General features: G+C 66.3%; 102 protein-coding genes and 2 pseudogenes (2 of these 104 only partly in view). 43 read left to right on the forward strand and 61 right to left on the reverse strand.

Going from position 1 to position 115343, the window contains the following annotated elements:
• Together MA09_RS09200 and MA09_RS09205 are read right to left on the reverse strand one after the other, a co-directional pair.
• Nucleotides 1–559 carry the 5' portion of a hypothetical protein gene (locus MA09_RS09200; protein WP_036247099.1) on the reverse strand. It extends 206 nt beyond the left edge of the window, so the window shows 559 of its 765 coding nt (coding positions 1–559); the start codon lies at nucleotides 557–559; its stop codon lies beyond the left edge, outside the window.
• Nucleotides 560–621: 62 nt separating this feature from the next.
• On the reverse strand, nucleotides 622–1989 hold the full coding sequence (locus tag MA09_RS09205; RefSeq protein ID WP_081897508.1) for a YihY family inner membrane protein: 1368 nt from the start codon (nucleotides 1987–1989) through the stop codon (nucleotides 622–624).
• Between the two features lie 74 nt (nucleotides 1990–2063).
• Here MA09_RS09205 and wrbA point away from each other — a divergent pair, with 74 nt between their 5' ends.
• From wrbA to MA09_RS09250, 9 genes are all read left to right on the forward strand, one after another.
• Complete coding sequence (wrbA, locus tag MA09_RS09210; protein ID WP_036247102.1) at nucleotides 2064–2684, forward strand: NAD(P)H:quinone oxidoreductase; 621 nt, start codon at nucleotides 2064–2066, stop codon at nucleotides 2682–2684.
• Nucleotides 2681–3082 (forward strand): DUF2069 domain-containing protein, encoded by a 402-nt coding sequence (locus MA09_RS09215; protein ID WP_036247105.1) that lies wholly within the window; start codon nucleotides 2681–2683, stop codon nucleotides 3080–3082. The genes wrbA and MA09_RS09215 overlap by 4 nt, the downstream gene beginning before the upstream one ends.
• Nucleotides 3075–4511 (forward strand): FAD-binding oxidoreductase, encoded by a 1437-nt coding sequence (locus tag MA09_RS09220; protein ID WP_051933308.1) that lies wholly within the window; start codon nucleotides 3075–3077, stop codon nucleotides 4509–4511. Before MA09_RS09215 ends, MA09_RS09220 begins: the two co-directional genes overlap by 8 nt.
• 32 nt (nucleotides 4512–4543) lie before the next feature.
• A complete protein-coding gene (locus tag MA09_RS09225; protein WP_229440636.1) occupies nucleotides 4544–4954 on the forward strand; it encodes a DUF4124 domain-containing protein in 411 nt (136 codons plus the stop codon).
• On the forward strand, nucleotides 4942–7515 hold the full coding sequence (locus MA09_RS09230; protein WP_036247109.1) for an FtsX-like permease family protein: 2574 nt from the start codon (nucleotides 4942–4944) through the stop codon (nucleotides 7513–7515). The genes MA09_RS09225 and MA09_RS09230 overlap by 13 nt, the downstream gene beginning before the upstream one ends.
• Entirely contained in the window at nucleotides 7515–8597 is a 1083-nt protein-coding gene (locus MA09_RS09235) for a lipocalin-like domain-containing protein (RefSeq protein ID WP_036247111.1), read from the forward strand. The genes MA09_RS09230 and MA09_RS09235 overlap by 1 nt, the downstream gene beginning before the upstream one ends.
• Before the next feature lie 37 nt (nucleotides 8598–8634).
• Entirely contained in the window at nucleotides 8635–10473 is a 1839-nt protein-coding gene (locus MA09_RS09240; RefSeq protein ID WP_036247113.1) for an ABC transporter transmembrane domain-containing protein, read from the forward strand.
• A gap of 193 nt (nucleotides 10474–10666) precedes the next feature.
• Nucleotides 10667–12697, forward strand: coding sequence for a Cache 3/Cache 2 fusion domain-containing protein (locus tag MA09_RS09245; protein ID WP_036247115.1), 2031 nt, complete (start codon nucleotides 10667–10669; stop codon nucleotides 12695–12697).
• Nucleotides 12698–12755: 58 nt separating this feature from the next.
• On the forward strand, nucleotides 12756–13862 hold the full coding sequence (locus MA09_RS09250) for a low specificity L-threonine aldolase (RefSeq protein ID WP_229440637.1): 1107 nt from the start codon (nucleotides 12756–12758) through the stop codon (nucleotides 13860–13862).
• On the opposite strand, the gene MA09_RS09255 is transcribed toward MA09_RS09250, so the two are convergent.
• Nucleotides 13859–14200, reverse strand: a complete 342-nt coding sequence (locus tag MA09_RS09255; RefSeq protein WP_036247117.1) for a hypothetical protein — start codon at nucleotides 14198–14200, stop codon at nucleotides 13859–13861. The two genes, MA09_RS09250 and MA09_RS09255, sit on opposite strands and share 4 nt — an antisense overlap.
• A gap of 183 nt (nucleotides 14201–14383) precedes the next feature.
• Here MA09_RS09255 and MA09_RS09260 point away from each other — a divergent pair, with 183 nt between their 5' ends.
• The 4 genes from MA09_RS09260 (at nucleotide 14384) to MA09_RS09275 (ending at nucleotide 18887) form a co-directional block, all read left to right on the forward strand.
• The gene (locus MA09_RS09260) at nucleotides 14384–15178 is read left to right on the forward strand and encodes a thymidylate synthase (RefSeq protein WP_036247119.1); all 795 of its coding nucleotides are present in this window, start codon (nucleotides 14384–14386) and stop codon (nucleotides 15176–15178) included.
• A 77-nt stretch (nucleotides 15179–15255) separates the two neighbouring features.
• Entirely contained in the window at nucleotides 15256–15753 is a 498-nt protein-coding gene (locus MA09_RS09265) for a dihydrofolate reductase (RefSeq protein WP_036247121.1), read from the forward strand.
• A 4-nt stretch (nucleotides 15754–15757) separates the two neighbouring features.
• Complete coding sequence (locus MA09_RS09270) at nucleotides 15758–16396, forward strand: DUF4337 family protein (protein ID WP_036247123.1); 639 nt, start codon at nucleotides 15758–15760, stop codon at nucleotides 16394–16396.
• A gap of 232 nt (nucleotides 16397–16628) precedes the next feature.
• Nucleotides 16629–18887, forward strand: a complete 2259-nt coding sequence (locus MA09_RS09275; RefSeq protein ID WP_036247540.1) for an arginine/lysine/ornithine decarboxylase — start codon at nucleotides 16629–16631, stop codon at nucleotides 18885–18887.
• On the opposite strand, the gene MA09_RS09280 is transcribed toward MA09_RS09275, so the two are convergent.
• The 16 genes and pseudogenes from MA09_RS09280 to MA09_RS09355 all read right to left on the reverse strand — a co-directional run bounded on the left by MA09_RS09280 (nucleotide 18871) and on the right by MA09_RS09355 (nucleotide 42725).
• A complete protein-coding gene (locus MA09_RS09280) occupies nucleotides 18871–21045 on the reverse strand; it encodes a peptidase domain-containing ABC transporter (protein ID WP_373887839.1) in 2175 nt (724 codons plus the stop codon). The two genes, MA09_RS09275 and MA09_RS09280, sit on opposite strands and share 17 nt — an antisense overlap.
• 60 nt (nucleotides 21046–21105) lie before the next feature.
• Complete coding sequence (locus tag MA09_RS09285) at nucleotides 21106–22377, reverse strand: HlyD family secretion protein (protein ID WP_036247125.1); 1272 nt, start codon at nucleotides 22375–22377, stop codon at nucleotides 21106–21108.
• Between the two features lie 240 nt (nucleotides 22378–22617).
• The gene (locus MA09_RS09290; RefSeq protein ID WP_036247127.1) at nucleotides 22618–24081 is read right to left on the reverse strand and encodes a DUF1501 domain-containing protein; all 1464 of its coding nucleotides are present in this window, start codon (nucleotides 24079–24081) and stop codon (nucleotides 22618–22620) included.
• 11 nt (nucleotides 24082–24092) lie between these two features.
• Nucleotides 24093–25919, reverse strand: a complete 1827-nt coding sequence (locus MA09_RS09295; RefSeq protein ID WP_081897509.1) for a DUF1800 family protein — start codon at nucleotides 25917–25919, stop codon at nucleotides 24093–24095.
• 691 nt (nucleotides 25920–26610) lie between these two features.
• A complete protein-coding gene (locus MA09_RS09300) occupies nucleotides 26611–27300 on the reverse strand; it encodes a cation transporter (protein ID WP_051933311.1) in 690 nt (229 codons plus the stop codon).
• A 56-nt stretch (nucleotides 27301–27356) separates the two neighbouring features.
• Complete coding sequence (dcd, locus tag MA09_RS09305; RefSeq protein WP_036247129.1) at nucleotides 27357–27923, reverse strand: dCTP deaminase; 567 nt, start codon at nucleotides 27921–27923, stop codon at nucleotides 27357–27359.
• Between the two features lie 37 nt (nucleotides 27924–27960).
• Entirely contained in the window at nucleotides 27961–28794 is an 834-nt protein-coding gene (locus tag MA09_RS09310; RefSeq protein ID WP_036247131.1) for an alpha/beta fold hydrolase, read from the reverse strand.
• 201 nt (nucleotides 28795–28995) lie between these two features.
• A pseudogene (locus tag MA09_RS09315) lies at nucleotides 28996–31344 on the reverse strand (DNA internalization-related competence protein ComEC/Rec2).
• Between the two features lie 35 nt (nucleotides 31345–31379).
• Entirely contained in the window at nucleotides 31380–31688 is a 309-nt protein-coding gene (locus MA09_RS09320; protein WP_036247133.1) for a PAAR domain-containing protein, read from the reverse strand.
• Nucleotides 31689–32145: 457 nt separating this feature from the next.
• A complete protein-coding gene (locus MA09_RS24540; RefSeq protein WP_152594606.1) occupies nucleotides 32146–33744 on the reverse strand; it encodes a T6SS immunity protein Tli4 family protein in 1599 nt (532 codons plus the stop codon).
• Nucleotides 33745–33854: 110 nt separating this feature from the next.
• Nucleotides 33855–35585 carry a triacylglycerol lipase gene (locus MA09_RS09330; protein WP_036247137.1) on the reverse strand — a complete coding sequence of 577 codons (1731 nt, stop codon included), beginning with the start codon at nucleotides 35583–35585 and terminating at the stop codon, nucleotides 33855–33857.
• A 16-nt stretch (nucleotides 35586–35601) separates the two neighbouring features.
• Nucleotides 35602–38403, reverse strand: a complete 2802-nt coding sequence (locus MA09_RS09335) for a type VI secretion system Vgr family protein (protein ID WP_051933312.1) — start codon at nucleotides 38401–38403, stop codon at nucleotides 35602–35604.
• 178 nt (nucleotides 38404–38581) lie between these two features.
• Entirely contained in the window at nucleotides 38582–39385 is an 804-nt protein-coding gene (locus MA09_RS09340; protein ID WP_036247139.1) for a TatD family hydrolase, read from the reverse strand.
• A gap of 2 nt (nucleotides 39386–39387) precedes the next feature.
• Entirely contained in the window at nucleotides 39388–40095 is a 708-nt protein-coding gene (lolD, locus tag MA09_RS09345; RefSeq protein WP_036247141.1) for a lipoprotein-releasing ABC transporter ATP-binding protein LolD, read from the reverse strand.
• On the reverse strand, nucleotides 40088–41353 hold the full coding sequence (locus MA09_RS09350) for a lipoprotein-releasing ABC transporter permease subunit (RefSeq protein ID WP_036247143.1): 1266 nt from the start codon (nucleotides 41351–41353) through the stop codon (nucleotides 40088–40090). The genes lolD and MA09_RS09350 overlap by 8 nt, the downstream gene beginning before the upstream one ends.
• Before the next feature lie 82 nt (nucleotides 41354–41435).
• Nucleotides 41436–42725: a lipoprotein-releasing ABC transporter permease subunit gene (locus MA09_RS09355; protein ID WP_036247145.1), complete on the reverse strand. Its 1290-nt coding sequence runs from the start codon at nucleotides 42723–42725 to the stop codon at nucleotides 41436–41438.
• Nucleotides 42726–42890: 165 nt separating this feature from the next.
• Here MA09_RS09355 and MA09_RS09360 point away from each other — a divergent pair, with 165 nt between their 5' ends.
• Entirely contained in the window at nucleotides 42891–43907 is a 1017-nt protein-coding gene (locus MA09_RS09360) for a hypothetical protein (protein ID WP_036247147.1), read from the forward strand.
• 61 nt (nucleotides 43908–43968) lie between these two features.
• Nucleotides 43969–45618, forward strand: a complete 1650-nt coding sequence (recJ, locus tag MA09_RS09365) for a single-stranded-DNA-specific exonuclease RecJ (RefSeq protein WP_051933344.1) — start codon at nucleotides 43969–43971, stop codon at nucleotides 45616–45618.
• Nucleotides 45619–45634: 16 nt separating this feature from the next.
• On the opposite strand, the gene MA09_RS09370 is transcribed toward recJ, so the two are convergent.
• Nucleotides 45635–46171, reverse strand: coding sequence for a DUF4440 domain-containing protein (locus MA09_RS09370; protein ID WP_229440638.1), 537 nt, complete (start codon nucleotides 46169–46171; stop codon nucleotides 45635–45637).
• Between the two features lie 78 nt (nucleotides 46172–46249).
• Here MA09_RS09370 and MA09_RS09375 point away from each other — a divergent pair, with 78 nt between their 5' ends.
• Genes MA09_RS09375 through MA09_RS09385 form a run of 3 tightly spaced genes read left to right on the forward strand, consistent with a single transcriptional unit; the run spans nucleotide 46250 to nucleotide 47704 of the window.
• Nucleotides 46250–46687, forward strand: coding sequence for an antitoxin Xre-like helix-turn-helix domain-containing protein (locus tag MA09_RS09375; protein ID WP_036247553.1), 438 nt, complete (start codon nucleotides 46250–46252; stop codon nucleotides 46685–46687).
• A 2-nt stretch (nucleotides 46688–46689) separates the two neighbouring features.
• Entirely contained in the window at nucleotides 46690–47370 is a 681-nt protein-coding gene (locus tag MA09_RS09380; RefSeq protein ID WP_373887840.1) for an RES family NAD+ phosphorylase, read from the forward strand.
• Between the two features lie 13 nt (nucleotides 47371–47383).
• A complete protein-coding gene (locus MA09_RS09385) occupies nucleotides 47384–47704 on the forward strand; it encodes a DUF2288 domain-containing protein (protein ID WP_036247151.1) in 321 nt (106 codons plus the stop codon).
• A 23-nt stretch (nucleotides 47705–47727) separates the two neighbouring features.
• On the opposite strand, the gene MA09_RS09390 is transcribed toward MA09_RS09385, so the two are convergent.
• Nucleotides 47728–48117 (reverse strand): tetratricopeptide repeat protein, encoded by a 390-nt coding sequence (locus MA09_RS09390; protein ID WP_081897510.1) that lies wholly within the window; start codon nucleotides 48115–48117, stop codon nucleotides 47728–47730.
• Nucleotides 48114–50126: a bifunctional 2',3'-cyclic-nucleotide 2'-phosphodiesterase/3'-nucleotidase gene (locus tag MA09_RS09395; protein ID WP_036247152.1), complete on the reverse strand. Its 2013-nt coding sequence runs from the start codon at nucleotides 50124–50126 to the stop codon at nucleotides 48114–48116. The genes MA09_RS09390 and MA09_RS09395 overlap by 4 nt, the downstream gene beginning before the upstream one ends.
• A 144-nt stretch (nucleotides 50127–50270) precedes the next feature.
• On the opposite strand from MA09_RS09395, the gene prfB reads away from it, so the two are divergent.
• The 3 genes from prfB (at nucleotide 50271) to lysS (ending at nucleotide 53618) form a co-directional block, all read left to right on the forward strand.
• Nucleotides 50271–51375 (forward strand): peptide chain release factor 2 gene (gene prfB, locus MA09_RS09400; protein WP_152594607.1). Its coding sequence is split into 2 segments (ribosomal slippage): nucleotides 50271–50351 and nucleotides 50353–51375, totalling 1104 coding nucleotides; the frame shifts between segments, so codons are not numbered across the junction.
• Nucleotides 51376–51378: 3 nt separating this feature from the next.
• Nucleotides 51379–52044 (forward strand): HAD family phosphatase, encoded by a 666-nt coding sequence (locus MA09_RS09405; protein ID WP_036247156.1) that lies wholly within the window; start codon nucleotides 51379–51381, stop codon nucleotides 52042–52044.
• A gap of 38 nt (nucleotides 52045–52082) precedes the next feature.
• Entirely contained in the window at nucleotides 52083–53618 is a 1536-nt protein-coding gene (gene lysS, locus MA09_RS09410; RefSeq protein WP_036247158.1) for a lysine--tRNA ligase, read from the forward strand.
• Between the two features lie 105 nt (nucleotides 53619–53723).
• On the opposite strand, the gene ppnN is transcribed toward lysS, so the two are convergent.
• Complete coding sequence (gene ppnN, locus MA09_RS09415; protein WP_036247160.1) at nucleotides 53724–55094, reverse strand: nucleotide 5'-monophosphate nucleosidase PpnN; 1371 nt, start codon at nucleotides 55092–55094, stop codon at nucleotides 53724–53726.
• A gap of 255 nt (nucleotides 55095–55349) precedes the next feature.
• On the opposite strand from ppnN, the gene MA09_RS09420 reads away from it, so the two are divergent.
• Entirely contained in the window at nucleotides 55350–56852 is a 1503-nt protein-coding gene (locus tag MA09_RS09420; protein ID WP_036247162.1) for a peptide MFS transporter, read from the forward strand.
• A 73-nt stretch (nucleotides 56853–56925) separates the two neighbouring features.
• Here MA09_RS09420 and MA09_RS09425 read toward each other — a convergent pair whose 3' ends face one another.
• The gene (locus tag MA09_RS09425; RefSeq protein ID WP_036247164.1) at nucleotides 56926–57825 is read right to left on the reverse strand and encodes a LysR substrate-binding domain-containing protein; all 900 of its coding nucleotides are present in this window, start codon (nucleotides 57823–57825) and stop codon (nucleotides 56926–56928) included.
• 105 nt (nucleotides 57826–57930) lie between these two features.
• Here MA09_RS09425 and MA09_RS09430 point away from each other — a divergent pair, with 105 nt between their 5' ends.
• Nucleotides 57931–58863, forward strand: coding sequence for an NAD-dependent epimerase/dehydratase family protein (locus MA09_RS09430; protein ID WP_036247166.1), 933 nt, complete (start codon nucleotides 57931–57933; stop codon nucleotides 58861–58863).
• 29 nt (nucleotides 58864–58892) lie between these two features.
• On the opposite strand, the gene MA09_RS25245 is transcribed toward MA09_RS09430, so the two are convergent.
• From MA09_RS25245 to MA09_RS09440, 3 genes and pseudogenes are all read right to left on the reverse strand, one after another.
• Entirely contained in the window at nucleotides 58893–59150 is a 258-nt protein-coding gene (locus MA09_RS25245) for a hypothetical protein (RefSeq protein WP_051933314.1), read from the reverse strand.
• A 394-nt stretch (nucleotides 59151–59544) separates the two neighbouring features.
• A pseudogene (locus tag MA09_RS25250) lies at nucleotides 59545–59673 on the reverse strand (LysR family transcriptional regulator); the annotation flags it as partial.
• 385 nt (nucleotides 59674–60058) lie between these two features.
• Nucleotides 60059–62338, reverse strand: coding sequence for an OPT family oligopeptide transporter (locus MA09_RS09440; RefSeq protein ID WP_036247168.1), 2280 nt, complete (start codon nucleotides 62336–62338; stop codon nucleotides 60059–60061).
• A gap of 213 nt (nucleotides 62339–62551) precedes the next feature.
• Here MA09_RS09440 and MA09_RS09445 point away from each other — a divergent pair, with 213 nt between their 5' ends.
• Nucleotides 62552–64888, forward strand: coding sequence for a penicillin-binding protein 1A (locus MA09_RS09445; protein WP_051933316.1), 2337 nt, complete (start codon nucleotides 62552–62554; stop codon nucleotides 64886–64888).
• Nucleotides 64889–64989: 101 nt separating this feature from the next.
• Entirely contained in the window at nucleotides 64990–65349 is a 360-nt protein-coding gene (locus MA09_RS09450; RefSeq protein ID WP_036247170.1) for a DUF1428 domain-containing protein, read from the forward strand.
• A 46-nt stretch (nucleotides 65350–65395) separates the two neighbouring features.
• Here the strand turns inward: MA09_RS09450 and MA09_RS09455 are convergent, their stop codons facing one another.
• Nucleotides 65396–66646, reverse strand: a complete 1251-nt coding sequence (locus tag MA09_RS09455; RefSeq protein ID WP_152594608.1) for an AMP-binding protein — start codon at nucleotides 66644–66646, stop codon at nucleotides 65396–65398.
• Nucleotides 66647–66860: 214 nt separating this feature from the next.
• Here MA09_RS09455 and MA09_RS09460 point away from each other — a divergent pair, with 214 nt between their 5' ends.
• From MA09_RS09460 to MA09_RS09480, 5 genes are all read left to right on the forward strand, one after another.
• On the forward strand, nucleotides 66861–67247 hold the full coding sequence (locus MA09_RS09460) for a PAS domain-containing protein (RefSeq protein ID WP_036247174.1): 387 nt from the start codon (nucleotides 66861–66863) through the stop codon (nucleotides 67245–67247).
• A 29-nt stretch (nucleotides 67248–67276) separates the two neighbouring features.
• Entirely contained in the window at nucleotides 67277–68638 is a 1362-nt protein-coding gene (locus MA09_RS09465) for a diguanylate cyclase (RefSeq protein WP_229440639.1), read from the forward strand.
• Nucleotides 68631–70394, forward strand: coding sequence for a bifunctional diguanylate cyclase/phosphodiesterase (locus MA09_RS09470; protein WP_036247177.1), 1764 nt, complete (start codon nucleotides 68631–68633; stop codon nucleotides 70392–70394). Before MA09_RS09465 ends, MA09_RS09470 begins: the two co-directional genes overlap by 8 nt.
• Before the next feature lie 105 nt (nucleotides 70395–70499).
• Nucleotides 70500–70763 carry a hypothetical protein gene (locus tag MA09_RS24850; RefSeq protein ID WP_161783212.1) on the forward strand — a complete coding sequence of 88 codons (264 nt, stop codon included), beginning with the start codon at nucleotides 70500–70502 and terminating at the stop codon, nucleotides 70761–70763.
• Between the two features lie 200 nt (nucleotides 70764–70963).
• The gene (locus tag MA09_RS09480) at nucleotides 70964–71308 is read left to right on the forward strand and encodes a hypothetical protein (RefSeq protein WP_036247180.1); all 345 of its coding nucleotides are present in this window, start codon (nucleotides 70964–70966) and stop codon (nucleotides 71306–71308) included.
• A 266-nt stretch (nucleotides 71309–71574) separates the two neighbouring features.
• On the opposite strand, the gene MA09_RS09485 is transcribed toward MA09_RS09480, so the two are convergent.
• Nucleotides 71575–72246: a class I SAM-dependent methyltransferase gene (locus tag MA09_RS09485; RefSeq protein WP_036247182.1), complete on the reverse strand. Its 672-nt coding sequence runs from the start codon at nucleotides 72244–72246 to the stop codon at nucleotides 71575–71577.
• Nucleotides 72247–72394: 148 nt separating this feature from the next.
• Here MA09_RS09485 and mfd point away from each other — a divergent pair, with 148 nt between their 5' ends.
• From mfd to MA09_RS09505, 4 genes are all read left to right on the forward strand, one after another.
• Nucleotides 72395–75841, forward strand: a complete 3447-nt coding sequence (mfd, locus tag MA09_RS09490; RefSeq protein ID WP_036247183.1) for a transcription-repair coupling factor — start codon at nucleotides 72395–72397, stop codon at nucleotides 75839–75841.
• 11 nt (nucleotides 75842–75852) lie between these two features.
• A complete protein-coding gene (serB, locus tag MA09_RS09495) occupies nucleotides 75853–76695 on the forward strand; it encodes a phosphoserine phosphatase SerB (RefSeq protein WP_036247568.1) in 843 nt (280 codons plus the stop codon).
• A 192-nt stretch (nucleotides 76696–76887) separates the two neighbouring features.
• On the forward strand, nucleotides 76888–78228 hold the full coding sequence (locus MA09_RS09500; protein ID WP_081897514.1) for an SGNH/GDSL hydrolase family protein: 1341 nt from the start codon (nucleotides 76888–76890) through the stop codon (nucleotides 78226–78228).
• Nucleotides 78229–78319: 91 nt separating this feature from the next.
• Complete coding sequence (locus MA09_RS09505; RefSeq protein ID WP_036247185.1) at nucleotides 78320–78775, forward strand: hypothetical protein; 456 nt, start codon at nucleotides 78320–78322, stop codon at nucleotides 78773–78775.
• 67 nt (nucleotides 78776–78842) lie between these two features.
• Here MA09_RS09505 and MA09_RS09510 read toward each other — a convergent pair whose 3' ends face one another.
• The 4 genes from MA09_RS09510 to MA09_RS09525 form a co-directional block, all read right to left on the reverse strand.
• Nucleotides 78843–79232 carry a cupin domain-containing protein gene (locus tag MA09_RS09510; protein ID WP_036247187.1) on the reverse strand — a complete coding sequence of 130 codons (390 nt, stop codon included), beginning with the start codon at nucleotides 79230–79232 and terminating at the stop codon, nucleotides 78843–78845.
• A 95-nt stretch (nucleotides 79233–79327) separates the two neighbouring features.
• Nucleotides 79328–79744 (reverse strand): hypothetical protein, encoded by a 417-nt coding sequence (locus MA09_RS09515; RefSeq protein ID WP_036247189.1) that lies wholly within the window; start codon nucleotides 79742–79744, stop codon nucleotides 79328–79330.
• A gap of 4 nt (nucleotides 79745–79748) precedes the next feature.
• Nucleotides 79749–80531, reverse strand: a complete 783-nt coding sequence (locus tag MA09_RS09520; RefSeq protein WP_036247191.1) for a Mut7-C RNAse domain-containing protein — start codon at nucleotides 80529–80531, stop codon at nucleotides 79749–79751.
• Nucleotides 80525–81313, reverse strand: coding sequence for a DUF72 domain-containing protein (locus tag MA09_RS09525; RefSeq protein ID WP_036247193.1), 789 nt, complete (start codon nucleotides 81311–81313; stop codon nucleotides 80525–80527). Before MA09_RS09525 ends, MA09_RS09520 begins: the two co-directional genes overlap by 7 nt.
• A 131-nt stretch (nucleotides 81314–81444) precedes the next feature.
• On the opposite strand from MA09_RS09525, the gene trxC reads away from it, so the two are divergent.
• Both trxC and MA09_RS09535 read left to right on the forward strand, forming a co-directional pair.
• On the forward strand, nucleotides 81445–81882 hold the full coding sequence (gene trxC, locus MA09_RS09530; protein WP_036247194.1) for a thioredoxin TrxC: 438 nt from the start codon (nucleotides 81445–81447) through the stop codon (nucleotides 81880–81882).
• Between the two features lie 147 nt (nucleotides 81883–82029).
• A complete protein-coding gene (locus tag MA09_RS09535; protein ID WP_036247195.1) occupies nucleotides 82030–82392 on the forward strand; it encodes a membrane protein in 363 nt (120 codons plus the stop codon).
• Between the two features lie 121 nt (nucleotides 82393–82513).
• Here MA09_RS09535 and MA09_RS09540 read toward each other — a convergent pair whose 3' ends face one another.
• The 5 genes from MA09_RS09540 to phaC form a co-directional block, all read right to left on the reverse strand.
• Nucleotides 82514–82696, reverse strand: coding sequence for a hypothetical protein (locus MA09_RS09540; protein ID WP_036247196.1), 183 nt, complete (start codon nucleotides 82694–82696; stop codon nucleotides 82514–82516).
• Between the two features lie 23 nt (nucleotides 82697–82719).
• On the reverse strand, nucleotides 82720–83883 hold the full coding sequence (locus MA09_RS09545) for a cystathionine beta-lyase (RefSeq protein ID WP_036247197.1): 1164 nt from the start codon (nucleotides 83881–83883) through the stop codon (nucleotides 82720–82722).
• A complete protein-coding gene (gene rimO / locus MA09_RS09550) occupies nucleotides 83880–85343 on the reverse strand; it encodes a 30S ribosomal protein S12 methylthiotransferase RimO (protein WP_200883048.1) in 1464 nt (487 codons plus the stop codon). Before rimO ends, MA09_RS09545 begins: the two co-directional genes overlap by 4 nt.
• 145 nt (nucleotides 85344–85488) lie before the next feature.
• Complete coding sequence (phaR, locus tag MA09_RS09555; protein WP_036247198.1) at nucleotides 85489–86055, reverse strand: polyhydroxyalkanoate synthesis repressor PhaR; 567 nt, start codon at nucleotides 86053–86055, stop codon at nucleotides 85489–85491.
• Between the two features lie 248 nt (nucleotides 86056–86303).
• A complete protein-coding gene (phaC, locus tag MA09_RS09560; protein WP_051933319.1) occupies nucleotides 86304–88058 on the reverse strand; it encodes a class I poly(R)-hydroxyalkanoic acid synthase in 1755 nt (584 codons plus the stop codon).
• 54 nt (nucleotides 88059–88112) lie between these two features.
• Between phaC and MA09_RS09565 the strand changes: the two genes are divergently transcribed.
• Entirely contained in the window at nucleotides 88113–88355 is a 243-nt protein-coding gene (locus MA09_RS09565; protein ID WP_036247199.1) for a hypothetical protein, read from the forward strand.
• Between the two features lie 25 nt (nucleotides 88356–88380).
• On the opposite strand, the gene pgeF is transcribed toward MA09_RS09565, so the two are convergent.
• Nucleotides 88381–89169, reverse strand: coding sequence for a peptidoglycan editing factor PgeF (gene pgeF, locus MA09_RS09570; RefSeq protein WP_036247200.1), 789 nt, complete (start codon nucleotides 89167–89169; stop codon nucleotides 88381–88383).
• Nucleotides 89169–90185, reverse strand: coding sequence for an RluA family pseudouridine synthase (locus MA09_RS09575; RefSeq protein WP_051933320.1), 1017 nt, complete (start codon nucleotides 90183–90185; stop codon nucleotides 89169–89171). The genes pgeF and MA09_RS09575 overlap by 1 nt, the downstream gene beginning before the upstream one ends.
• Nucleotides 90186–90282: 97 nt before the next feature.
• Between MA09_RS09575 and MA09_RS09580 the strand changes: the two genes are divergently transcribed.
• Nucleotides 90283–91119: an outer membrane protein assembly factor BamD gene (locus MA09_RS09580; protein WP_036247202.1), complete on the forward strand. Its 837-nt coding sequence runs from the start codon at nucleotides 90283–90285 to the stop codon at nucleotides 91117–91119.
• 57 nt (nucleotides 91120–91176) lie between these two features.
• Here the strand turns inward: MA09_RS09580 and yaaA are convergent, their stop codons facing one another.
• Nucleotides 91177–91947 (reverse strand): peroxide stress protein YaaA, encoded by a 771-nt coding sequence (gene yaaA / locus MA09_RS09585; RefSeq protein ID WP_036247203.1) that lies wholly within the window; start codon nucleotides 91945–91947, stop codon nucleotides 91177–91179.
• 34 nt (nucleotides 91948–91981) lie between these two features.
• Here yaaA and MA09_RS09590 point away from each other — a divergent pair, with 34 nt between their 5' ends.
• Entirely contained in the window at nucleotides 91982–92437 is a 456-nt protein-coding gene (locus MA09_RS09590) for a putative toxin-antitoxin system toxin component, PIN family (protein ID WP_036247204.1), read from the forward strand.
• Between the two features lie 25 nt (nucleotides 92438–92462).
• Nucleotides 92463–93620 (forward strand): pyridoxal phosphate-dependent aminotransferase, encoded by a 1158-nt coding sequence (locus MA09_RS09595; RefSeq protein ID WP_036247206.1) that lies wholly within the window; start codon nucleotides 92463–92465, stop codon nucleotides 93618–93620.
• A gap of 27 nt (nucleotides 93621–93647) precedes the next feature.
• Here the strand turns inward: MA09_RS09595 and MA09_RS09600 are convergent, their stop codons facing one another.
• From MA09_RS09600 to MA09_RS09680, 17 genes are all read right to left on the reverse strand, one after another.
• Entirely contained in the window at nucleotides 93648–94124 is a 477-nt protein-coding gene (locus MA09_RS09600; RefSeq protein ID WP_036247208.1) for a hypothetical protein, read from the reverse strand.
• A 4-nt stretch (nucleotides 94125–94128) separates the two neighbouring features.
• On the reverse strand, nucleotides 94129–95256 hold the full coding sequence (locus MA09_RS25470; RefSeq protein WP_036247210.1) for a lipopolysaccharide assembly protein LapB: 1128 nt from the start codon (nucleotides 95254–95256) through the stop codon (nucleotides 94129–94131).
• On the reverse strand, nucleotides 95253–96143 hold the full coding sequence (locus tag MA09_RS09610) for an ExeA family protein (protein WP_036247212.1): 891 nt from the start codon (nucleotides 96141–96143) through the stop codon (nucleotides 95253–95255). Before MA09_RS09610 ends, MA09_RS25470 begins: the two co-directional genes overlap by 4 nt.
• Nucleotides 96143–97915, reverse strand: a complete 1773-nt coding sequence (gene mshL, locus MA09_RS09615; RefSeq protein ID WP_036247579.1) for a pilus (MSHA type) biogenesis protein MshL — start codon at nucleotides 97913–97915, stop codon at nucleotides 96143–96145. Before mshL ends, MA09_RS09610 begins: the two co-directional genes overlap by 1 nt.
• 26 nt (nucleotides 97916–97941) lie before the next feature.
• Complete coding sequence (locus MA09_RS09620) at nucleotides 97942–98325, reverse strand: hypothetical protein (protein ID WP_229440640.1); 384 nt, start codon at nucleotides 98323–98325, stop codon at nucleotides 97942–97944.
• Complete coding sequence (gspM, locus tag MA09_RS09625) at nucleotides 98322–99059, reverse strand: type II secretion system protein GspM (protein ID WP_036247215.1); 738 nt, start codon at nucleotides 99057–99059, stop codon at nucleotides 98322–98324. The genes MA09_RS09620 and gspM overlap by 4 nt, the downstream gene beginning before the upstream one ends.
• Complete coding sequence (locus tag MA09_RS09630; protein WP_036247217.1) at nucleotides 99056–99703, reverse strand: PilN domain-containing protein; 648 nt, start codon at nucleotides 99701–99703, stop codon at nucleotides 99056–99058. The genes gspM and MA09_RS09630 overlap by 4 nt, the downstream gene beginning before the upstream one ends.
• Entirely contained in the window at nucleotides 99700–100635 is a 936-nt protein-coding gene (gene pilM, locus MA09_RS09635) for a type IV pilus biogenesis protein PilM (protein WP_036247219.1), read from the reverse strand. The genes MA09_RS09630 and pilM overlap by 4 nt, the downstream gene beginning before the upstream one ends.
• Before the next feature lie 138 nt (nucleotides 100636–100773).
• On the reverse strand, nucleotides 100774–103788 hold the full coding sequence (locus tag MA09_RS09640) for a DUF11 domain-containing protein (RefSeq protein ID WP_036247221.1): 3015 nt from the start codon (nucleotides 103786–103788) through the stop codon (nucleotides 100774–100776).
• Nucleotides 103785–104225 (reverse strand): hypothetical protein, encoded by a 441-nt coding sequence (locus MA09_RS09645; protein WP_036247223.1) that lies wholly within the window; start codon nucleotides 104223–104225, stop codon nucleotides 103785–103787. The genes MA09_RS09640 and MA09_RS09645 overlap by 4 nt, the downstream gene beginning before the upstream one ends.
• Entirely contained in the window at nucleotides 104222–105109 is an 888-nt protein-coding gene (locus tag MA09_RS09650) for a prepilin-type N-terminal cleavage/methylation domain-containing protein (protein ID WP_036247225.1), read from the reverse strand. The genes MA09_RS09645 and MA09_RS09650 overlap by 4 nt, the downstream gene beginning before the upstream one ends.
• On the reverse strand, nucleotides 105106–105693 hold the full coding sequence (locus MA09_RS09655) for a type II secretion system protein (RefSeq protein WP_036247228.1): 588 nt from the start codon (nucleotides 105691–105693) through the stop codon (nucleotides 105106–105108). Before MA09_RS09655 ends, MA09_RS09650 begins: the two co-directional genes overlap by 4 nt.
• Nucleotides 105683–106273, reverse strand: coding sequence for a Tfp pilus assembly protein FimT/FimU (locus MA09_RS09660; protein WP_373887841.1), 591 nt, complete (start codon nucleotides 106271–106273; stop codon nucleotides 105683–105685). The genes MA09_RS09655 and MA09_RS09660 overlap by 11 nt, the downstream gene beginning before the upstream one ends.
• Before the next feature lie 110 nt (nucleotides 106274–106383).
• A complete protein-coding gene (locus MA09_RS25515; RefSeq protein ID WP_036247231.1) occupies nucleotides 106384–106845 on the reverse strand; it encodes a type II secretion system protein in 462 nt (153 codons plus the stop codon).
• A 46-nt stretch (nucleotides 106846–106891) separates the two neighbouring features.
• Entirely contained in the window at nucleotides 106892–107398 is a 507-nt protein-coding gene (locus tag MA09_RS09670) for a hypothetical protein (protein WP_036247233.1), read from the reverse strand.
• The gene (locus tag MA09_RS09675) at nucleotides 107395–108633 is read right to left on the reverse strand and encodes a type II secretion system F family protein (protein WP_036247236.1); all 1239 of its coding nucleotides are present in this window, start codon (nucleotides 108631–108633) and stop codon (nucleotides 107395–107397) included. The genes MA09_RS09670 and MA09_RS09675 overlap by 4 nt, the downstream gene beginning before the upstream one ends.
• On the reverse strand, nucleotides 108633–110336 hold the full coding sequence (locus MA09_RS09680; RefSeq protein ID WP_036247585.1) for a GspE/PulE family protein: 1704 nt from the start codon (nucleotides 110334–110336) through the stop codon (nucleotides 108633–108635). The genes MA09_RS09675 and MA09_RS09680 overlap by 1 nt, the downstream gene beginning before the upstream one ends.
• A gap of 159 nt (nucleotides 110337–110495) precedes the next feature.
• Here MA09_RS09680 and MA09_RS09685 point away from each other — a divergent pair, with 159 nt between their 5' ends.
• The 3 genes from MA09_RS09685 (at nucleotide 110496) to MA09_RS09695 (ending at nucleotide 113614) form a co-directional block, all read left to right on the forward strand.
• Nucleotides 110496–111212 carry a histidine phosphatase family protein gene (locus tag MA09_RS09685; RefSeq protein ID WP_036247238.1) on the forward strand — a complete coding sequence of 239 codons (717 nt, stop codon included), beginning with the start codon at nucleotides 110496–110498 and terminating at the stop codon, nucleotides 111210–111212.
• Between the two features lie 79 nt (nucleotides 111213–111291).
• Nucleotides 111292–112356 (forward strand): phosphotransferase, encoded by a 1065-nt coding sequence (locus MA09_RS09690; RefSeq protein ID WP_036247588.1) that lies wholly within the window; start codon nucleotides 111292–111294, stop codon nucleotides 112354–112356.
• A gap of 31 nt (nucleotides 112357–112387) precedes the next feature.
• A complete protein-coding gene (locus MA09_RS09695; RefSeq protein ID WP_036247241.1) occupies nucleotides 112388–113614 on the forward strand; it encodes an acyl-CoA dehydrogenase family protein in 1227 nt (408 codons plus the stop codon).
• Nucleotides 113615–113654: 40 nt separating this feature from the next.
• Here the strand turns inward: MA09_RS09695 and MA09_RS09700 are convergent, their stop codons facing one another.
• The 3 genes in view from MA09_RS09700 to MA09_RS09710 are tightly spaced (at most 10 nt apart) and all read right to left on the reverse strand, a layout consistent with a single transcriptional unit that may run on beyond the window.
• Nucleotides 113655–114113, reverse strand: a complete 459-nt coding sequence (locus tag MA09_RS09700; protein WP_036247242.1) for a MaoC family dehydratase — start codon at nucleotides 114111–114113, stop codon at nucleotides 113655–113657.
• On the reverse strand, nucleotides 114106–114573 hold the full coding sequence (locus MA09_RS09705) for a MaoC family dehydratase (RefSeq protein ID WP_036247243.1): 468 nt from the start codon (nucleotides 114571–114573) through the stop codon (nucleotides 114106–114108). The genes MA09_RS09700 and MA09_RS09705 overlap by 8 nt, the downstream gene beginning before the upstream one ends.
• 10 nt (nucleotides 114574–114583) lie before the next feature.
• Nucleotides 114584–115343, reverse strand: the 3' portion of a protein-coding gene (locus tag MA09_RS09710; protein ID WP_036247246.1) for an acyl-CoA dehydrogenase family protein. 380 nt of this gene lie beyond the right edge of the window; 760 of the gene's 1140 nt are visible here — the last part of the coding sequence; its start codon lies off the right edge, out of view; the stop codon is at nucleotides 114584–114586.

A 115343-nucleotide genomic window follows, 5' to 3' on the forward strand; every position in this document is an offset into this window, starting at 1 on the left:
TCAGTGCCACCAGCATCTTCGCGAACTCGTCGCCGTAGTTTCCGCCGCGGCTGTCCTTGACCAGCCCGCGCCAGCCCCAGGCATCCGGCCAGTAGCCGCCTTCGCAATCGTTGCAGCGCACCTTGCTGGCCTCCACAAAAGCGTGCTTGGCCGCCGTCGCCTTCTCGAACTTCAGGTCCGAATAGTTGTACACGGGGCAGCCGGTATCCGGCCACAGTGTTTCAGGCTGGTAGGATGCCGGTCGCTCGCCGATCGCCAGCGGCGTGCCTTTCATGCGCACACAGCCGGGCGGGAAGGCCGGTTTCGCCGGGACGGCGGCCACCGGCGCGGGCGCTGCCTGGGTGGCTGCCTCGGGTACCGGCGCACCGGGCCTGCCCGGCTGGGTGACGCCCCTTGCGGCCGAGTCCACCGCGCTGCTCACCGCCTGGCGCACATTGCCGGCCACCGCCTGGCGGGCGGCATCGGCGGCGGCATTCTTCAGGAAGTCCCCGAAGGACTGGGCATGGCTGTTCAGGGAAAGGCCGGCCCCGAGGAGGAGAACGAGCGGGAGTTTTTTCATGGTACGGACAGAAGGATGTTGATGCCGCGCAGTGTAGTGCGCAGCCTTCCGGCCGTAACCCATCACCCGTGGGGGGACTTTGGCGGGAGCGTCCCGAAGTGCTCCGCCAGGGTCTGCCCCAGGCCGCCCTCGACCGCGGCCTCGACCTGGCGCGCCAGCGCCCCGGTATCGAGCGCGAGCGGCGTCGCGGGCGATGCCCCGTCCGTGCTGGCGGGATCGAACACGAACAGGCGGTACACGTCGGCCAGGCGGATGCTGCCGGGATCGACCAGCATGACCCATGCGTCGGCGCCCTCCCGCACACGCCTCCAGCGCAGGCCGACCGGCGCGTCGTCCTGGACCCGCCCGACCCAGCCGGCCGTCACCATTTTCTCGAGCAGCATCGACATCTCGTCATAGCCGATGCGCGTGTGCTTCCTGATCGATGCGCTGGTCACCAGGGCGGTGCCGCTCAGCCGGCCCGAGCCGGCCAGCACCTTGAGCACTGCCATGGCATCGACGAAGGCGCCCCCCGGCGCCGGTTCCTGCCACCAGCGCTCGTACTTCACCACCGGCAGCGCGGCAGCCAGCACGGCGCCGGCCAGGGTGATCATCCACGACACGTAGATCCAGACCAGGAACAGCGGCAGCGCGGCCAGGGCGCCATAGATGATCGCGTAGGTCGGGAAACGCGTGATGTACAGGGCGAACAGGCGCTTGGCCAGCTCGAAGGCGACTGCCGCCGCCAGTCCGCCCCAGGCGGCGTCGCGCCAGGCCACCTTGCGGTTGGGCACTGCCATGTAGAGCAGTGTATAGGCGCCGGTGGTCAGCGCGACCGACAGCAGCGTATAGAACAGGGCCCCGACGAAGGGCGCCTGGCGCACCAGCCCGCCGGTGGCCGTGAACAGCTGCGTGGTGGCGCTCAGGGACAGGCCGAACAGCACAGGGCCGAGCGTGATCAGGGCCCAGTAGACCGGTATGCGTTGCGACCAGGGCCGCGGCCGGCGCACGCCCCAGATCCCGTTGAAGGCGCGCTCGATCGTGGCCATCATGGTCGTGGTGGTGACCAGGAGCAGGACCGCGCCCAGCAGGGACAGTCCTTCGGCCTTGCTGGCGAACTGGTTCAGGTTCGCACTGATCGTGCGGGCGATCCCCGCGGGCATCAAGCCCTGGACGAACCAGCTGTCGAGTTCCGCGCGCAGTTGGCCGAAGGCCGGGAACATGGTGAAGATCGCCAGCACGATGGTGAGCAGCGGCACCAGGGCCAGCGTGGTGGTGAAGGTCAGGCTGCCGGCCACCTGTGGCAGATGCACCTCGCGCAGGCGGCGCCGTGCGAAGCCCAGCAGGCCGCCCAGCTCCGACAACCTCAGGCTGCGGGTGTGCTCCACCTCTTCGGTGGACGATGTGCTGCTGGGCGAAGGTGGCGGCAAATAAGGGGTCTCGGGAAGCATCCAGGTATCAAAACGGTATACGATTCGCCGATCGGCGTCATGTCATTTGAACAAAGCGCCCTATAATACCAACGATGAAGCCGACCCTGACCCCGAACCTGACTATTCTCGTGCTGTACTACTCGCGCCACGGCGCCACCCGCAAGCTGGCCGAACTGGTCGCCCAGGGCATCGAGAGCGTGCCCGGGCTTGATGCGCGCCTGCGCACCGTGCCCGCCGTGTCCACGGTCACCGAGGCCACCGCGCCCGACATCCCGCTCGACGGCGCGCCCTACGTCGAGCTGGACGACCTGCGCGAATGCGCCGGCCTGGCGCTCGGCTCCCCTACCCGCTTCGGCAACATGGCGTCCGCGGTCAAGTACTTCCTCGACGGCACTGCCGCCGACTGGGTCAACGGCACGCTGTCGGGCAAGCCCGCGGTCGTGTTCACCTCCACCGGTAGCCTGCACGGCGGCCAGGAATCGACCCTGCTGTCGATGATGATCCCCTTGCTGCATCATGGCATGCTGGTGATGGGCCTGCCATACTCGCATCCTGAACTCATGAATACCGCCAGCGGCGGCAGCCCCTACGGCGCCTCGCACTGGGCCGGTGCCGACGGCAAGCGCGCCCTGACCGAGGACGAGCGCGTGCTCGCCATCGCACTCGGGAAACGTCTTGCCCTGGCGGCGGTCAAACTCCACGGAATGCAATGATGGATACCGCAAAAGTCTTTCATGCCGGCGCAATCGCAAGCCTGATCTGGCTGATCGGCTGGCTCGTGGCCTGGGAAGTGTACGTCGCACCGCTGCACCCGGGCGGCTCGCTGCTCGCGCTCAAGGCGCTGCCGCTGCTGCTGCCCTTGCGCGGGGTGATCAAGCGCGACCTCTACACCCTGCAGTGGTCGTCGATGGTCATCCTCGTCTATCTGGCCGAAGGCGTGGTGCGCGCCTGGGCCGACACCTCGGAAGCCTCGCGCGGCATGGCGATCGGCGAGATCGTGCTGGTGGTCGTCTACTACGCCTGCGCGCTGCTGTTCCTGCACCCGTACAAGAAGGAAGCCAAGCGCCTCGCCAAGGAATTGCTCGACAAGGTCAAAGTACCGCATGACTGAAGCACAGCCGGCCAGCGCCGAGCTGGCCAAGTTCGTCGCCGGGCTCCGCGCCATCGTCGGGGATATCCACCTGGCAAGCAGCGCCGCCGCGATGGCGCCCTACCTGACGGACTGGCGCGGCCGCTTCACCGGACGCGCGCTTGCCGTCGTATTCCCCGCCGATACCCACGAGGTGGCGCAGGTGGTCGCTGCCTGCGCCGCGGCGCGCGTGCCCATCGTGCCGCAGGGCGGCGGCACCGGCCTCGTGCTCGGCAGCGTGCCCGATGCCAGCGGCAGCGCCATCGTGCTGTCGCTGCGGCGCCTCAACCGCATCCGCCACATCGACGCGGCCAACCGTACCATGACGGTCGAGGCGGGCTGCCTCCTGTACGACGTGCAGCAGGCTGCGCTGGAAGCCGGCATGCTGTTCCCCCTGTCGCTGGCGAGCGAGGGCAGCTGCACCATCGGCGGCAACCTTTCGACCAATGCCGGCGGCACCGCGGTGCTGCGCTACGGGAATACCCGCGAGCTGTGCCTGGGCCTGGAAGTCGTCACCGCCCAGGGCCAGGTGTGGGACGGCCTGCGCGGGCTGCGCAAGGACAATACCGGTTATGCGCTGCGCGAACTCTTCGTCGGCGCGGAAGGCACCCTCGGCGTCATCACCGCGGCCGTGCTCAAGCTGTATCCGCAGCCGAAGGCGGCGTTGACGGCCCTGGTCGCGCTCGACTCGCCGCAGGCCGCCCTCGCGCTGCTGTCCCTGATGCAGGAGCGCTGCGGCGCCGCCCTCACCGGCTACGAGCTGATGTCCGACTTCTGCCTGCGCCTGGTCCACACCCATTTCCCCGAGCTGCCCAAGCCCTTTCCCGGCCATTATCCCCAGTATGCCCTGGTCGAATTGTCGAGCAACGAATCCACCGAGCATGCCGCCGGCCTGGTCGAGTCCGCGGTCGGCGCGGCGCTGGAGGCCGGCATCGCCATCGACGCCGTGCTGGCAAGCTCGGTCGGCCAGTCGATCGGGCTGTGGAAGCTACGTGAGCATATTTCGCTGGCGCAAGCGGCTGCGGGCAAGAACATCAAGCACGACATCTCGCTGCCGGTGTCGCGCATTCCCGACTTCATCGAACACACGGACAAGGCGCTGCAGGCCGCTTTTCCCGGCTGCCAGGTCGTATGCTTCGGGCACTTAGGCGACGGCAATCTGCACTACAACATCGCGCCACCGGAAGGGATTGGTCACGACAAGTTCCTGGCGCACCAGGAGGCGGTCAACCGCATCGTGCACGACAGCGTCGCCGCCCACCGCGGCTCGATCTCGGCCGAGCATGGCATTGGCGCGCTCAAGCGCGACGAACTGGCGCGCTACAAGGACAGGGTCGAACTGGACATGATGCGTGCCATCAAAGCTGCACTGGACCCGCTCGGCATTATGAACCCTGGCAAAATTTTATGACCGGGGACATTCATATGCGCAAGCACGTATCGATGGCAATCCTCTGCCTGGCTTCAGGGGCGGCGGCCGCGGGCACGATCTACAAATGCAAGGAAGGCGGCACGGTCAGCTACCACGACCGGCCCTGCGGCCATGCCGCGGTCGCCCTCGAGGCGCAGGCCGCGCCGGCGCCTTCCCCGGAAGCCCTGCAGCGCCTGGCCCGCGAGCGTGCCATCCTGCAGGAAATCGAGGACGCGCGCGCAGCACGCGAAGCGCATGCGGCACGCGAACGTACACGCGTGCAACGGGAGGCCGCGGCCATGAAACGCCGCTGCGACAAGCTGCGCCTGCAGCGCAAATGGGCCGACGAAGACGCGCGGCGCGCCGGCCGCGACGAGGCCGAGCGCGCCCGCACCAAGGCGACGCGGCAGGCCGAGGCACTGGCGGTGGAATGCCCGGCCTGAGCCTCGCACCCGGCATTCTGTCTCGCTGGCTGCTGTTCGGCGAATGGCGCGCCCATCCCGTGCGGGCGCTGCTGGCCATCGCAGCCATTGCCGTCGGCGTCGCCATGGGCTTCGCCATCCACCTCATCAACGCCGCCGCCTTCAACGAGTTCTCCGCCGCCGTCAAGAGTCTCTCCGGCCAGGCCGACGTGCAGGTCGCGGGACGCGAACCCCTGGTCGACGAATCCATCTACGCGCGCCTGGCCGCGCATCCCCAGGTCGCGGTGGCCGCCCCGGTGCTCGAGCTGTCGGCCGGCTTGGCAGCCCGTCCTGCCGGTGGGCAGGGCGCGCTGCGCATCGTCGGCATCGATGCCTTCCGCGCCGGCCATATCTCGCCCGACCTCACCGGCGTGCCGCAGGAAGGCCGCATGATGGACGTGCTGGGCGACGACGCCCTGTTCCTGTCGCCTGCCGCCCAAAGCTGGCTCGGAAAGCGGCCCGGCGATACCATCGTGCTGCGCGCGGGGACGGTCGACGTCGTGCTGCGCGTGGCAGGGCCGGTACAGCGGGCACGTGCGGGCCAGCGCATCGCCGTCATGGACATCGGCGCCATGCAGTGGCGCTTCCAGCAGCTCGGCCGCATCTCGCGTGTCGACCTCAAGCTGCGCGACGGCGTCGACCGCGCCGCCTTCCAGCGCACGCTGGCGGGCGAGCTGGAGCGTGACTTTCCCGGCCGCTTCGCGGTGCGCCAGCCCGACGACGGCGACCAGGAAGAACGCAATGCCAACCTGAGCCGGGCATACCGCGTCAACCTGACCGTGCTGGCACTGGTGGCCCTGTTCACCGGTGCCTTCCTGGTGTTCTCGACCCAGGCACTGTCGGTCATGCGCCGGCGCAGCCAGTTCGCGCTGCTGCGCGTGCTGGGCCTGGAACGGTCCCAGTTGCTCGGCCAGGTGTTGCTCGAGGGGGCCAGCCTGGGCATCGTCGGCGCGGCGCTCGGCATCCTGGGCGGCTACGCCCTCGCGGCCCTCGCCCTGCACTTCTTCGGCGGCGACCTGGGCGCAGGCTACTTCCCCGGCATCCGCCCGCAGGTCCAGTTCACCCCGCTGGCGGCTACCGTGTTCTTCCTGCTCGGTTTCGGCGTGGCCCTGCTCGGCTGCCTGGCGCCGGCAGTGGAAGCGGCGCGCGCCCGTCCGGCGGTGGCGATCAAGTCGGGCGCCGACGAGGCGGCGCTGTCGCGGCTGGCGCGGGTCTGGCCATCCTTGCTCTGCCTGCTGCTCGCCGCCGCGCTGGCCTTCGCGCCGCCGGTGTTCGAGCTGCCGCTGTTCGGCTACCTGTCGATCGCCCTGCTGCTCATCGGCGGCATCGGCCTGATGCCGCGCCTGGCTGCGGAAGCCTTCCGGCGCATGGAGAGGCAGGTAGCGCGCAGCCGCCGTGCGCCCCCGATCCTGTCGCTGGCCCTGTCGCGCCTCGCCAATGCACCCGGGCAGGCTTCCATCGCGCTGGGCGGCGTGCTCGCCAGCTTCAGCCTGATGGTCGCGATGGGCATCATGGTAGCCAGCTTCCGCGTCTCGGTGGACGAGTGGATGGGGCATATCCTGCCGGCAGACCTGTACGTCCGGGCAGCGAGCAGCGGGAATACCGGCTTTCTCACGCCCGAGCAACAGGCCGCCTTGCGTGCGACGCCCGGCGTCGCCCAGGCCCACTTCCTGCGCACCCGTCCCGTGTCGCTCGCGCCCGAGCGCCCGAACGTGGTCGTGATCGCGCGCGACATCGATGCGCGCGATCCCGGCCGGTTGCTCTACCTGGTCGGCGACAGCGTGCCGGTGCCGCCGGGGGCGCGCCCGGCGTGGGTATCCGAAGCGATGCTCGACCTGTACGGCGCCCGGGTCGGCCGGACGCTCAGGCTGCCGCTTGGGGGCGGACAGGCGGAGTTCTTCGTGGCCGGCGTGTGGCGCGACTATGCCAACCAGGCCGGATCGGTGGTGATCCGCCTGCGCGACTACCGCGCCCTGACCGGCGAAGGAGAAGTGAGCGACGCCGCCCTGTTCGCGGCGCGCGGCAGCAGCGCCGAGCAGCTCGAGGGAGCGGTGCGCGCCCTGCCTTTCGGCAAAGCGCTGCAGACCATGTCGGCCGGCGAAATCCGGGCCGCCAGCCTCAGGATCTTCGACCGCAGTTTCGCGGTGACCTACCTGCTGGAAGCGATTGCCATCGCCATCGGGCTATCCGGCGTGGCCGCCAGCTTCTCGGCGCAGACGCTGGCGCGCTCCAGGGAATTCGGCATGCTGCGCCACGTCGGCGTCACCCGCGGCCAGGTGCTGGGCATCCTTGCTGTCGAAGGCGGATTCCTCACACTGCTGGGCGTCGCCTGCGGCTTCGCGCTGGGACTGGTCATCAGCCTGATCCTGGTTTATGTTGTGAACCCCCAGTCCTTCCACTGGACGATGCAGCTGCACCTGCCGTGGACCTTGCTGGGGAGCGTGGCCGCGGTGCTGGTCGGGACGTCAAGCCTGACGGCACTGGTATCGGGACGCTATGCGCTGTCGGGTGGTCCGGTACGCGCGGTCAGGGAGGATTGGTAATGCGGGTAGTCGTGTTTGCTTTGTTGTTGTTCCTGGCGCAGTGGCGCCCGCAGTTGGCCTGGGCAGCGCCGCCCGAATTCGCGTCCGTCGTTCCCGGCACCACCCTCTCCTTCCCGCGCGACTTCGGCGCCCATCCGGAATTCCGCACCGAGTGGTGGTACGTCACCGGCTGGGTCGAAACGCCCGAGGGCAAGCCGCTCGGCTTCCAGGTCACGTTCTTCCGCAGCCGCACCGAGCACGATCCGAAGAACCCGAGCGCGTTCGCACCGCGCCAGCTGGTGATCGGCCATGCCGCCCTGTCCGACCCGGCAGTCGGACGGCTGGTGCACGACCAGCGCAGCGCGCGCGAAGGCTTCGGCCTGGCCTGGGCGCGCACCGGCAATACCGACCTCAAGCTCGACGACTGGCGCATGGTGCGCGAAAGCTCGGGCAACTACCGCGTCACCATCCGCTCGAGCGAACTGACGCTGGAACTGCGCCTGCAGCCGACCCAGCCGGTGCTGGTGCAGGGCGAAGGCGGCTATTCGCGCAAGGGGGCCAGCCCCCAGCACGCCAGCCACTACTACAGCGAGCCGCACTTGAAAGTCAGCGGCAACGTGGGGCGCGCCGGCAGCACGCCGGTGGCGGTGTCGGGCAGCGCCTGGCTCGATCACGAATGGTCGAGCGAAGCCCTGCAACCGGAAGCTACCGGCTGGGACTGGATCGGCGTGAACCTGGACGACGGCGGCGCCCTGATGGCTTTCCAGATTCGCAGCAAGGGAGGTGGTAAACTATGGGCGCACGCCACCGTGCGCGATAGAACGGGCAAGGTGACCCGCTACGCGCCCGGCCAGGTGAGTTTCACTCCCACCGCGCGCTGGAAGTCGCCGCGCACCGGTGCAGAGTATCCGGTGGCCCAGGAAGTGGCTACCGGTGCGCTGCGCTGGCAGCTCACTCCCCTGCAGCAGGACCAGGAACTCGACTCGCGCCGCTCGACCGGCGCGGTCTACTGGGAAGGCGCGGTGACGGTCAGCCGCGAAGGCAAGCGCCTGGGCCGCGGCTACCTGGAAATGACCGGTTACGTGCGCCCGATGAAGCTTTGAACGCCAAGAAATACGAACAAGAACCGCAACCGAGACGATGACCTCCAGCTCCACCAGCAATACCGATTCCGACACATCCCGCAAGAGCAGCCTCGCCGCACTCAAGGGCCTGCTGCCGTTCCTGCGTCCATACCGCCGCCAGTTCGTCCTGGCCGGCATCGCGCTCCTGTTCGCGGCCGGCGCCACCCTGGCCATTCCCGCCGCCTTCAAGCAAATGATCGACCATGGCTTCGGCGCCGCATCTGCCAGCGCCGGCAGTCAGAACATCGAGCACGTGAACGCGGTATTCCTGGCCCTGTTCGGCGTCGCCGCCGTGCTGGCGGTCGCCACCGCCGCGCGCTTCTTCATGGTGTCCTGGCTGGGCGAGCGCGTGGTGGCCGACGTGCGCGCCGCCGTTTACCGCCACGTGGTCCACCAGAGCCCCGAGTTCTTCGAGACCACGCGCACCGGCGAGGTGCTGTCGCGCCTGACCACCGATACCACCTTGATCCAGACCGTGGTCGGCACCAGCATCTCGCTGGCCCTGCGCAATACCCTCCTGTTCGCCGGCGGCCTGGTGATGCTGTTCGTGACCAGCCCGAAGCTCACCGCCATCATCCTCGGCCTGCTGGTGCTGGTGGTGCTGCCGATCGTGCTGTTCGGGCGCCGCGTCCGCAAGCTCTCGCGCGACTCGCAGGACCGCATCGCCGACGCCTCGGCCCTGGCCGGCGAGATCCTGAATGCCATGCCGACCGTGCAATCCTTCACCCACGAAGGCATCGAGGCCGGCCGCTTCGGGGCTAGCGTCGAAGGCGCCTTCCAGACCGCGATCCGGCGCATCCATGCACGCGCGACGCTCACCATGCTGGCCATCGTGCTGGTGTTCGGCGCCATTGTCTTCGTGCTCTGGCTCGGGGCCCACGCCGTCCTCGAGGGCACGATGACCGGGGGCGACCTCGGTCAGTTCATCCTGTACGCGTCGATCGTGGCCGGCTCGGTCGGCGCGCTGTCCGAAGTGATGGGCGAGGCCCAGCGCGCCGCCGGCGCCACCGAGCGCCTGCTGGAACTGCTCGCGTCCCGCTCCGACATCCAGGACCCGGCGCACCCGCGGCCCCTGCCGCCCAGGACTGCGAACGGCGCCCGCGTCACGCTCGACGACGTCAGCTTCAGCTACCCCTCGCGCCTTGATGCGGCGGCGCTGTCGCACCTGAAGCTCGACATCGCGGCCGGCGAGACCGTCGCCCTCGTCGGTCCCTCGGGCGCCGGCAAGACCACCCTGTTCCAGCTGCTGCTGCGCTTCTACGATCCGCAGGCGGGTGCGATCCGCCTGGACGGCATCGACATCCGCGACCTGGCGCTGCACACGCTGCGCGGCGCGATCGGCATCGTCCCGCAGGACACCGTCATCTTCGCCAGCAGCGCGCTGGAAAACATCCGCTACGGCCGGCCCGAGGCCAGCGACGAGGAAGTGATCGCGGCGGCGAAGATGGCGGCCGCCCACGAGTTCATCGAGCGCCTGCCGCAGGGCTACGGGTCCTTCCTGGGTGAGCGCGGCGTGCGCCTGTCGGGCGGCCAACGCCAGCGCATCGCGATCGCGCGCGCCCTCCTGAAGAACCCGCCCCTGCTGCTGCTCGACGAAGCCACGAGCGCCCTCGATGCCGAGTCGGAACGCCTGGTGCAGCGCGCGCTCGAAGCGGCCATGGTCGGCCGCACCACCATCATCATCGCCCACCGTCTGGCAACCGTCCAGCGCGCCGACCGCATCATCGTGCTCGACGAAGGCCGCGTGGTGGAGTCCGGCACCCATGCCTCGCTGGTGGCGCACGGCGGCGTGTACGCCAATCTCGCGGCACTGCAGTTCCAGGGTCACGCCCCGCTCGAACGGCAGGCGTCCTGAACCGCTGCGCTGCCCGCCGCGTCCCATTGGCATAACAGAAGCGCCAGTCGCGGAAGCACACGGACTGGCTTGCCAAAACAGCATGGGTGTTGCGCCCGCGCAACGCGGCGGTGGCTGTTTTACTGCAATCATTATTGTGCTACGGAAAATCACAGCGGTATGATGGGCCCTGGTTACAGCTCCAGGGTTCCCTATGTCCTCCTCTCCGTACCATCCCGCCAACTGGAATGTCGGCACCCGCATCAGTGCCATCACCTTCGTGCTGACGGCCGCGATCATCGCCGCGCTGGTCCTCACGCTGACCTTCACCACCTCGCGCATGCTCGAGGAACGCGCCATCCAGAGCGTGACGAACGAGATGCAAAGCGTTGCCAGCACGGTGGAAATGTTCAACAAGACCGTCAGCAGCTCGGCCAGGAGTTTCGGCCACGTCTTCCGCAACGCCCTGCCCGGCAGCTTCGAGCTCGACGCCGCCACGACGGTGGACATCGGCGGCAAGGCCACGCCCACGCTCAAGCTCGACGGCAAGGTACTGAACCTCGACTTTAGCGCGCCCGACAACTTCACCGCGCATACCGGCGGCAACGCCACCATCTTTGCCGCCAGCGGCGAGGACTTCGTGCGCGTGACGACCTCGGTCAAGAAAGAAAACGGCGAACGCGCCGTCGGCACCACCCTCGACCGCAACAGCCCGGCCTACGCCGTGCTGCGCGAAGGCCGCACCTACATCGGTCTGGCCACCCTGTTCGGCAAGCAGTACATCACCCAGTATGAGCCGGCGCGCGACGCGGCTGGCAAGGTGGTCGCCGTGCTCTACGTCGGCGTCGACATTACCGAGGACTTGAAGCTGCTGAAGGACCGCATCCGCGCGATCAAGGTCGGCGAGACCGGCTACTTCTACGTCCTGAACTCCGCTCCGGGCAAGCAGTACGGCGATCTGCTGGTGCACCCGGCCAAGGAAGGCAGCAATATCCTCGACAGCAAGTCCGCGGACGGGCGCCTGTTCATTCGGGAGATGCTGGAAAAGAAGAAGGGCAGCATCGTCTACGACTGGAAGAACCCGGGAGAAAACACGGCGCGCGAGAAGTTCGTCGCCTACACCCACATCGAGGACTGGAACTGGGTCATCGCGGGCGGCACCTATCGCGACGAGATCACCGCGGCCGCCACCGCGCTGCGCAACCGCTTCATCCTGGTGGGCCTGCTGGCCCTGGCGCTGCTGGCCGCGCTGCTGTACGCGGTGGTGCGCGCCAGCGTGGCGCGTCCGCTGGCGCAGGTGCGCGACGTCGCCAGGCGCATCGCCGAAGGCGACCTGACGGCGCGCATGGAAAGCGGACGCCGCGACGAGATCGGCCTGCTGACCGAGGCCATCAACAGCGTCGGCACCAGCCTGTCGACCGTGGTCGGCAAGGTGCGCGAAGGCGCCGAGCAGATCGCCAATGCCTCGCAGGAAATCTCGGCCGGCAACCTTGACCTGTGCCGGCGCACCGAGGAACAGGCGGCCAGCCTGGCCGGCACCGCATCGATGATGGACCAGCTTACTGCGACCGTGCGCCAGAATGCGGACAATGCGCGCCAGGCCAATCAGCTCGCCGTCAGCGCATCGAGCGTGGCGCAGAAGGGCGGCGCCACCGTGGCCAAGGTGGTCGAGCGCATGGACGCCATCACCCAGTCGTCGCGCAAGATCTCCGACATCACCAGCGTCATCGACGGCATCGCCTTCCAGACCAATATCCTGGCGCTCAACGCGGCCGTGGAAGCAGCCCGTGCCGGCGAACAGGGGCGCGGCTTTGCCGTGGTGGCCAACGAAGTGCGCAGCCTGGCCCAGCGCTGCGCCGCGGCGGCCAAGGAGATCAAGCAGCTGATCGAGGCCTCCAACGGCGAAGTCGACGTGGGCAGCAAGCTGGTGGCCGAAGCGGGCGCCACGATGAACGACGTGCTGGCGAGCGTGGCGCACGTGACCGACATCATGGCCGCGATCACTGCCGCCAGCCAGGAGCAGACCGGCGGCATCGAGCACGTCAACAGCGCGGTGGGCGCCATGGACGAGGCGACCCGGCAGAACGCCGCCCTGGTCGAGCAGGCCAGCGCCGCAGCGCAGGCCATGCACGACCAGGCCGACCAGCTGGCGCGCGCCGTGCGCCTGTTCCGCCTGGCCGAAGACCAGGGTGCGACGGCGATCGCCGCCGGCGCCCCGCGCCGCCTCGCACTCGGCGCGGAGTAAGGCCTTTTACCCGAAGCGCAGTTCGGTGTAGAGTGGCAGGCTTCGCCAGGAGCTTGCCTTGACCTCGACCAATCGCGACACCGAACTGCAGCGCCGCTGCACCACCCTCTTCCCCGGCCACCGCGCCCGCACGCCAGCCGAACTGTTCGCGGCCATGGCGGCATGGAGCGAAGCGAACGACGTCGAGCACGACGTCTACGGCGCCGGTCCCCTGCTGCAGGAATTCGAAGACAGGATCGCGCGCCTGCTCGGCAAGCAAGCGGCGGTATTCTGCATCAGCGGCACCATGGCACAAGCGACCGCGCTGCGCCTGGCCTGCCAGGACCGCGGACGCGACCTGGTGGCGCTGCACCCGACCTCGCACATCTTCGTGCACGAACGCTCGAACTACCAGCTGCTGGGCCACTTCAAGGCCTTGCAGGCCGGAGACCGCTACCGTCCCTGGACGGTAGCCGACCTCGCCGCGATCCCCGACCGTTTGGGCGCCGTCGGCATGGAGCTGCCCCTGCGCGAAATCGGCGGCCAGCTGTCGCCCTGGGACGAGCTGGAAGCGATCAAGAACCACTGCCGGGCACGTGGCGCCCACCTCCACATGGACGGCGCGCGGCTGTGGGAAGCCGCTGCCGGCTACGGCAAGCCGCTGCACGAGGTCGCCGCCGGCTTCGATTCGGTCTACGTCTCGCTGTACAAGGGCATCGGCGGCCTGGGCGGCGCCATGCTGGCCGGCAGCCGCGAGTTCGTGGAGCGCGCCGCCGAATGGTTCCGGCGCGGAGGGGGCAACCTCATCCACCGCACGCCCTTTGTGGTCGCGGCGGCGATGGGGTTCGACGAGCGCCTGGCCGCGATGCCGGCCTACCTGCAGCGTACGCGCTTCCTGTACCAGGCGCTGGCGGCGCATCCGCCCATCCGCGTCAACCCGGCGGCGCCGCAGACCAACATGCTGCACCTGCACCTGCCCGTCACGCCCGAGCGCGCGCTGGCGATCCGCCGCGAGCTGGCCGAACGGCACGGCGTCTGGATGTTCAACCGCATCGCCAGCGCCGCCCTGCCCGGCACCAGTTCCTTCGAGCTGTACGTGGGCGACAACCTCTTGAGCGCGCCGGACGAGCGGGTGCGCGAGGCGCTCGCGCTGTTCGCGCGTGCCCTGGTGGAAGCGGACAGCTAGGCACCGGTGTGCGGCGGCAGCGCCGCGTACCACTCGGCGTAAGGGGTATTGGCGACCATGCGCCGGTTGTAATCCGGCGCACCGTCGGTCCACCAGACCGGGCCGCGCTCGCCGAGCGCACGCTTGGCCGCATCGACTGCGGCGCGGGCGTGGCGCTCCCCCCCGGCATCGCCTGCCCGTTTCGCATTGGCGACCTGCCGGCGCGCGTCCATCAGTTGGTCGACGAGTCCCTGCCGCAGCTGCGGCGCGAGCGCCGGATTACTGCTGCGCCAGAGGCGGCCGGCGACGACGAAGTAGCGGCCGTCCGGGGTAGCGGGATACTTGCTAGTGTTCGGCATCGCGCTACTCTAGCGCAGCGGCCTGCGGCGCTTCGCACGGCTGCACGGCGATTCCGGCCGCCGTGGCTGACAGGAGTCGCTGCTTGCCGGGCCGGTCGGCCCAAGGTCGGCGCTCCGGACGTCTTGACCGCCGAGCAGGCGCTCTCGGTTACAATGACGGACTGTCACTTATCGTCATACCCAATGCGCCAATACCTCGACTTCATGCGCCATGTGAAAGAGCATGGCGCGGTCAAGACCGACCGCACCGGCACCGGCACCCTGTCCGTCTTCGGCTACCAGATGCGTTTCGACCTGCAGCAGGGCTTCCCCTTGCTCACCACCAAGAAGGTCCACCTCAAGTCGATCATCCATGAACTGATCTGGTTCCTGCAGGGCTCGACCAACATCGCCTACCTGAAGGAAAACGGGGTCACCATCTGGGACGAATGGGCGGATGAGAACGGTAACCTCGGCCCGATCTACGGCTACCAGTGGCGCAGCTGGCCGACTCCCGACGGCGGCCACATCGACCAGATCGCGCAGGTGCTGGACCAGATCCGCAACACGCCCGACTCGCGCCGCATGATCGTATCAAGCTGGAACGTGGCCGACGTGCCCAAGATGAAGCTGCCGCCCTGCCACGCCTTCTTCCAGTTCTACGTGGCCGACGGCAAGCTGTCCTGCCAGCTGTACCAGCGCAGCGCCGACATCTTCCTGGGCGTTCCCTTCAATATCGCGTCCTACGCCATCCTGACCCACATGATGGCCCAGCAGGCCGGCCTCGAAGTGGGCGAATTCATCTGGACGGGCGGCGACTGCCACCTGTACAGCAACCACCTGGAACAGGTCGGGCTGCAGCTGTCGCGCACGCCGAAAGAGCTGCCGCGCCTGCGTATCCGCCGCAAGCCGGAGTCGCTGTTCGACTACCGCTTCGAGGATTTCGAGGTCGAGGGCTACGATCCGGATCCGGCGATCCGGGCGCCGGTGGCTGTCTGAACCAGGCGTACATATTCCTTGACTTTTTGCTTTCAAGGCAACAACATTTTGTACCCATCATTCTTCAGGAAACTGCAGTGACGTCCGACGCTCGCCTTACCCTGGTAGTGGCCCTCGACGCCCAGCGCGGCATCGGTGTCGACAACCGGCTCCCCTGGCACCTCCCGGAAGACCTGGCGCATTTCAAGCGCGTCACCCTCGGCAAGCCGATCGTCATGGGCCGCAAGACCTTCGATTCGATCGGCCGTCCGCTGCCGAAGCGCCGCAACATCGTCATCACCCGCAATCCAGGCTGGTCGCACGAAGGCGTAGACGTGGCCGGCTCCCTCCAGGCCGCCATCGCGCTGTTGGACGGCGAGCCGGCCAGCATCATCGGCGGGGCCCAGATCTTCAACGAGGCGATTCGCCTGGCCGACCGCATGATCGTCACCGAGATCGACCACGTGTTCCGCTGCGATACCTTCTTCCCGCCGATCGACCCGGCCGTGTGGCAGGAAAGCGCGCGCGAGCTGCACCATTCCGAGGCGAACGGCTACGGCTTCGCCTACGTCACCTACGTCCGTAAAGAGAGCTGACCCGATGTCGGACCAGGCATATCGCACTCCAGGCACGCGCGGCGGCGACGGCTTTGCCGGCAGGGTGGCGGTCCTGATCGCCATCCTGGCCACACTCGGGACCATGTTCGGCTTCATCGGCAGCGCTTCCCACAACAATGCCGCCCTGTACAAGAGCAACGCGGCGATCGACAAGACCAGCGCGGCCAATGCCTGGAGCCACTACCAGGCCAAGACCAACCGCCAGAACCTGGCCGAGGTGGCCGCCGCCATCCCCGGCGTGGACCAGTCCCACTTTCGCGAGGAAATGCGCCGCTACGGCATCGAGAAGGACGCGATCCGCAAGGAAGCGGAGCGCTTCGAGGCCAGCTCGAACGAGTGGAATGCCCTGTCCGACAAAGAGCTGCACCGCCACCGCCAGTGGGCCGCCGCCGCGGTCGCGCAGCAGATCGCGATCTCGCTGGCCGCCGTCACCCTGCTGTCGCGCCGCACCTGGCTGCTGACGCTCACCAGCGCGGTCGCCGCCTTCGGTCTCACGCTTGCCTTCTTCGCCGCCATCCAGGCCGATCCGATGCCGTTCTCGGCCGGGCCGCTGCTGGCCGCCTTCGGCGCGGCGGCGTTGACCGAGGCCTTCCGGCGGGTCGGCAGACGGATTGTCAACTGAGCGCTCAAGCGAGTGCTCAACCGAGCTGGCGCGGAACAGGTCAGCTAAAGTGCGCCAGACATGGCGCGGAGTAGCTACCCTTGCAGTGATTGCGTAGATCAAGCTTTAAAAAAATTGCACCGGCGCGCGTAATTTCTGCGAAAATCCGTTTCCTCTTTTTTCCGGTGCCGTGGCCGGCGGACCTACCCACCCGGGCCGGCCGCTTCCACGGCGCTTCGCTTTGGAGCTGTCCATGAAATTTCGTTTCCCCATCGTCATCATTGACGAGGACTTCCGTTCCGAGAACACCTCCGGTCTCGGCATTCGCGCACTCGCGGCCGCGATGGAGCAGGAAGGGATGGAGGTGCTCGGCCTGACCAGCTACGGCGACCTGTCCCAGTTCGCCCAGCAGCAGTCGCGCGCATCCGCTTTCGTGCTCTCCATCGACGACGAGGAATTCGGCGGCGGCTCGCAGGAGGAGACGGACTTCGCCCTCACCGGCCTGCGCGCCTTCGTGAAGGAGATCCGCCACAAGAACTCCAACATCCCGATCTACATCTACGGCGAGACCCGCACCAGCCGCCACATCCCGAACGACATCCTGAAGGAGCTGCACGGCTTCATCCACATGTTCGAGGACACCCCGGAATTCGTGGCGCGCCACATCATCCGCGAGGCCAAGGCCTACCTGGACAGCCTGGCGCCGCCCTTCTTCCGCGCCCTGGTCAACTACGCCTATGACGGTTCCTACTCGTGGCACTGCCCGGGCCACTCGGGCGGCGTCGCCTTCCTGAAGAGCCCGATCGGCCAGATGTTCCACCAGTTCTTCGGCGAGAACATGCTGCGCGCCGACGTCTGCAACGCGGTCGAGGAACTCGGCCAGCTGCTCGACCACACCGGCCCGGTGGCCAAGTCCGAGCGCAACGCCGCGCGCATCTACAACGCCGACCACTGCTACTTCGTCACCAACGGCACCTCGACCTCGAACAAGATGGTCTGGCACAGCACGGTGGCGCCGGGCGACATCGTGGTCGTCGACCGCAACTGCCACAAGTCGATCCTGCACTCGATCATCATGTGCGGCGCGATCCCCGTGTTCCTGATGCCGACCCGTAACCACCTCGGCATCATCGGCCCGATCCCGCTCGAAGAGTTCACCCCGGAGTCGATCGCCAGGAAAATCGAAGCAAATCCGTTCGCGCGCGAGGCAGTGAACAAGAAGCCGCGCATCCTGACCATCACCCAGTCGACCTACGACGGCGTGGTGTACAACGTCGAGACCCTGCGCGAGATGCTGGACGGGAAGATCGACACCCTGCACTTCGACGAAGCCTGGCTGCCGCACGCCGCCTTCCACGACTTCTACAAGAACATGCACGCGATCGGCGCGGACCGCCCGCGCGCCAAGCAGTCGATGATCTTCTCGACCCAGTCGACGCACAAGCTTCTCGCAGGTTTGTCGCAGGCCTCGCAGGTGCTGGTGCGCGAATCCGAGACCGTGAAACTCGACCAGGATGCCTTCAACGAGGCCTACCTGATGCACACCTCGACCTCGCCGCAGTACTCGATCATCGCCTCCTGCGACGTCGCCGCGGCCATGATGGAAGCGCCGGGCGGCACCGCCCTGGTGGAAGAGTCGATCCTGGAAGCGCTGGACTTCCGCCGCGCCATGAAGAAGGTCGACGCCGAGTTCGGCGACGACTGGTGGTTCCAGGTCTGGGGTCCGGACGTCGAAGGCGAGGAAGGCATCGGCGAGCAAAAGGACTGGATGATCCGCGCCGAGGACGACTGGCACGGCTTCGGCAAGCTGGCCGAGGGCTTCAACATGCTCGACCCGATCAAGTCGACCATCGTGACCCCGGGCCTGTCCCTGGACGGCAAGTTCGGCGAGACCGGCATCCCGGCCTCGATCGTGACCAAGTACCTGGCCGAGCACGGCGTGATCATCGAGAAGTGCGGCCTGTACTCGTTCTTCATCATGTTCACGATCGGTATCACCAAGGGCCGCTGGAACACCCTGGTGACGGCGCTGCAGCAGTTCAAGGACGACTACGACCGCAACAAGCAGGTGTGGCAGGTGATGCCGCAGTTCGCCAACGCCAATCCGCGCTACGAGAACCGCGGCCTGCGCGACCTGTGCACCGACATCCACAACTTCTACAAGCAGTACGACGTCGCGCGCCTGACCACCGAGATGTACCTGTCGGACATGGTGCCTGCCATGAAGCCGTCGGACGCCTTCGCGAAAATGGCGCACCGCCAGATCGAGCGCGTGGCGATCGACGAGCTGGAAGGCCGCATCACCGCGATCCTGCTGACGCCTTACCCGCCGGGCATTCCGCTCCTGATTCCGGGCGAGCGCTTCAACAAGACCATCGTCGACTACCTGCGCTTCGCACGCGACTTCAACGAGCGCTTCCCGGGCTTCGAGACCGACGTGCACGGGCTGGTCAAGCGTGAAGTGGATGGCAAGCGCGGCTACTTCGTGGATTGCGTCAAGCACGACGAATAGCACCGTCCGGGCGGGCGCGTGGGGGGCGCGCCGCAGGGCTTGTCGGGCTCCCGGCCGGCCAGCCGCCGCCGTTGCGGCGGCGCGCCCAAGGAGACTCGGGAACGAGGACCCGCCCGCCGGACAAGGTGAGCACCCGGTCCGCGCCGGCGATCGTCTCCGGACGATGTGCCACGATGACGCGCGTAACCGGCAAGGCCGCCACCGCAGCGGTGACCTGGTGCTCGCGCGCCACGTCGAGGTGACTGGTCGCTTCGTCAAGAAACAGTATCTGCGGCCGTTTGTACAAGGCCCGCGCGAGCAGCAGGCGCTGTTTTTGCCCACCCGAGAAGGCCGTCCCCATATCCCCTACCAGGGTGTCGTATCCCATTGGCATCTGATCGATCTCGTCCGCGATCGAGGCCATCCTGGCGCATTCGGCGATCCAGCCGAAGTCCGGCTGCGGATCGAAGAAGCTGATGTTGTCGGCAATGGATCCGGCGAACAGGACGTCGTCTTGCAACACGGTTCCGGTCATCTGGCGCACAGCGTCGATCCCTAGCGTCGCGATGTCCCGGCCGCCGATGAGTACCTCGCCGGCGGTCGGCGCCAGAAGGCCGGACAGCAGGCTGATCAAGGTTGTCTTGCCGCAGCCCGAGCTGCCCACGATGGCCACCGCCTCGCCCGCCTCGATCCGGAGATCCACGTTCTCGAGCACATGCGGTTCGCGCTCGGAAAATCGAAAAGCCAGCCCGCGCGCCTCGATCGTGGCCGCCAGCGGCGGGGCCACCGGCGACCTCCTCGGAGACGGCGCCGGACCCGCTTCCGGCTCGGAAAGCACGATATCGGCCAGGCGCTCCGCCTGCAGACCCAGCATCCTGAAGGCGAACAGCTTGTCGATGAAGGCGCCGACCCGGGCATCGAACTGCAGGCGGTATGCGTTGAAGGCGACCAGCATGCCAAGCGTGATCGTGCCGTCGATCGCCAAGCGGGCGCCGAGCCAGATCACGAGGATATGCTCGATACCCAGGAGGACGCCACTGGCGAGCTTGTAGGCGAGCTGCAAGCGCTGGCCGCGCAGCTCGGCGTTGATCTGGTCGGCCATCAATGCCATCCATGCAAGTCGGCGCTGTTCCTGGCGCTGGAACAGCTTGACGGTCTTGATCCCCCGGATCGTCTCCAGAAAGTGCGATTCCTGCTTCGCCGCGTGCACGATCGCTTCCTCCGCCGACGTCATGATCGGCCGGTTGCAGGCCTTGCGCAGCAGGAAACTGAGCGCCATGGCGACGACGCAGATGCCGCTTAGCAGCGGGCTGTACAGGTACATCATGCCCAGGGTCGCGATGGCCATCAGGCCGTCCACGACCCCTTCCAGGAAGGAGGTCGTGAGCGTCTGCTCGATGCGATCGATGGCGCCGAAGCGGGAAACCACGTCCCCCAGATGGCGTTTCTCGAAATACTGCACCGGCAGCCGGAGAAGATGGGCGAACACGCTTTCGCGCCACTGGACGTTGACCACGGTACCAAGGTAAACGATGGCCCATGACCGGGCACTGCTGATCACCTGCTGCAACAGCATCAGCAGGCCGAAGCCCAGCGCCAGCGTGGTCAGCAAGTCCAGGTCGGCGGCGACGACAGCCTCGTCCATTACCCACTGCAGGAACAAGGGGCTGGTCAAGGCAAACACTTCAAGGGCTGCCGCCAGCAGCAGGATCTGGGCCAGCGAGCGCCGCAATCCATGAACTGTGCCGACGAGGTCGCGAATGCTCACCCGCCGCCGTTCCCGCCTGGGTTGGAACTGCGGCTTTGGCCAGAGTTCCAGTGCGATGCCTGTAAACCGTTCGGACACGGTCTTCAGCGAGATCTCGCGCACACCAAGCGCCGGGTCGTGGATGACAACGCTGTGCGCACCCACCGACTTCAGCACCACGAAGTGATTGAAATCCCAGTGCAGGATGCAGGGCAACTTGAGCTGCCGCAGTTCATGCAGGTCGAGGCGCAGCGGACGCGTACCGAGGTGCATTTCGGCAGCGAATTCCATCAGGTCGCCCAACGTGGCCGCGCGCAGCGAAACCGAGTGGCGGCGCCGCAGCGTCGGCAGGTCGATGCGGCGCCCGTGGTAGGCGGCAAGCATCGCAAGACAGGCCGGACCGCACTCGGCCGCCTCGGTCTGCAAGATCATCGGCAGGTTTTTGCCAAATCCGAACGTCAAGCGTTCGTACCATCCTTGGTGCATGCTGCTCTACCTCAATTTTGCCGACAGACCGTACAGCGGCTCGAACACCCATTCATACAGCCGCCGTGTTTCGTGGAAGATCTCCGCATCGACCAGCATGCCAGCCTGCAATGGATGGCTTCTTCCGCCCGCCTCGACCGACTGGCGTGCCAGTGCGACCGTGATCCGATACGCCGGTTCGTCCTGCATGGCTTGGCCGAAGGCGTAGCCGGCCTCGGCCAATTCGCTTCCCCGAAGGCTGAACTGCGAGACGGAAAGCACCTTGCCCCTTCCATGTCCGAATTTCTGATATGGGAACGCCTGAAAACGGACGCGTACCTCGTCGCCCGGGCTGACGAACCCGACCTTCCTGCTCGGGGCGAACAGGTGGACCTGGAGGGGGGCACTCCGGGGCACGATGGTCAGTAGCGGCCTGCTGGAATCGACGGCCTGGCCCGTTTCGGCCAACATGCCCGTGGCAACGCCGTCCTCGGGTGCGCTGACGATGACTTCGCGCCTGGCCTCATTCTCGTTCAACTCCTGGCGCGTGCCCGCGATCTCACGGTCGAGCCGGGCAAGCTGATTCCCATCTCTCAGGGCCAGGCTGGCCAGCGCCCGCTGTCTGGACTCGATGTCCCGCTGCGCGGCCAGCAGTTCGCCTTCGTCCGCCTGCAGCCGGCTGCGCTGGTCGAGCAGGGCCTCTTCTCGTTGAAGCGCCTGCTCCTTCGACACGTAGTGCTGCGCCACCAGTGACTGGTAACGCGCGGCCGCTTCTTCCGCCAGGCGCACCCGCTTCCTCTGGTTGTCCACCCGTTCCCGCATGGTCGCGGCGAAGGCGCGAAGGCCGACCAGTTCGGCCAGCGCGGCGCGGCGCTCCGCCTCCTGCAGCAGGGCGGTCCTGCTCCGCTCTTCCTGCAGGAGCGCATGGCGCCGCCTCACATCCGCGCCGACCGCTGCCACGACCCCACCCCGCACCGGGGACTGGCGCTCGCTGGACAGGGCGTAGAGCGCCTGGCCACGCCTGACCACCTGTCCTTCGGCCACGTACTTACGCACGACCAGTCCCTGCTGCGGGGCGAATACCCTGATGATGCCGGAACTCGGGATCAACTGGCCCGGCACGGTGCTGCGCCTGGTGTAGGTTCCCCACGCGAGAAAGCCGAGCACCAGCGCCATCGCGAGAACCGCAAAAAAGGACAGCAGGCTCATCGAAACGGGCCGGTTGACGACGATATCGCCGAGTAGCCTGGTTTGGCGCGAGGCGTTCGCATCCGGTCGAAACAAAGGGGATGTGGTCATGCACTGGGGTGACTGTAAGGCGGAATTCTTCAGAAAGTGCGCGCATGTGGCGTCCTGCACAGCAGGACCGCCGCAAGGGCGCGTCCGGGACCGCACGCGGTCGCATCGTCCCGGCTCGCGCACCTGCGGAGCGTCGGCGTCGCCACCGGACGGCCGCCCCGCCAGGCCGCTCGGGCCGGAAACCAGACCCCGCCCGAGAAACAGCGGAGAGCGGCTGACCGCGCGGCGCCCCGGCCGGGTTCACTGGCGCATGAAACCGAGGTTGCGGCTGGCGAAGTAGCGAAGATTCGGGAAGACATCGGCGAGCTGGATCGGCGACAGCCCGAACCAGGTCCCGAGCGTTGCGCCGTACTGGTCCACCGAAATGTCCGGCAGCAGCGAGCCGGCGCCCACATCGTGGGCGTGCCCGAGACCGAGCTGCGGAAACATGCCATAGATGTCCCCACCCTTGACTGCGCCACCCACGACGAAGTGGTGCGATCCCCAACCGTGGTCGGTGCCATCGCCGTTGCTGCTGAAAGTGCGGCCGAAATCGGACGCGGTAAAGCTGGTGACGCTGGTACGCAGATCCACGCCGCGCAGATTCGACATCGCAGCGTCAAAATAGGCCACCGCGTGCGCGAGTTTGGCGAGCAGATCCGGCTGCGTCTTGAGCTGGAAGTCGTGGGTGTCGAAGCCGCCCAAGGCGACGAAGAAGACCTGCCTGCGCACACCGAGCGTATCGCGTCCCCCGATCATGCGCGCGACGGTTTGCAGTTGCACGGCCAGGGGATTGACGGCGGCCTGCTTCGTGACCGGGTGGATATAGGGAGGGATGGGTGCCACGCCCGATGCCGGCAACATGGCCGACGCCAGCTGCGAGCGGGTGGAAATGGCGCGCTGCACGACGGCCGCGTGGTCCTTCTGGAAGACGTTCGTACTCTCGTTCGTGATGATGTCGCGCAGCGGATTGAGCGCCGCCGGGAGGCCGTACAGGTCGCCCAGGCCTGCGATGGGCACCGCACCCGCCGCGCTGATGTGATACTGGTGAAGTTGTCGCCCCATCAGGAAGACACTATTGCCGCCAGCGGAGACCGCTGTGAATGCCGGGTTGGCATTGTTGGCCATGAGGAGTTCGCCCATGCGCCCGCCCCAGCCCACGGTCACACCCTCCGGCCCATACGATTGCCAGAGCGACTGTTGGTCGTTGTGTGAAAACAGCTTGGGTGGACGCGGCACGCTCCGGTTGTGAAACTGCTGGAGCGTCATGGGGGCCAGCATCGGTCCCACATTGGCGACAACGGCCGCGTGTCCGGCCTCGAACAATGCCTTGAGCGGCTCCAGCGCCGGATGCAACGCAAACGCGCGGCCCGGCTGCGACGTGGCGGGCGTGATCGGCAAGACGCCGCCCGCCATCCCCGGTGGCGGCAAGGCGAGCGCGCTGCCCGCCACATTGCGCACCGCCAGGTACTGGCTCCAGGAACTGCTGTCCGTCGCCAGGACGGTATTCGCCTGGTCGTTTCCTCCGCTCAGGAAGATGCAGACCAGGGCCTTGTAGTCGGTCGGCGCCGACTGGGCTGCGGCGGAGGCGACCGTGGCGAGATTGAGCGCGAACGGCGCGCCGGCCACCCCCGCAGCCGACAAGGCCGCGGACGCGCGCAGGAACTGGCGCCGCGACGTGCTAAGCGCGGGGGTGACGATGGTTCGATTCAGGTACTTCGACATTGCTGGCGTCCTTATTTTTGCACCACATATTCCGGGGATGCCATCACCAGGAAAATGGCGAGGTGCACCCGGTTCCTGCGCGCGGCCTCCACAAGGGCCTGGTTCGCGGCGGTCGGCGCAGGCAGCGCTATCGCGTTCACCGCGCCGATGACCCTGTTGCGCTGCTCCGGCAACATGCGTTGTCCGGTCAGCAGGCGGTCGAGACGGTCGACCAGTGCGGCGGGCGACCCGGCCAGCGCCAACTCCGTCCGGTAGTCCGGGACGATGTCGCGTCCCGCGCCGGCGCCGTTGGCGATCACCTCGCGCATGGTGTTCAGGTAGCCGACCACCGACGTTTCGGAGACGATCTGCATCTCAGGCGCCACGAGACCAACGCGCGCTGTCGCGCTGTTGCTGGGCACATAGTTGGGGCGGTAAAAGTTGAACACCGATGGCGAGCGCATCGCCGTCTGGCCGATCGACGTCGTCACATCGTCGCTCACCCCGACCAGGAAACGCCCGGATGTCGACTTTGCATGAAAGCTGCGCATCCAGTTCGCGTAGCGCAGCACCGGCTCGCGCACGCGCATGGTGGTATCGCCGCTTTGGCGGGCCACCGGATCCAGCAGAATGGCGCGAATGACTGCTTTCATGTCGCCACGCACTCCCTTGCCGTTGTCCGCGAACGCGCTCGCGACCCGGGCTATGTAGGCGGGGCTGGGATTACTGGTCACCAGGCGCTGGATCAGCAGGCGCGAGAAGAAGGGTGCGGTATTCGGATGCATGAACAAGCGGTCCAATGCCGCCTTGAGATCGGCCTCGCCGCTTGAACCGCCGCGCAAGTGCAGGCCGAGGAAGGATTTTTCCAGGGTCGAATGGAAGGTGGGGTATTGCTGCATCGGCGTGATGTCCCTGTCGGCCCACGCATTCCCCCCGTGGAAGCGTTGATTGCTCTTGTCGGGACCAGCCCAGCTCCAGCCGGTGAATACCCGCGACAGCCCCACGATGTCATCGTTGGTATAGGTCTCGACCGGCTTGCCGTTGACCAGCTTGCGGGTGCCGTCCTGGTTCAGCTCATACAAGCCGATGGTGAACAGCTGCATGACCTCGCGCGCAAAGTTCTGGTCCGGCATGCGCGTTCCGGATTCCTTCTCGTTGCGCAGGCTTCCCAGATACAGGCCCATCATTGGGTGCAGGGTGACGGCCTCGAGCAAATCGCGGAAGTTTCCGAAGGCGTGCGTTCCCAGCATGTCGTAATAACTGGCGACGCCACGCGGATGGTCGACCACGGTTCCGTCAACGAAAGAGACGACAAAGATCTGTGAGAGTCCGAAGGTCACCCGTTGCCGCAGCTGATCGTCGGCAGTGACGGCCTGCTTCCAGAACGATTCGAGGAAATGCCCCTGGTTCAGGACGGTCCCCTGGGGCAACACGTTCCGAAGATTATTAATGTAGGCAACATGCGAAGTCTGCGGCAGCGTGAACTGCCGCTCGACCCAGGCAGCATAGCCGTTCTGGGTTGCATAGTTGATCTCGGCGTCGGTCGCGCCAAACGTGGCTTGGGCTAACAAGCGGGAAGCGCCGACCGTATTTGCACCGGCGGCACTGTTTGCCGACCGGCCCGCCATATGGGCGCTGCCGGCGCCGGCAGCGGAAAGCGAAGCCCCTTGCCCGCTGCCGGCGCTTACCGAGGAAAGTCCTTGCGCCGCAGCGCCTTCCTGCCGGTGATCGTCAGGCGCCCCCTCGCCTCCGCAGGCAGTCAGGCCGCCGAAGAGCAGCAGCAGGCCGAGGTGCCTGGTTACATGAGGGAAGCGGCGGGATGAACGAATTTCCACGCCCACAGCCTGTTGGGTTGTCATATTTTTCTCCTGAACCCGTACCGGATCGTATCGATGTGGCGCGCCTATGCCCCAGGCAGAGCTCACACGGCGCGGCGGCGCCGCCGCGGCATAGGCAGCGCATGCGAACCACATTGTCCGCGGCCAGGCTGGGAGGGGCGAACAAAATTAGCGGACATTAAGCGCGCCGCATGCCGATGGTTCTAAGGCAATGTTGCAAGCGCATTGCATCGGTGGACCGCGGCGCGGGGTCGACCTGCGTTGAAGTGCGGTGGAACCGGTGCTCCATTGCGCCGGCGGCGAGCGCCGGCGCCCGGGGACCCCCTGCCAGGGCGAATGATTAGCCCTCACTAATGATGATTGCTGCGCGCGTGCGAATGGCGGATGCTCCCCGCCGGGAAGTCGCCGCGGCGCCTTCCTCGTCAATGTGTCACATCCAGGAGATCGAAATGCGTGTGTTGATAAAAAAGAAGTAAAGCAGGTAAGCGGCGGCATGTACGAGCGCACCGATAAAGGCGCGGTGGGCGTGCCGTTTCTGGTAAATTTGCAAACCACTGTCAATCGGGTGCTGAAGAAGTGGAACTGGCCTTGACCAACGGCTTCCCGGCGTAGCATCCACGCAGGGATACTGTCTTGCCGGCTTCGCTGCCTGGGCGGGATCATCCGCCCTCGGCGGCGGCCGGCGGCGGCCGCAGGAACAAGGTCTGCGGCCTCACCTCCCCTTTTTCCGCTCCCAGCCAAGCCCGTCGCGTTTCGATACGAATGGCGCTGGCAGCACCGGCGCCGCCGCTTCGCGCAACTCCGCCCGCGCGCGCGCGAACACCGACCGCGCCGCGGACAGGCCGAGCAGGCCCATGACGGTGGCCACCAGCAGGTCCGGCACGCCGCTGCCGCTGTGGAACACCCCGAGCGCCGCCAGCATCACGGCCACGTTGCCGATCGCGTCATTGCGCGTACACAGCCATACGGAATGCATGTTGGCGTCGCCGTCGCGGTAGGCGAACAGCAGCATCCCCACGAAGCAGTTGGCGGCCAGTGCAAGAAAACCGATGAAACCCATGGTCTCCGGCTTGGGCACGGTGCCCGTCTGCCAATGCCACAGGGCCGTGCCGAGCACGAAGACTCCGTAGGCGCCCATGGTCGCTCCTTTCACCAGCGCTGTGCGCGCGCGCCAGACCGGCGCCAGGCCGAGAACGAACAGCGAGATCCCGTAGTTGGCGGCGTCGCCGAGGAAGTCGACGGCATCGGCCAGCAGCGAGACCGAGCCGGCGGCCCAGCCGCCGACGATCTCGACGCCGAACATCAAGGCATTGACCCAGAGCGCGATCCAGAGGACGCGGCGGTAGCGAGAATCGACCGGCGGCTTGTTCGATGAGCAGCCGCCGCTGCAGCAATCAGCCATGATGCGTCAACCCATCAATATGATTCATTTTCGATAGGCTACCACGAAAAAATGAATCAGGTTTTCGGCAGGGTGACGCCGTGCTGACCCTGGTACTTGCCGCCGCGGTCCTTGTAGGAGGTCTCGCAGACTTCATCGCTCTCGAAGAACAGCACCTGGGCGCAGCCCTCGCCGGCGTAGATCTTGGCCGGCAGCGGCGTGGTGTTCGAGAACTCCAGGGTCACGTAGCCTTCCCATTCCGGTTCGAACGGGGTGACGTTGACAATGATGCCGCAGCGCGCATAGGTCGACTTGCCGAGGCAGACGGTCAGCACGTTGCGGGGGATGCGGAAGTACTCGATGGTGCGGGCCAGCGCGAAGGAATTCGGCGGGATGATGCAGACATCGCTCTTCACGTCGACAAACGAATTCGAATCGAAATTCTTGGGGTCGACGATGGTGCTGTTGATGTTGGTGAACACCTTGAACTCGTCCGCACAGCGGATATCGTAGCCGTACGACGAGGTGCCCCACGAAATGACCCGGCGGCCATCCGACTCGCGCACCTGGCGCGGCTCGAAGGGTTCGATCATTCCGGTCTCTTCCGCCATGCGGCGGATCCATTTATCGCTCTTGATAGCCATCGGTGACATTCCAAAAAATCAATCCCGCGATTTTACGCTAAACCGCGGCCGCCGACACGGTTTGGGATGCCGCCGCCGCCGGCTCCAGCAAGCGCTCGATCATTGCGTGCGTCAGGCGCGCCGTTTCCTCCGGTTTCTCGAGCGGATACAGGTGGCCGCCCTCGATCATCACCAGGTTCTTGCCCACCAGCCGGCGCGTGGCGTCCAGCCCGGCCTGGCGCAGCTCCTCCGAGCTGGTACCGGCGATGAAGCCGACCGGCACCGGGTAAGGCTCGCGCAGGACGCTGCCCATGTGGTGCGGCAGCGTGTTGTAGATCATGGTTTCGACCCCGCGGTCGAAGCGCAGCTGCACCCCGTCCGGATGGGGCTTCAGGCCGTGGTCGAGGTAGTCGTCGAGCGCGCCCGGCGCCCAGGCCTGGAACATCGGTTTCGAGATGAAATGCTGGTAGGCCGCCTCCCGGTCCGGCCAGACGTTGCGCCGGCGCTCGGAGAATTTCGCCGGCGAGAAGCGCGAGCCCAGGCCGCGGCGCTTGACCAGTTTCCACAGGAAGGCGCGCCAGCCGGCCACTACCGGCGAGTCGAGCATGACGACGCAGCGCGCCAGCTCGGGCCTCTGCTTGGCCGCCATCATGCTCAGCATGCCGCCGAGCGAATGCCCGACCAGGATCGGCGGCTGCGCATAGCCTTCCAGTTGGTGGATCAGCTCGTCCACCAGTCCGTGCCAGCCGTCGCCCACCGGAAAGCGTGGATCGTGGCCGTACATGTCGTGGGCACGTACCTCGTAGTCCGTACCCAGGGCCTGGAACAGCCGGCCGTAGGTGCCGGCCGGATAACTGTTCCCATGGGAGAAATGCAGCAGCGGTTTGCTCATGAGGCGCTATGGTGTGAATGTCAACGGGCCATTGTAATGAAAGAGCGCGGCGCACGAACGGCGTTTAGAGGGGAATGCCTACACCAGAGCGCACGGTTGGATACCACATAGCAATGTCGACGGCCATGGCCTGGGGCTGCTGCGAACCGCAGAGAAGGCGGGCCGGAGATGAGGCTGGGTCTATCCCGGAAGCCGCGATGCCTAGCGGCCGTGCCAATAACGGCGGCGCTCGGCGCGGAACTCGCCGACGGCCAGCGTTTCGCCGAAACGGAGCGTGACCGCGCCCGATTCGTCGGTACGCAGGCGGCGGATGCCCAGGCTGGCGTAGCGCTCGACCACCTCCTTCTTGGGGTGGCGGTAGCGGTTGCGGTAGCCGACCTGGAAGATGCCGAGCCTGGGCTCGACCGCGGCCAGGAAAGCGGCGGTCGACGAGGTGCCACTGCCGTGGTGCGGAGCCAGCAGCACGTCGGCGCGCAGTCGGCCGGGCGCCCGCTCGAGGAGCTGCGCTTCCTGCGCCGCCTCGATGTCGGCCGCCAGCAGCATCGCCTTGCCGCCGGCGCTCACGCGCAGCACGCAGCTGCGGGCATTCGCCTTCAGCCCCTCCTCTTGGTACGACTGCGGCGCCGGACCAAGGAGCTCGAAGCGCACGCCGTCCCAGGTCCATCCCTGGCCGCTGCTGCAACGGCTGTGACGCCTGGCGGCACGCACCACCGGGTGACCGATGGCAAGCGAGGAATGCAGCTGGGCGACCGGCACGCCCTCGAGCAGCGTGCGGGCCCCGCCGGCGTGATCCAGATCGCTGTGCGAGACCACCAGCGCATCCAGCGCGCCGATGCCGCGGCCGCGCAGGTAAGGCAGGAGGATCCGGCCGGCCGCGTCGGCGCCCGGCGCGTACTGCGGGCCCGCATCGTAGAGGAGACGGTGGCGCTCGGTCTCGACCAGCAGGGCCATGCCCTGGCCGACATCGAAGGCGGTCACCGTGAAGCTGCCCCCGGGCGGCGCCGCCGGCAGCTGCGTCAGCATCGGCGCCCAGGCCGCCATCCCGGCCCAGCGGTGTGGCCAGCCGCGCGGTGCCAGCATCCACGCAGTGCCGGCCAGCGCCAGCACGAAGATCCACGGCTGGGGCACCGGGGCGTTCATCACCGCGAGCGGACTGGCGGCCAGCCAGTGCAATCCGTCCGCCAGCAGTTCGATCGCCACGTGCGCCAGGCCGAGCACCCATCCCGCCAGCGGCGCCGGCAGCAAGGCCCCGAGCAGCGCCAGCGGCGTGACGAACAGGCTGACGACCGGGATGGCGATGGCATTCGCGACCGGACTGGCCAGGGATACCTGCGCAAACAGCAGCATGGTCAGCGGCACCAGGCCGATGGTCACGGCATACTGGGTCTGGACGGCCGCGCCGAGCGTGCGGCGCCATCCGGTGCTGGTCTGCACCCGCCCCAGGTTGGCGTACAGTATCACGGCCACCGCGCCGAACGAGAGCCAGAAGCCGGCACCCAGCACGGCCCAGGGATCGATCAGCACCACGGCTGCCAGCGCGAGGCACAATATGTGCGACAGCGCCACCACCCGGCCGAACCACAGCGCCGCGGCCACCGCCGCCAGCATGAAGAAGGTGCGCTGCGCGGGCACGCCGGAACCGGCAAGCAGCACGTACAGCAAGGCCACCACGGCGCCCGCCAGCGCCGCGGCCTTCTGGGCCGGCAGGCGCAGGGGCAAGGCGGCGCCTTCGACGTAGAAGGAACGGCGCCACAGGCTTGACATGACACATGCCGCCAATGCCGCGATCATCGTGATGTGCAGGCCCGAGATCGATACCAGGTGGCCGATGCCGGTACGGTTGAAGACATCCCATTCGGATTGCGGGATACCGCGCTGGTCGCCGATCACGAGGGCGACAATCACGCCGGCATAGCGCTTGCCCTCGAGCTGCTGCAGGATGTGGCGGCGCAGTGCGGCGCGGGCGCGTTCGACCACATGCCCCACGCGCGGCACGAAGGCGTCGAGGCGCATATTGCGCGGTCCCGCAGGGCGGACGTAGCCGGTGGCGCGCACGCCCTGCTCGAGCAGCCAGGCCTCGTAGTCGAATCCGTAGGGGTTGGCGTTCCCGTGGGGGCGCTGCAGGCGGACGACCAGCTGCCAGCGCTCGCCGGGTGCGACCTGGCTGTCCGCGCCCGCAGCCTGGCCCTACCATGAGATGGCGATCCGGCTCGGTACCGTGGCCTCCGGCGTCAGGACGCGCTCGACGCGCAGGTTGAAGCGCGCGCCGCCGTCGAATTCGTGCGGCAGACTGTCGACCGTGCCGACAACGGTGACGTCCCTGCCCTCCTGTTCGCGTGGCAGCGCTTCGGCAAGGGCGATGTGGGCGAGCCAGGCCGACCATGCGGCGCCGAGGATGGCGGCGGCGAGCAGGGTCGCGGCGTACTTGCGCAGTGCGAACAGGAGCAGCGCCACGGCAAGCGCACAGGCCAGGTAAGCGGGGGACAGAAGTTCGGCGCGTGTCTGGAGCCAGCATACCCCGGCGAGGAAGGCGAGGATCGCGCAACGCATGGCCGGGCGGCGGGCTGGGTTTCGGCTTGGCCGCGCTAGGCTGTAGGGCTATCGGCAACCAGCTGGAAGTCGTGGAACTGGTCGGCGACAAGCTCGGGCGGCGGATTGCAGCCGCAGATGCACAGGTCGTCGCTCAGCGCGCACGCCTTCCCTTCGGACTGGTCCGGCAGACGCGGCATGAGGCACTGGATGACGCCCTGCTCACCGCACTCGGGGCAGTCGACCGGATCGCCTTCGCGGGCGAGCGGCATGCCGTCGAGGATGGCGAAGGTGCTGGAAGCCCTGACGGTGCCGCCTGCGGTGGTGGTGGCGCCGGCGCGGATGTAGAAACGTTTGTGGGGCATTTCCGCTCTCCTTCACCTGCTGTGGAAAGCTGGAATGTAGCTGAGCTGGGTTGATTTGCTTTGCGGAAGCTCAGCCTGGTCGCGAGGTCCCAATGCTTTGCCAAACCAGCGATCAGCATTCCTGCCACTGCAATCGCACCCCCTGCCCGAGCTAGAGGCCTCATATCAACTCACCTAGTGCATACCTGCTGGCGATGAGCGTGCCGGCAGCTTTGGCCGGACCTGACGAAGATGTTATGCCTGTTGATCGAGGGACGGCAGATCACGCGCTCCCGGAGCATCGCCATCCGCTTGGCGCGGGGCGTCTGCGAGTCGCATCAGGCGCCATGCACTGCGGTGCTGGATGCCTGCGGTGCGGAAGACGAATGACCGAAAACTGCGGGGTGCTGAATGAGCATACTAGGGAGTATGCAAAGATCAGGCGGTATCTGACTGCCGCTGCATTCAGATAGAGTTCCTACGTGTCGGCAACTCCTGATGCACTATTTGCTAACGCATGCTCAGGCGCCTGAGCGAGCCGAACGAGGCGCCATCCCGCGCGGCGTTGAATAAATTTTGGAGCGTTATCCGAGTGCCCGAATACGCTGGAAGGAACTGCGAATGTCGCTGGCGGCAACAAGCTACCCTGAGCAAACCAGCGCGTCCCATCGAGAGCATGGGAATCCTCACAGCGCCACCACCCGCTCGCCGGACAAGGAAAGCCGGTCGTGACAAAGCTTCCGGCCAAAACATCCTGCCCATGCGCCTGGTGGAACTCAGCCATCGACGAAGCGCCGTTGCCAGAACCGACTATTGGTTTCGCTAACGGGATGGCATTCGGGACGCGCTTCCGAGCACGTTTGTCCACGAGCTGCCAGGACGTGGGTACTGTTGACTCAAAACTTGGCTGCAGGCCCCTCAGCCGTTCCCACAGGGTTGGCCGAGAAAGCAACAATGCCTGCGGCATGCGCTCCCCCTGTTTGACGTACTGTCGCCGCCCTCCCATTACCCCGATATCCCTGCCTCCCTCAGTACATTCCCACCAGCCGCTCGCGGGGCACTTGTCTCCAGCGAGCGCTTGGCTTCCTATTGCTATTGACGATGAGTCAGACATCGGCACTGCCGCTGTTTCCAGGGGTCGGACGCGAAGACTCGATAGCACGGTATCCCACAAGCACGTCGCCGCATTTTCCGACAATGAGGAAGGCACCGGACCATGCTCACTGTATCCGGTGTCCATCTTGAATACGATATGCGGGATATACACATTGTCAACCGTGCCATTTACTTCCCACCAAAAGCTATAGACGACTGCATCATCATTTTCGACAAAACGTTCAACCAGTTCTTCGCCCTCGACTCCGCCGACGGTGCGCTTGTCCGCACGTAATCTGGACACACGCGTCCTTTCATCGGTAGTCATCCTCGAATCCGATTCCGTTCCCCTTTCAAGGAGTCCTTGCCGATCGGGTTCCGTACCAGCAGCCAACATTACCCTAAATAGAATATCCGGGCGGTTCGGAAGCCATGCTGCCATCATGATCTCTTCGCCTTGGTCAGCACTCAGCGGATCCCGAATATAGGCGCGATTGATGCAAAAGCCGGGTTCAGTCGGGATGCGATTGTCCGGATTTGGAACTAACTGCGTAATCAGTCTCGTTAGATTCGTCACTTGTTCGGGGTCATAGCTGGGCGCCGAGAAATCGATACTCACTCCGTTAGCGCGTACCAGTGCTTCGACTGAAACGCTTTCATATCGGTAGCGCTCCATAGTCAACCCGTCGGAAGACTGGCCCTCGGTGATATCCCGTCCATGGACGAAAACATGGCCCTTGACGCCATGATCGTTGCCTACCTCCCTGATCAATTCGAGGTTCTTCTGATTGCCTGGTCTATTGGGCACTGCTTCCAACTGACTTTTACGCGACACGACACGTCTTTCGAAATCCTCCTCCGATTCATCGAAGACGCTAATATCAAAGCCGTCAACGCGAGGCCGTTGGAATTCGTATTGTGCTTCTGCGGGCAAGTCGACCAGGAATCTGCCGACGCAAACAGTTTTCATCTTCTCGGTCATATGCGCCACCCTGTGCTTGTCCTGTTCGGCGCCCGTGTCCCAGGTTCTCGCCAACCCCGCGATAACAACCCCGGCTAGCACCACGGCCAGCCCGGTCCGAAACAGGCGCCTCACGACATCTCCTGGACAATCTTCGCAATCAGTCGAAGCGTCAACATTAGTATGTCGCTATTGTTATACGAACTCTGGTGATCGAATCCTTCTGCTGCAAACAGTTGTTTGACCTTGCCCGCGGGGCCTGCACCGGACTGATATGGCACAGTGCCATCCCCACGTGTGTCCTGCAAGTCAGGCTCGAACCTCAGCTCCGTCCTACCCTCGACTACGACACGGCGGCTTTTGTCATAGCTACGGTCCAGCATTTGTGCGGTAGAAATGTTTGAAGTAGTCAGAGCTGTCGGGGAGTTGCCCCATTGGCGCGCGACCCAACGGACCTGTCCGAACGACAACTTGTTACGATCATCGCCGTAAAACACATACGTGTTCGGGTGATAGTAGTCGCCAAGAGAACGATGGAAGTTTTCCGCTATGTCAATGGCGTCGGTAATCGCCTTCAACACACCCTTCTTGTGCTTCTTCGCGGGATCGGCCAAATGTGGATCGATGAGTCGATACCAGCGACGCATATCACGATACAAATCGTAGGGATTCGGCGCGATTGAACTGGGCAACTTCAAGTAGTCCGTCGGCGCCTCTTCCATCGGTTTGATCGCCCCTTTTCTTTCATGGTCCGCTGGATTCGCCTGACCGCGTACCTTCACGACGCGAACATGAAGCCAAGGCCCCGGATACAGATGATTCGGGAGCAATTCGAGCGCACCAGGAGATGTCGCAAGCACAGGCGTGGTTTTCTCGGGCGAGTCGCCAAGAATCTTAGCGATGACGTACCCGGTGACGTTGTCTTTCACACCATTGCTAGGACTAAATGCTTCAGTTCCACACGCAATCCGCCGATACGCAACCGGTGCACCATACGCAGGCATTGCACCGTGGATTACTCCCGCAATCTTCCCAGGTATCCGCTTGGCACACGCTCTTGCGACCAGACCACCCATCGAGTGGGTGACAACGATGACCTTTTCGCAAGTTCTATTTAATTCACGCCAGGAGTCGATGATGTTGGTGATCCGTTTCTCCAGCAGCTTCGCCGACGTATCGCAATCATCCAGCCAGTTGTATCCGAAGCAGTACACTGGATAATAGTTTTTTGCATATCTTTCCAAGTGCGCTTCGGTCAGCGGCGTCATTTCACGAACGCCCCACTTGCGGGGGTCATATCCCATGACCCGCTTCCAGTGTGGCTTGACGCACCGACGATGCGTCTTATCGTCCGTCTCAAAGGTTTGATTTAGCTGGCTCTGCAGTGAAGACACAAGGAGACCATAAGATCCAGCATGTACCTCACCCCAACCACGCGAGCGCAACTCGGCCTCTGTAACGACATATCCGTCGTTGGTATCAGGCACAATTACGGGACCGCGGTCGTCCACCTCCAATGTGTGCCGATCAAACCATTTCTGACGATCTCGCGGCGATAATTTGTCCCAAACCTTCGCATCGCGCATTGCCGACGCGGCGTCATTGGGCGGACGCCAAGCAACGGCAGCTGGCGTTAGTTTCTCGTTTCGCTCATCGTTCACCGTTCCTATGCGCGGCTTCATTTTTGCGCGCAAGTTGGTACCCATGATTCCGGGCACAACGATGACTGGAACGATCGTATTTGGCGGCACAAGCCCAAGCCCACGGATCGTATAGTCCGCCGAAGACATATATGAATCCACTTCCCAGCCGCCGTGCGGCAAAGGGACGAGCGAAGGCAACGGCCTGGTCGGTTCACGCATGACGGTTCCCGACAGCTTAAATAGTCGACGGAAGAAGCTCGAATCGCACCGGCCCCAGCATATCGCTCTGCACCAGCGCCGTACGTCCTTCCTCGTCGCTGGTGCCCTGGATGGTCCTGCCATCGCTGAGGTGGGCAATGTAATTTTGGAATGGGATTGGTGCCCGCGTTTGGAGATGGCGCAGGACAAGTCTTTCGTTTGTCCTCAACGATGACTTGGCGAACTCGGGCTTGCTAGGATCGCCGCCACCCGGCCCGCCCCGACTGAGGCTGCTCGCCTTGATGGTGTGTTCGCCGGCACTTTCTTGGGTGATCGCTCCCTTGGTCCATTCCGTCTGCGCGCCCTGCGAGATGATCCGGACCACCGGTGCTTCGATATGGATGGCTTCCGCCGAGATCAGGCTGATCTTGCCCGAGGACTTGACCTCGACCTTCCCCTGGTGGGCCTCGAGCAGGATATTGCCCTTCCCCGCCACCAGCTTGACACCCAGCGCCTGGGCAAACGCGCTGATACCGCGCGCGGCACGCAGGAAGATGTTCTTCCCCGCAGAAGTCCGCGCATCTCCCCCGCTCACGACGTCGAGCTGGGTTTCGGACCCAAGCGCGACATTGTCCTGGCTGGCGAGCACGATGCCCGCCGGCGCCGTCACGGCCACGATCGGCTCTGCGGCCTTGTCGCCCGGGGCGACGTTGGATCCCTGGTCCCAGCGGCGCAGCTTTTGCGACAGCTCGGCCAGGCGCTGCCCGCTCGGTTCGTCCTCCGTGTGCTGCTCCGCCAGCTTGGCCACCTCGTCCGCGATACTCTGCATTAATTCGGCGAGACCGAGCAGGCCGGCACGCGCGAGTTGCTCGCCCCCGGCCGCCGGCGACGCCTCCGCGCTCAGGAGCACGCCTTCCTTGCCGCGGATGGCCACGCTGTGGTCGCTGCGCAGCTCGGCGCCTTCGCCGCGCGGCGCCGCCGTGCCGTTCGCCTTCGGCTGCGTCAGCCAGCCGAGGTTCAGTTGGGATGCCCCATGGTCGCTGGCCAGCTGGGCGCTGATCTCGCCGCGGGTGTCGTCGAAGCGCAGCTGGTTGCCACGCCCGCCGCCGATCTCGCGCGTCCGGGTGCCCGACAGGTAGCGGTTCCCGGGCAGCCCGCCGGCCGCGCTGAGGGCCGGCGGCTCGCCGCGCTGGTTGAACACCTGCGCCAGGACGACCGGCCGGTCCGGGTCGCCGCCGAGGAAAGCCACCAGCACTTCGCTGCCGACCCGCGGCAGCGACAGCGTGCCGCACTGCTGGCTGGCGCCGGGGCCGTTGCCGGCCCAGTTCGACGCCACGCGCACCCACGCCGAGTCGGCAGGCGTGTCCGAGGCGCCGGCGCCGTGCGCATGCTTGTGGTCGGTCGTACGCATGCCCGGGAAGCGGATCTTCACCCGCCCCAGTGCGTCGCAATGCACTTCCTCGCCCGGCGGGCCGGTGACGATCGCGCTCTGGAGCTGCGGATGCGGCAGGTCGATGCCCGGGTCGAAAGCCGGCACCAGCGGCACGCCGCGCCGCACGCAATCGAAGCGCATCCGCACCCGCACGCCGTCGCCGGCCACCGGGTGTTCGTTTGGCGCCAGCATCGCTGCCTCCGGGATGTAGGGCCCCATCAGGCGGCGCACCCGGGCCGACAGGTCGGCCGGCAGGTTGTTCTCGGCTTCGAGCCAGACAGCCGTCACGACGAAATCGCGCTCGGCCTCCGGATGGGCATCGATCTCGGGATGGCCCGCGAGGGTGAAGTATTCGCCGGCGCACAGGTCGCGCACGCTGCCTTCGCCGTGGAAGCACTTGGTGTCGAATTCGTGCCGGTTCATGCGCACCTGGCCGAGCCGCCAGTGGTCTTCGACGTCATTGCCGGCGTGCGGGATCTCGACCAGGTAGTCGTCCAGCGTGGCCGCCAGCGCGTTGCCGCTGCGGCCCTGGTCGGCCATGCCGCGCGCGGTGGTGGTCATGAACTGGGTGCCCGAAGGGTTGCGGTAGTCCCAGCTGTGGCGTGTGATGCTGCCCGGCTGCAGGCGCCGTGCGGCGCACCAGGAGACCACGGTATCGCGCTCCTCGGTGGCATCAATGCGATGGTAGCGCACGCTGCCGGCCGCGCTGCGCGGCAGCGAAGCGGGGTCGGAGAACAGCACCAGCGTGTGGACCGGCGTGTCGTCGGCCTCCTGGTCGGCGCTGCCTGCGCGGGCGCGGCCGGGTCGGAAGGTCCAGGCGATGCCGCGGCGCTTGAGCAGGCGGCGGACAAAGGCGGCGTCGGATTCGTTGTACTGCATGGTCTGTTCGCGCGGCGGGTACAGGCGCATGTCGAACAGCGGATCCAGCTCGTAGTCGAAGGCGCTGGCCATGATGCTGTTGGAGTGACGCCATTCGTCGAACAGGACCTGCACGATCTCGAGTTCGTTCTGGTAGCGGAACACGCGGCTGTTGACGCGCTTTTCCATGACGGCCAGAGCGTCGCGCAGCACCAGCTGGTAGACGGCCAGGCTGCCGTCGTGGTCGCCGGCGCGCGCTTCGGCGACGATGCCGCAGATGCTGCGCAGCTGGCCGCGGTCGGTGACCAGCTGCAGTTCGGCGGGCAGTGCGATGAGTTCCTTGAGCGGGAGGCGCGGCGTGTCGGCCACGCAGGTGACGACGTACTCGAAGCCGCCGCACACCGATTCGTGGCCCTGCACGCGCTGCGGCAGCAGCAGCTCGTCGGCCAGGTGGTCGGCATGGCCCAGGCGCAGCCGGATCGGCCGGTGGGCGGTGGTCAGCGACTTCTCGTGCCGTAGCATCCGCAGGAATTCGCTCGCGCTATCCAAATCACTCTCCCGTATGGCTAAACTGCAGTCGCAGCGAAGAGTGCATCTTGGCAGAAGGGTTGAATCGCAGCATTGAGTGCGGTCATCATGCTTAGGGTGAACTAAGCAGAATGGCCACGGTCGGCGCTACCGGAAAGCGCGTGGCACGCTACCAGGGAAAATATTTAGTGGTAATTTACTAATTGCGCCCGTAGTCCGCCAGGCGCGGGATGGCCGCCAGCGTGTTCCGGTGGACGGCGTCCCTTACCTCATCCACGCCGGTCCCGCGCAGTTCGGCCAGCGCGGCGCCGATGCCGGGGAGCTGGTCCGGCGTATTGCACCCCGGGTGGATCCACGACGGAGCGATGTCCGGCGAGTCGGTCTCGAGCACGATGGACGCGAGGGGCAGCTCGGCCGCGAGCCGCCGGATCTGCAGCGCCCTGGTAAACGTCATCGCCCCGCCGAAGCCGAGGTGGAAGCCGAGGTCGATGAAGTTCTGCGCCTGCTGGAAGCTGCCGTTGAAGGCGTGCGCGATGCCGGCCGGGGGACGGATCTGGCGCAGGTGTTTCAATACCTGGTCCTGCGAGCGCCGCACGTGCATCATCACCGGCAGCCCGAAGTCGCGCGCGATGCGCAGCTGCTCGCGCAGGAAGCGCTCCTGCTTCTCGCGCATGGCCGGCTCGCACAGCATCGGGATGAAGAAGTCGAGGCCGATCTCGCCGACACCGACGAAGTTCGGGTCGTCCATTGCCGCTTCCACCGCGCTACGCAGGACCAGCAGGTCATCGTCGCTCGCCTGCGGCACGTAGATCGGGTGGATGCCTAGCGCATAGGTGACGTTCGGCGCCCGCGCGGCCAGCCTGGCCACGGCGTCGAAGTTGCCGCGCTCGATCGCCATTGCGACGATCATCGACACGCCCGCCTGCCCCGCCTGCGTGGCCACGTCCAGCGATCCCTGGCCGAACTCATGCGCGTCGAGGTGGCAGTGGGTGTCGATCCACATCGCTAACTTTCCACCGGCTGCAGCCCGTGCTCGGTCAGGCGGAACACGCGGTCGCAGCGGCGCGCCAGTTCCATGTCGTGGGTGACGATGACGAAGGCCGTGCCGAGGGTGCGCGACAGTTCCAGCATCAGGTCGAAGATCGACTGGGCGGTGCTGTGGTCGAGGTTGCCGGTCGGTTCGTCCGCCAGCACGCAGGCCGGCTCGGTCACCAGCGCGCGCGCCAGGGCCACGCGCTGGCGCTCGCCGCCCGACAGTTCGCCAGGGCGGTGCACCACGCGCTTGCCCAGGCCCACGCGGCCGAGGATCGCCTCCGCCTTCTTCAGGGCCGGCTCGCGCGCCTCGCGCCGAATCATCAGGGGCATCATGACGTTGTCGAGCGCCGAGAATTCGGGCAGCAGGTGGTGGAACTGGTAGACGAAGCCGAGCGAGGAGTTGCGCAGCTCGCCCCGGCGGGTCTCGGACAGGGTCGCGAAGTCCTCGCCCAGCAGCGTGACCGAACCGGTCGACGGGGTGTCGAGGCCGCCCAGCAGGTGCAGCAGCGTCGACTTGCCGGAGCCGGAAGCGCCGACGATCGCGACGCGCTCGCCGCGACCGATGGCGAAGTCGATGCCCTCCAGGACCTTCACTAGGTAGTCGCCCTGCTTGAAGGTCTTGCCGAGGCCGCGGCAGGACAGGACGGGGGTGGACGGATTGTTCGATCGATCATTCATAACGCAGCGCCTCCGCAGGTTTTACGCGCGACGCCGACCAGCTCGGGTACAGGGTCGCAGCAAACGCCAGCAGCACGGATACGCCGCCGATCCTGAAAACGTCCGGCCAGCGCAGGTCGGACGGCACCGCGCTGATCAGGTAGATATCTTTCGACAAGAACTGCACTCCCAACAAACCTTCGATAAACGGGACGATGACGTCGATGTTCAGGGCCACCAGCACGCCCCCGCCAACACCCAGCACGGTGCCGATGATGCCGACCAGCGCGCCCTGCACCATGAAGATCTTCATGATCGAGCGCGGCGAGGCGCCCAGGGTGCGCAGGATCGCGATGTCGGCCTGCTTGTCGGTCACCGTCATCACCAGGGTGGACACCAGGTTGAAGGCGGCCACCGCAATGATCAGGGTGAGAATGATGAACATCATCTTCTTTTCCGTCTGTACGGCGCCGAACCAGGTCGCGTTGAGCTTCGACCAGTCGCGCATTTCCAGGTCGCCGGACATCGATTTCTCGAGCTCGCCGGCCACGATCGGCGCCTGGCGCATGTCGGCGATGCGCAGGCGCAGGCCCATCGGGGCGCTCAAGCGCTCCATGCGCTGCGCGTCCTCGACGTGGATGAAGGACAGCGCCGCGTCGAAGTCCATGTGGCCGGCCTCGAAGATGCCGGAGACGGTGAAGCTGCGGCTGCGCGGCAGCAGGCCGGCCGGGGTGATCTGGCCCTGCGCCAGCAACATCGTCACCTTGTCGCCGATGCCGACGCCCAGCGAGCGCGCCAACGCATAGCCCAGCACGATGTTGAACGAACCCGGCCTGAGCGAATCGAGGCTGCCCTGGGTGACCTGCCTGGCGACGTCGGAGACCTTGGGTTCTTCCGACGGCAGCACCCCGCGAATCACCGACGGGCGCATCGCGCCCTGGCCTTCGAGCAGGCCCTGGGTCTCGACGAAAGGCGCGACGCCGCGCACCGCCGGGTGCTTCAGCGCCTCCTGCCCGGCCGCGCGCCAGTCGGGCATGCTGCCGCTTTGATCGAACACCTCGATATGGGCCAGCACCGACAACATGCGGTCGGTGACTTCCTTCTGGAAGCCGTTCATCACCGACAGGACGATGATCAGGGCGGCCACCCCCAGCGCGATGCCGGCGACCGAGATCAGGGAGATGAAGGAAATGAAGCTGTTACGCCCGCCGCGCTTGCCGGCGCGCGTGTAGCGCAGGCCGACCAGCCATTCGTACGGCAAATTCTCGGTGAGTCTCATGGTCTCCGTCGTTGTTGCGAGGCCGCAGTGTGCCATACGGGGCACGGCCGTGGCCAGATTGTCATCATCGATTGCGTCACCCTCATTCGTAGCGCAATGCCTCGGCCGGCTTCACGCGCGCGGCCGACCAGCTTGGGTACAGCGTCGCGACAAAAGCCAGCAGCACGGCCACGCCGCCGATCCAGCCCACGTCGCCCCAGCGCAGCTGTGACGGCATCTCGCTGATCAGGTAGACCTCCTGCGACAGGAACTGCACCTTGAAGACGCGCTCGATGAAGGGCACGATGACGTCGATGTTCAGGGCCACCACCACGCCCAGGGTGACGCCCAGCGCGGCGCCGAGCACGCCGACCAGGGTGCCCTGCACCATGAAGATGCTCATGATCGAGCGCGGCGAGGCGCCCAGGGTGCGCAGGATCGCGATGTCGGCCTGCTTGTCGCGCACCGTCATCACCAGCGTGGATACCAGGTTGAAGGCCGCCACCGCCACGATCATGGTCAGGATGATGAACATCATGCGCTTCTGCGACTCCACGGCGGCGTACCAGATCGCGTTCACCTTCGACCAATCGCGGATGAACAGCTCGCCCGACATGCTGCCATGCAGCTCGCTTGCCACACGCGGCGCCTGGTGCATGTCGGCCAGGCGCAGCCGGATGCCTGCCGGCGCGGACACGCCCGCCAGGCCCTGGGCGTCCTCGATATTGGCAAAGGCAAGCGTGGAATCGAATTCGAAATGCCCGGCCTCGAAGATGCCGGCCACGGTCAGGGGCCGGGTGCGCGGCAGCGTTCCAGCCTGAGCGCCCTGCGCCGCCCCCTGGGCCTGCTCCGGCGTGGATGCCATCAGGAGCGTCACCCGGTCGCCCACGCCCACGTCGAGCGATTTCGCCAGCGCCCGGCCGATGATCACGTTGAACGAGCCCGGCTGCAAGCTGTCGAAGCCTCCTGCGCGCATGTGCTGCGCCACGCTGGATACCTTGGCCTCCTGCGCCGGGTCGATCCCGCGCAGCAGCACCGGCTTCATGACGCCGTCGCTCAGCAGCATCGCCTGGGTTTCGGCAAAGGGCGCGGCGGCGCGCACTTCCGGGTTGCGCAAGGCTTCCTGGACGGCGCTGCGCCAGTCCGGCATCTCCCCGCGCCCGTCGAACACCTCCACATGGGCCAGCACCGACAGCATGCGCGCAGTCACCTCCTTCTGGAAGCCGTTCATTACCGACAGCACGACGATCAGGGCCGCCACGCCCAGCGCGATGCCGGTCACCGAGGCCATCGAGATGAAGGAAATGAAGCTGTTGCGCCCGCTGCGCTTGCCGGCGCGGGTGTAGCGCATTCCGACCTGCCATTCATAGGGCAGCTTGTGGGTGATGCTCATGTCTCAGTCAGTGCGTCAGTAAATCGACATTATTGGTTTGCCAACCCGACAGTTTGCCAGACATCGGACTTTTGTGGCGCAAAAGAAAGCGCTGCGCATGAGACAGGGTGCGGCTGAGAGCTGCACGACCGTTCGCCGGAGGCGTATTTGCCCTAGAATAGCGGTATGTCGCACATTACCCTCGTCCTGCCCCACCTGCTGCCGCTTCCCGAATTCGCGCCCGACCTGGCCCGTGCCCTGCAGACCCCGGCCCTGGCCGCCCTGCTCAGCCGTACCAGCGCCTACGAACGCAGCAAGGTCGCGGACATCGCGCACGCCTTGCCGCACGAGCAGTGGCTGGCTCGCACGCTCGGCTTGTCGCAGGATGGCCAGCCTGCCTTTGCCACGGCCGCCATGCGCGGCTTCGGCCTCGACCCGGCGACCGGCACCTGGTTCATCGTCAATCCGGCCCATATCCAGATTGCGCGCAGCCACTCGATGATGGCGGATTTGCGCCACCTGGGCTTAAGCGAGGATGAAAGCCGGGCGCTCTACGACGCTGCCCGCCCCTTGTGCGAAGAAATCGGCCATCCGCTGCTGTACGGCGATGCCCAGACATGGTTCCTGCGCGCCGACGACTGGGCCGGCATCGACGCGGCCACCCCGGACACCGTGGTCGGCATGGACCTGACCGACTTCGTCCCGCGCGGAAAGCAGGCCCTGCCCCTGCGCCGGCTGCAGAACGAAGTGCAGATGCTGTGGCACACCCACCCGGTGAACGCCGCGCGCGAAACGCGCCGTCTCCCTGGCGTAAATTCCTTCTGGCTGTGGGGCGCCTCCAGCAACACGTCCCGGCCCGCCGGACGCATGAGCAGCATCGGCGTGCCTGGATGGATCCGCGGGCTGTCCAGCGAGTCGCTGGCATCGCTCGACGGCCTGGACGGCGCCCTGGCGCAGGACGGCCTGCTCGTGGTCGGCATTCTTTCCGACGCGGCCATCGCCGCCGACTGGGGCACCTGGGTGCAGCAGGTCCAGCACCTGGAAGACAAACTGTTTAGCCCGCTGCATGCGGCGCTGGTGCGGGGCCGCATCAAAGAGCTCAAGCTTGTCCTGAGCAGCCGCGAAGCCCTTGCCGAAATCACCACGACCGCCATGGCCCAGCGTAAATTCTGGCGGCGGCCGACACTGGAACGACTGAGTTGAGCATACTTTGAGTATCACGACCCGCATCACCACCCGCCCCTGCCCCTTCCGCACGTCCGAGATGCTGCGCCAGGGCGGGGTCCACCCGGTCCTGGCGCGCATCTATGCCGCGCGCGGGCTGCTCGACGTGCGCGAGCTCTCCAGCGAGCTGGCCGCCCTGGTGCCGCCGGGCGCCTTGCGCCAGATCGACGCGGCCGCCGTTTTCCTGGCCGACGCCATCGCCGCGAACAAGCGCATGACCATCGTCGCCGACTACGACTGCGACGGCGCCACCGCCTGCGCGGTCGCCCTGCGCGGCCTGCGCATGATGGGCGGCCAGGTCGACTACATCGTCCCGAACCGCTTCGAGTACGGCTATGGCCTCACGCCCGAGATCGTCGAACTGACTGCGCGCGAGAAGTCGCCGGACATCATCATCACCGTCGACAACGGCATCGCCAGCATCGAGGGTGTGCTCGAGGCGAACCGGCGCGGCATCGACGTCGTGGTCACCGACCACCACCTGCCGGGCGACGCGCTGCCGCCGGCGCGTGTGATCGTCAACCCGAACCAGCCCGAGTGCGGTTTCCCGAGCAAGCACCTGGCCGGCGTCGGCGTGGTGTTCTACGTGCTGCTGGCGCTGCGCGCCGAACTGCGCCGCCGCGGGGTGTTCGATGCCCAGAGCCAGCCCAAGCTCGACAGCCTGCTCGACCTGGTGGCGCTGGGCACCGTGGCCGACGTGGTCAAGCTGGACGCCAACAACCGCATCCTGGTTGCGCAAGGCATCAAGCGCATGCGCGCCGGACGCATGCACGCCGGCGTGGCCGCCCTGTTCCGCGTGGCGGGCCGCGAAGCGCGCTGCGCCTCGCCCTTCGACCTCGGGTTCGCGCTCGGTCCGCGCCTGAACGCCGCCGGCCGGCTGGAAGACATGTCGCTGGGAATCGAGTGCCTGGTGACCGACGACGTCGGCCGCGCCTGGGCGATCGCCCAGCAGCTCAACGAGATCAACCTGAAGCGGCGCGAGATCGAGGCCGAGATGCAGGACACCGCCCTGCTCCACCTGGACAGCTTCGAGCCTTCCGGTTCGAGCACGATCAGCGTGTTCGACGAAGGCTGGCACCAGGGCGTGATCGGGATCGTCGCCTCGCGCCTGAAAGAAAAGTTCTACCGGCCGACGATCACCTTCGCCCCGTCCAACGACGGCTGGATCAAGGGCTCCGGCCGCTCGATCCCGGGCTTCCACCTGCGCGACGCCCTCGACCTGGTGTCCAAGCGCGTGCCCGGGCTGATCGACAAGTTCGGCGGCCACGCGATGGCGGCTGGCCTGACCATCCGCGGCGAGCACTTCGACAGCTTCCAGCAGGCTTTCGAGGCGGTGGGGCGCGCCTGGCTGACCGAGGCCCAACTGGAGCGGATCATCGAAACCGACGGGCCGCTCGAGGACGAGTTCTACTGCACCCGATTCATCGAGGAGATGGACGGCCAGGTCTGGGGCCAGGGCTTTGCGCCGCCGGTATTCTGCGACGAGTTCCGGGTGGTGAGCCAGCGCATCCTGAAGGAGCGCCACCTCAAGCTGCTGCTGGAGAAGAATGGCCGGCGCTACGACGCGATCTGGTTCGGGCATACCGACAGCCTGCCGGAACGGGCGCGGGTGGCGTTCCGGCTGGATGCGAACGAGTACAACGGCGTCACCAAGGTGCAGCTGCTGGTCGAGCACGCCGAACCTGCGTGAGCGTCGCTGCCGCCTCCTACTTTTTCGGAGGCGGCGGCCCGAAATCCGACCCGCGGTCAAACACCACCTCCCATTGTCCCGGCGCCTTCAGGCGCCAGATCGAATTGAAGCGCCCAATGCGCTGTCCCGCCGCGTTATAGATCGGCCCACCGCTATAGGCCAGCGTCCCCGATTCCACGACCTCCACCTCTTCCGGCTCCCAGGAGAACGGCGCCTGCGGCTTGTCGTAATACTGGCGCCAGCCCCTGGCGATGGCCTGCTTTCCCCGCAAGGGCCCCTCGGCGCCGAAAAAGATCGCCTCGTCCGCGATAAAGCGCTTGAATGCTTCGAAATCACGCGCCCTCATGGTGGCGGCGAATCCGCGCTCGGCTTCGATGACCTGTCGTTTGAGGTCGTTATTGGAATCACGCGCATTGCCGGCCGCAGCGGCCAGCATCAGGCATGCGCTAAGCAAGGAAAGCGAACGCAAGCGCATCGGTAAAGTCTCCTCATCTGTTGCAAAAGCTTTTCTATTGAGCTTTTTTCTATATAGCAAGATCAGGAATTCTGTCATGGGCACGCATTCCTTACAACCGATCGTTGCAATCGGTCCGAAATCGGAGTATAACGAATCCAACTACGGAGAAATACGATGAGCCTAGCCTACTCCTATCCAAAAAGCCGCTTCGAGCCGGCGGTCCTGGTCGACCTGAATTCACGGTCCGAACGCGAGCGCCTGTCACGTTCGGCCCTGCTGGGTTTCTTCAAGCTGGCAGCAGCCTGGGGGGTGCGCGACGACGATGCACGCGAGCTGCTCGGCGGCCTGTCCTCGTCCACCTATTACGACTGGAAGAAGAACCCGGACCGGGTGCTGGAAGTCGACCGCATCACGCGCATCTCCTATCTGCTCGGCATCTACAAGGCCCTGCACATCCTGTACGGCGACAAGCTGGCCGATGAATGGGTCCACCTGCCCAATACCAACCCGGTGTTCGCCGGCCGCACCCCGCTGGCCTACATGCTGGCAGGCGGCCTGATCGCCATGCAGACGGTACGCAAGCTGCTGGACGCACGCCGCGGAGGCCTCTGACCTTGCCGCTGCACAAAATCACCGAGCTGCGCCAGTACGACACCTGCCGCCTGATTCCTTCCCGCTTCGCCGATGTCGAGGATTCGGTGCTGGCGCCGCTGGCCGAGAACAACGATGTCCTGCGCGACCTGTTCGAGCTCGACAACGCCACCAACGAGCGGCTGCGCGGCGAGTCCGGCCTGCTGCCGGGCATCGGGATGGACGAACTGGTGTTCGGCGTGCCGAATTTCCGCATCATCAATGCCGCCTTTACCTATGCGCGTCCGGAAGGCAGCCGCTTCAACGACGGCGAGCGCGGCGCCTGGTACTGCGCCTTCGCCGCCGAGACCGCCCTGGCCGAAGTCATCTTCCACAAGACGGTCGAGTATTCCGAGATCAAGCGCTTCGACGATAGCGTCAGCTACCAGATGCTGCTGGCCGACTTCAGCGCCGGCTTCCATGACCTGCGGGGCGTCGATGCCTACAAGAGCTGCCTGGATCCGGACAGCTACATCGCCTCGCAGGCGCTGGCGGCCGAGCTGATGGAACAGGATTCGATGGGCATCATCTACCCGAGCGTGCGCCACCCGGGCGGCACCAACCTCGCCTGCTTCCGCCCCGCACTGGTGGGCAATGTGCGCAAGGCGCAGACCTATCGGTTAACATGGGCGGGCTCGCCGCAACCGGCGGTCGAGATCACTTAGTTATGACATGCGTATGAAGACCAATCCCGAAAAAGACCTAGAGCTGCACGACAAGATCAACCGCGAAACCGGCCGCATCAAATGGAGCGAGCTGGCCCGCCATTTCGCCAGCGGCTCGGTGATCTACGTGAGCGAGGAACTGGACCTGATCGACGTGGCCCTGCGCATCGCGCACGACGACAAGGCGAGCGTGGGCAAGTGGATGGCGGCGGGGACGGTGGCCAAGGTCAGCGACGTGCAAGCGCAGACCTGGACTGCGGCAGATGCGACGCTGTGGGCGTCGGTGGTGAGTCCGTTCGTGCTGGTGCAGCCGGAGAAAAAGCAGCTGCATTAATCAACAGCTGTCATAGTCGGCAGTTAGCGTTTCCCCTCGGCCCGGTGCGTCAGCGCATGGGCCGCGCGGCGCATGTACTGCGCCGCCCTCTCCGGATCCTTCTCCATCATCCCCAGCTGCTGCCACGCCTCCGGATAATCCAGCTGCGTGGCCTGCTCCAGCCAGCGCCGCGCGGCCGCCTCGTCCTTGGGCACGCCATCGCCTTCGAGCAGCATGTTTGCCAGCAAGAACATCGCCTCCCGCATCCCGCGCGAGGCTGCGACGGCAAGCCAGTGCGCCGCCAGCGCCGCATCGCCGGCGTCGCGGTGCATCATCCCGCGCCGCAGGGCAATGTCGGCCTCGTCCCCGTGCTGGGCCATGGCCGGCTGGACCATCAGGAAGGCGGCCAGCACCGCCGCGATCACACGCTTCATTGCGACAGGTCGATCGCGTACAGCGCCGTGCCCTTGCCGCGGCCGTCGTCTGCCGCCACCTGGGTGACGTTGTGCAGCCCCGCCTCATGGGCCAGTTCGACCATGCCGGGCGCCGACGAGAACACCACGCTGCCCGCCGTCTTGACCGGCGTGAAGCGCCAGCTGCGGTGCGAGGAATGCGCCGCGCGCGTCAGCTTTTTCGCGTCTCGCACGTAGGCGATCATGACATCGCGGTTGTTATCGGGAGAGGCGATCACGGTCCTGCTGCCGTCCAGGCCGGGGAAGTGGCCCCCACCGCTGGCACGGTAGTTGTTGGTCGCCACCAGGAATTCCTGCTCCGTCACGACCGGCTTGCCGCGCCAGGTGAGGTTGCGGATCCGCTCGCCCGGCGCGCGCGTCACGTCGATCTCGTACGACACCTCCGGCGAGGTCACGGTATCGAAGTTGTAGCTCGGCACGGCCAGGTTGACCAGCGCCTGCGGCTCGGGTTTCGCCGGGTCGATGGTATGGAAGCGCTGCGCCGCCTTCTCCAGCCAGGCCTTGAGCCCAGCTCCGTTCACCTTCACCGCGTACAGGGAGTTCGGATACAGGTAGAGGTCGGCCGCATTGTTCAGCGCCAGGTCGCCCGCCTTCACGTCGGTGTAGTCGGCCGGGCCGGCCACGCCGCTCTTGAAGGGCGCCGTCACCGACAGCACCGGCAGGTCCTTGTACTGCGGCAGGTTGGCGGCCACGTAGTTCACCACATAGTCGGTCTGCGCCTGGTTGATCACCTGCAGGGCCGAGATGTCGCCGACATCGGCGAAATAGCTCGACATGCGGAAGTCGGTACTGCCGACCGGCGTCTTCACATAGCGGATCGTCGCCTCGTGCTCGTCCTTCACCAGTGCCATCACGGTCGGATCGGCCTCGACATAGGTCTTGGCACCCAGCTGGGCAGCGCGCGTCTCGACGCGGGTCTTGTCCTTCTCGACCGCCCAGCGCTTGCCGTCGTGCTTCAAGTGCAGCTGGACGACGCCAAGGTGCTTGCCCCACAGGCTGGCCATCACGGTGGGCACGCCATGCACCATACCCCTGGCCTTGTCCACGCCCGGCAGGTCGAACTGCGGCGCGGTGCTGTCCGCGTTCGGGAACAGCTGGTGCGAGTGGCCCAGCAGCATGGCGTCGACCCCTTCCACCTTTGCCAGGTACCAGTTGGCATTTTCCATGGTCGGCGTGTACGGGGCGGCATCCAGGCCGCCGTGCGAGATCGCGATCACCAGGTCGGCGCCCTTCCTGCGCATCTCCGGCACATACTTCTGTGCGGCCTCGAGCACGCCGGTGGTGTAGACGCGGCCCTCGAGCCAGCGCTTGTCCCATTCCATGATGGTCGGCGGGGCGAAGCCGATGATGCCCACGCGCACGGTCGCCTTGACCGGCCTGCCCTTGACGTCCAGCGCGCTGACCTGCTTGTCGACGATGGCATAGGGGCTGAACAGCGGCTTCTTCGTCCTGGCGCTGTAGACGTTCGCCAGCACCATCGGGAAGGCAGGGCCGGCGCAGCGCTTGGGCTGGTCGACGCTGGCCACCTGGAAACGGTTGCCCGTCACCTGGCTCAGGAATCCGAGGCCGTAGTTGAATTCGTGGTTGCCGACACCCGCACCGTCATACTTCAGCGCATTCATGATCTTGTAGATGCCCAGGGTTTCGTCGCAGCGCAGCGGCTTGACTTGTGCCTGGTAGTCGGCCAGCGCCGTGCCCTGGATGGTGTCGCCATTGTCGAGCAGGAAAGTGTTCGGGAACTCCTTGCGCGCCTGGTGGATCAGGGTGGCGGTGCGGTCGAGGCCATGCGAGGGCTCGGGCGCCAGTTTGTAGTAGTCGTAGCCGACCAGGTTCGAATGCAGGTCGGTCGTTTCCAGCACGGCGAGCGTCGCGGTCGTGCCGGCCCTGGGTGGTTTGGCGGCGACGACGGGAAGGCTGACGAGCGCCGGGACCAGCGCGATGCAGAGTTTGCGGGAAAAGCGAATGAGCATGACGAATCCGGAGTACGAAACCGGACGATGATAAGGCAGCAAGAAGGGAGGAGGCAAGCAAAGGGGCGCTGCCAGCCGATTCCTAACGCGCCTTGGGGTATAATCTAGGGTTCGATTCAACCAATTCACGAGACTGCCAAGACCATGGAAGCTGAACGCATCAATGCCATTTCCGCCCTGCTGAACGACCTGACCAGCCGTGAAGCCGAACTTCGGAGGTATCTTTGACTTCGATCGCAAGTCAGAGAAACTAGAACAGGTCAACCAGGAACTCGAAGACCCGACCGTCTGGAACGACCAGAAACGGGCCCAGGACCTCGGCAAGGAAAAGAAGGCGCTCGAAGCCGTCGTGCTGACGCTCGAGAAAGCCCGGGCCGACCTGGCCGACGCAAGCGACCTGTTCGAGATGGCAAAGGAAGAAGGCGACCACGATACCCTGGAATCGATCGGCGGTGACGCCGAAGCCATCCAGAAGATCATCGAGGCGATGGAATTCCGCCGCATGTTCAGCAACCCGATGGACCACGCCAACTGCTTCATCGACATCCAGGCCGGCGCCGGCGGTACCGAAGCCCAGGACTGGGCCTCGATGCTGCTGCGCCAGTACCTGCGCTATTGCGAACGCAAGGGCTTCAAGGCCGAGATCCTGGAACAGTCCGAGGGCGAGGTCGCGGGCATCAAGACCGCCACCATCAAGGTCGACGGCGAGTACGCCTACGGCCACCTGCGCACCGAGACCGGCGTGCACCGCCTGGTGCGCAAGTCGCCGTTCGACTCGGCCAACGGCCGCCACACCTCGTTCACCTCGCTGTTCGTGTACCCGGAAGTCGACGACTCGATCGAGATCGAAATCAATCCGGCCGACGTGCGCATCGACACCTACCGCGCATCCGGCGCGGGCGGCCAGCACATCAACAAGACCGACTCCGCGGTGCGCCTGACGCACGGCCCGTCGGGCATCGTGGTGCAGTGCCAGAACGACCGCTCGCAGCACCGCAACAAGGCCGAGGCATGGGACATGCTGCGCGCCAAGCTGTACGAACTCGAGCTGCGTAACCGCATGAGCGAGCAGCAGAAGCTGGAAGACTCCAAGACCGACGTCGGCTGGGGCCACCAGATCCGCTCCTACGTGCTGGACCAGTCCCGCATCAAGGACCTGCGTACCGGCTTCGAGACCGGCAACACCAAGAACGTGCTGGACGGCGACCTGGACGACTTCATCTCGGCCTCGCTCAAGCAAGGCGTGTAAGCGATGACGACGACCCCGCAACGTGCCTTCCTGTTCGACATGGACGGCACCATCGTCGACAACATGGCCTTCCATACCAGCTCGTGGGTCACTTTCTTCGAGCGTCGCGGCCAAGCGATCGACGCGGACGAATTCTTCCGCGCGACGGCAGGCCGCCAGGGCGGCGAGATCATCCGCACCTACCTGGGCGAAGGTCTCGGCGACGAGGAAGTCGCGGCGCTGAACCACGAAAAGGAATCGGTCTACCGCGAGCTGTACGCGCCGCACCTCAAGGCGGTCGACGGCTTCGACAAGCTGATCCAGCAGGCAAAAGCGAACGGCGTGAAGCTCGCCGTCGGCACGGCCGCGCCGCCGGCCAATGTCGCTTTCACCCTCGACGGCCTGGGCTTGCGCGCGCATTTCGATGCGATCGTCGGCGCCGCCGATGTCGCACGCGGCAAGCCGCATCCGGACGTGTTCCTGAAGGCGGCCGAGCTGTGCGGCGTGGCGCCGGAGCATTGCATCGTGTTCGAGGACGCCCCGCTGGGCGTGGAAGCGGCGCGCCGCGCGGGCATGCGCTGCATCGTGCTGACGACCACCCTGCCCGCCGCCAGCTTCGCCGGATTCGACAACGTCATCGCGATCGTGCGCGACTTTTCCGAACTGAAGGCGGAACCCCTGTTCGCCTGAGTTCATCCAAATAAGCCAATAAGAAACACCATCCAATCATGACTACGGAAAACCAAGACCAGTCGCCCGTCGTGGCGCATGACGAGAACAAGATCATGGCCGAGCGCCGCGCCAAGCTGGCCGCGCTGCGCCAGCAGGGCAACCCGTTCCCGAACGACTTCGTTCCGCAGGACAAGGCCGCCGACCTGGTCGAGACCTACTCCGGCAAGACCCGCGAAGAGCTGGAAGCCGAACCGGTGAACGTGGTGCTGGCCGGCCGCATGATGCTGCGCCGCGAAGCCGGCAAGAAGGCCGCCTTCGCCACGCTGCAGGACAGTTCGGGCCCGATGGCCAGCGGCCGCATCCAGATCTACATCACCGTCGACAGCGCCGGCGAGGAAGCGATGGACGCGCTGCGCAGCTATGACCTGGGCGACATCCTGGGCGTGGAAGGCACGCTCTTCAAGACCAAGGTCGACGAGCTGACCATCAAGGTGACGAAGCTGCGCCTGATCGCCAAGGCCCTGCGTCCGCTGCCGGACAAGTTCCACGGCCTGGCCGACCAGGAGACCAAGTACCGCCAGCGCTACGTCGACCTGATCATGAACGAAGAGACGCGCCGCACCTTCAAGGCGCGTACCGCAGCGATGTCCTCGATGCGCCGCTTCATGGAAAAGCACGGCTTCATGGAAGTCGAGACCCCGATGCTGCACCCGATCCCGGGCGGCGCCGCGGCCAAGCCTTTCATCACCCACCACAACGCGCTCGACATGGAAATGTACCTGCGCATCGCGCCCGAGCTCTACCTGAAGCGCCTGGTGGTGGGCGGCTTCGACCGCGTGTTCGAGATCAACCGCAACTTCCGCAATGAGGGCGTGTCGGTCCGCCACAACCCGGAATTCACGATGATGGAATTCTATGCGGCCTACACCGACTACAAGTGGATCATGGACTTCACCGAGCAGGTGATCCGCCAGGCCGCCGTCGACGCCCACGGCAGCGCCGTGCTCACCTACGGCGGCCGCGAGCTGGACCTGTCCAAGCCCTTCCAGCGCCTGACCATCGTCGAGGCGATCGACAAGTACGCGCCGGGCTACACCCCGGAGCAGCTGAACTCGATGGACTTCCTGAAGCAGGAACTGCTCAAGTTCGGCGTCAAGCCCTTCGCCACCGCCGGCCTGGGCGCGCTGCAGCTGGCCCTGTTCGAAGAAACCGCCGAAGCCCTGCTGTGGGAGCCGACCTTCATCATCGACTATCCGGTCGAAGTGTCGCCGCTGGCGCGCGCCTCGGACACCCGTGAAGGCATCACCGAGCGCTTCGAGCTGTTCATGGTCGGCCGCGAGATCGCCAACGGCTTCTCGGAGCTGAACGATCCGGAAGACCAGGCCGCGCGCTTCCTGTCGCAGGTGGCCGCCAAGGAAGCAGGCGACGACGAAGCGATGTACTTCGACGCCGACTACATCCGCGCGCTGGAATACGGCATGCCGCCGGCCGGCGGCTGCGGCATCGGCATCGACCGCCTGATGATGCTGATCACCGACTCGCCGAACATCCGCGACGTGCTGCTGTTCCCGCACCTGCGCAAGGAAGACTGAGCGTCATTGCTCGAATAGAAAAGGCGGCCCGCGCAAGCGAAGCCGCCTTTTCTGTTTTCCGCAGGGTGGGCGGCTGCGCCGCCCACCCTGCGGGAACACCTGCGTTTATTGGACGATCGTGTAGCAAGGGGTGTAGGCCTTGCCCGGCAGCTTCATCCGGCTATGCTCCACGAACGAGGCCAGCAGCGCATCCATCGGTTCCATGATCGCGCTTTCGCCCTGGATCTCGTACTTGCCGTACTGTTCGATCGCACTGATCCCCTCTTCCTTCACGTTACCCGCAACGATGCCCGAGAAGGCGCGGCGCAGGTTCGCCGCCAGCATGTGGGATTCCTGGTTGCGGTGCAGCTTCAGGTTGCGCATGTTCTCGTGGGTCGGGCGGAACGGCTTCTGGAACTCCGGATCGATCTTGAGGCGCCAGTTGAAGTAATACGCGTCGCTGTGCGCCTTGCGGAATTCGCGCACCGCCTTGATGCCGGCGTACATTTCCTTGGCCACCGCTTCCGGATCGTCGATGATGATCTTGTAGCGCTTCCGGGCAGCCTCGCCCAGGGTCAGGCCGATGAACTGGTCGATCTGGTCGAAATACGCGCGCGCCGTCGCCGGGCCGGTAAAGATCAGCGGGAAAGGCATTTCGGCGTTTTCCGGATGCAGCAGGATACCGAGGATATACAGGATTTCCTCGGCCGTACCGGCGCCGCCCGGGAACACGATGATGCCGTGGCCGGTGCGCACGAAGGCTTCCAGGCGCTTCTCGATATCCGGCATGATCACCAGGTCGCTGACGATCGGATTCGGCGATTCGGCCGCGATGATGCCCGGCTCGGAAATGCCGAGATAACGCCCGCCATGGATGCGCTGCTTCGAGTGGCCGATGGCGGCGCCTTTCATCGGACCTTTCATGGCACCCGGACCGCAGCCGGTGCAGATATCCAGCTCGCGCAAGCCGAGCGCGTAGCCGACTTCCTTCGTGTAGTTGTATTCGACGCGGTTGATCGAATGGCCACCCCAGCACACCACCATGTTCGGATTGCGTTGCGGCTGCAGAACGTTGGCATTGCGCAGGATATGGAATACCGCGTCGGTAATGCCCTCGGGGCGGTTCAGGTCGAACTTGGGGTTATCGGTGACTTCGAAATGGACATAGACGATATCGCGCAGCACCGAGAAAAGGTGCTCATGGATACCGCGGATCATCTTGCCGTCCACGAAGGCGTGGGCAGGTGCGCCGCGGATATCGAGCTTGATGCCGCGCTCGCGCTGCAGGATGCTGATTTCGAAATTGCGGTAGCGCTCCAGCAATTCCTTGCCATCGTCGATCGAGCTGCCGGTGTTGATCACGGCCAGCGCGCACTTGCGGAACACGTCGTAAAGGCCGCTCTTGCTGGTGTCGAGCAGTTTCGCGACCTCTGCTTTCGACAGGACTTCGAGGCGGCCTTCCGGAGAGATGAGGACATCGACAACTTCATGGGTCATGGTTTTATTTTCCCTTTCAATCGGTGATACGGATTGGCCTGTCGCCAATATACGCCAAAGTGCAACATTTTGCGCCCCGATTGAGGGCATCCCCTAAGGTGCCGCGCGTCACGGGCGAAGGTCATTACCACAAGCCGAAAAAGTTCGCTGGCGATGAGGGATTTACACTAAAATGCGTGCCTGCTGGAATTTCAGGCATACAGATATTCCGCTAAAAAAATCGTCGTTACATATAACTATTTCGGGAGGAACCGCATGAGCGGTGCAGCTACTTCAGCCAAGGGACCGATCCCAGAATTCAAGCAGATCATGGGCCATCCAGCTCCGTTGTGGATGCTCTTCATGACCGAATTCTGGGAACGCTTCGCGTTCTACGGCATTCGTTGGGCCCTGGTGCTCTACATCGTCGCCCAGTTCTACGATGGCAACGCCGTCGGCCAGGCCGACGCCAACCTGACCTACGGTTCCTACCTTGCCCTGGTGTACGCCGGCGCCGTGTTCGGCGGCTACATCGCCGACCGCGTCATCGGCTACCAGCGTTCGATCCTCGTCGGTGCGATCTTCATGGCGGCCGGCCTGTTCATGATCGCCTTGCCGAACCAGGACATCTTCAAGCTGGGCCTGGCGACCATCATCGTGGGCAACGGCATGTTCAAGCCGAACATCTCGGCCATGGTCGGCCAGCTGTACGCACTGAACGACACCCGCCGCGATTCGGGCTTTACCATCTTCTACATGGGCATCAACGCCGGCGCCTTCCTCTCGCCGATCCTGACCCAGCAACTGGCACAGAACGTGTTCAACACCGGCGACACCCCGGCCTACAAGATCGTGTTCTTCGCATCCGGCATCGGCATGCTGATCTCGCTGGTCTGGTTCTACATCGGCCGCAAGCAGCTCAAGGGCATCGGCGCGCCGGTCGGCGACCTGGCCAGCCCGAAGCGCCTGATCGGCGTCGTGGTCGGCTCGCTGGTGGTGATCCCGGGCATCTACCTGCTGCTGCAGGCCGGGGCGGAGAACCTGCAGATCGTGCTGAGCGTCCTGTTCATCATCCTGGCGCTGATGCTGATCGTGGAAGGTGTCCGCGAAGGCAAGGTGTCGCGCGACAAGACCATCGCCATGATGATCATCTTCTTCTTTAACATCCTGTTCTGGTGCTTCTTCGAGCAGGCCGGCAGTTCGTTCACCTTCCTGGCCGACCAGATCGTGAACCGCAACTTCGGCGAGTGGGTCTTCCCGGTGGCGTGGTTCCAGTCCGTGAACTCGGTCGCGATCATCGTGTTCGCACCGATCATCGCCGCGATCTGGGTCGCCATGGGCCATCGCAACGTGAATCCGTCGATCCCGCGCAAGTTCGGCCTCGGCATCATCTTCAACGGCCTGGCCTTCGGCCTGCTGATGTACGCGCTGACCCAGCTGATCGACGACCAGGGCAAGATCCCGTTCTGGACCCTGTTCATGGTGTACACCATCCAGTCGATCGGTGAGCTGTGCCTGTCGCCGATCGGCCTGTCGATGGTCACCAAGCTGGCCCCGACCCGCCTGGTCGGCCTGGGCATGGGCGGCTGGTTCCTGTCGACCGGCATCGGCAACAACCTGTCGGGCATCTTCGCCTCGCACGTGTCGGGCGAGACCGGCATGTCGGTGGCCTCCGCACTGGACGGCTACACCTTCGGCTTCTGGATCCTGCTGGGCGGCGGCGTGCTGCTGTTCCTGCTGGCCCCGCTCATCCAGAAACTGATGCACGGCGTGAAGTAAGCGTCGAACGCTTCATGTGACAACGGCGGCCTGCGGGCCGCCGTTGTCGTTGAGACGCACCAAGCCAAGCCGCTCAGCGCCGGTCCAGCGTTGCTTCCATCTCGCGCATCTCCGCCACCATCCATTCCCTGAAGCGCTGCACCTTGAGCATGTGCTCCTTGTGCGGATTGACCAGGAAGCGGTAGCCGCTCTTGAAGCGCGCGCTCTTGCAGGGGATCTGGCGCAGCGCGCCCGACTTGATGTCCTCGTAGGCGATCCCGTAGGGCACCAGCGCCACGCCCTGCCCCGCCACGGCCGCCTGCACCAGCACGCCCCAGTGCGTGTACACCCGCGAGAAATCGTACTTGCCCTTGAGCGCCCGGTTCTCGTTCAACAACTGCAGCCAGGCCTCGGGCGACTGCACCACCAGCAGGTTGTGCTGCGGCAGGTCGGCCAGGCTCAAGGCGTCCTGCCCCGGCGCCAGGAGCTCGGGGCTGTAGACAGGCACCAGGCGCTCGCGGAACAACACCGTCGGGTCGGCGTCAAGCACCTGCCCATAGCGGATCGCGACGTCGGTGCTGTCGGCATGCAAGTCCACTGGCGCGTCGTTGGAATCGATGCGGATGTCGAGCTCGGGGTACAGCTTGGTGAAGCGGTGCATGCGCGGCACCAGCCACTTGATGGCGAACGAGTGCGTCGTCGAGATCCGCAGCACTGCCTCCTCGTCGCCGCGCTGCAAGGCCGCCACCTTGGCGCGCAGGTCGGCCAGCATGCGGCTCGTGGCAATGGCCAGCTCCTGGCCTTTCTCGGTCAGCGAGATGTGCCGCGGGTGCCGCACGAACAGGGGGAATCCAATGTTTTCCTCGAGCTGCTTGACCTGCAAACTGACCGCCGCCGGCGTCTTGTGGAGCTCGCGCGCGGCCAGCTTGAAACTGCCCCAGCGCGCGGCGCAGTCGAAGTCGATCAGGCCCGAAAGGCTGCGCAAGGGCTTCATGCTGCCTCCATGCATAAGTTTATCTTATTCAACGTCCGTACTTTTTCTCGTTTGATGGTTTTTGCTGCTTTGCAGAAAATATACGCGATCCTACAAGGAAAAGTCATGCCAAAGAATATATTGGTGATCGGCGGGACCCGTTATTTCGGCAAACTCCTCGTCCAGCGCCTGCTGCGCGCAGGCCACCGCGTGACCATTGCCACCCGCGGCTACGCGCCCGACCCCTTCAGCGCGCGCTTCCGCGACCAGTTTTCCCGCATCCGCGTCGACCGTCGAAGCGAAGCCGCGATGCGCAACGCCTTCCGCGACACCCGCTTCGATGTCGTGTTCGACCAGATGTGCTACTCGCCGCTGGACGCCGCCATCTCTACCCGCGTGTTTGGCGGCAAGGTGGGCCGCTACGTCATGACCTCGACCATCGACGCCTACCGCGCGCTGCCGCCGCGCGAGGCGGCCTTCAGGGAAAGCGACCTGCCGGTGCTGGCGCAGCGGATCGACACCGTCTACCCCTGGCACGACCCGGCGCGCGCCATCGAGTGCTACGTGTCGGGCAAGGTCCAGGCCGAGGCCTACCTGGAACGCGACGGCAGCCTGCCGCTGGCTACCGTGCGCCTGGCCCACGTGCTGGGCGGCCCCGAGGACTTCACCGGCCGGCTGGCCCATTACGTCGACCTGGTGCGGATGCGGGCCACCCTGCGCTATGCCAACGCGGCGGCCAAGGTCTCGTTCATGGAAGCCCAGGAAGCAGCCGATTTCCTGATGTGGGCGGGCATGCAGGATTTCCGCGGCCCGGTGAACGGGGCCGCCGACGGCGCGCTCTCGGCCTTCGAGCTGCATGCGCAGGTGGCCGCCGTGCTCGACGAAACGCCGCGCACCCTCAAGGTGGCGCCGGCGGCCCCTGGCCTGCTCTCGCCATTCGACTTCGCCACCCCCCTGGCGCTCGACACCTCGCGCGCTCGGGCGCTCGGCTACCGGTTCGGCCATACCGACGAGTGGCTGGACGATGCGATCCGGCACCACGACCTGGCCTACGTCTGAATGCATCCGCTGCTTGCGCAGGCCAGGCCTCATCGTTTCGAGAGGGCCAGGGGCACGCCGTTAAGCCCGGGTGTTTCGGCAAAGACGCCGCTGACGAATTCGATGAACGCGGATGCGCGTCGCGGCAACAGCCGCTCGGTCCCATACAGCGCGTTCAACGGCGTGGCTGCCGCGGTGTAATCGGTCAGCAGTGCACTGACCTCGCCGCGCGCGAGTTCGCCTGCGAGCATCCATGACGGAAGATAGCCGCTGCCCAGCAAGGTGTAGACGATGCATTGGTGCCGCATCAGGTCCGCCGGTCCAGCCGGCGCGCCATGCCGTTCGAGATAGGTGGTGCTGGCAACGCAGATGCGCTCGGAGGTGCCGATACGCCGCGCGAGCCCCGGATCGCGACGTCGACGCCATCCGCCACCAGGTCGACATAGCCATCGCCGAGCTTGAACTCGACCTCACATCGGGATAGCGGGACAGGAACTGCGGCATGGCCGCCATCAGCACCTCGCCGCCCAGGCTTTCCGCACATGCCACGCGCAGCAAGCCATGCGGTTTTTCCTCGCCGCGCGCATCGGATTCGGCTTGTGCGATGACATCGAGCGCATGCCGGGCCTGCGCATAGTACTTCTGCCCTTCCGGCGTGCTTGCCAGGTGGCGTGTCGAGCGATGCAGCAGCAGGGTATCCAGCAATTTTTCGAGCGACGCGATATGCCTGCTGACATTCGGCTGGCCAATCCGCAGCTCTCTTGCCACGGCGGAGAAGCTGCCCGTTTCGACCGCCCGTACGAAGCAATGCATCCACAGTAATTTATTCATTCTGGCGCTTCGATTTTCGATTTATGTCGACACGGGTTCCGATGGAACCCGAAAGGCGGCGCCATCCTGAGCACGGACCAGGCTTCAATAACCTGTCAAAGTTCAATGTTCCACATGCCTGACCCTGGGCGCTGACGCGCCGCTGCGGCACGTGCGGGCGCATCGCGCCTGCATCGGCGTGCTGCACCGGCGCGGGAAGCCGGCCCGGCCGCGGCGTCCCCAGCCGATGACGAGCGGATGCGCGATGCTGTAGCGCGGGGCGCCCCGCTGCGCAGCCGAACAGAGGCATTCCGAAAGCCTGATTTCACGGCGCCGTTCGCGTCGAGCGAACGTTCTGCCATGCGGCCCCCCAAAAAAATGGCCCGAAACATCCGGGCCATTCGCCTTACTTCTTCACGTTCTCTCGCGCCACCCAGTAGAGCAACGCGATGATCAGGCCGTACGGGATCAGGGTCAGCAGGTTCGCGTTCGGTCCCGCGAAGAAGGGATTCGACGCTTCCGCCCACTTGGCCATGGTGCTGTCGAAGTCGGTCAGCACGCCGGCGGTGATGGCGATGACGATGCCGGCCAGCGCGCCGCCTGCGATATAGCCCGAGGCCAGCAGCGTGCCGGAGCTGCGGTCGCCGGCAGCCTGGCGCTCTTCCGCGTTCAGCTTCTCGTACTGCGGCAGCCTGTTGTTGCGGCGGTCGGCCAGCCAGCGCACCGAGCCGCCCACCGCGATCGGCAGCGTTGCCAGCAGGGGCAGGTACACGCCCACCGAGAAGGCAAGCGCATGCACGCCCGTCATCTCGAGCACCACCGCGATCATCACGCCGAACAGCACCAGGGTCCACGGCAGTTCCTGGTCGAGGATGCCCTTGATGATGTAGGACATCAGGACCGCCTTCGGCGCATCGTACTTCTTCACCTCGGTGCCGTCCGGACGGACATGGTGGGTGCCGTTGATGCCCGGGTCGACCAGGTAGGCCAGCTTGCCGTCCTCCGCCACCAGGTATTTGCCGGCCGGTCCGCCCTCGACGCCCGTTTTGCGCCAGACCTTGTAGGTGTTGCCGTCGCTCGCCGCCTGCGGCCCCACCAGGCGCGCGGTCTCGGTCAGCTTCGACGCGTCGACCGTCAGGCCCGGCGCCACCTGGCTTGCGGGGACGTACACGGTCCCCGCTTCGTTCAGCTTGAGCAGGATCGGCCCCAGGATCAGCGCCGAGGCGAACGCGCCGCACAGGATCGCGTACTGCTGCATGCGTGGCGTCGAGCCGACCAGGAAGCCGGTCTTCAGGTCCTGCGAGGTGGTGCCGGCATTGCTGGCCGCGATGCAGACGATGGCGCCGACCGACAGCGCCGTCACGTAGTATTGCCCGCCGGCCCAGCCCATGAGCAGGAAGATCAGGCAGGTGAACAGCAGGGTCGCCACGGCCATGCCCGAGATCGGGTTCGAGGACGAGCCGATTTCGCCGGTCAGGCGCGAGGACACGGTGGCGAACAGGAAGCCGAACACGAGGATCAGGAGCGCGCCCAGCAGGTTCATGTGCAACGGGGTCGCCACCGTGATGATGGCGATGATGGCCAGGCAGCCGATCAGGACCCACTTGAGCGGGATGTCGCGGTCGGTGCGCGGAACCTCGGCGCGCGCCGCGCCGGCGCCCTTGCCCTTGCCGAAGCCGGCCAGGCCGCCGCTCAGGCCCTTCCAGATCGCGGGCATCGACCGCGCCAGCGAAATCAGGCCGCCGGCGGCAACCGCGCCGGCGCCGATGTACAGCACGTAGGCGTCGCGGATGTCATCCGGCCCCATGTCGCGGATCAAGGTGGTCGCCGGCGCCAACGGAACGGTGAGCAAATCGCCGAAAAACTTGATCATCGGGATCAGGAGCAGATAGGACAGCACCCCGCCCGCCGCCATCGTGAAGGCGATGCGCGGGCCGATGATATAGCCCACGCCGAGCAGTTCCGGGGACACCTCTGCGCCGGCCGAGCCCCCTTTGAGCGGATTGCCGAACTCGAAGTTGACGTAGTCGCGCCAGCCCTTGAAGGACACGCTCAGGGTCTTGTACAGCAGGCCGATGCCGAAGCCGCCGAAGATCAGCATGGCGCGGCGTCGGGCGTCCCTGGCTGCATCCGAACCTTCTTCTCGGATCTCGCCGGCTGCCGCGCGCGAGGTCTCGGTGGCGGCGGCCTTGAGCACCTCGGCGCAGGCCGTGCCTTCCGGGTACTTCAGTTCGCGGTGTGCATCGACGATCATGGTACGGCGCATCGGGATCATCATCAGGATGCCGAGCAGGCCACCGAGCACGCCCACCAGCATCACGCGCGCGATGTCGAGGTCGAAACCGAGGATCAGGATGGCCGGCATGGTCGCGCCGAGCCCGAAGGCGAGCGATTCCCCGGCCGAACCCGCGGTCTGCGCAATGCTGTTCTCGAGAATGGTCGACTCGCGCGCGCCGAACTGCTTCGCCGTGTGGAACAGGGTGATGGCGATGACCGCCACCGGGATCGAGGCGCTGACGGTGAGGCCGACCTTCAGTACCAGGTAGAGCGAGGAGGCACCGAACACCATGCCCAGCACCGTGCCCATGACGAGGGCGCGCAGCGTGAATTCGGGCAGATTCGCGCCCGCCGGAATATAGGGCTTGAAGCCGGCCGCACTCGTTTTGGAAGGTGAATCGTCGGGCATGGATGGTCCTCGCGGTTGCAATGCTTAGGTAGAGCTGAAGGCGAGACTATGGCATATGCCGAAATGGAATGAAAGCGGTTTGGAGGTTTACAATGCGACAGATACAATGCGCCGTGACCTTCTGTAGTGACGGCCATCCTTTACGGCCATCTTCGAGAGTTCGTAGTGACCCAGCCTTCCCAGCCGCCAGCCAAACGCCCCCGCCGCCTCCGGATGTTCCTGTTCTTCTCGCTCGCAGCAGTGGTCGGGCTGGCGGCCGCCATTGCCATCTATGCCACGACGGTGATCCTGCCGAACGTGCCGAAGATCGACGCAGTGCTCGATTACCAGCCCAAGATCCCGCTGCGCGTCTACACCCTGGATAATCACCTGATCGGCGAATTCGGCGTCGAGCGGCGCGACTTCGTCACCATCGACAAGATCCCGGTCCGCATGAAGCAGGCCCTGCTCGCCATCGAGGACGCGCAGTTCTACCAGCACCAGGGCATCGACTGGCGCGGCGCGCTGCGTGCGGTCTACACCAACCTGCGCGGCGGCTTCGGTTCCGGCGGCGCCTCGACCATCACGATGCAGGTGGCGCGCAACTTCTTCCTCTCCAAGGAAAAGGTCCTGTCGCGCAAGATCACCGAGGTCGCGCTGGCCTACCGCATCGAGGATGCGCTCACCAAGGACCAGATCCTCGAGCTGTACATGAACCAGATCTTCCTCGGCAACCGCTCCTACGGCTTCTCCAGCGCCGCGCGCAGCTACTTCGGCAAGACGCTCGACGAGCTGACCCTGGCCGAAACCGCGATGCTGGCCGGCCTGCCGCAAAACCCCTCGCGCCACAACCCGATCGCCAATCCCAAGCGCGCGCAGCAGCGCCAGCACGTGGTGCTCGAGCGCATGCTCAAGCTCGGCCAGATCGGCGAGCTCGAATACCGCCAGGCCCTGGCCGAACCCCTGCGCATCCGCCGCGGCGGCCAGGTCTTCGACACCAAGGCCGACTACGTCGCCGAACTGGCGCGCCAGGCCGTCTACGCGCAGTTCGGCGAGGAGGCATACGAGCGCGGCATCATCGTGACCACCACCATCCTCAAGGCCGAGCAGGATGCCGCCTACGCATCCGTGCGCCGCAACGTGCTGGCCTATGACCAGCGCCACGGTTACCGCGGCCCCGAAGCGCGCGTCGAGCTGCCGCAGGACCCGGCCGAGCGCGAGGAAGCGATCATCGAGGCCTTGCAGAAGCGCACCCCGAGCGACGGCCTGCTGCCGGCGGTCGTGCTGGCGGCCTCGCCCCAGCAGGTCCGCGTCGAGCTGCTCAGCGGCGAGGAGGTGACGATCGAAGGCGCCGGCCTGAAGTTCGCCGCGCGCGCGCTCGCAGCGAATGCGAAGGAAACGCTGCGTATCACGCCCGGTGCGGTGGTGCGCGTCAGCCAGAAGAAGGAAAACGAGAGCTGGGCCATTACCCAGGTGCCCCAGGTGGCGGCGGCCTTCGTGGCCATCCACGCCGACACCGGCGCCTACCACGCGCTGGTGGGCGGCTTCGACTACAACCTGCAGAAGTTCAACCACGTCACCCAGGCCTGGCGCCAGCCCGGCTCCGCGATCAAGCCCTTCGTGTATGCGGCGGCGCTCGACAAGGGTTACTCGCCGGGCACCCGCATCCTCGACGAGCCGCTCGACATGCCGGGCGAGAACGCCGGCGAGACCTGGTCGCCGCAGAACGACGACGGCGTCTTCGACGGCCCGATCACGATGCGCTACTCGCTGGCGCATTCGAAGAACGTCACCACGGTGCGCCTGCAGCGCGCACTCGAGACCGGCTATACCCACGACTACCTGGGCCGCTTCGGCTTCGACCTGGCGAAGCACCCGAAGAACCTGACGCTGGCGCTCGGCACCGGCGCGGTGACGCCGCTGCAAATGGCCGGCGCCTATGCGGTGTTCGCCAATGGCGGCTACCGCGTCAGGCCTTACCTGATCGCCCAGATCCGCGACGGCAACGGCAACATCCTGCAGGACAACAGGCCGCCGGCGCGGCAGGAAACAGACCGCGTGCTCGACGCGCGCAATGCCTTCGTTCTCGATTCCATGCTGCGCGACGTCACCCGCTACGGCACCGGGGCCGCCGCGGTGAAGCAGCTCGGGCGCACGGACATCGCCGGCAAGACCGGCACCACCAGCGACGCCATCGACGGCTGGTTCGCCGGCTACGGCGGCAAGGTGGTGGCGGTGGCCTGGATGGGCTACGACGAACCGCGCTCGCTCGGCGGACGCGAGTTCGGCGCCACCCTGGCCCTGCCGATCTGGATCGACTACATGCGCGTCGCACTCGGCAAGGCGCCGCAGCAGGAGGAACAACTGGAACCGGAAGGCGTGGTGCGCGAGAACGACGACTGGGTGTTCGAGGAATTCGTGGAGCGGCCGGATTTGCGCGCGATCGACATCGACCCGGGGCTGGACAATCCGCCGGTGGAAGTGGATCCGGTCACGGGCGAGGCGGCGCCGGCCGCACCGGCGGCGCCCCAGCCGCCCCCGCCACCGCCTCCTCCAAGCACGATTTTCTGATGCGACGCCGACGTGGCTCCCGCAATGCTGCGGGAACCGCGCCAAGCGCCAGCGGTCTGTCACTGGGCAGTTCCCCCTTCACACACCCTGAGGAGATCAGCATGGCCTACGTCGACGGTTTCGTCCTTCCCCTCCCCAAAGCCAATATCGAACGCTACCGCGAGCTCGCGAACCTGTCCGCCACCGTCTGGCGCGAGCATGGCGCCCTCGAGTACCGCGAGTGCATCGCCGACGACGTCAAGCCGGGCACGCTGACCTCGTTCCCGCAAAGCGTCGACCTGCAGGCAGATGAAACCGTGGTGCTGGCATGGATCGTCTACGAATCGCGCGCGCAGCGCGACGAGATCAACGACAAGGTGATGAAAGATCCGCGCCTGGCGCCCATGATGTCGCCCGACGGCCTGCCTTTCGACGGCAAGCGCATGTTCTGGGGCGGGTTCGAGATGTTCATCGACCGCTGATCATTGACCGCTGATCGCAGACCGTTGGGCGCAGCGGTCGCGCTTCTCATGCGCCGGTGTCGATGATCCAGTCGGACAGCTTGCCGCTGGCCTGGCGCGGCAGCGCCGGGCCGAACGAATACGCAGCGGGCCGCTCGGGTGCCGACAGGCGCTCGGCGATCCATGCGCCCAGCTCGGCGCGCAGCCTTGCCGCTTCCTGGCTGCCCTCGAGCGGCACCCCGGCGCGCGGCACCACGAAGGCCTTCAGGCGCTGGCCCTCGTCCGGGCGCATGGGGCGCACGCTTGCGTCTTCCACCATCGGGTGCATGCGCAGCACGTCGGCCACGTAGCCGGGGAAGACATTCATGCCGCCGACCTGCACCGCGCGGTCGATCCGGCCCGCCGGGCGGAAGCTGCCCGGGGCGCTCCAGGCGAGCTTGTCCTGCAGCGGATAGTCGGCGCGGCTGCCGTCGCTGCGCACGCGCGTCAGCACCGCGCCAGCCTCGGCAGGGCCTGCAACAGGGCTCCAGTAAGGAAACAGCCGGTAGTCATCGTCGGGGCTGTCGCGCCAGCCGACGCCGGCCGTCTCCGAGCTGCCGTAGACTTGCACCAGGCGCGCCAGGCCGCCGGCCGCGACGGCGCGCGCCACCTCGTCCGGACAAGGCGCGGTCGAGCTCACCCCAGTGACGCCGTCCGGCAACTCCCCCGCGACGGGTGCGAAAGCCTGCCAGAAATCCGGGTAGGCGACGACCAGGTCGCCCGCCTGCGATTGGCGCGCCACGCCGCCGGGCGACATGCCGCGCAGGTCGGCCACGGCATCCGGAGCGAGTCCGAGCGCGCGCGGCAGCAGCACGGTGAACAGAAAGCCATAAATATGGTGCGAGGGCACCAGGCCCACGATGCGCCGCGTGCCGGCGAACAGGCCGGCCAGCACCTGCACCTCCTGCTCCAGGTCGGCCAGCGCATGGCTGCAGGTCTTGGGTGCGCCCGAACTGCCGGAAGTGCGGAAGCTGACGATGTCACCTCCACCATCCAGGCCGGCCGCGACGGCGTCCACCCAGGCGTCCAGGCGCGGGAATGCAAGCACCCGGTCCTCCCCGATGCAGCCGATGGCCAGCACCTGCTCCATTACCGTGGCCAAGCCGAGCAGCTCGAGCGAGTCGGCGCCCAGGTCGGCCGCCAGGTCTAGTCCGGGCGGCCAGGGCAAGGGGCGGCGGGCGTGGCCCGGACGCATCAGCGCCAGTTCGCCGGCCAGGAGGTCGGAGACGACCCGGAATAGTGTGGGGCGGTGGGTCCACCAGGACTGGGGGCTCGTCAAGACAGACATCTCGGGACAATGTACAAAGAGGAGCTTGATGGTGCCGGGCGGCAGGGCCGCTGTCAATCCAGTGCCTGGTTTGTGGCGGGAATTCCGATGGAAATGGAATTCGACAAGGTAAACTGTCAAAAGTAGGCGACGCACAATTGACAGCAAGGCTGTCGGCATGCCAACATCAATTTCCTCAAGTCAATCAATTTCCCCGGAGTTAACTATGACCACGCTGTCGTTCTCGACCGCCGACCTGGCCGCGCAGCTTGACCAGTGCACGCCCGAACAGCTCGACCAGCTCGATTTTGGCGTGATCGCCTTTGACGCCGATACCAGCGTGCAGCGCTACAACGCCTTCGAATCGCAGGCTGCCGGCTTGTCGCCGCAGCGCGTGATCGGCCAACCGCTGTTCACCAATGTTGCCCCCTGCCTGAACAATTTCATGGTGGCCCAGCGCTTCGAAGACGCCATGGCCGAAGGCAGCCCCCTGGACGATACCATCGACTACGTGCTGACCCTGCGCATGCGCCCGGTCAAGGTGGCCCTGCGCCTGCTGGCCAGTCCGGCAAGCAGCCGGCGCTACGTGCTGGTCCAGCGCCAAGCGCGCTGATCCGCACCGCACGCGAAAGTCGAGACCAGGTGAACAGTATCGAAGAGACGTACCAGCAGCTGCGTGCCGAGCACGAGGCGCTGATCCAGTTCCTGTACCTGGCCCCGGTGGGCCTCGTACAGGCCGACCTCGACGGCGGGATCGTCATGATGAACCCGATCTCGGCCCAGCTCCTGATGCCGCTCTCGCGCGACGGGGGGCTGGATAACCTGTTCACGGCGCTGGAAGGCGTGGCGCCCGAACTGCGCCACCTGTGCAGCGATTTCACCAGTGTCGCAGGCAAGATCTGCGACGGCCTGCACGTGCACCTGAACGCCGGCGGCGCCGCCAGGAAGATCCCGCAGATCCTCGCCATCACCCTGCTCAAGCTCGACGCGCAGCGCATCATGGCGGTGATCGACGACGTTACCCTGCAGGTGCGGCGCGAGCGCCAGCTGCGCCAGAACGACGCCTGGCTCAACGCCATCCTGACCGGCATTGCCGACTACGCCCTCGTCGGCCTCGATGCCAGGGGCGCGATCACCGAATGGAATGCCAGCGTCGGCCGCGTCACCGGCTTCGGCCAGGATGTGGTGGGCCAGCCCTATTCCATTTTCTATCCGCCGGACGCGACGACGCCGGAGCGCCTGCTCGACCGCCTGCGCGACGCCGAACGCGACGGCTGGAGCCTCGACGAGGGCAAGCGCGTGCGCGCCGACGGCAGCAGCTTCTGGGGCAGCGCCCTGATCGCGCCCTTGCCCGAGCGCGATCCGCCCTGCGGCCTCGAAGCGGACGGTCCGGCTTACTGCCTGATCCTGCGCGATATCACCGACAAGCGCGAGGCCAGCGAACGGCGCCGCCGCGAAGCCTTCGGCGACTACCTCACCGGGCTGGCCAACCGCCGCGCCTTCTTCGAGGCGGCCGAACAGGAACTCACCCGCAGCATGTCGGTGCCGCGCCCGACCGCCGTGATCGCGCTCGACGCCGACCATTTCAAGGCCATCAACGACCGCTACGGCCATCCGGCCGGCGACGCCGTGCTGCAGCACCTGGCGGCGATCCTGGTCGAGACCTTCCGCGAGGTCGACGTGGTCGCGCGCATCGGCGGCGAGGAGTTCGCGGTGCTGCTGCCGTCCACCGACCTGCCGCGCGCGGCGGTGGTGGCGGAACGCCTGCGTGCCAGCGTGGCCTCGCAAGTCGTCCACTTTGATGGACAGCGTATCCGCTACACTGTCAGCCTCGGGGTCGCCAGCCTGCTCGATGGCGATGGCGGCATCGACCTGCTGCTCAAGCGTGCCGACCAGGCCCTGTACGCCGCCAAGCGCGCCGGCCGCAACCGCGTCGAGCGCTGGCGCCCCGAAATGGCGTCCGGCCCCGTCCACCAACCCGAAGGAGATCGCAAGCATGCATGACCCGAGCGATGCCTATGAAGCCCTGGTGCAGTTCCTGTACCGTGCGCCGATTGGGCTGGCCCAGATCGCGCCCGACGGCACCGTCGACATGCTCAACCCGATGGCGTCGAACCTCCTGATGCCGATCGCCCGCGACGGCGGCCTGGACAATCTGTATGCCGTGCTGGCGCCGATCGCGCCCCAGTTGCCGCAGCTCGCCGCCGAGTTCCGCGACGCCTCGGGCGTCATCTGCGAAGGCCTGCGCGCGCCCCTGCCGCCCGAACTCACGGCGCCGGGCAGCCCGCAGGTGCTGGCAATCAGCCTGATGAAGCTCGACGGCGAGCGCCTGATGGCGGTCGTCACCGACGCCACCCTGGAGGTGCAGCGCGAGCAGGAAACCCTGCTGCGCCGGCTGCGCAATGCCGCCCGTACCGATGCGCTCACGCGCATGCCGAACCGCGAAGCGGTGCGCGAGCAGCTGCAGCACCTGGTCGCGCGGCCGCTCGCGGCCGGCGAGTTTGCGGTGCTGTTCATGAACTGCGACCGCTTCCGCCAGATCAACGATACCCTCGGCCAGGCCGCCGGCGACGAACTGCTGGTGCAGATCGCCGACCGTATCCGCGGCGCGCTGCGCCCGCCCAGCGACCGCATCGATGCGCACAGCAGTACCGGCCAGCTGGCCGCGCGGGTGGGCGGCGACGAATTCGTCGTGGTGCTCGACGGGATGCGCGCGCGCGAGGATGCCGAGCGGGTCGCCGGCCGCATCCTCGATGCGCTGGCGCGCCCTTACCGGGTGCAGGGGCATGAGGTGGTGTGCGGCACCAGCCTCGGCCTGGCCTGGGGAGCCGAATCCAGCCACTGCGGCGCGCGCGACGCCGACGAAATCCTGCGCGACGCCGGCATCGCGATGGTCGAGGCCAAGCGCGCCGGCGGGGCCCGCCATCTGGTGTTCGAGGCATCCATGCGCGAACGGGCCGCGCGCCGCGCGGGCATCGAAGCCGAGCTGCGCCAGGCCCTGGCCGAAGAACAGCTGTTCGTGGTCTACCAGCCGGTGGTCGGCCTGCTGCCGGACGGCGGCACCGATTACGCCGCCGGCGTCGAGGCGCTGGTGCGCTGGCGCCATCCGGTGCGCGGCGTCGTGCCGCCGATCGAATTCATCACCGTCGCCGAAGAGTGCGGCCTGATCGGCGCGGTGGGCGACTTCGTGCTCGAACGTTCCTGCCGCGACTTCATGGACTGGCGCACTCGCCTGGGCGAAGCTGCGCCGCGCCTGCTCGCGGTGAACCTGTCGCGCGCCCAGCTCGGGCAGCCGGGCTGGATCGACAGCGTGCGCCGCATCTTGCAGGTCACCGGCATCGCGCCGGAGCAGCTCCAGCTCGAAGTCACCGAAAGCCTGGCGGCGCAGGACCAGGGCATCCAGCAGCGTCTGCACGAACTGAAGGCGCTCGGCATCCAGCTGGCGCTGGACGATTTCGGCACGGGCTATTCCTCGCTGTCGAGCCTGCACCTGCTGCCGGTGGACACGGTCAAGATCGACCGCTCCTTCGTGAGCCAGGCCGACACCAGCCGCCACCACCAGGTGCTGATCGAAGCGACCGTCAAGGTGGCCGAGAGCCTGGGCATGAAGACCGTGGCCGAAGGCATCGAGACCCAGTCCCAGGCAGACGTCGTACGGGCCCAGTGCTGCGCCAAGGGGCAGGGCTACTTCTACAGCCGCCCGCTGCCGTCCGACGCCCTGCTCGACTGGCTGGCCAGCCACGAAGAAGCCACTGCCTGAACAGTTCGTACGCCTCCTCCTACATGAGCTGACGCCGCGCTCCTATTCTGGACACGCGGCTGTCTTCGCATGATGCGCATTCCCGAACAAACCAAGGAGAAAGCGATGAAAAAAGCAATCCAGAGCGCACTGCTGGGCGGTGTCATGGCGTTTGCACTGGCGGCCTGCAGCTCGACCGGCACCACCACCGATACCGGCACGACCTCCGGCGCGTCCGGCACCACCGGCACCACCGGCAGCAGTGCCACCGGCACCGGCACCGACCCCAGCACCGGCATCGGCACCGCCACCGGAAACGGTTCGATCAGTCCGGTCACCACACCGCCGGCAGCCGTCAGCTCGCAAATCCCGCCGACCAGCGGCCAATAAGTCCCGGCGCAGCAGTACCCGAGCCGGCCGGCCCCGCCGGACCGGCTCCCGTTTCCAGTGTGAACACAGTCGACGTCGCCCGCCCATACACTTCAGTATATGTACGCCCGGTCCTACACTGACTGACGCCTTGTTCCTATTTCACGTGCACCGTGCACCTCGCATGATGATCTGACCCATCCAAACCGAGGAGAATACGAATGAACAAGCTCAACACCGTCCTGCTGGGCAGCATCATGGCCCTGTCCCTGGCAGCGTGCAACACGACCGGCTCGGGCGCCGACACCGATCCCGGCGCCTCCGGTTCCACCTCGGGCTCGTCGATGAGCTCGGGCAGCATGGGCACGACCGGCCAGGGCAGCTCCAGCGCCTCCGGCAACGTCGGCAGCGGCGCCACCAGCGGCACCTCCGACACCGGCACTTCCGGTACTTCCAGCAGCGGCACCACCAGCGGCTCGGGCCAGAGCGGCATGAACACCGGCACCACCAACACCACCAACACCCCGCCGGCGACCAACTCGTCGACCTCGGGTACCGGCCGCTAAGCGGCCTCGCGGACCTGGCGCGCGCTCCCCCTGCGCTGTCCGCGAACTTCCGGCCGGGCAACCGGCCCTGCAGCCCGGCCGCACTGCCGGGCTGCTGCTTTTCCGGCAGTCGCGCCCGGTATCGGCCACATCGACTTCCCGGGCCTGGCACCATCCACAAGGTCGTGACGCTCGTTGAAGCCGGTCGAGCCGGCGCCGGCGTTGTAAATTCGCCACTAGCCTTTGCCTTCGGTCCGCCTTTTTTCGCTGGCTTGCAGGCGGCACGTCTAGGCGTACCCGACCCAGCCCCTGAACACGCCCGCCGCGTAGAACATGCTCACTTCCTTGAAGCCTTCTTCGCGCAACAAGGCCTCGTCCTGCTCCGGCGCCAGCACCGGCAGCACGCGTTCGATCAGCTCGCGCCGGCGCCGTGCTTCCTCCGGCGGCGCACCGGAGGCCACCGCATAGGCCTCGTCGCGCGCCAGCCACAGCGCGCGCTCGTCCTCGTCCTGGGCAAAGCTCATGTGGGCCGCCACGAAGGGCGCCCCGCGCCGCAGGCGCTGCCGGATCACGCGCACCGCATGGCGGCGCTCGCACAGCGGCATGAAATGCATCGTCAGCAGGCAGGCCGCGGCATCGAAGGGCCCCAGCGGTGCGGCATCCACGTAGCCCTCGTGCAGCCTGACCCGCCCGGCGTGCTCGCCGACGGTGTCCTGGGCCAACTCCAGCATGTCGTGCGAGGGGTCGACGCCGTCGAAGCTCCACCCCGGCTGGGCATCGGCAAAGGCCTTCAGTTCCAGCCCGCCTCCCGCGCCCAGCACCAGCACCCGCGCATCCGGCGGCGACCGCTCGGCCAGCAGCACCTGCGCCATGCGCTGCAGGTCGCGGAAACCCGGCACCAGGCGCGGCGGTCCTTCATGGTAATGGGCGACCGCACCCGGGTCGGAAAAATGCCTCATTGCACTTCTCATGCTTCACCTCGTTCACGTTGGCGGCACCGAGGCCGGGGCCGCGACGCCAGGGCGTCCTGCCCTGCGCCACCCCTACGCGGGCCAGACCATTCGTCTATAATGGCCAGTCACTGTTGCGAACGTCACTGCGCGCTCAATGCCTTTCGATCTCAAGAAAAATCTTCCCAAGCCAGGAACCCGTTTTGCCTTGCCGGCCCTGCACGGCTCGAGCGACGCCTATGCGCTCGCGACTGCCGCGCTGGCGCTGAAGGCCAACAAGCAGATACTGACCGTGATCGTGGCCAATGCCAGCGACGGCCAGCGTCTGCTCGACGAAATACCCTGGTTTGCGGACGGCCGACTAGCCTGCCACCTGCTGCCGGACTGGGAAACCTTGCCCTACGACGCGTTCTCGCCGCACCAGGACCTGGTGTCGGAACGCCTCGCCACGCTGCACGAGATCCGCAACGGCCAGTGCGACGTGCTGGTGGTGCCGGCTACCACCGCGCTGGTGCGGCTGGCCCCGCCGTCCTTCCTTGCAGCCTACACCTTCTTCTTCCGGCAGGGCGAACGCCTGGACGAAGCCAGGCTGAAGGCCCAGCTGACCCTGGCCGGCTATACCCACGTGTCGCAGGTGATGTCGCCGGGCGAGTACTCGGTGCGCGGCGGCCTGATCGACCTGTTCCCGATGGGCTCGGCCCTGCCCTACCGCCTCGATTTGTTCGGGGACGAGATCGAATCGATCCGGACCTTCGACGCCGACACCCAGCGCTCGCTGTATCCGGTCAAGGAAGTGCGCCTGCTGCCGGGCCGCGAATTCCCGATGGACGAAGCAGCCAGGACAAGCTTCCGCGGCCGCTGGCGCGAGCGCTTCGAGGGCGATCCTTCGCGCTCGCCGATCTACCGCGACATCGGCAACGGCATCGCCTCGGCCGGCATCGAGTACTACCTGCCGCTGTTCTTCGACGAGACCGCGACCCTGTTCGACTACCTGCCCCAGGACGCCACCCTGGCCCTGGTCGGCGACATCGAGGCTGCCATCCAGCGCTTCTGGCTCGATACCGAATCGCGCTACAAGTTCCTGAAGAGCGACCGCGAACGGCCGATCCTCGAGCCGCGCGAGCTGTTCCTGGGCGCCGAGCAATTCTTCAGCTGCGCCAAGCCGCACGGCCGCTGGACCATCGGCCGCGACCCGGCCGCCCCGGCTTCGGAGCTGTCGGCGCCGCTGCCCGATATCTCGGTCAACCGCCGCCTCGACGACCCACTGACCAACCTGCGTGCCTATCTGCTGCGCCAGGATGCGCGCGTGATGATCGTTGCCGATTCGGCCGGCCGCCGCGAGACCCTGCAGCAGTACTTCCATGAATACCAGCTGGAGCTGGCGCCGGTCGAAGGCTTCGAGGGCTTGCGCGCCACCGATGCGAAACTGACGCTCGGCGTAGCGCCGCTGCAGGCAGGGTTCGAGCTGAGCGAAGAAGCGGCCGGCCGCCTGGTCTTCATCACCGAAACCGAGCTGTACGCGGGTTCGGGCCGCCGCGCCGGCAAGAAGAAGCAGGAAGCGGCCAGCCAGGTCGAATCGATGGTGCGCGACCTGTCGGAGCTGAAGGTCGGGGACCCGGTGGTCCACATCAACCACGGCATCGGCCGCTACATGGGCTTGATGAGCATGGACCTGGGCGAAGGCGAGACCGAGTTCCTGCACCTGGAATACGCAAAGGAAACCAAGCTCTACGTGCCGGTATCGCAGCTGCACGTGATCTCGCGCTACTCGGGCACCTCGCCGGAGGACGCGCCGCTGCACACCCTCGGCTCCGGCCAGTGGGACAAGGCCAAGCGCAAAGCCGCCGAGCAGGTGCGCGACACCGCCGCCGAACTGCTCAACCTGTACGCGCGCCGCGCCGCGCGCCAGGGCCACGCCTTCGAATATTCCAGCATCGACTACGAGAACTTCGCCGCCAGCTTCGGCTTCGACGAGACACCGGACCAGCGTGAAGCCATCCATAACGTCATCAAGGACATGACCTCGGGCCGCCCGATGGATCGCCTGGTGTGCGGCGACGTCGGCTTCGGCAAGACCGAGGTGGCCCTGCGCGCCGCCTTCATCGCCGTCATGGGCGGCAAGCAGGTCGCGATCCTGGCGCCGACCACCCTGCTGGCCGAGCAGCACGCCCAGACCTTCGCCGACCGCTTCGCCGACTGGCCAGTCAGAATCGCCGAGCTGTCGCGCTTCAGGACAGGAAAAGAAATCAACAATGCCATCAAGGGCATGGCCGACGGCACGCTCGACATCGTCATTGGCACCCACAAGCTGCTCTCTACAGACGTGAAGTTCACACGCCTGGGCCTCGTGATCATCGACGAGGAACACCGCTTCGGCGTGCGCCAGAAGGAAGCACTGAAAGCCCTGCGCGCCGAGGTCGACGTGCTGACGCTCACCGCAACGCCGATCCCGCGTACCCTCGGCATGGCCCTGGAAGGCCTGCGCGACTTCTCGATCATCGCCACCGCGCCCCAGAAGCGCCTGGCGATCAAGACCTTCGTGCGCAGCGAGGACGGCTCCGTGATCCGCGAAGCCTGCCTGCGCGAACTGAAGCGCGGCGGCCAGATCTACTTCCTGCACAACGAGGTCGAGACCATCGAGAACCGCCGCGCCATGTTGCAGGAGCTGCTGCCGGAAGCGCGCATCGGCGTGGCCCACGGCCAGATGCACGAGCGCGACCTGGAAAAGGTGATGCGCGACTTCGTCCAGCAGCGCTACAACATCCTGCTGTGCACGACCATCATCGAGACCGGCATCGACGTGCCGACCGCGAACACCATCATCATGCACCGCGCCGACCGCTTCGGCCTGGCCCAGCTGCACCAGCTGCGCGGCCGCGTCGGCCGTTCGCACCACCAGGCCTATGCCTACCTCCTTGTCAGCGATGTTTCCGGCCTGACCAAGCAGGCGCAGCGCCGCCTGGACGCGATCCAGGCCATGGAGGAACTGGGCAGCGGCTTCTACCTGGCGATGCACGACCTGGAAATCCGCGGCGCCGGCGAGGTGCTGGGCGAGAACCAGTCGGGCGAAATGCTGGAAGTCGGCTTCCAGTTGTATTCGGACATGCTGAACGAAGCGGTGAAGGCCCTCAAGGCCGGCAAGGAGCCCGACCTGGCCGCGCCCTTGTCGTCCACCACCGAAATCAACCTGCACGTGCCGGCCCTGCTGCCCTCGGACTACTGCGGCGACGTGCACGAGCGCCTGTCGATCTACAAGCGCCTGGCGAACTGCGAAAGCCAGGACAAGATCGACGCCATGCAGGAAGAGCTGATCGACCGCTTCGGCAAGATGCCGGACCAGGTCAAGGCCCTGATCGAAACCCACCGCCTGCGCATCGCGGCGAAATCGGTCGGCATCATCAAGATCGACGCCCACGGCGAAGCCGCCAACCTGCAGTTCATGGAAAAGCCGCCGATCGATCCGCTCAAGATCATCGCGCTGATCCAGAAGAACCGCCACGTCAAGCTCGCCGGCCAGGACAAGCTGCGCATCACCGCCAGCATGCCCGACCTGGCCGCGCGCGTGACGCAGGTAAAACAGACCATCAAACAACTGCTCGCATAATCACAATGACGATGAACCTGGTGCTCCAGGGGCCGCAGGCCTCCCACGATACGCTCGACCGCCTGGCCGCGCTGGCCGCGCCCGCCCGCGTAGTTCGCCTCGGCGACCATGCCATTCGCTGCGAGGACGTCCCCTTCTCCGCGCAACTGAAGGAGCGCGTCGACGCCGCCGCTTTTGATGCCCAGGTCGATGCCTGCTTCATCGAGGCCGGGCGCACGCTGCGTGATTTCGGGCTGGTGGCCATGGACATGGACTCGACCCTGATCACCATCGAGTGCATCGACGAGATCGCCGACATGCAGGGCCTGAAACCCCAGGTGGCGGAGATCACCGAGGCGGCCATGCGCGGCGAGCTCGATTTCAGCGCCAGCCTGACGCGCCGCGTGGCGCTGCTCGAGGGGCTCGACGCGGCAAGCCTGCAGCGCGTCTACGACGAGCGCCTGCGCATCTCGATGGGCGGCGAAGCGATGCTGGAAACAGTGCGGGCCGCCGGCCTGAAGACCCTGCTGGTGTCGGGCGGCTTCACCTTCTTCACCGAGCGCCTGAAGCATCGCCTGTCGCTCGACGTCGCCCACGCGAACGTGCTGGAAGTGGCGGACGGCAAGCTGACCGGACGCGTCATCGGCGGCATCGTCGACGCGGAAGAGAAAATGCGTACCGTGCAGCGCGTCTGCGCCGGATATGGGCTGGACCCGCGCCAGGCCATCGTGATGGGCGACGGTGCCAATGACCTCAGGATGATGGGCATCGCCGGCCTGTCGGTGGCCTTCCGCGCCAAGCCGGTGGTACGCGCGCAGGCCTGCGTGGCACTGAACTTCTCGGGCCTGGACGGCCTGCTCACCATCCTGCAATGATGTCCGGCCCAGAATGTGATGACTTGGCGGAACCTTGTTCGTTGATATAAGTTTCCCATCGCTCGCTGGTTCCCTGCGAACCCAAGAGCTAGCTCAAGGACGCTAATGCGCACGATTGGATGAGCAGCGCCGCTGGTCTATGTTAATGGGGCGGCCGCGCCGCGGCTGCCCCTTACTAGACAGGAGCATGTCATGTCCATTCCGGCCTTCCGCACCTCCCTTCCTATCCTTTCCCATTCCCACGATCCTGCCGACAAAGGTACCCCGAGGGACCACCGCCGACGGCGCTTCCTGCTCGGCGTCCCGGCGCTTGCGGGGGGGCTTGCCCTCGCACCACAGGGTGTGCTCGCCCAGTCACCGTCCGGCTGGTGCCCGACCTGGGGATGCGCACCGGCAGGGCCGGCTCCTGCCGGCAGCTACTACGACTTTAACTTCAGCGGACAAACGATCCGCATGTTCGTGCGCGCGAGCATCGGCGGCAACCGCGTGCGCGTGCGGCTGTCGAACGAAATGGGCAATGCGCCGCTTGCCATCGGTGCGGCCCAGATCGGCCTGCGCAGCAGCGCCCAGGCCGTGGTGACAGGATCGAACCATCCCCTGACCTTCGGCGGCAGGAGCACGGTGACCATCCCGGCCGGCGCCCATGTGCTGTCCGATCCCCTGTTCTTCCAGGTCGCCCCTTTTGCCGACCTGGCCATCAGCCTGTATTTCCCTGCCAGCGCACCGGCCAGGGCCACCACGCTCCACCGCGACTCCTGGTCGTCGACCTATGTCGCCTCGGGCAATGCCGCGGCCAGCACCACCTTCTCGTTCACGCGCAGCTTCGCTTCCTGGCCCTTCCTTACCGAAGTGCATGTCGACGGTGGCGCGCCCTGCATCGTGGCGATCGGGGACTCGCTCACCGACGGCCAGGGCAGCACGGTGAACCAGCACCGGCGCTGGCCGGACTACCTGGCGCGGCGGCTGCAGGCCGAACTCGGCACCGCGGGCCGCATCGGCGTGGTGAACCGGGGGATTGCCGGCAACCGGCTGCTGCTGGACGACCCGAACGCGCTGCTGGCCGGCCACGACGTGCTCGAGCGCTTCGATCGCGACGTGCTGGCGACCCCGGGCGTGCGAGCCGTGATCGTGGCGAGCGGCATCAACGACATCATCCTGGCATCGGGTTCCGCCCTGACCCAGATGCGGGATAAGCTGATCGCCGGATACCGCCAGCTGATCTACCGGGCGCGGGCGCGCGGCATCCGGATCCTGGGGGCGACGCTGCCGCCGATCCAGGGTTCCGGGCGTAATTCGGAAGCGCGCGAGGCGGTACGCCAGCAGGTCAACAGCTGGATGCGCTCGTCGAACGCATTCGACGCGCTGATCGACTGGGACCGGGTACTGGGCGAGCCGGGCGCACCAACCTACCTGCGCAGTGCCTACAACAGCGGCGACGGGCTGCACCCGAACGATACCGGCTACCAGGCCCTGGCCGCCGCGGTACCGCTGAGACAGCTCACTTCGCTGGCCGCGAAAGCCGGGGCGGGGTGAATGTTTCGGGATCGGGCGTGTGTAACAAGCTGTAATACCGCGCGGCACGATGCCTGGTTTTTCTTATCATGGTGGCATCAGGAGGACCGTCATGAAGAAACTTATCATCGTGAGCGCATCGTTGGCCGTGCTGGCCGGCTGCGCTGCGCCTGGCCCGAACTACCACGGCAGCCAGGCTGATGCCCGCTCGGGTGATCCGGGCCAGTGGCAAGTCGTGTCGGTAACGCCGGTGCCCTTGGGCACTGGCGCGCGTGCCGCCGCAGCGGGTGAGACCCGGACGACCACGACCTACAGCCCGGCGCCGCAACGGCCGGTCGTCGTGCACAGCACGCCATGGGTGGTGCAGCCGGCGCCGGTGTACGTGCCGCAGCCGGCGTATGTGCAGCACCATGTGCCGCACTATGTGCCCGAACCGGTGTACCAGCCGCGCTACTACTACCCGCCGGTCTCGATCGGCCTCGGCTTCAATTTCGGCCGCGGCTGGGGGCACCATCGTGGCTGGGGCGGACACGTCGGCACCCGTTTCCCCTACCATTGGCGCCGTTGACATACTGGACGAGCAAACGACGAGGCCGGCAGCAATGCCGGCCTTTTTCATGCCCGCAGCGAAGGCCTCAATGGCCGTGGTGCTGGCGCTCGTACTCGTCCGCCTCCGCCTTGGTGGCGTGGACGATGCCGTCCGGGTGCTCGGGCGGGGTGTACAGGGTGTACAGGCGCATCGGTTCGGTCTGCGAGGTATTGATGACGTTGTGCTCGGTGCCGGCCGGGATCACGACCGCCACGCCGTCTTCCAGCTTGTGCTCTTCGCCGTCCAGGATCGCGATGCCCTGGCCCGCTTCGACGCGGATGAACTGGTCGTGGCCTTCGTGGTGCTCGAGCCCGATCTCCTCGCCCGGCTGGAGGGTCATGATGACGAGCTGGCTGCGCCCGGTGGTGTAGAGCACTTCGCGGAAGTTGTTTCCGGCAAGGGTTTTCTCTTCGATGTTAATGCTGTAGCCCGACATTGTTTTTCTCCTGAAAACGAAACGTATGCGGCTGTTGCCGCCTCGTCCACATTGTATAAGAGCCAAGCAGAACACGCGCGACGCGGCCGCTTCGCCTAGCGCGAGCCGAACAGGTCGTGGGCGTCGAGCAGCGCATAGGCGATTGCCGGACGCTCGCTCAGGCAGCGGCGCACCGCCGCCGGCACCGACTGGCGTGCCTTCTTGCACAGGCCCGGCTTCTCTTCCAGCACGATGATGATGCCGCGCACGGTGCGCACCTCGTTCGGGCCCGGCTCGATGCGCAGCTCGGTGCCCAGGTTCTTCCGGATCAAGGCCTGTACGTGCTTCAGGTCTTCGTAGCTGTCGACGCGCTCGATGCGTTCGACCAGCTTCTGCTCCTGCTGGCGGGTCAGCGCCAGCGGCCGGCGGTCGGCCTGCGGGTCGGCCATGACACGGTCGCGCTCGCACACGCAGGCGCCCGGCGGGCACTCCGTGCGGATAGGGAAAGGAAACGGCGAAACGGGCTCGGTCACGCTGTCATGGAAGGGAGTCAGGAGTCGGCGGCAATTCTACATCAGGCCCGGGCGCCGCCACGCCCTCTAGGAGGGCCCGCATGCGCGCATGGTGCGAGCCCTTCCAGAACACCCGGCCGCAATGCGCGCAGCCCGTGAATTCGTCCTGGACCTCGGCCACCCGCGGCGGCAGGCGGTCGAGCACTGCCGCCTTGGCCACCGGGCGCAGCGGCAGGTTGCAATGCAGGCACAGCGAGAAGGGCTGCATGCCGGCGCCCAGGCGCAGGCGCGCAAAGAGTTCGCGCAGCTGCTCCTCCGGCTTCAGCGCGTGCAGGTAGCAGCCGTATTCGACGGTGCGGCGCTTGAGCAGCTCGCGGTCGCGCGTCAGCAGGACGCGCCCCTCCTCGCGCGCGATGCGCGCGATCTCGTCGTCGTGGTAATGGTTGTCGTAAAGCGAATCGTAGCCGGCCATGCGCAGCAGCCGCGCCAGCCCACCCAGGTGGGCGTCGGCCACGAAGCGCGGGCGGCCTTCCGGCCAGGTGCGTAGCCGCTGCAACGAGGCTACGCCAAGCCGGCCGAAGGCGGGGTAGACCGCGACCCGGTCGCCCTCGCGCAGCAAGTGGTCGAAGCCGCTCGACTCACCATTGACCAGCACCAGCTCGACCTCGGTGTGCGGAACGCCCAGCGCTTCGATCATGTGCTTGGTCGTGGCCTCGCGCGCGCAGGGGGCGCTGAACTCGCGCCCGCGCCGCTCGTAGGGCAGGAAGTCGCCCAGCACGTCGTAGAAGCGGAAGGTGGCGGTCACCATGGTGGCGACAGTATCGCAGTTTCTTCCGGCTGCTGCCCGTCGGGTCCGTGCAGCAGCTGCAGCGCGTTCGGCACGGCCTCGAAGGCCGCGGTATTATCGAAGACGCACCAGCAGGTGCGCCCTGCCGCAGTCTGGCGGCCGAGTTCGCGCCGCACCGACTCGATATACTCCGGAGGGTAGCGCGAGTAGTAGATGCGCGGCGTGCCGTGCAGCCGCACATAGACCGATTCGGTACTGGTCGGCACGTGCGGCCCGGGCTGGCCGGCGGCCGGGTCCGCGATCACGCGGGTGACGCGGCTGTCGACCAGCAGCTCGGTGGCGGCCTCCGAGAACCAGCTGGGATGGCGCGCCTCGAAGGCCACGGTACAGCCGAAGATGCCATGCAGCTGGCGGAAGAAAATGCGGGCGGTTTCATCGACGAAGCCGAACTTGGGCGGCAGTTGCACCAGCAGGCAGCCCAGCTTCTCGCCCAGCTCGCCCGCCTCGGCGGCGAACTGCACCAGCTGCTGTTCGACACCCTCCATGCGCGCGTCATGCGTGATCGCACGCGGGACCTTCACCGCGAAGCGAAAGTCGCTTGGGGTGCAGGCGGCCCACTTGGCGTAGGTTGCCGGACGGTGCGGGCGGTAGAAGGACGAGTTGATCTCGACCATCGGAAACACGGCAGCGTAGCGTTCGAGATGGCTGCCTTCGACGGGAAACGAAGCGGCGTCGGCCTTGGGCAGGCTCCAGCCGGCACAGCCGACCAGCAGGCGGCCGGGCGTAGTCGCGTGATTTGTCATAAGTCTGGCAAAGATGGCAATGCTTTCATTCTACGAAACGCGCCGCCGCGGCGGCGCATGGCTGCCCCGCTCCAGGCAGACGCGCAACGACCGCCTTAGAATATGCACGTGTGCCATCGAAGGAGAAGCCAATGAGCGACCCGATCCATATCGTCTGCCCGCAATGCGACGCGGTCAACCGCCTAGCCCCGGCGCGCCTGCGCGACGCCCCCGTATGCGGCAAGTGCGCCGGGGCGCTGTTCAGCGGCCGCCCGCTCGACGTCGACAGCGCGCGCTTCCTGAAACACGTCGGGCGCAACGACATCCCGGTGCTGGTCGATTTCTGGGCCGCGTGGTGCGGCCCCTGCAAGATCATGACGCCGCACTTTGCCCAGGCCGCGCTGCGGCTCGAGCCGGCGGTGCGCCTGCTCAAGGTCGATACCGAACGCAGCCAGGACCTGGCGGGACAGTTCGCCATCCGCAGCATCCCGACCCTGGCGCTGTTCCGCGGCGGACGCGAAGTCGCGCGCCAGTCCGGGGCCATGGATGCGGGCCGGCTGGTCGCCTGGGTCCAGTCGCAGCTGGAATGAGCTTCAGGAACCGCTCGGACCGGCTCGGGGACCGCAGAGCCGGTCTTGAAGAAAGCGGCAGCAGGCCTCATGTTGGCAAAACGGCAGCACTGGCTGCTACAATCGTCGCGTACGGGACGCTCCCGTGTTCCTCTGAGGAGAAAACTAATGTCGCAAGACCTGGTAATGGATCGCGGAACCGAGGACGCCAAGCAGTTCGCGCGCATCCTGTACATCGCACACGCCCTGACCTTCCTGTTCTCGGCCGGCCTGTTGTCGCTCCTGGTGCTGATCGTTAACTACGTCAAGCGTCCGGAGACCCAGGGCACCATCGTCTATTCGCACCACACCTGGATGATCCGCGCCTTCTGGTGGTACCTGGCATGGTCGGTCGTTGCCTGGGTGCTGGCGGCTACCATCATCGGCATTCCGATCGCCCTGATCGTCTGGGGCGCCGCCTGGCTGTGGGCGGCCTACCGCATCATCCGCGGCTTCCTGGACCTGAACAGCAACCGGCCGATGCCAACCTGATGGTCCGGGCGGCGTGTCCGTTCTGACGCCGTATTCAGCTTGAACACGGCATGAAAAAAAGGGACGTCCGCAGCGATGCGGACGTCCCTCTCTACTGGCGCGCGCCCTTCCTGTCAGCCGATCAGCAGATCCAGGCCATGCGCAGCTCCCATGGATGGTCCACCGGCGGGCTGTCAGCGCCGGTCTGCTGGCCGTTGGGCGCCGCATCGACGCCGTTGCCGCCGAACACGTCCGACAGCGACAGGTTGCCGCTGCTGCCTGCCGCCTTGTCGGTCGCGCTCAGCCGCACGTCGAAGGACGTCACGTCCTTCGACGCGCCCCCGCTGGTCAGAGCTTGCCCAGCGCCTGCTCGATATCGGCGATCAGGTCGTCCGTCTCTTCCAGCCCGATATTGAAGCGCACCAGCATGCCTTGTTCCTCCCAGTGGCTGCGGATCGCCCTGATTCGATAGGGCATCACCAGGCTGTTCGGACCGCCCCAGCTGTAGCCGAGGCCGAACAGCGCCAGGGAGTCGACGAAGCGGTCGGTCTGTTCTTCGGTATGGCGCGGGTCGAACAGCACCGAGAACAGGCCGCCTGCTCCCTTGAAGTCGCGCTTCCAATGCTCGTGGCCCGGACAGTCCTCGAAGGCCGGATGCAGCACCTTCGCGATTTCCGGCCGCGCTTTCAGCCAGGCCGCCACCTTGCGTGCACTCGCGTCGTGCGCCTCGAAGCGCAGCTTCATGGTCGGCAGGCCGCGCATCACCAGGTAGGCGTCGTCCGCGCCGACACCGAGGCCGAGCCGCATGTGCGCCTGCGCCAGGCAATCGTTGAGCGCCCGGTCCTGCGTGATCACGGCGCCCATCAGGAGGTCCGCCCCGCCCGACTGGTACTTGGTCAGCGCGTGCATGACGATGTCCGCGCCGACGTCGAAGCCGCGCAGCGCCAGGCCGGCGGACCAGGTGTTGTCGAGCGCGACCGGCACGCCCTGCGCTTGCGCGGCCCGGCAGATGGCGGGCAGGTCCGGCACTTCCATCGACACCGAACCGGGCGCCTCGGCCCAGACCAGCTTCGTGTTCGGCTGGATCAGCCCGGCGATGCCGGCGCCGATCATCGGGTCGTAGAAACGGGCGCTGACGCCGAAGTCCTGGGACAGCCAGCGTCCCAGTTCGCGGTTCGGGTTGTAGACGTTCTCGGGCAGCAGCACGTCGTCGCCGCTCTTGAGCAGGGCGAAGTTGATCATCGCGATCGCCGACAGGCCCGATGGCGCCAGCAGGCAGTGATTGCCGCCCTCGACCTGGGCCAGGCGCGCTTCCAGCGTGAAGGTGGTCGGCGTGCCGTGCAGGCCGTAGGTGTACGCCGTCTTGTCCTTCCACTGGCCCGAGCGCATGGCGGCAACGTTCTCGAACAGGACCGTCGAGGCGCGGTGCACGCCCGGCGGGAAAGCGTCGAAGCCGGCCGGCGCTTCGTAGTCGCTGTGGATCAGGGAAGTCTGGACGGTCTTGCGGCTCATGCGACGGTGGCCCAGAGGTCGTGCGCGTCGGCCTTGGTGATCACCACGTCGATGAACTGGCCCACCTGCGGCTTGGCCTTGCCCGGGGCAAGCGCGCGCTTGATGTGGACCACGCCGTCGATTTCCGGCGCATCGGCGGCGGTTCGGCCGACCGCTTCACGGGCGCCGACTTCGTCGACCAGCACGCGCACCGTCTTGCCGACCTTGGCCTGCATGCGCTTGAGCGAAATCTCCTCCTGCAGCAGCATGACGCGGGCGCGGCGCTCTTCGCGCACCGCTTCCGGCACCGGGTTGGCCAACTCGTTGGCAGTCGCGCCCTCGACCGGCGAGTAGGCGAAGCAGCCCAGGCGGTCGATCTGCGCCTCGCGCAGGAAGTCCAGCAGGTATTCGAACTCTTCTTCCGTCTCGCCCGGGAAGCCCGCAATGAAGGTAGAGCGGATGGTGAGCTCAGGATTCATCTTGCGCCATGCCAGGATGCGGTCGAGGTTCTTCTCGCCGCTGGCCGGGCGCTTCATGCGTTTCAGGACGTCCGGATGCGCGTGCTGCATCGGGATGTCGAGGTAAGGCAGCACGTGGCCGTCGCCCATCAGCGGGATGACCTGGTCGACGTGCGGGTACGGGTAGACGTAATGCATGCGCACCCAGGCGCCGTACTGGCGCGCCAATTTACCCAGCTCTTCGGTGAGCTGTGTGAGATGGGTCTTGACCGGGCGGCCGTTCCAGAAGCCGGTGCGGAACTTGACGTCGACACCGTAGGCGCTGGTGTCCTGCGAGATCACCAGCAGCTCCTTGACGCCCGCCTTGAACAGGTTCTCGGCTTCCTGCAGCACTTCGTGGATCGGGCGCGAGACCAGGTCGCCGCGCATCGACGGGATGATGCAGAAGCTGCAGCGGTGATTGCAGCCTTCCGAGATCTTCAGGTAGGCGTAGTGCTTCGGGGTCAGCTTGACGCCGTGGTCCGGCACCAGGTCGACGAAGGGGTCGTGCGGCTTCGGCAGGTGCAGGTGGACCGATTCCATCACCTCGGCGACGGCGTGCGGGCCGGTCACGGCCAGCACCTTCGGGTGCACCTTGGTGATGATGTCGTCGCCCGCCGCGTCTTTCTTGGCGCCGAGGCAGCCGGTGACGATCACCTTGCCGTTCTCGGCCAGGGCCTCGCCGATCGCATCGAGCGATTCCTGCACCGCGGCGTCGATGAAGCCGCAGGTGTTGACGATGACGAGGTCGGCGCCGTCATAGGACTTGGCGGTTTCGTAGCCTTCGGCACGCAGCTGGGTCAGGATCTGCTCGGAATCGACCAGCGCCTTCGGGCAGCCGAGCGACACGAAGCCGACCTTGGGCGCCGCCACGCCGGCGGCCGGGCTCGGGATGACGAGCGACGGCGCGGCTGGCTCGGCGAGGGCGGCAGCGGTGTTGGCGGAGGTGGACGCAACTGCGGGAATACGGCGAAGTTCGGTCATGGGCGGACGACAAGGAATCTGGGCAATCCGCGATTGTACCCGAACCGGGTGGGCCGGTGGAATCTGGGGGGGTGGTTTGCCGGCCCTCGAATGGACACTGCGGGGCCGGCGGCTGTCGCGAAACCGCGACTTGCCAGCGGCCCGCTTACTTCTTGTCGGTCGGCGGCGGCGTCATGCCCGGAAACGGGAAGGCGCCGAACATCGCCTTGCTCTGGTTCTGCATCTGCTCCTGCATCTGCAGGAACAGGTTCTTCGACTGGTCGATGTAGTTGTTCATCATGCCCTGCATCATCGGGCCCTGCACGTTCATGAACTGGGTCCACATTTCCGGGCTGAAAGGCTTGCCTTCCAGGGCGCCGGCGGCGTTGCTGGTGAACTTGTTCTGGATGTCGGTGAAGGCCTGCACGTTCTTTTCCAGGTAGGAACCCATCATGCCCTGCATGGCGTGACCGTAGTAGCGGATGATCTGGGCCAGCACCGAGCTGGAGAACATCGGGATGCCGTTGGCCTCCTCTTCCAGGATGATCTGGAGCAAGATGCTGCGGGTCAGGTCTTCGTTGGTCTTGGCGTCGACGACCGTAAATTCGTCAGCGTCGAGCACCAGTTGCTTCACGTCGGTCAGGGTGATATAGGAACTGGTCTGGGTATCGTACAGACGGCGGTTCGGGTATTTCTTGATCAGGCGTTCAGCACTCTTTTTCACACTACTCATTTCATGTCTCATCGTTGTGCGTTGCGGTAGCGTGGACCGCACGCTATTCTTCTTGATTCGTAAACACAAACCCGGCCCATGGGTCATTCCGCCGAGCAGCTTTATTGCCTTGCGGGACGGACAAGCCAACACCATACCACGACCTGCGCGCAGGTGCAGCAATTATTAGACTACAAACTTCCGTGGTGATTTTGATATGTCGGGGTGATCCGGTCCGGTGGACCAGATCACGAATGCACACTCGCCGATCAGTCGGCGCGCGCCTTCACATAACGCCCCGGTGCCGCTTCAAGCGGCTGGTAATGCGCATTCCCGAACGCAGCGGGCGCCGGCACGTCGGCGCCGCCGTTCTGCGCCAGGAACCTGGCCCACTCGGGCCACCAACTGCCCTTTTGCTCGGTAGCGCCGGCGAACCAGGCCTCGGCCGTCTTCGGGCGGGCCTTGCCGTTCTTGTCATTGACCCAGTAGCTGCGCTTGTTCTTCGAGGCCGGGTTGATCACGCCCGCGATGTGGCCCGAGGCGCCCAGCACGTAGCGGTTCGCTTTCGGGTTCTTCGGGTTGAGCAGGTTCATCGAGGCGAAAGCCGCTTCCCAGGGCACGATGTGGTCTTCCTTCGAGCCGTACAGGAACACCGGGCAATCGATCCTGCCTAAATCCACCGGCACGCCGCACACCGTCAGGGCGCCCGGCACCTTGAGCTTGTTCTCGAGGTAGGTATTGCGCAGGTACCAGCAGAACATCGGGCCCGGCAGGTTGGTGCTGTCGGCGTTCCAGTACAGCAGGTCGAAGGCCGGCGGTTCCTTGCCCTTGAGGTAGTTCTGCTGCACATAGTTCCATACCAGGTCGTTCGGGCGCAGGGCCGAGAAGGTCGTGGCCAGGTCGCGGCCCGGCATCAGGCCGCCGCCGGCCAGGCTCTGCTCGCGCCGCGCCACCTGGGCTTCGTCGACGAAGACTTCCAGCACGCCGGTGTTATCGAAGTCGAGCAGCGTGGTGAGCAGGGACAGGCTGGCGGCCGGCTGCTGGCCGCGGGCTGCCAGCACGCTGAGTGCGGTGGCGGCGATGGTGCCGCCGACGCAGAAGCCGAACACGTGGGTCTTGTCCTGCCCGGTAATCTCGCGCACTACCTCGATCGCCTTGATGGCGCCAGTCTCGACGTAATCGTCCCAGCCGATGTTGCCGAGCTCGCGGTCCGGGTTGCGCCAGGACACCATGAACACGGTGTTGCCCTGCTCCACCACGTAGCGCACCAGCGAATTTTCCGGCTGCAGGTCGAGGATGTAGAACTTGTTGATGCACGGCGGAATCATTAGCAGCGGTACCGCCTTCACGGTCGGCGTGGCCGGTGTGTACTGGATCAGCTGGAACAGCTCGTTCTCGAACACCACCTGGCCCGGCGTGGTGCCGACGTTGCGGCCGACTTCGAAGGCCGACTCGTCGGTCTGCGAGATGCGGCCCTTCTGCAGGTCGGACAGCAGGTTGGTCAAGCCCTTGGTCAGGCTTTCGCCCTTGGTTTCGAGCATCTTCTTCTGCGCTTCCGGATTGGTCGCGAAGAAGTTGGCCGGCGACATGGCGTCGACCATCTGCTGGACGGCGAAGCGGATCTTCTGGCGCTCGCGCGGGCCGGCGTCGACGGCGTCGGCCAGGGCCAGCATGAATTCCGAATTCAGCAGGTAGGACGCGGCCGAGAAGCTCGAGAGCGGGTTTTCCCGCCATTCGGAAGCCGAGAAGCGCTTGTCGTGGAACTCGGGCGTCTTGCCGCTGACGAAGTCCTGCCACAGCTGGCCGGCCTTTTTCAGGTAGTCGTCACGGATGTTCTCCAGCTTGGCCGGAGCGATGCCGGCGCCGAAATCCTTCAGCACCCCGGCCAGCGGGTTGGCGCCCAAGGAGGTGGCGGCAGCGGGCGGCGTCATGGCCGGCATCGTCATCCAGCCTTGCCAGACGCTTGGGTCGGTGAACTGGTTCATCCAGGAGGCGGCAAAAGCTTGGGGGTCAGGCATGTTCATGTCAGCGTCCGTTGTTTAGAATCGGGGTACAGAATGGAACCTTGGGAAAAGCTCATGTGGATCGTCGCCGTCGCCTGGATTTATGTGGTCGCCCTCATGGCAGCGACCGAACCGACCGTGGTGCACGGCGTGATGACGTTCCTGTTCTATTGCGCCCTGCCATTATCCCTTGTTTTTTATCTCACAGGGTCAAAACGGCGTCGCGTGCGGCGCGATGCGCAGGCACGGAGCAACGCGGCAGTAGCCGCGAAGGCGGACGCGGATGCAGCCTCGCCTGACGGCGGCGAACGCAGCTGACCATTCTGGCCTTGCGCCAGAGGGCTCATTTGAGCCAGATCAAGCTGGCTTGGCGACCGGTGACGCGGTCACGGCGGTAGGAATAGAAGCGTCCCGGTGCGCTGAAGGTGCACATGCCGCCGCCATGCACGCGCGTTACTCCATCGCGCTCGAGCATCAGGCGCGCCAGCGTGAACATATCGGCCAAAAATTTTACCGGTTGGTCAAAATCCCGGGCCTGGCGCGGCTTGAACGCCGCCAGCGTCGGCTCGCCCGGCAAGGCAGCAAGGAAGGCATCGCGGACGTCCTCGCCAACTTCGAAGGCCTCCGGCCCGATGGCCGGCCCCATCCACGCGGTGATCTCGCCTGCCCCGGCGGCCCGCATCGCCCGCACGGTCTCGCCCAGCACGCCGCCCGCCAGCCCGCGCCAGCCGGCATGGGCCGCACCCACCACCTTGCCGTCGAGGTCGGCGAACAGCACCGGCAGGCAGTCGGCGGTGAGGATGGCGCATACCACGCCCGGCCGGGTAGCAACGCTGGCGTCGCCGGTGCCCACCGGCTGGTCCGGGCCGACCGTGCAGGCGTCGACCACGTCGGCGCCATGCACCTGCGCGATCCAGGCCGGGCGCCCCGGCACATACGCCAGCAGGCGCTCGCGGTTGCTGCGCACGGCCTCGGGATCGTCGCCGCAATGCATGCCCAGGTTCAGGCCGCCCCCGCCCTTGCCGTCGTCATAAGGCCCGCCGCTCACGCCGCCGTCGCGGCCCGTCGCCAGCGCGCCGACGTTGGCAGGCAGGTCGGGCCAGTCCGGCCACACCAAAGCGGAGCGGTCCATTACGCCTCGCCGTCGTCGCTGTCGTCGTCGCCCGGTTCTTCGATGCCGGCCCTGGCGATCAGTTCGGCGAAGTCGGCGGCCAGCGGCACGGTCCATTCGCAGGACTCGCCCGTTCCCGGATGTACCAGGCCGAGGCGGCGCGCCTGCAGGGCCTGGCGGTGGAACACCGGCACCAGGTGCTGCTTGCCGTAGACCGAGTCGCCCACCAGGGCAAAGCCCAGGTGCTGCATGTGGACCCGGATCTGGTGGGTGCGGCCGGTCTCCAGGCTGCAGCGCACCAGGCTCACCGGGCGGCGGTCCAGGCTGCCGACGGCGACGCGCTTGTAATGGGTGATGGCCGGCTTGCCGAACATGCCCGTCGATACCGCCATCTTGACGCGGTCGCGCGGGTGGCGGCCCATCGCGGCGTTGATGGTGCCGGACAGCTGCGGCGTGCCCCAGACCAGCGCGAAGTATTCACGCTTGACGGACCGCGCCTGCAGCTGGCGCACGAGGTCGGTCTGCGCGGCCAGGGTCTTGCCTACCACCATCAGGCCGCTGGTGTCCTTGTCGAGCCGGTGCACGATGCCGGCGCGCGGCACGCCGACGAGTTGCGGGCAATGGTGCAGCAAACCGTTGAGCAGCGTACCCGACCAGTTGCCGGCGCCCGGATGGACGACCAGGCCGGCCGGCTTGTTGATCACGATGATGTCGTCGTCTTCGTGCACGATATCCAGCGCGATGGGCTCGGGCGCGAAGGCCGTGTCTTCCGGCGCGGCCTGCGGTTCGATGAGGACCGTTTCGTCGCCGTAGGCGGTGTCCTTGCCGCGCGCCGGCTTGCCGTCGACCTTGACAAAGCCGCCTTCGAACCAGAGCTGCAGGCGGCTGCGCGAGAACTGCGGCACCAGGCCGGCGATGACCTTGTCGAGGCGCTGGCCGCACACCTCGGGGCTCAAGTGCAGGGTGATCGGAGAAAGGTCCGGACCGGCGGGGAGTTCGAACCCGGCTTCGTCGTCGAGGTCAGAGTCAAAAGGCATTTCCGCCGAATTCGGCGCAGGAGTTAATATCACGTGAGTCCCATCGGCTATAATCAGCCGTTCGTTGAATCTAGGTAAAACTTTCTTGCAAAGAGCTATGCAAAAAAAATTGTCTGTGTTGGTCGTCGCTTGCGCCCTCAGTCTGTCCGCATGCAACATTCTGCCGAAGGCGGATGACAAGGCTAAAAATCTGACAGCGGAGAAATTATACGCTGAGGCACGCGATGAGATGAACGGCGGCCACTATGAAGCGGCGATCAAGCTGTTCCAGCAGCTCGAATCGAACTACCCGTTTGGCACCTACGCCGCTCAAGCGCAGATGGAAATTGCGTATGCCCACTACAAAGCGGGCGACCAGGCCGAGGCGCTGGCCGCGGTGGAGCGCTTCATCAAGCTGCACCCGAACCACGCCCAGGTCGACTATATGTACTACCTGCGCGGCCTGATCAACTTCAACGACCAGATCGGCTTCCTGAGCTTCATCTACGCGCAGGACCCGACCGAACGCGACCCGAAAGCCACGCGCGAAGCCTTCGCCGCCTTCAAGGCCCTGGTCGACAAGTTCCCGAACAGTAAGTACCGCGAAGATTCGATCGCGCGCATGAACTACCTGGTCAACGCGATGGCCCAGTACGAAGTGCATGTGGCGAACTACTACTTCCGCCGTGGCGCCTTCCTGGCCGCCCTCAACCGTGCCCAGCTCGCCGTGCAGGAATACAGCGACGCGCCGGCCCGGGAAGAAGCCCTGTTCCTCATGATGCGCTGCTACGACAAGCTCGGCATGCCGGTGCTGCGCGACGATGCCCAGCGCGTGCTGGTGCTGAACTACCCGACCAGCCGCTTCCTGAATCCGAACGCCCTGGGCGACGCGCCCTGGTGGCGTTTCTGGTCGAAGTCGGGCCCGAAGCCGTCGCCGAAGGACGCGGTACAATAAGCGTGAGCGGCGCGGCTGACCGATCGGCCGCGCCAGCTCGTTGAAACCGCGTGGCGCTTACGCCGCTTCCCTGCGGCGGAACACCCAGGTGGCGTCATTCGATGCCGCGGCATCGTATGCATAGCCGTCGACGTCGAAGTCCTTGAGCTGTTCCGGATCGGTGACGCCGTTCTGCGCCGCATAGCGCGCCATCAGGCCACGGGCGCGCTTGGCGAAGAACGAGATGATCTTGTACTTGCCGTTCTTCCAGTCCTCGAACACCGGCGTGACCACCGGCGCGCCCAGCAGCTTCGGCTTGACCGACTTGAAATACTCTTCCGAGGCCAGGTTGACCAGTGCCGCCGCCTGCGTTTCCGCGAGCTGGGCATTGAGCGCTCGCGTGATGCTCTCGCCCCAGAATGCGTACAGGTTGCTGCCGCGCGGGTTCTTCAGGCGCGTACCCATTTCCAGGCGATAGGGATGCATGCGGTCCAGCGGGCGCAGGAGCCCGTACAGGCCGGACAGGATGCGCAGGTGGCGCTGGGCGTAATCGACCTCCCCGGGGCCGAGCGTGCGCGCATCCAGGCCCGCATAGACGTCGCCGTTGAAGGACATGATGGCCTGGCGCGCCTCGGCATGGTCTTCGCTCCAGTGCGCATAGCGCGACACGTTGAGCAAGGCAAGGCTGTCCGACAGGTCCATCAGTTCGGCGATTCCAGCGGGCGAATAGGTGCGCAGCACCTCGATCAGCTCGGCGGCACGGTGGATGAAATCGGGGGTGGTGTGTTCCTTCGTGGTGCTTGGGGATTCGAGGTCGAGGGATTTTGCGGGCGACAGGACAATCAGCATCGGTTCAAACTGCTTTACTAAAATAATTTCCTACATGATACCCGTTCCAAGCAAACCCATCGTCATCGACACCAATGTCTGTCTCGACCTGTTCGTGTTCCGCGACCCGCGCTTCCTGCCCTTGCTGGCAGCCCTGGAGTCGGGCGAGACGGTCGCGGTAACGCGCGCCGACTGCCGGGATGAATACCTGGCGGTGCTGAACTACCCTCACCTGCCGCTCGACGGGAGCAGCCGTGCACAGGCTGCGGCGCGCTTCGACGCCCTGCTGCGGGTGGTGGCGCCCGACGCGAAACACGTGCGCCTGCCGGTCTGCACCGACCGCGACGACCAGAAATTCCTGGAAATCGCACGCGACGCCGGAGCGGAAGTCCTGGTCACCAAGGACAAGGCCCTGCTCAAGCTGGGCCGGCGCACCGCGCGCGAAGGCCTGTTCAAGATCATGCTGCCGGAAGCCTGGCTCAAGGCCAGGGCCGCTGCCGCGCTAGAATAAAACCATCCACATCAGTGTCGCCACCATGAGCACTCCCGCATTGCATACCCGCCTGCCCGCCGTGGGCACCACTGTCTTCACCCGGATGTCGCAGCTCGCATTGGAGCACGGCGCCGTCAACCTCGGCCAGGGCTTCCCCGACTTCGGCTGCGACCCGAAGCTGGTCGACCTCGTGGGCGAGGCCATGCGCGCGGGACAGAACCAGTACGCCCCGATGACGGGCATCCCCGCGCTGCGCGCCGCCATCGCCGCCAAGGTCGAGAAGCTGTACGGCCGCCGCTACGACGATGCCGCCGAGATCACGGTCACGAACGGCGCCTCGCAGGCGATCCAGTCGGCCATCCTGTGCAGCGTGCATCCGGGCGACGAGGTCATCGTCATCGAACCGGCCTACGACTGCTACCTTCCCGCGATCGCACTCGCGGGCGGCGTGCCGGTGCCGGTGGCGATGCACATCGGCAGCGAAGGCTACAGCGTGCCCTGGGATGCGGTCGCCGCTGCCGTGACGCCGCGCACCCGCATGATCGTCGTGAACACGCCGCACAACCCGACCGGCTCGATCCTGCGCGCCGCCGACCTCGACGCGCTGGCCGCCGTCGTGGCCGGCACCGACATCCTGGTCCTGTCGGACGAGGTCTACGAACACATGGTCTACGACGGCGAACAGCATGCCTCGGTGTCGCGCCATCCGGTGCTGGCCGAGCGCGCCTTCGTGGTGTCGAGCTTCGGCAAGACCTACCACGTCACGGGCTGGAAGGTGGGCTACGTGGCCGCCCCGGCCGCGCTCACGGCGGAATTCCGCAAGGTCCACCAGTACAACGTGTTCAGCGTGAACACGCCGATGCAGCACGGGATCGCCGCCTACATGCAGGACGCAAGACCCTACCTGGAGCTGCCTGCCTTCTACCAGAGGAAGCGCGACCTGTTCCGCGCAGGCCTGGCCGGTTCGCGCTTCGAACTGCTGCCTTCGAACGGCACCTATTTCCAGTGCGTGCGCTACGACGCGATATCGGGTCTGCCGGAAGCGGAATTCGCAACATGGCTGACGGTGGAGGCCAACGTGGCGGCAATCCCGGTGTCGGCCTTCTACAGCCGGCCGACCGAATCGGGCATCGTGCGTTTCTGCTTTGCGAAGAAAGACGAAACGCTGAGGAAGGCGCTCGAGACGCTGAGCCGCCTGTGAGGCCGCGGGACGACGGCGCGTGCCGCGCTAGGGGCGCGGGGATGGCTTCACCGCACGCAATTGCTGGACCAGATAGGCCGTCTGCCGCTCGCAGACCGACCTGAGCTGGAGCAGGAGTTCGTGCGCGCGCGCCATGAAGCGCGCGTCGGCCTGCGCCCCCATGAATTCGCCCCGGTTCAAGGCCCGGAACATGCCGCGCAGCTCACCGGTCAGCGCGCCGATCTGCCTGTCGAATTCCTGGTTCGTCCTCGACGCGAGCGCCGCCCGCAAGACGCTGCCGACTTCCTGTTCGTTCCCCTTGGCGCGGGCCTTGGCCTCGCGGACGGCCGCCTCCACGGCGGCCATTTCACGGTCCATGCCTTCCTCCACCGAGGCCGCCAGTTCCGTCAGCCGCGCCGCCGCCTGGAGCCGGGCCTGCACGGAGGAATCGACGGGGGCCGGCTGCGCCAGCACGGCGCAGCTGATGGAACAACACGCGAGGCATGCAAGCAAGCGCGTCAGCATGCGTTCATCGCGCCAGCTGCCTGAGCTTGCGCTCCACGAAGCCCTGCAGTTCGCCGGACAGCGAAGCGCTGTCCAGCGCCTTCTGGAACGCCCCTGCCGCTTCCGGGTTGCGCTTCTCCGCCTGCAGCGAGATGCCCAGCCCCATCCACCACGCCCCGTGCTGCGGCGCCGTGCGCAGCGCGGCCTGGTAGTGCTCGGCGGCCTCGCGGTGGCGCCCATCGCGGGCCAGCGCACCGGCCAGGAAGGCATGGTAGTCGCCATTCCCCGCGGCATGCGGCAGGGTGCGCATCAGGGTCTCGATACCGGAACCGCCGCGCTCGATCTGCAGGCGTGCGAGCAGCATTGCCATCGCCGGCTGGGCCGCGTCGAGCGCGAGCCCGGCCTGCAACTCGCGCATCGCCTCGTCCGGCCGCTTGGCCTCGATCAGAAGGCTGACCAGGGTCTGGCGCGAAGGCTCGTGGCGCGGGTCCACCTTCAAGGCTGCCTGCAGGCCGGCGATGGCCTCGGTCACGCGCCCGTCCTCCAGGCTGGCCAGGGCGCGCCGATAGGCGTTCTCGGCACGCTGCACCGGCGTTTCTTCCCTGCCGCCCTTGGCGGGCGCCGGGGCCTTCGGCGTCACGAACCTGGCAGGCTTGGCGGCTGGCGCCACCGCAGCGGGTTGGCTTCTTGTCGCAACCGGCTTTGGTGCGGCCGGCTTGGCGGGCTCGGCCTGGACAGGCGCTGCAGCCTGCGCCACCGGTTCCGGTGCCTCCGGCGTCACAGGCCTTGCGTGCCTCGATGCCGCCGGCGTTTTTTCGGTCGCGACAGCCGCTGCTGCCGGGGCGTTCAGGTCCTGGCGTGGCGGCACCGGCACCTCGAACGCCACGACCGGCGTGGCCACGGCGGGCGCCGGCGCCGCGACCGGAGCCGGGGGCGCGGCCGGGGCGGAAACCGGCTCCGCCCCGAAGAAGCGCCAGGCGGCAAAGCCGGCGGCCGTCACCAGCGCCGAGGCGCCGGCAACGACGGCGACGCGCGTCAACGGCCAGCCGCGCGCGGACGGCGGCACCGGCCTGACGTCGGACGGAAGCGGCACGGCCCCGGGTTGTCCCGCGCGTGCGTCCAGGTCCTGCAGCATCCGATTGATCAGGCTCATCGTGCAAACACCCATGCCAGCCCGGCAGCTGCCGAGAACACCGCGGCGCCGCCCGCCAGCCAGGTCCAGATGGTGCGGTGTACGCCGATCGTATCGCGCGCCGCCGTGGCCACATGGCTGCCGGCCACCTCGCGCTTGCCCTCGCCGTAGCTGAGCATCATGGCCTTGTGCGCCATGATGTTCACCAGGCGCGGCACACCGCCGCTGGCGCGGTAGAGCCCGCGGATCGCGGCGCGCGAGAACAGGCGCGCGCCGGTGAAGCCGGCCACGCGCAGGCGGTGCGCCACGTAGTAATCGAGGTCGTCGCGGCTGAGCGCGCCAAGGTGGTAGTGGAAGGTGATGCGCTGGGCGAGCTGGCGGATCGATTCCAGTTCCAGCTTGCGGTTCAGTTCCGGCTGGCCGAACAGGACGATCTGCAGCAGCTTGCGTTTCTCGGTTTCCAGGTTGGTGAGCAGGCGCAGGGCTTCCAGGCTTTCCACGGGAATCGCCTGCGCCTCGTCCAGGCACAGCACCACGCGCAGGTCCTGGCCCGCGAGTTCCAGCAGGCGCAGGTTGATGGCCTTGAGCACCCGGTGCTGGTCGACGTCGCGCTCGAGCGCGATCTCCAGCTCGTCGGCCAGGGCCAGCATTAGCGTGCGCGGCTCCAGGTAGGGGTTCGGGATGTAGGCGGTGACGAAGCCTTCGCCCAGCGTGGCCATGAATTTACGGCATAGCAGGGTCTTGCCGGTGCCGACTTCGCCCGTGATCTTGATGAAGCCTTCGCCGCTGCGCGCCGCCACCAGCAGCGTGTTCAGGGCCTCCTGCGAGCGTGCGCTGCCGAAGAAGAAGCTGGTGTCCGGGGTGATCCCGAAAGGCAGCTCGCGCAGGCCGAAGTGGGCGGCGTACATCAGCGCCGCTCCCGGCTGCGCGGATCGAGCGCCTCGATGCGGCGGCTCGCGTCCAGCAAGTCCTGGCTCCAGTCGTTGGCGCCCTCGACGATGGTCGGCTTGATCAGGACCACCAGCTCGCGCTTCTGGCTGGTGCGGGTCTTGTTGCGGAACAGCGCCCCCAGCACGGGCACCTTGCCGGCGCCCGGCAGCTGGTCGACGTCGCCGCTCGACACCTGGCGCATCAGGCCGCCGATCGCGACCACCTGGCCGCTCTGGCCGCGCACGTAGCTGTCCAGCTCCGAGGTGGACGATGCCGCGAGCGGCAGGGTCAGGGTGCCGGCCGAGCCGAGGTCGACGTTCTTGGTGACGGTCGAGACCTGGCTCACCGACGGGTGCACGTGCAGCAGGATATTGCCCTTGTCGTCGATCTGCGGGGTCACATCCAGCACCACGCCCGAGAAGAATGGCTGCAGGATCACGCTCGGGGTATTGGTGGTGCCGCTGTCGTTGGTGTTGATGGTGTTGGTCACGCCGGTGACGAAGAATTCGTCGGTACCGATCTTCAGCACGGCCTTCTGGTTGTTCATCGCCGCCACGCGCGGACTGGACAGCACATGGACCTGGCCCTGCGACTCCAGGAAGGAAATCAGGGCCGCGAAGTTATTGGTCTGGAAGGCGAAGCCGAACAGCGAACCGGCCGCGGAAGCCGCGTTCGACAGAGAGAAGCCGGTGCTGGCGGCCAGGCCCTGGCCGTTGTTGATGAGCGCCGGCTGGCCGCCGGTATAGGGCAGCGGCGCCAGGTTGGCGCCCGGCGCGATCATGCCGCCGGAGACCCGGTTCGGGTGCGAGCTCCTGATCGAGGCGAAGGAGGCCCAGTTGATGCCGCTCTGGAAGCTGTCGTTCAGTTCGACTTCGAGGATCTTGGCTTCCAGGATCACCTGGCGGTCGACCGCCAGCTGGGTCGCCTTCAGATAGGCGTCGACGCTGCGCAGTTCTTCCGGCATGGCACGGATCACCAGCACGCCCGACTGCGGGCTGATCACCACGCTGCGCCCGCCCTCCTTCGAGCCGACGATGGCTTCCAGCGCAGCCTTCAGCTCGCTCCAGAAATCGTTCTCGGAGGTGGTGCGAATATCGGTGCTGTCGAGCTGCACGTTGTTGCTGCCGGTGCGGTTGGACGTGCTGTCGCCGCCCGTGTTGCCCTGTCCGGTGCCGGGATTGCCGCGGTTGCCGGTGCCGTCCCGGCCCGCGTCTGCCACCGAGGTCGAGCTGACCCGCAAGTTCGAGGTGCCGCGGCGCTTGGCGGTCAGGTAGTTCACCTGGAACATCCGGGTCTGCATCGTGAGCGGGCGGATCGTGATGCGGGTGCCGTCGATCTTGTAGTCGTAGCCGTACATCTCGCGGATCGCTTCGAGCGTCTCGCCGATGGTCACGTCCTTCAGGTTGGCGCTGATGTTGCCCGAGACATCGGGATGGACCAGCATGTTGTAGCGGGTCCCGGCCACGATCGAACGGAAGAACTGCTGCGCCGGCACGTTATTGAACGACACGTTGAAGCGTTCCTCGAGCGCCGGCCTGGCTTTCGGCAACTGGCTGGCCAGCGCGCTGGCCGGAGGCAGCAGCGCGTTGGCGACGGCATCGTCGACCGCCGGCGCGGCCGCGGGTTTGGCCTGTGCCTTGGCCATCTCCTTGCCGATTGCGTCATAGGTCTCGTGCTGCGAAGTGGTCTGGCAGCCAGACAGCAGCAGCGCGCCGGCGACGGCGGCGGACGTCAGGGAGAGTTTGTTCATCATGGTACGTGGCATGGAGCGATTCGTCATTGGGCGGCTGGCGTCATGCCTGCGGTCGTGGCCTCGGGTGGATCGAGGCGCAGCACCTGGCGCTCGCGGCCGCGCACCAGCTCGACCTCGGTCTGGGTCATGCGAGCCACGCGGGCGCCCCGGAAACTGTCGCCGAGGCGCACCGTCTCGCCGTCGATCACGGCCACGTGGCGTCCACCCGCGCGTGGCGCGATCAGGACCGACTGCAGGCGCGCCAGGCCGTCGCCGGCGCCCGCGGGACGGCTGGTGTCCAGCGCGGCTGGCGGGCGGGTCGGGTCGGCAAGCGTCTGCGCGGCGGCCGGCAGGCTTGCCAACAGCAGGGTTGCCGAGAGGGTGGCCAGCGGAGTGGCCCAACGCGGGGCGAGGGTCGGTTTGTTCACAGCTTCATCCATTTGCGGTCCAGACTCAGGGTATAGAGCGTGAGCGTCAGCCGTGACGCCGGGTACTCTTCCACGTCGAGCTGCGCCCTGCCCCAGAACAGGCGGGTCGGCATCGCTTCGAGCGCGCTCATGTAATCGACCATGTCGAGATAATTGCCGCGCACGGTGACTTCGACGCCGTGGCGGTACAGCAAGGCAGGACTTGGTGCCTGCCCGGGCGCGGCCGCCGGGGATTCGGCAGGCGCAGCCGCAGCGGTGACCGCCGGCGCTATCCCACCCGACTGTGCGCCCGCCACGCCGGCGAGCGAGGACATCGACTCGACCGGCAGCGTGCGCATCGACACCAGCTTGAGTCGGGCGTTGGCGCGCAGGATCGTATCGACCAGCGGGGCCATGCGCTCCGGCGGCACCAGGCCGTGTTCCATCGCCAGCAGCGAATCGCCCAGCGCGGCGGTTTCCCGGCGAATGGCTTCCAGCTTCTCGCGCGCCGGCGCATCCGGATCGACCTGGTAGGCCTGCACCTTGGCGGCGATCTCGCCATCCATCCCCATCAGGTTGTTCTGTTGCTGGCCGATCTGCCGGCGCAAGGCGTCATGCTCGCGGTAGATCGGGCCCAGCACGGTGACATGGCCGACGAACACGATCAGGGTGGCGGCCGCGCCGAACAGCAGGCCGCGCTCGCGCAGCGTGAGCGCATCGACGCGCGCCATCAGCTCGAGAAGACGCCCCTTCATTTGCGCGGCTCCTCGGGTACCGATTGGAGGCTGAACTCGACATAGGGTGCGGCGACCGTGACCTGCCCGCCCTCGGCGCTGGCCGTGTTTAGGGGCGCCGACTGGCCGATCGACAGGCTGGCGAAGGATTTACCCTGCATCAGCGGCTCCCCGGTCAGGCGCGCCAGGTAGCCGGGAATCGTGGCGGGGTCCATGGTGCGGCCGCGGATCCCGATGTCCCTGCCGCCGCCCGAGACGCTGACGCCGGTCAGCCACAGTCCGGTCACGCTCTGGCGCGCCAGGGCCTTGAAGTAGCCGGCATAGCCTGTGGTGTCGCCCAGCTCGCCGCGCTCGATCACGCGCGAGATGTTGCGCAGCGCCGCCAGCTGGGCCTGGGCCTCGGCGATCTCGACGTCGAGTTCCTTGTTCTTCTGGCGCGGCGCGAACTCGGCATTCACGCTGGCCAGCCGCGCCTGCTTCTGCTCCAGGCGCGCCGCGCCGGCCTGGGCTTGCGCCTTGAGGCTGGCGGTCTGCATCCGGCCGTAGCTGGCCAGGCCGGCGATGCCGCCCACCAGCACGAGCAGCGACAGCGCCATCGTGCTTGCTGTCAGGACTTTTTTCTGCGGCAGGAATGCCGGATTGAACAGGTTGATCTGCTGGCTCATGCCGCCGCCTCTGTGCGCAGGGCCGCGCCCAGCGGGATGAAGAAGCGCTGCTGCACGGCCTTGTCCTTTAGCTCGGGGGTGCGTTCCAGGTCGAACACCGTGGCCAGGTCGAGGGTCTCCACCGGCGTGTACAGGTTGCTCGACAGGTAGTCGTCCAGCCCGCTCACGGCCGACGGCCCGAGCACCAGCTTGGCGATGCTGATGAAGGAATACTGGCGTTCGAAGTTGTCGAGCGAACGCTGCAGCTCCAGCGTAATCCGGTCGAAGCTGGCATGCTTGCGGTCGTGGTCCGGTTCGAGCAGCTGGTCGAGCGTGATGTCGATCCGGCGCGTCAGGTAGAGTTCGCCACGGTAGGTCACGGTCAGCAGTCCGCCCTCCTGGCCGAACGAGAGCATCGCCACGCCACGGTTCTCGGGCGCGATCAGTGCCGAAATATTGCGCTGCGCCATTTCCGGAATATCGATCACTTCCAGCCCGACCTTCGCATCGAGAAAGAGCTGCTGGCGTGGCCTGATGACGGTGTCACGCGCCGCCACCACGAACACCGACTGCTGGGCGCGCACCTGGGCGGCGTCCACCGGGATGTCGAGCACGTCGATGGTCGCATCAAGGACAGGGAAATCGAGGATGTCCTTCAGGCGCCAGCGCACCGCCGTCTTCATCTCTTCGCGCGGCACGTTCGGCGCCTCGAGGTTGATCACCTGGTATTCGCCGGGTGCAAGCAGGGTCACGCAGCGGCAGGCGTTGGCCTGGCCTTCGCGCGCCGCTTTCTCCAGCGATTCGACGTCGGGTTTGCCATCCAGGAAACGAGCGAAATGCACGAAGGGCTTGCCCTCCGCGGCTGGCTTGACGCCGGCGGCGGCGATCCCGTCCGCCAGGAGGGCAATCGCCAGCCAGCCATCCTTTTTCTTGGATCTCTTAAAAAAACGCATGCAAGCAGTCGATGGACGCGAAAGTCATTCCGTTGCGCAAAGGCTTGATTATATTCAAGCCTTGCCGGAATTGATCATAAAAAATCGCGTTGGCTCCAAATCGTTTGCGTTTTCGGCTGCTTTGCCACGCTCCCCTGATCAATAGATTTCACGGATGTAAATTACCGGGCTTTTGAACTGCCCGAAAGTGACGCGTCCGAAGGTGCTGGGCAGATAGTCCCTGCCCTTGACAAAGATATCGACACTGCCGCTCTTTCCGATCACAGGCGCCAGGATCAGGGACGCCTTGCCGTCTTCCAGGATCGGCAAAGCGACCGGGTCGCTTCCCCGGCTGGCGCCGTCGATCCTGACAAGGACCGGATGGCAGGCCGAGGTGTTGTCCGGGTCGCGCAGCCCCCGGCGGCAGGCGACGAATTCGACCGTTCCGACAAAGGCTTCCGGCTCATCGAAGAGACTCTGATGGTCCCATGCCGTACCCGTCCAGAACTGCGCGCGCAGGGGCACGGGGGTGGTCGACGCGGTCGAGCCGATGGCGTTTGCCACCATCAGCCGCCCATTGATGACCATGATCCCGCCTTCGCGCGACGCCAGGCCGGCCGGACGCCGCGAGCTGATCTTGACTTCCTGGGCGCCGTCCGGGGTCTTTCTCGACTCTTTGGCCTCGGCCCGCACGTGGACGGCAGTCGGGGCGGTCCAGCCCCGGGTGCCGGCTTTGGCATCGAAGGGCACCGGCAGCCGGAAGCCAAGCTCGCGCTCGCTGGCCAGCGCCGGCCCCTTGTCGGAGAAGCTGCCGGGCACCGCCGCGGTGCCGCCGGGCGCCGCCACCGCGCTCAGGGTGATGGCCGGGACCAGCGCGTCGCCGAAGCGCTGCAGCGGCGCCCCGTTGCGGCCGTGGGCGCGGATGCTGGCGCCGAATGCCTGGCCGGAGAAGGTCGCGCGCGAAATCAGGTCCACCGGACAATTCATCTTTGGCAAGCAGCCGAAGCCCAGGCTGGTCTCGGTCACGAAGTAATGGGGATAGAAGCGGCCGACTTCGGTCACGGCGCCACCGATCTTCAAGGGCTCGCCCGTGTCCGGATTGCGCTCGCCGAGGTAACCGGTGAGGACAGGCTCGAGCCTGGCCAGCCCGGCCTCGTTCCAGGCGTGCGGGCGCCGCAGCTTCCCGTTCTGGCCCTGCACCAGGGTCCATGTGTCCTGCGCCTGCAACAGATTCTGCTCCCGGTCATCCTCGCCGTGTGCGCGCAGCGCCAGCGCTTCACCCAAGGCAAACGCACCGGATTCCCTGCCGAAATTCGGCAGGTCCGCGCCATCCGGCCCATGGGCGCTGACGGTGACGAGGAAGGCTTCCCCCGCCTCGACGAAGGCGGGGTCGGTCAAGGCCGCCTTGCCCGGATTGGCGGCGCCGTCCGGGCCTTCATATGCGGCACGCAGGCTGGTCGGCAGGGAAGCGAAGCGGGCGCGGGCGACGTTGCCCGCGCCGTCGCGCAGGCGCAGGCTGACAATGCCCACGTCCGGGTAGTGGAACTGGGCCGCCACCGAGGCCTCGTTCGCCTTGAATTCCAGCGCAGCCTCGACGCCGCCGGCGGCGGTGACGGCCGAGCCGTCGTCCAGGCAGGTGGAAAGCAGCCTCCCGGCATAGCTTCCCTCTTTCGAAGCCGTCGTGGCCGGGTTGTGACACTCCAGGCTGAAGCGGAGCTTCACGCTGCTCGCACTGGGCGGCTTGGCCACGCCATCGAGCACGGACGTCACGTAGATCGTCGGCTTGCTGCCGGCATACACCGGCCCCTTGAACAGCGCGCATCCCTGCTCCCCCGCGGCCTTGATCCGCTCGTTCGGCGCGCAGGCGCCGACGGTGAATGCGAACGGTCCCTTGGCGTCAGGCAACCCGCGCGTATCGCCCTCGACCGTCGATCTGTTATTCTGGGGAACCCCATCGCCGGTGCCGGATACCTCGGCGGTATTCACGATCTTTCCTTCGGCAATAATCTTTGCCTTGATCTGGACGCTGGCCGTCGCACCCGGCGCCAGCGGCTTGCCGTAACTGCAGGAGACCAGCTGCCCCTGGCGCATGCAGGTCCAGTCCGGGCCGCTCGCCGACACGAAATCCAGCTCGGTGGGCAGGGTGTCCTTGACCGCCACCTTGTTGTCGGCGCGCGGACCCTCGTTCGTCACCGTGAGCGTATAGGCGATCTCGTTGCCGAGCTTGAATTCGCCGGACTGGGTCTTCTTGATGCTCAAGTCCGCGGGCTTGGAAGGCAAGGCGATCGCAGCCATGCTCAGCAGCACACGGTCATCCGCCGTCGTGAACACGGCGTCCGCATTCGTGCTTGATGCAGGCGGAGCCACGTCCACGATGTCGAAGTCGATACCGTTGGACACCTCGTCCGAGTTGGCGCTGCTCTTCGAATTGAAGGCGTCGTTCTTCTGTATGAATGGCGCATAGTGCAGCAGCTGGCCCGCGAAGCTGACATGGTCGCCCTTCTGCTGCCCGGTCTTGTCGCCTTCCCAGACGAGGTAGCCGAAGCGCCCGCTGCCGCCCTTGTTCGCGGGCGGCGTGTAATCGCGCATCGGTACCGTGATGCTGGTGTTCTTGATCGCCTGCATGCCTTCGTAGAAATTCACTACGCGGTAGTTCTCGTTTGCGTGGGCATACACCACGGCCAGCGCGAAGCCCGCGATCATCGCGTTTGCCTTTTGCTGCTTGGCGCAATAGATGTCGGCCGTCGACACGCTCAGGCCGCCGAAGCTGAAGCTGCCGCTGCCCGTCACCAGCGCGGTGACGTCCGCGGCGGCGGCGAAATAGCGCAGGCCATCGATCGTGGAAGCGTAGCGGCGCTCCGGAGGCGCGGTGACCGTCGCGGCGTTGAGCGACACCTCCGGGTCGACCTCGCCGGTACCCGCCCAATACAGGATCGCCGACACGACAGTGGCGTTCGCCGGCAGCGCGATGCTTGCCCGCGCGCTCGACATCAGCTCGCAGGCCTTGGCCCCGCCGTTCCTGGACTGCAGGCTGGCCTGGGTACCGACGAAGTTGATGTTTCCTTCGAAGGATTTGGTCAGCGCCAGCGGGGTGGCGGCGGCCGTACCGGCCCATACGGTGGCGGCCATGCACGCGAACAGGGCCAGGCGGGGGAAGTTCAGCAGTGTGTTCATATCTCCACTTCGAGCTTGCGTCGTACGTAATCGGGACTGTTGGTGGCCGGCTCGCCACAGACGCCGTCCACCGGCTGGTTGCACGCCACGGCGCTGATGCGCCAGCGCTTCAAGGGATCGCCATCGGAATTCTTCAGGTCGTCGATCGCGCGGCAGCCCACCGTCACGCGGAAACTGCCCAGCACGCTGGTGGCCGGGAAGCCGAAGGAGCTGCCCGCGCAGCGGCCGTGGCGCAACTGCTCGTACAAGCCCCATTCGATCCCGGCGCGTGCCGCCTGATAGGCCTTGGCGCCTTCGATATCCAGGTTCGATGCGGCCTGCTGCGCGGTAAACAGGGAGACCGCGGCGGCGCCGAGCCCCGCCAGCACCACCAGCAGGAAGATCGCGGTGACGAGGCCGACGCCGGCCTGGCGCGAACGGGCGAGGAAGCGGCTCATGGCGTGTTGTCCACGTGGACCTGGCTGACCAGGCGCACCCGCGCCGCGGGATCGTTATCCAGGCGCAGCGCGAGCCTGATGATCACCAGCGCGCTGCGGCGGGTGGCATCGCTGCCGTAGCGGAAAATCTGGGAGCATTCGGCCACACGGGTGGCGATCACGGCGCGCTTCGGGGAGCCCGCGGGCGGCTTCTTCTGGGTCTTGCTGATCGGGTACGACCAGTAGCGCACCAGCGCGTTGCCGCCATCGGACGCGGGTTCACAGGCATAGCTGACGGGACCAGTCACGACCTGGAAGCGGCTGCTGGGCGACTGCATGGGATTTTTTTGTGCGGCGAAAGGATTGCCTTCCATCTCGACGATCGGGTGATTCGGCTTGCTGTCGTCCCGGCCCGTGACTTTCGCGATGTTCTTTTCCGTGCCCGGCTCGTTGTACTGGTAGGCGTCGGAGGGTACTGTCTCCTCGCCGAGATTGTAGACGACGATGTAGTCACCCGGCTCGATGTCGCGCATGGTGCCGCCCACCGCCGTGAATTTTTTCTTGTCTTTGTTATCGAAATCGAGCACCGGAAAGCTGTCGACGTCGTCGTCGACCGACAGGTAGCGGCCGCCCGTCCGGGTGAGCAGGAACTCGACGGCGCTGCCGTCGCCGTTGACGCGCACGCTGTTGGGCAAGGCGAGGCGCAGGTCGCGGGCGATGCGGCGCAGGGCCAGATCGGCTTCGTCGCTGGCGGCGGCGCGCGCGGCCGTGTCGGCATAGGCCTGGGCCGGCGCACGAATGAAAACCGCGACGACGGCCCCGATCACGCCGATGATGACGATCGCCACGATCGCCTCGACCAGGGTGAAGCCGCGCGCGCGCGAGGGCTTGAAACCGGCGCTCATAGGAAGGTCGGCGCGTAGCGGGTGCGGTAGCCGTCCAGCACCAGCGACGCGCCATCGTAACGCACCTCGACGCGGATGCGCAGCACCTCGGCATCCGCCGAGCTGGCACTGGAAACGGGGATGCCGCCGATCGATTCGGGCGTGATCGTGACCGTCGCCGTATAGCCTTCCACGTCGATCGGCTCGCCGTTGGCATCGAGCAGGCCGCCGCTGGCATCGTTGAAGCTGCTCTGTGCCACGTTAGCGGCGCCCACGTAGTCGTTGACATTGTCGAAGGGGCGGCTGCCGCCCGGCTCGGGACCCCAGTTTTCCGGCACCGTACATTCGGCGCTGGAGGTAATCTTGTCGTTGTCCGCCTTCGGATCGGTGGCGTCGCAATAGGAAAACTTCGCCTGCTGGACCTCCTCCAGCAGGCCCTCGGCGATCATCAGCGCCTGCTTGCGGCGCAAGGGATCGGCGCTGCCCTTGGTGGTCAAGTTCAGCACGCCGACGATGCCAGCCAGGGCAATGCCAACGATCATCATGAACAGGATGGCCTCGATCAGCGTCAGGCCGTACTGGCGACGCGCGCGTCTAGAATACATAGCCGGTCTCGAGTGTGACACCGACGGAACGGGTCGTGCCGTCGCCGGTGATCGCGAACCTGAAGCCGGCGAACTCGTCCTTGCTAGAGGGATTGTCAGGCCGGCCCAAGGCATCGAATGAAATTTGGTAAAAAGGCAAACTATTCGAATATTCTATGCCACTCGGCCGTGTGAGGCAATACCAGGCAGAGGTGCCGCAGGCGCCATCGGCGCCGGATACACTGCTGCTGGGTGCATGCACCTGCGCCCCAGGGGCGCAGGGCATATCACTCTCGTAACACAGGGCGATCCTGTCGTCTTCGAAATGCACGTAGACCATGCGGTTCTGGCCAACCGCCAGCTTTTGCGCGTAGCGCAGCATGGCCCGCGACTGCTCGGCGAAAGCGTCGGCGTCGTAGCCGCGGCGGTCGAAAAAGCGGCCGGCGGCGATCGCCCCCAGGATGCCGACGAGGACCATCACGATGATCAGCTCGACCATCGTGAAGCCGCGCTCCGGCTGTGCCGGGCAGAGACGGGTCCATGTGGGTGGGGAGGTCAAACAAGCTCCATCAGGTACAGCAGGCAGGGCCGTATGGCACAACCATCATCCCGGCGCCCTGGGGCCACCGCGATGCCGCCCTGCGTCCAAGGCCCGAGCCGCCATGCGTCGCCGCAATGCGCAGCCCGGACTGTGTGATCGAATTGGCGAAATTAGTTGCAGTCCGAATTCAGCAGGGTGATGCCTGGTGCCGCACCTACTGCAGCGTTGACGTAGGTGACCCGGCAGTTCGTATTCGAGGCAACGCCTTTGGGCGACACGATGATCGTACCCTTGGTGGTGGTGTCGAACTCATAGGACTCGGCGTCCAGGCCCGCTGCGGTCACAAAGTCGGCGTCGTTGGCGTCTGGGTAGCCATTCGCGAGATCCACCTCGGTACCTTCGAAGTTGATCTTGGTTTCCGACGGTTTCACCAGCGCGCGCGCATGGCCCATGGCCGCCACCGAGCTGATCGAGCCTTTGGCTGCCGCGATGCTGGCGGCACGGGCATCGGCGCCCAGGTTGGCGAACTTCGGCAGCGCGGTGGCCGCCAGGATGCCCAGGATGACGATCACGACGATCAGTTCGATCAGGGTGAAACCGCCCTGTGCGCTCTTGCTGGAATACGTGTTCATTAATTCTCTCCGTTGAAGTAGTGCGGGTGAGCCCGCGGTCTTGAGGTTATCTGGACCCGGCCCCGACTTCGTCGATGACCAGTGTCCTATGGTTGCCGCTCCGCCCGCTTTCGGCCGGATGAGTCGAACTGGACAATTCTACCTTGAACTTAAGCAATTTAGATGTCTCGGAGGAAAAAGTGTCGCTACTTAGCACATAGTTGACAGTGTGATCGGTCCGGTCAAAAAACCATGCGCCGCGGCGCAGCGTCGCCGGGTCGGGCGAATAGTATTCACCGAGGTAATTGGCTGGCCGCCTGATAAGCCAAGTCATCGGGTTTTCTTGCGACAAAGTAAACGCGGCGTCGCGGCCCGCCGACATGACGAGCTGGGCCTCGCGCACCGCCAGCGCCGTGCGCAGCGCGCCCACCACATGGTAGGCGGCGGTACGTTCCGATTGCACGCGCCACTCGAGCAGCCTGCCCAGCAGCATGCCTGCCAGCAGCCCCGTCACGACGATGCAGACCGCGAACTCGAAGCGGGTTGCCCCGCGGCAGCGGGCCGGCCCCATCATTTGGCTCCGTGCAGCGCCGCCTTGCCCAGGTCCCAGATCGGCAGGAAGATGCCCAGCGCCAGCACCAGCACCATGATGCCCAGGAAGGTAATCAGGATCGGCTCGATCTGGCTCGACAGGGTCTTCAGCTCGTAATCGACCTCGCGCTCGTACATCTGCGCGATCTCGTCCATCAGGTCGTCGAGCGAGCCGGACTCTTCGCCGACCGCGATCATCTGCAGCACGATCGGGGTGAACACATTGGCGGCGATCGAGGTGCGCAGGATGCTCTCGCCGCGCTCGACGCCATCGCGCATCCCCTCGATGCGCGAGCTGAGGTAGGCGTTGTCCGCGGTTTGCGACACCACCGTGAGGGCCTGCACGATCGGCACCCCGCTGCGGGTCGACAGCGCGAAACTGCGCGCGAAGCGCGCCATGGTCGCCTTGTGGATGATCTTGCCCGCGATCGGCAGGCGCAGCTTGTGCTGGTCCCAGGCCAGCCGTCCCTTCGGGGTGGCAACCCAGGCACGGAAACCGAACACGGCGCCCCCCACCATCGCCGCCATGGCAGGCCAATAGGCGACCGTGAAATTCGAGGTCGACAGCAGGATCCGCGTCATCAAGGGCAGTTCGGCATTGAAGGACTTGAACACCGACGCGAACTGCGGAATGACGACAACGTTGACGATCACCATCGCGATCGCCATCGCGATCACCACGAAGGTCGGGTAGCGCATCGCGGTCCTGACGCGCTGGCGCATGTCGCGGTCGAACTCGAGGTGGTCGAACAATCGCAGGAACACTTCTTCCAGGCGGCCGGTCATCTCGCCCACCCGCACCATCGACAGGTAGAAGGTATCGAAGACCTTCGGGTGGCGCGTCATCGCGGCCGACAGTTCGCGGCCCGAATCGAGCGATTCGCGCAGGTCCTTGATCACCTTGCCGAAGGACTTGTTGATGGCCGATTCCTGCAGGCCCGCCAGTCCGCGCATGATCGGCACGCCGGATTTCAGCAGCGTATAGATCTGGCGGCTGAACAGCTGCACGTCCATCGAGGTGACCTTCTTTTCCCGCAGGCGCGCCAGCAGGCCGCCGCCGCCGCCGGAAACCGGGCCCTTGCGGCTGGGGCTGATCTCGATCGGCGTGGCGCCGCTGCCGAACAGCTGGTCGGCGATGGCCCCGCTGTCCGCACCCTCGAGGATGCCCTGCAGCAGTTCGCCGCCGGCGTTGCGCGCCTTGTAGGAAAAATAAGGCATCAGTCTTCGTACTGGTTACTGATGCGCATCGCTTCGGCGACGGTGGTCCTGCCCTGCACCGCCAGGGCGACGCCGTGGCGGCGCAGCGTCTCGCCCCCCATTTCGGCATGCGCCACCTTCAGGAAGTGCGACGGGTCCGGATGGTTGGCCGCCTCGGTGACGGCGCGCGTCATCTCGAGCAATTCGTAGACACCGGTACGGCCGCGGAAACCCGTGCCGTTGCAGTGCGAGCAGCCCTTCCCGTGGAAGAACTGGACGGTCTCGGCACGCTCGCCCAGCTCCGCGCGCAGCCAGTTGACCTCGAGCGGCGTCGGCTGGTAAGGCGACGAGCAGCTTTCGCAGATCACGCGCACCAGGCGCTGGGCCAGCACGGCCTGCAGCGAGCCGCCCACCATGTAGCGCGGCACGCCCATGTCCATCAGGCGCAGCGGGGTCGAGGCGGCGTCGTTGGTGTGCAGGGTCGACAGCACCAGGTGGCCGGTCATGGCGGCACGCAGGCCGATCTGGGCGGTTTCCTGGTCGCGCATCTCGCCGACCAGCACGATGTCCGGGTCCTGGCGCAGCGCCGAGCGCAGCACGCGTGCGAACGACAGGTCGATCTTGTCGTTGACCTGCACCTGGTTGACGCCCTTGAGGCGGTATTCGACCGGGTCCTCGACCGTGATGAGCTTCTTCTCCACCGAGTTCAGCTCGGACAGGGCGCTGTACAGCGTGGTGGTCTTGCCGCTGCCGGTCGGCCCGGTCACCAGTACCAGGCCATTCGGACGCTGCACCAGCGCGCGGAAGCGCTCGACGATCCGCGCCGGCATGCCGATCGCATCCAGGCGCAGGGTGGTGCCGCCCTGGTTCAGCAGACGCATGACGACCGATTCGCCGTACTGGGTCGGCATGGTCGAGATACGCACGTCGATGCGCTGGTTGCGCACCTTGACCGCGAAGCGGCCGTCCTGCGGCAGGCGTTTTTCCGAGATGTCGAGGTCGGCCATGAGCTTGAGACGCAGCGCCAGCGGCGTGGCCACCTTGATGTCGGCCTCGGTCTGCAGGTGCAGCACGCCGTCGATGCGGAAGCGGATCTGCAGGCGACCGTCCTGCGGCTCGATGTGGATGTCCGAGGCGCGTACCTGGGCGGCGTCGTCGAACACCGACTGCAGCAGCTTGACGATCGGCGCTTCTTCCAGGCCCGGATTGGCGGCCAGCGCGCCGAAGTCGATCGAGGTGTCGCCCAGGTCCTGCTCGACCTCGCGCGCGAAGTCGGTAATCTGGTCGGTGCGGCGGTAGATGCGGTCGATCGCCCCCAGCACCTCGGTCTCGTTGACCACGGCCAGCTCGACGGTCTTGCGGAGCAGGCGCGCGATCTCGTCGTAGGCGAACAGGTCGGTCGGGTCGGAGACGCCCACCAGCAGGGTCTCGCGGCGGTCTTCCAGCACCAGGGCACGGAAGCGGCGCGCCGCCGTTTCCGGCAGCAGGCGCACCAGCTCGGCGTTAATGTTGTAGAACTTGAGATTGATGTAAGGGATGTTCAGCTGGCGCGCCAGCGCGCCCGAGATCTGGTCTTCGGTGACAAAACCGCTTTCGACGAACACGCGGCCCAGCTTGCGCCCGGTGCGCTTCTGGTCCGCGAGCGCCTGGTTGAGCTGCTCTTCCGACAGCAGCTTCTGCTGGATCAGCACCTCGCCGAGGCGAATTTTTTCCGGCCTTGCCATGGACATCCCTTGTAGTTATTGCTTGCAGCGAATATTTTATGCCAGAACCTGTAGGAATTGACCTACGGAATTAACTGTCGATAGGCAAAGTGTCGCCGTTTCGCCATGATGAAATGGCATCGCGTGTAAGATGACCGGAAAAAAACGACAAGGAGCCCCATGGAAGCCACACGCAGCCTGCGCCGCCGCGTCTACCTGATGCGACATGGCAGCGTCACCTATTTCGACGACAGCGGCAAGCCCTTCCTTCCCGAGACCGTGGCCCTGAACCCGGCCGGCCAGGCCCAGGCCGACGCCGCCGGCCGCGCTTTCGGCGAGGCCGGCGTGCGCTTCGACCGCGTAATCACGTCAGGCCTGCCGCGCACCGTCGAAACGGCGCGCCGGGTCCTCACCGCCAGCGGCCAGGACATCGAACCCGAGGTCTGGGCGGAACTGCACGAGATCCGCGGCGGACGCCTGTCCGCCATCCCGAAGGATGACCTGCGGCGCGCCTTCACCGGCGCCTTCGAGGGCGTGGTGGACGAGGATCAGCGCTTCCTCGGCGGCGAATCGGTCGGCGAGATGATGGACCGCGTCCATCCCGCCATCGCTCGCCTGCGCGCCCGGCAGGACTGGGACACCGTGCTGCTGGTCCTGCACGGGGGCGTCAATTGCGCCATCCTCTCCTTGGCCTTGTGTGGCCCCGAGCGCGGGCAGCGCTTCTTCCTCGGCGGACTGGCGCAGGCGGCCGGCTGCATCAATGCGCTCGACGTGGGCGACGACCCGCGCGATTGGGTAGTCCGCTTCGTCAACTTCGTGCCCGCTGGTCCGCTGCAGCCGGACGCGCGCACCACCACCATGGAGCAGCTGTTCGAACAATACCGCAAAGGCCGCTGACTGCATGTGCACGCAAAGAAATAGCACGCCCGTGCGCTTCAGCGCTAGAATGCAGTACGAAAAAAACAATGGAGACGCGATGTACGAAGAAATGATGGGCACCAAACCTGTGTCCGAACGCCAGCGCTTCGACGTCGACACCCTCGGCGCCTGGCTCGCGGAGAACGTCGAGGACTACCCCGGCGGTGCGCTGCAGGTGGAACAATTCAAGGGCGGCCAGTCCAACCCGACCTTCCGGCTCTCTGCGGGCGGCCGACGCTACGTGTTGCGCACCAAGCCGGGGCCGGCCGCCAAGCTGCTGCCCTCGGCACATGCGATCGACCGCGAATTCCGCGTGATGGGCGCGCTGCACGGCGCCGGCTTCCCGGTACCGCGCCAGTACGCCCTGTGCCTGGACGAAGCCATCATCGGCCGCGCTTTTTACGTGATGGAATGCGTCGAGGGCCGGGTGCTGTGGGACCAGTCGCTGCCGGGGATGACGCCGAGCGAGCGGGCCGCCATCTACGACGAGCAGAACCGCGTGATCGCGCAGCTGCACACGATCGACTATGCCAGCATCGGCCTCGGCGACTTCGGCAAGCCTGGCAACTACTTCGCGCGCCAGATCGAGCGCTGGACCAAGCAGTACCAGGCATCCGTTACCGAGCCGATCGAGGCGATGAACCGCCTGATCGAATGGCTGCCCCAGCACATCCCGCCCGGCGACGACACCGGCATCGTGCACGGCGACTACCGGCTGGACAACATGATCTTCCACCCGTCCGAACCGCGTATCCTGGCGGTGCTGGACTGGGAACTGTCCACCCTCGGCCACCCGCTGGCCGACTTCTCCTACCACTGCATGAGCTGGCACATCCCGCCGGGGCGCTTCCGCGGCATCGCCGGCCTCGACCTGGCGGCGCTGGGCATCCCGTCCATGGACGACTACGTGGCGCGCTACTGCGAACGCACCGGCAAGACGATCCGCGCCGAGGACTTCGATTTCTACCTGGCCTACAACATGTTCCGCCTGGCCGGCATCATGCAGGGCATCATGAAGCGCTACGTGGACGGCACCGCGTCCAGCGCGCAGGCCCTCGAGAACGGCAAGGCGGCGCGCCCGATGGCCGAGATGGCGTGGCAGTTCGCCACCCGCAGCCGCTGATCAAACAAAGGGACAAGGAAAGGACAAACGCATGGACTTCGCCTATTCGGCGCGCTGCAGGGAGCTGCAGGCGCGCCTGCTCGCCTTCATGGACGAGCACATCTACCCCAACGAGCGCGCTTTCAACGAAGAGATCGCAGCCAATGCCCGCGACAAGGGCACGCGCTGGCTGCCGCTCGAACTGGTCGAGCGCCTCAAGCCGCTGGCGCGCGAGGCCGGGCTGTGGAACCTGTTCCTGCCACGCTCGACCCGCGCGCCGGAAGGCTTGTCGAACCTCGATTACGCGCCGCTGTGCGAGATCATGGGGCGCGTGCCCTGGGCGCCGGAAGTATTCAACTGTTCGGCCCCCGACACCGGCAACATGGAAACGCTGGAGCGCTATGCATCGGAAGAGATCAAGCGCCAGTGGCTGGAACCGCTCCTGCGCGGCGAGATCCGCTCGGCCTTCGCCATGACCGAGCCGGAAGTCGCCTCATCGGACGCGACCAACATCGCGACCCGTATAGAACGCGACGGCGACGACTACGTCATCAACGGCCGCAAGTGGTGGATCTCCGGCGCCGGCGACCCGCGCTGCAAGGTCTTCATCGTGATGGGCAAGACCGATCCGATTGCAGCGCGCCACCGGCAGCAGTCGATGATCGTGGTCCCGGCCGGCACGCCCGGCATCACCATCGTGCGCCCGCTGCCCGTGTTCGGCTACGACGACGCGCCCCACGGCCACTGCGAGATCCTGTTCGAGGACGTGCGCGTACCCGCGACGAACATGCTGCTGGGCGAAGGGCGCGGCTTCGAGATCGCCCAGGGACGCCTGGGCCCGGGCCGCATCCACCACTGCATGCGTGCGATCGGCGTCGCCGAGCGCGCCCTGGAGCTGATGTGCAAGCGCCTGGAAGCGCGGGTTGCCTTCGGCCGCAAGCTGTCGGACCAGGGCGTGTGGCGCGAGCGCATCGCGGAAAGCCGCATCCGCATCGACACCGCGCGGCTCCTGACCTTGAAGACCGCCTACATGATGGACACCGTCGGCAACAAGGTGGCGCAGGCGGAGATCGCGATGATCAAGGTGCTGGCGCCAAACGTGGCGCAGGATGTGCTCGATTGGGCGATCCAGGCGCACGGCGCGGCCGGCGTGTCGGACGAGTTCCCGCTGGCTTACCAGTGGGCGGGGAACCGGAGCTTGCGGCTGGCGGATGGGCCCGACGAGGTGCACCGCAATGCGGTGGCGAAGCTGGAGCTGGCGAAGTACGCGTCGGGGTGAAGCGTAGGGTGGTCGGCTTCGCCGGCCACCCTACGTCAACTCAGGCATAGGCCCGCACCAGGAACTCGGCGACGCACACCGGCTTGACGCCCTGCCCCTCCGGCTCGACCGCCACGTTCCACGTCAACTGCACCCCACCCTCGATCGCATCGCAGGCCGCCAGCATCCACCTTCCCCGCACCCGGCTCCCGCCCGGCAGCGGCGCCGGAAACCTTACCCGGTTCAGCCCATAGTTCAGCCCCATGCGCATGCCCTCGATGACGAGTGCGCTCTCCAGCATCGCGGGCAGCAGCGACAGCGTCAGGAAGCCGTGCGCCACCGGTGCGCCGAAGGGGGACTCGCGCGCGCAGCGTTCTCGATCGACGTGGATCCATTGCCGGTCCTCGGTCGCCTCGGCAAAGGCGGCGATACGCTCCTGCCCCACCTCGAACCAGCCCGAGAGGGCAACTTCGCTCCCCACCAGTCGCGGCAGCTCGGCAAGCGCAATCGTCCTAGGCATCGTCCCCTCCAGCGGGACGGCGCCCGAACATGCCCATGCCGTCGATGGTGCAGATCTCTTCGCCATGCTGGTTGGTCGCGGTCCACCTGGACCAGACCACCCCGCGGTCCGGCTTCGAGTTCGATGCCTTGACCTGGGTGGTGAGATAGCGCACCTTGAGCGTATCGCCCGCACGCAGCGGGCGCAGCCAGCGCACCCGGTCCAGGCCGGGCGAGCCCATGCTCGAGGCCGAGCACATCAGGCCGTCGACCACCATCCGCATCATCAGGCTGCAGGTATGCCAGCCGCTGGCGATCACGCCCCCGTAGATCGACGCGCCAGCCGCTTCGCGGTCGACGTGGAAGGGCTGCGGATCGAACTGCCGGGCGAAGGCGATGATCTCCTCCTCGCTCACGGTGCGCTCGCCGAGTTCGATCTCCTGGCCGGGATGGAAATCTTCGAAATACCATCGACGGATCATCGCCTGCTCCTTACGCGGCTTGCTGGAAGCCCGGCTGCGCGACGAAGCGCGCCAGGTGGTGGTCACGGTCGCCGAGGGTGAGCTCGATCATCGACAGGCGCTTGAAGTAATGCGCGGCGGCCAGCTCGTCGGTCACTCCCATGCCGCCGTGCAGCTGCACCGCCTGCTGGCCGATGAAGCGGGACGCCTGGCCGACGCGGTACTTGGCGGCCGACACCACGCGGCGGCGCTCGCCGGCATCAAGACCGTCGAGCGTGACGGCCGCCAGCAGGGCCATCGAGCGCGCCTGTTCCAGGTGGATGACCATGTCGGCCATGCGATGCTGCAGTGCCTGGAACTTGCCGATCGGGGCGCCGAACTGCTGGCGCGTCTTGAGGTAGTCGAGCGTGGCCTCGAACAGCGCTTCCATCGCACCGAGCGCCTCGGCGCACAGCAGGCCCGCGCCGTAGTCCGCCGCCGCTTCCAGGATGTCCCAGCCAGCCCCCGGGGTGCCGATCACGGCGTGCGGCGCCAGCTGCACGCCGTCCAGGCGCAGGTGCGCGGCGCGCAAGCCGTCAAGGGTACGATAGCCGGTCAACTGCACTCCCGGGGCATCTGCCGGCACCGCGAACAGGGTGATGCCGGCTTGGTCGCGCTGGCCGCCGCTGCTCCGCGCCGGGACCACCAGCACGCCCGCCCCGGCACCATGCACGATTGCTGTCTTCTCGCCGTCCAGGCGCCAGCCGCCGGCGTTGCCTTCCGCACGCGTCGCGATGTCGTGCAGGTCGTGA

Origin of the sequence: Massilia sp. BSC265 (assembly GCF_000740675.1) — a bacterium.
In the GTDB taxonomy this organism is placed as follows: domain Bacteria; phylum Pseudomonadota; class Gammaproteobacteria; order Burkholderiales; family Burkholderiaceae_D; genus Telluria.

Coding starts and splice junctions, on each gene's coding strand:
- MA09_RS09640 (WP_036247221.1), bottom strand. CDS start 103,788: ATGAACACACTGCTGAACTTCCCCCGCCTGGCCCTGTTCGCGTGCATG.
- MA09_RS09360 (WP_036247147.1), top strand. CDS start 42,891: ATGTCGCACATTACCCTCGTCCTGCCCCACCTGCTGCCGCTTCCCGAA.
- MA09_RS09655 (WP_036247228.1), bottom strand. CDS start 105,693: ATGTATTCTAGACGCGCGCGTCGCCAGTACGGCCTGACGCTGATCGAG.
- MA09_RS09275 (WP_036247540.1), top strand. CDS start 16,629: ATGAAATTTCGTTTCCCCATCGTCATCATTGACGAGGACTTCCGTTCC.
- MA09_RS09675 (WP_036247236.1), bottom strand. CDS start 108,633: ATGCCTTATTTTTCCTACAAGGCGCGCAACGCCGGCGGCGAACTGCTG.
- MA09_RS09505 (WP_036247185.1), top strand. CDS start 78,320: ATGAAGAAACTTATCATCGTGAGCGCATCGTTGGCCGTGCTGGCCGGC.
- MA09_RS09255 (WP_036247117.1), bottom strand. CDS start 14,200: ATGCCGAACACTAGCAAGTATCCCGCTACCCCGGACGGCCGCTACTTC.
- MA09_RS09245 (WP_036247115.1), top strand. CDS start 10,667: ATGTCCTCCTCTCCGTACCATCCCGCCAACTGGAATGTCGGCACCCGC.
- MA09_RS09470 (WP_036247177.1), top strand. CDS start 68,631: ATGCATGACCCGAGCGATGCCTATGAAGCCCTGGTGCAGTTCCTGTAC.
- yaaA (WP_036247203.1), bottom strand. CDS start 91,947: ATGCTGATTGTCCTGTCGCCCGCAAAATCCCTCGACCTCGAATCCCCA.
- MA09_RS09270 (WP_036247123.1), top strand. CDS start 15,758: ATGTCGGACCAGGCATATCGCACTCCAGGCACGCGCGGCGGCGACGGC.
- MA09_RS09690 (WP_036247588.1), top strand. CDS start 111,292: ATGTACGAAGAAATGATGGGCACCAAACCTGTGTCCGAACGCCAGCGC.
- MA09_RS09450 (WP_036247170.1), top strand. CDS start 64,990: ATGGCCTACGTCGACGGTTTCGTCCTTCCCCTCCCCAAAGCCAATATC.
- MA09_RS09355 (WP_036247145.1), bottom strand. CDS start 42,725: ATGAGCATCACCCACAAGCTGCCCTATGAATGGCAGGTCGGAATGCGC.
- ppnN (WP_036247160.1), bottom strand. CDS start 55,094: ATGACCCATGAAGTTGTCGATGTCCTCATCTCTCCGGAAGGCCGCCTC.
- MA09_RS09695 (WP_036247241.1), top strand. CDS start 112,388: ATGGACTTCGCCTATTCGGCGCGCTGCAGGGAGCTGCAGGCGCGCCTG.
- MA09_RS24850 (WP_161783212.1), top strand. CDS start 70,500: ATGAAAAAAGCAATCCAGAGCGCACTGCTGGGCGGTGTCATGGCGTTT.
- MA09_RS09215 (WP_036247105.1), top strand. CDS start 2,681: ATGATGGATACCGCAAAAGTCTTTCATGCCGGCGCAATCGCAAGCCTG.
- MA09_RS09385 (WP_036247151.1), top strand. CDS start 47,384: ATGAAGACCAATCCCGAAAAAGACCTAGAGCTGCACGACAAGATCAAC.
- MA09_RS09600 (WP_036247208.1), bottom strand. CDS start 94,124: ATGCTGACGCGCTTGCTTGCATGCCTCGCGTGTTGTTCCATCAGCTGC.
- MA09_RS09330 (WP_036247137.1), bottom strand. CDS start 35,585: ATGCGTGAACCGACCAGGCCGTTGCCTTCGCTCGTCCCTTTGCCGCAC.
- MA09_RS09680 (WP_036247585.1), bottom strand. CDS start 110,336: ATGGCAAGGCCGGAAAAAATTCGCCTCGGCGAGGTGCTGATCCAGCAG.
- MA09_RS09535 (WP_036247195.1), top strand. CDS start 82,030: ATGTCGCAAGACCTGGTAATGGATCGCGGAACCGAGGACGCCAAGCAG.
- MA09_RS09610 (WP_036247212.1), bottom strand. CDS start 96,143: ATGTACGCCGCCCACTTCGGCCTGCGCGAGCTGCCTTTCGGGATCACC.
- MA09_RS09650 (WP_036247225.1), bottom strand. CDS start 105,109: ATGAGCGCCGGTTTCAAGCCCTCGCGCGCGCGCGGCTTCACCCTGGTC.
- MA09_RS09285 (WP_036247125.1), bottom strand. CDS start 22,377: ATGACCACATCCCCTTTGTTTCGACCGGATGCGAACGCCTCGCGCCAA.
- MA09_RS09580 (WP_036247202.1), top strand. CDS start 90,283: ATGCAAAAAAAATTGTCTGTGTTGGTCGTCGCTTGCGCCCTCAGTCTG.
- pgeF (WP_036247200.1), bottom strand. CDS start 89,169: ATGGACCGCTCCGCTTTGGTGTGGCCGGACTGGCCCGACCTGCCTGCC.
- MA09_RS09705 (WP_036247243.1), bottom strand. CDS start 114,573: ATGATCCGTCGATGGTATTTCGAAGATTTCCATCCCGGCCAGGAGATC.
- MA09_RS09590 (WP_036247204.1), top strand. CDS start 91,982: ATGATACCCGTTCCAAGCAAACCCATCGTCATCGACACCAATGTCTGT.
- MA09_RS09230 (WP_036247109.1), top strand. CDS start 4,942: ATGCCCGGCCTGAGCCTCGCACCCGGCATTCTGTCTCGCTGGCTGCTG.
- serB (WP_036247568.1), top strand. CDS start 75,853: ATGAACCTGGTGCTCCAGGGGCCGCAGGCCTCCCACGATACGCTCGAC.
- rimO (WP_200883048.1), bottom strand. CDS start 85,343: ATGACCGAACTTCGCCGTATTCCCGCAGTTGCGTCCACCTCCGCCAAC.
- MA09_RS09290 (WP_036247127.1), bottom strand. CDS start 24,081: ATGTCGAAGTACCTGAATCGAACCATCGTCACCCCCGCGCTTAGCACG.
- MA09_RS09630 (WP_036247217.1), bottom strand. CDS start 99,703: ATGAGCCAGCAGATCAACCTGTTCAATCCGGCATTCCTGCCGCAGAAA.
- MA09_RS09225 (WP_229440636.1), top strand. CDS start 4,544: ATGGCAATCCTCTGCCTGGCTTCAGGGGCGGCGGCCGCGGGCACGATC.
- lolD (WP_036247141.1), bottom strand. CDS start 40,095: ATGAATGATCGATCGAACAATCCGTCCACCCCCGTCCTGTCCTGCCGC.
- MA09_RS25515 (WP_036247231.1), bottom strand. CDS start 106,845: ATGAACACGTATTCCAGCAAGAGCGCACAGGGCGGTTTCACCCTGATC.
- MA09_RS09440 (WP_036247168.1), bottom strand. CDS start 62,338: ATGCCCGACGATTCACCTTCCAAAACGAGTGCGGCCGGCTTCAAGCCC.
- MA09_RS09370 (WP_229440638.1), bottom strand. CDS start 46,171: ATGACAGAATTCCTGATCTTGCTATATAGAAAAAAGCTCAATAGAAAA.
- MA09_RS09240 (WP_036247113.1), top strand. CDS start 8,635: ATGACCTCCAGCTCCACCAGCAATACCGATTCCGACACATCCCGCAAG.
- MA09_RS24540 (WP_152594606.1), bottom strand. CDS start 33,744: ATGACCGAGAAGATGAAAACTGTTTGCGTCGGCAGATTCCTGGTCGAC.
- pilM (WP_036247219.1), bottom strand. CDS start 100,635: ATGCGTTTTTTTAAGAGATCCAAGAAAAAGGATGGCTGGCTGGCGATT.
- trxC (WP_036247194.1), top strand. CDS start 81,445: ATGAGCGACCCGATCCATATCGTCTGCCCGCAATGCGACGCGGTCAAC.
- dcd (WP_036247129.1), bottom strand. CDS start 27,923: ATGGCTATCAAGAGCGATAAATGGATCCGCCGCATGGCGGAAGAGACC.
- MA09_RS09390 (WP_081897510.1), bottom strand. CDS start 48,117: ATGAAGCGTGTGATCGCGGCGGTGCTGGCCGCCTTCCTGATGGTCCAG.
- MA09_RS09520 (WP_036247191.1), bottom strand. CDS start 80,531: ATGGTGACCGCCACCTTCCGCTTCTACGACGTGCTGGGCGACTTCCTG.
- phaC (WP_051933319.1), bottom strand. CDS start 88,058: ATGAACATGCCTGACCCCCAAGCTTTTGCCGCCTCCTGGATGAACCAG.
- MA09_RS09350 (WP_036247143.1), bottom strand. CDS start 41,353: ATGAGACTCACCGAGAATTTGCCGTACGAATGGCTGGTCGGCCTGCGC.
- MA09_RS09500 (WP_081897514.1), top strand. CDS start 76,888: ATGTCCATTCCGGCCTTCCGCACCTCCCTTCCTATCCTTTCCCATTCC.
- MA09_RS09205 (WP_081897508.1), bottom strand. CDS start 1,989: ATGCTTCCCGAGACCCCTTATTTGCCGCCACCTTCGCCCAGCAGCACA.
- MA09_RS25470 (WP_036247210.1), bottom strand. CDS start 95,256: ATGAGCCTGATCAATCGGATGCTGCAGGACCTGGACGCACGCGCGGGA.
- MA09_RS09525 (WP_036247193.1), bottom strand. CDS start 81,313: ATGACAAATCACGCGACTACGCCCGGCCGCCTGCTGGTCGGCTGTGCC.
- MA09_RS25245 (WP_051933314.1), bottom strand. CDS start 59,150: ATGCGGCACCAATGCATCGTCTACACCTTGCTGGGCAGCGGCTATCTT.
- phaR (WP_036247198.1), bottom strand. CDS start 86,055: ATGAGTAGTGTGAAAAAGAGTGCTGAACGCCTGATCAAGAAATACCCG.
- MA09_RS09300 (WP_051933311.1), bottom strand. CDS start 27,300: ATGGCTGATTGCTGCAGCGGCGGCTGCTCATCGAACAAGCCGCCGGTC.
- MA09_RS09430 (WP_036247166.1), top strand. CDS start 57,931: ATGCCAAAGAATATATTGGTGATCGGCGGGACCCGTTATTTCGGCAAA.
- MA09_RS09420 (WP_036247162.1), top strand. CDS start 55,350: ATGAGCGGTGCAGCTACTTCAGCCAAGGGACCGATCCCAGAATTCAAG.
- MA09_RS09485 (WP_036247182.1), bottom strand. CDS start 72,246: ATGAGGCATTTTTCCGACCCGGGTGCGGTCGCCCATTACCATGAAGGA.
- MA09_RS09645 (WP_036247223.1), bottom strand. CDS start 104,225: ATGAGCCGCTTCCTCGCCCGTTCGCGCCAGGCCGGCGTCGGCCTCGTC.
- MA09_RS09480 (WP_036247180.1), top strand. CDS start 70,964: ATGAACAAGCTCAACACCGTCCTGCTGGGCAGCATCATGGCCCTGTCC.
- MA09_RS09395 (WP_036247152.1), bottom strand. CDS start 50,126: ATGCTCATTCGCTTTTCCCGCAAACTCTGCATCGCGCTGGTCCCGGCG.
- MA09_RS09700 (WP_036247242.1), bottom strand. CDS start 114,113: ATGCCTAGGACGATTGCGCTTGCCGAGCTGCCGCGACTGGTGGGGAGC.
- MA09_RS09575 (WP_051933320.1), bottom strand. CDS start 90,185: ATGCCTTTTGACTCTGACCTCGACGACGAAGCCGGGTTCGAACTCCCC.
- MA09_RS09510 (WP_036247187.1), bottom strand. CDS start 79,232: ATGTCGGGCTACAGCATTAACATCGAAGAGAAAACCCTTGCCGGAAAC.
- MA09_RS09545 (WP_036247197.1), bottom strand. CDS start 83,883: ATGAGCCGCAAGACCGTCCAGACTTCCCTGATCCACAGCGACTACGAA.
- MA09_RS09295 (WP_081897509.1), bottom strand. CDS start 25,919: ATGACAACCCAACAGGCTGTGGGCGTGGAAATTCGTTCATCCCGCCGC.
- MA09_RS09595 (WP_036247206.1), top strand. CDS start 92,463: ATGAGCACTCCCGCATTGCATACCCGCCTGCCCGCCGTGGGCACCACT.
- MA09_RS09220 (WP_051933308.1), top strand. CDS start 3,075: ATGACTGAAGCACAGCCGGCCAGCGCCGAGCTGGCCAAGTTCGTCGCC.
- MA09_RS09685 (WP_036247238.1), top strand. CDS start 110,496: ATGGAAGCCACACGCAGCCTGCGCCGCCGCGTCTACCTGATGCGACAT.
- lysS (WP_036247158.1), top strand. CDS start 52,083: ATGACTACGGAAAACCAAGACCAGTCGCCCGTCGTGGCGCATGACGAG.
- MA09_RS09310 (WP_036247131.1), bottom strand. CDS start 28,794: ATGAGCAAACCGCTGCTGCATTTCTCCCATGGGAACAGTTATCCGGCC.
- MA09_RS09340 (WP_036247139.1), bottom strand. CDS start 39,385: ATGTGGATCGACACCCACTGCCACCTCGACGCGCATGAGTTCGGCCAG.
- mshL (WP_036247579.1), bottom strand. CDS start 97,915: ATGAACAAACTCTCCCTGACGTCCGCCGCCGTCGCCGGCGCGCTGCTG.
- MA09_RS09405 (WP_036247156.1), top strand. CDS start 51,379: ATGACGACGACCCCGCAACGTGCCTTCCTGTTCGACATGGACGGCACC.
- mfd (WP_036247183.1), top strand. CDS start 72,395: ATGCCTTTCGATCTCAAGAAAAATCTTCCCAAGCCAGGAACCCGTTTT.
- MA09_RS09670 (WP_036247233.1), bottom strand. CDS start 107,398: ATGATGGGGCCGGCCCGCTGCCGCGGGGCAACCCGCTTCGAGTTCGCG.
- MA09_RS09425 (WP_036247164.1), bottom strand. CDS start 57,825: ATGAAGCCCTTGCGCAGCCTTTCGGGCCTGATCGACTTCGACTGCGCC.
- MA09_RS09260 (WP_036247119.1), top strand. CDS start 14,384: ATGCGCCAATACCTCGACTTCATGCGCCATGTGAAAGAGCATGGCGCG.
- MA09_RS09460 (WP_036247174.1), top strand. CDS start 66,861: ATGACCACGCTGTCGTTCTCGACCGCCGACCTGGCCGCGCAGCTTGAC.
- MA09_RS09280 (WP_373887839.1), bottom strand. CDS start 21,045: ATGATCTTGCAGACCGAGGCGGCCGAGTGCGGTCCGGCCTGTCTTGCG.
- MA09_RS09445 (WP_051933316.1), top strand. CDS start 62,552: ATGTTCCTGTTCTTCTCGCTCGCAGCAGTGGTCGGGCTGGCGGCCGCC.
- MA09_RS09320 (WP_036247133.1), bottom strand. CDS start 31,688: ATGCCCCACAAACGTTTCTACATCCGCGCCGGCGCCACCACCACCGCA.
- MA09_RS09375 (WP_036247553.1), top strand. CDS start 46,250: ATGAGCCTAGCCTACTCCTATCCAAAAAGCCGCTTCGAGCCGGCGGTC.
- MA09_RS09235 (WP_036247111.1), top strand. CDS start 7,515: ATGCGGGTAGTCGTGTTTGCTTTGTTGTTGTTCCTGGCGCAGTGGCGC.
- gspM (WP_036247215.1), bottom strand. CDS start 99,059: ATGAAGGGGCGTCTTCTCGAGCTGATGGCGCGCGTCGATGCGCTCACG.
- wrbA (WP_036247102.1), top strand. CDS start 2,064: ATGAAGCCGACCCTGACCCCGAACCTGACTATTCTCGTGCTGTACTAC.
- recJ (WP_051933344.1), top strand. CDS start 43,969: ATGCTGCGCCAGGGCGGGGTCCACCCGGTCCTGGCGCGCATCTATGCC.
- MA09_RS09565 (WP_036247199.1), top strand. CDS start 88,113: ATGTGGATCGTCGCCGTCGCCTGGATTTATGTGGTCGCCCTCATGGCA.